Annotated in this window: 101 protein-coding genes, 2 tRNA genes, 3 pseudogenes and 1 riboswitch (1 of these 107 running past the window's edge); of the genes and pseudogenes, 54 read left to right on the forward strand and 52 right to left on the reverse strand. The window is 71.2% G+C overall.

The annotated features are described in order from the left end of the window. Positions 1-57 precede the first annotated feature (57 nt). Both ACZ7P3_RS22660 and ACZ7P3_RS22665 read right to left on the reverse strand, forming a co-directional pair. The gene (locus tag ACZ7P3_RS22660; protein ID WP_472084373.1) at positions 58-1,428 is read right to left on the reverse strand and encodes an ABC1 kinase family protein; all 1,371 of its coding nucleotides are present in this window, start codon (positions 1,426-1,428) and stop codon (positions 58-60) included. Then, positions 1,421-2,635: a TOMM precursor leader peptide-binding protein gene (locus ACZ7P3_RS22665; RefSeq protein ID WP_472084375.1), complete on the reverse strand. Its 1,215-nt coding sequence runs from the start codon at positions 2,633-2,635 to the stop codon at positions 1,421-1,423. Before ACZ7P3_RS22665 ends, ACZ7P3_RS22660 begins: the two co-directional genes overlap by 8 nt. 278 nt (positions 2,636-2,913) lie before the next feature. Here ACZ7P3_RS22665 and ACZ7P3_RS22670 point away from each other — a divergent pair, with 278 nt between their 5' ends. From ACZ7P3_RS22670 to ACZ7P3_RS22685, 4 genes are all read left to right on the forward strand, one after another. Next, positions 2,914-3,510 carry a M48 metallopeptidase family protein gene (locus tag ACZ7P3_RS22670; RefSeq protein ID WP_472084377.1) on the forward strand — a complete coding sequence of 199 codons (597 nt, stop codon included), beginning with the start codon at positions 2,914-2,916 and terminating at the stop codon, positions 3,508-3,510. Between the two features lie 127 nt (positions 3,511-3,637). After that, complete coding sequence (locus ACZ7P3_RS22675) at positions 3,638-5,359, forward strand: TerD family protein (RefSeq protein WP_472084379.1); 1,722 nt, start codon at positions 3,638-3,640, stop codon at positions 5,357-5,359. A gap of 11 nt (positions 5,360-5,370) precedes the next feature. Beyond that, on the forward strand, positions 5,371-6,051 hold the full coding sequence (locus ACZ7P3_RS22680; protein WP_472084381.1) for an AIM24 family protein: 681 nt from the start codon (positions 5,371-5,373) through the stop codon (positions 6,049-6,051). Between the two features lie 18 nt (positions 6,052-6,069). Then, positions 6,070-6,825 carry an AIM24 family protein gene (locus tag ACZ7P3_RS22685; protein ID WP_472084383.1) on the forward strand — a complete coding sequence of 252 codons (756 nt, stop codon included), beginning with the start codon at positions 6,070-6,072 and terminating at the stop codon, positions 6,823-6,825. Between the two features lie 55 nt (positions 6,826-6,880). Here ACZ7P3_RS22685 and ACZ7P3_RS22690 read toward each other — a convergent pair whose 3' ends face one another. Continuing rightward, on the reverse strand, positions 6,881-7,402 hold the full coding sequence (locus ACZ7P3_RS22690; RefSeq protein WP_472084385.1) for an NUDIX hydrolase: 522 nt from the start codon (positions 7,400-7,402) through the stop codon (positions 6,881-6,883). Further along, positions 7,399-8,865, reverse strand: a complete 1,467-nt coding sequence (locus ACZ7P3_RS22695) for a zinc-dependent metalloprotease (RefSeq protein ID WP_472084387.1) — start codon at positions 8,863-8,865, stop codon at positions 7,399-7,401. The genes ACZ7P3_RS22690 and ACZ7P3_RS22695 overlap by 4 nt, the downstream gene beginning before the upstream one ends. A gap of 192 nt (positions 8,866-9,057) precedes the next feature. Between ACZ7P3_RS22695 and ACZ7P3_RS22700 the strand changes: the two genes are divergently transcribed. From ACZ7P3_RS22700 to ACZ7P3_RS22715, 4 genes are all read left to right on the forward strand, one after another. Continuing rightward, entirely contained in the window at positions 9,058-10,170 is a 1,113-nt protein-coding gene (locus ACZ7P3_RS22700) for an SDR family oxidoreductase (RefSeq protein WP_472084389.1), read from the forward strand. Between the two features lie 496 nt (positions 10,171-10,666). After that, positions 10,667-11,128 (forward strand): molybdenum cofactor biosynthesis protein MoaE, encoded by a 462-nt coding sequence (locus ACZ7P3_RS22705; RefSeq protein ID WP_472084391.1) that lies wholly within the window; start codon positions 10,667-10,669, stop codon positions 11,126-11,128. Between the two features lie 140 nt (positions 11,129-11,268). After that, positions 11,269-11,442 carry a hypothetical protein gene (locus ACZ7P3_RS22710; RefSeq protein WP_472084393.1) on the forward strand — a complete coding sequence of 58 codons (174 nt, stop codon included), beginning with the start codon at positions 11,269-11,271 and terminating at the stop codon, positions 11,440-11,442. Between the two features lie 51 nt (positions 11,443-11,493). After that, positions 11,494-12,591 (forward strand): YlbL family protein, encoded by a 1,098-nt coding sequence (locus ACZ7P3_RS22715; protein ID WP_472084395.1) that lies wholly within the window; start codon positions 11,494-11,496, stop codon positions 12,589-12,591. Positions 12,592-12,663: 72 nt separating this feature from the next. Here the strand turns inward: ACZ7P3_RS22715 and ACZ7P3_RS22720 are convergent, their stop codons facing one another. Then, positions 12,664-13,206 (reverse strand): PPA1309 family protein, encoded by a 543-nt coding sequence (locus ACZ7P3_RS22720; RefSeq protein ID WP_472084397.1) that lies wholly within the window; start codon positions 13,204-13,206, stop codon positions 12,664-12,666. A gap of 164 nt (positions 13,207-13,370) precedes the next feature. Here ACZ7P3_RS22720 and ACZ7P3_RS22725 point away from each other — a divergent pair, with 164 nt between their 5' ends. The 4 genes from ACZ7P3_RS22725 to ACZ7P3_RS22740 all read left to right on the forward strand — a co-directional run bounded on the left by ACZ7P3_RS22725 (position 13,371) and on the right by ACZ7P3_RS22740 (position 18,940). Continuing rightward, positions 13,371-16,250: a UPF0182 family membrane protein gene (locus tag ACZ7P3_RS22725; protein ID WP_472084600.1), complete on the forward strand. Its 2,880-nt coding sequence runs from the start codon at positions 13,371-13,373 to the stop codon at positions 16,248-16,250. A gap of 41 nt (positions 16,251-16,291) precedes the next feature. Beyond that, positions 16,292-16,365: transfer RNA gene (locus ACZ7P3_RS22730), tRNA-Met, on the forward strand. A gap of 206 nt (positions 16,366-16,571) precedes the next feature. Next, positions 16,572-18,383, forward strand: a complete 1,812-nt coding sequence (locus ACZ7P3_RS22735) for a tetratricopeptide repeat protein (protein WP_472084399.1) — start codon at positions 16,572-16,574, stop codon at positions 18,381-18,383. Between the two features lie 483 nt (positions 18,384-18,866). Continuing rightward, positions 18,867-18,940 (forward strand) — tRNA-Met (locus ACZ7P3_RS22740). Between the two features lie 143 nt (positions 18,941-19,083). Here the strand turns inward: ACZ7P3_RS22740 and ACZ7P3_RS22745 are convergent. Beyond that, positions 19,084-19,500: a Fur family transcriptional regulator gene (locus tag ACZ7P3_RS22745; protein ID WP_472084401.1), complete on the reverse strand. Its 417-nt coding sequence runs from the start codon at positions 19,498-19,500 to the stop codon at positions 19,084-19,086. Between the two features lie 161 nt (positions 19,501-19,661). Here ACZ7P3_RS22745 and ACZ7P3_RS22750 point away from each other — a divergent pair, with 161 nt between their 5' ends. After that, positions 19,662-21,113 carry a catalase gene (locus ACZ7P3_RS22750; protein WP_472084403.1) on the forward strand — a complete coding sequence of 484 codons (1,452 nt, stop codon included), beginning with the start codon at positions 19,662-19,664 and terminating at the stop codon, positions 21,111-21,113. A gap of 152 nt (positions 21,114-21,265) precedes the next feature. Here ACZ7P3_RS22750 and ACZ7P3_RS22755 read toward each other — a convergent pair whose 3' ends face one another. The 3 genes from ACZ7P3_RS22755 to hisN form a co-directional block, all read right to left on the reverse strand. Then, a complete protein-coding gene (locus ACZ7P3_RS22755) occupies positions 21,266-21,661 on the reverse strand; it encodes a CBS domain-containing protein (protein WP_472084405.1) in 396 nt (131 codons plus the stop codon). Between the two features lie 279 nt (positions 21,662-21,940). Beyond that, entirely contained in the window at positions 21,941-23,038 is a 1,098-nt protein-coding gene (locus tag ACZ7P3_RS22760) for a PP2C family protein-serine/threonine phosphatase (protein ID WP_472084407.1), read from the reverse strand. Positions 23,039-23,476: 438 nt separating this feature from the next. Further along, entirely contained in the window at positions 23,477-24,277 is an 801-nt protein-coding gene (hisN, locus tag ACZ7P3_RS22765; protein WP_472084409.1) for a histidinol-phosphatase, read from the reverse strand. Between the two features lie 271 nt (positions 24,278-24,548). Between hisN and ACZ7P3_RS22770 the strand changes: the two genes are divergently transcribed. Then, a complete protein-coding gene (locus ACZ7P3_RS22770; protein WP_472084602.1) occupies positions 24,549-25,154 on the forward strand; it encodes a TetR/AcrR family transcriptional regulator in 606 nt (201 codons plus the stop codon). 160 nt (positions 25,155-25,314) lie between these two features. Here the strand turns inward: ACZ7P3_RS22770 and ACZ7P3_RS22775 are convergent, their stop codons facing one another. The 4 genes from ACZ7P3_RS22775 to ACZ7P3_RS22790 form a co-directional block, all read right to left on the reverse strand. After that, positions 25,315-25,638, reverse strand: a complete 324-nt coding sequence (locus ACZ7P3_RS22775) for a DMT family transporter (protein ID WP_472084411.1) — start codon at positions 25,636-25,638, stop codon at positions 25,315-25,317. An 84-nt stretch (positions 25,639-25,722) separates the two neighbouring features. Then, positions 25,723-26,775, reverse strand: a complete 1,053-nt coding sequence (gene rsgA, locus ACZ7P3_RS22780) for a ribosome small subunit-dependent GTPase A (protein ID WP_472084413.1) — start codon at positions 26,773-26,775, stop codon at positions 25,723-25,725. A gap of 16 nt (positions 26,776-26,791) precedes the next feature. Next, positions 26,792-28,126 carry a 3-phosphoshikimate 1-carboxyvinyltransferase gene (aroA, locus tag ACZ7P3_RS22785; protein ID WP_472084415.1) on the reverse strand — a complete coding sequence of 445 codons (1,335 nt, stop codon included), beginning with the start codon at positions 28,124-28,126 and terminating at the stop codon, positions 26,792-26,794. A gap of 28 nt (positions 28,127-28,154) precedes the next feature. Beyond that, positions 28,155-28,877: a M50 family metallopeptidase gene (locus ACZ7P3_RS22790; protein WP_472084417.1), complete on the reverse strand. Its 723-nt coding sequence runs from the start codon at positions 28,875-28,877 to the stop codon at positions 28,155-28,157. 103 nt (positions 28,878-28,980) lie between these two features. On the opposite strand from ACZ7P3_RS22790, the gene ACZ7P3_RS22795 reads away from it, so the two are divergent. The 10 genes from ACZ7P3_RS22795 to ACZ7P3_RS22840 all read left to right on the forward strand — a co-directional run bounded on the left by ACZ7P3_RS22795 (position 28,981) and on the right by ACZ7P3_RS22840 (position 39,409). Next, positions 28,981-29,796: an SOS response-associated peptidase gene (locus ACZ7P3_RS22795; RefSeq protein ID WP_472084419.1), complete on the forward strand. Its 816-nt coding sequence runs from the start codon at positions 28,981-28,983 to the stop codon at positions 29,794-29,796. A gap of 145 nt (positions 29,797-29,941) precedes the next feature. Continuing rightward, positions 29,942-30,607, forward strand: coding sequence for an alpha/beta hydrolase family protein (locus ACZ7P3_RS22800; protein ID WP_472084421.1), 666 nt, complete (start codon positions 29,942-29,944; stop codon positions 30,605-30,607). Positions 30,608-30,913: 306 nt separating this feature from the next. Then, complete coding sequence (locus ACZ7P3_RS22805; protein WP_472084423.1) at positions 30,914-31,621, forward strand: sigma-70 family RNA polymerase sigma factor; 708 nt, start codon at positions 30,914-30,916, stop codon at positions 31,619-31,621. Then, on the forward strand, positions 31,618-31,920 hold the full coding sequence (gene rsrA / locus ACZ7P3_RS22810; RefSeq protein ID WP_472084425.1) for a mycothiol system anti-sigma-R factor: 303 nt from the start codon (positions 31,618-31,620) through the stop codon (positions 31,918-31,920). Before ACZ7P3_RS22805 ends, rsrA begins: the two co-directional genes overlap by 4 nt. A 280-nt stretch (positions 31,921-32,200) precedes the next feature. Then, positions 32,201-33,511 carry an HD-GYP domain-containing protein gene (locus ACZ7P3_RS22815; RefSeq protein ID WP_472084427.1) on the forward strand — a complete coding sequence of 437 codons (1,311 nt, stop codon included), beginning with the start codon at positions 32,201-32,203 and terminating at the stop codon, positions 33,509-33,511. Beyond that, on the forward strand, positions 33,508-34,737 hold the full coding sequence (locus ACZ7P3_RS22820) for an HD-GYP domain-containing protein (protein WP_472084429.1): 1,230 nt from the start codon (positions 33,508-33,510) through the stop codon (positions 34,735-34,737). The genes ACZ7P3_RS22815 and ACZ7P3_RS22820 overlap by 4 nt, the downstream gene beginning before the upstream one ends. Positions 34,738-34,847: 110 nt before the next feature. Beyond that, entirely contained in the window at positions 34,848-35,852 is a 1,005-nt protein-coding gene (locus ACZ7P3_RS22825) for a tetratricopeptide repeat protein (RefSeq protein WP_472084431.1), read from the forward strand. Positions 35,853-36,050: 198 nt separating this feature from the next. Beyond that, positions 36,051-36,701, forward strand: coding sequence for a peptide deformylase (gene def, locus ACZ7P3_RS22830; protein ID WP_472084433.1), 651 nt, complete (start codon positions 36,051-36,053; stop codon positions 36,699-36,701). A gap of 258 nt (positions 36,702-36,959) precedes the next feature. Then, positions 36,960-38,042: an epi-isozizaene synthase gene (gene cyc1, locus ACZ7P3_RS22835; protein WP_472084604.1), complete on the forward strand. Its 1,083-nt coding sequence runs from the start codon at positions 36,960-36,962 to the stop codon at positions 38,040-38,042. After that, the gene (locus tag ACZ7P3_RS22840) at positions 38,039-39,409 is read left to right on the forward strand and encodes a bifunctional albaflavenone monooxygenase/terpene synthase (protein WP_472084435.1); all 1,371 of its coding nucleotides are present in this window, start codon (positions 38,039-38,041) and stop codon (positions 39,407-39,409) included. Before cyc1 ends, ACZ7P3_RS22840 begins: the two co-directional genes overlap by 4 nt. 22 nt (positions 39,410-39,431) lie before the next feature. Here the strand turns inward: ACZ7P3_RS22840 and ACZ7P3_RS22845 are convergent, their stop codons facing one another. Next, a complete protein-coding gene (locus tag ACZ7P3_RS22845; RefSeq protein WP_472084437.1) occupies positions 39,432-40,397 on the reverse strand; it encodes a helix-turn-helix domain-containing protein in 966 nt (321 codons plus the stop codon). Between the two features lie 92 nt (positions 40,398-40,489). Between ACZ7P3_RS22845 and ACZ7P3_RS22850 the strand changes: the two genes are divergently transcribed. Next, on the forward strand, positions 40,490-40,744 hold the full coding sequence (locus ACZ7P3_RS22850) for a hypothetical protein (protein ID WP_472084439.1): 255 nt from the start codon (positions 40,490-40,492) through the stop codon (positions 40,742-40,744). Here ACZ7P3_RS22850 and ACZ7P3_RS22855 read toward each other — a convergent pair. The 7 genes and pseudogenes from ACZ7P3_RS22855 to ACZ7P3_RS22885 all read right to left on the reverse strand — a co-directional run. Beyond that, entirely contained in the window at positions 40,657-41,667 is a 1,011-nt protein-coding gene (locus tag ACZ7P3_RS22855; protein ID WP_472084441.1) for a ribonucleotide-diphosphate reductase subunit beta, read from the reverse strand. The two genes, ACZ7P3_RS22850 and ACZ7P3_RS22855, sit on opposite strands and share 88 nt — an antisense overlap. A 56-nt stretch (positions 41,668-41,723) precedes the next feature. Further along, entirely contained in the window at positions 41,724-44,093 is a 2,370-nt protein-coding gene (locus tag ACZ7P3_RS22860; protein WP_472084443.1) for a ribonucleoside-diphosphate reductase subunit alpha, read from the reverse strand. A 125-nt stretch (positions 44,094-44,218) separates the two neighbouring features. Then, positions 44,219-44,343: riboswitch (cobalamin riboswitch) on the reverse strand. Positions 44,344-44,601: 258 nt separating this feature from the next. Next, on the reverse strand, positions 44,602-46,230 hold the full coding sequence (gene mctP, locus ACZ7P3_RS22865) for a monocarboxylate uptake permease MctP (protein ID WP_472084445.1): 1,629 nt from the start codon (positions 46,228-46,230) through the stop codon (positions 44,602-44,604). Then, entirely contained in the window at positions 46,227-46,490 is a 264-nt protein-coding gene (locus ACZ7P3_RS22870; protein WP_472084447.1) for a DUF3311 domain-containing protein, read from the reverse strand. The genes mctP and ACZ7P3_RS22870 overlap by 4 nt, the downstream gene beginning before the upstream one ends. Before the next feature lie 136 nt (positions 46,491-46,626). Then, the gene (locus ACZ7P3_RS22875) at positions 46,627-47,391 is read right to left on the reverse strand and encodes a GntR family transcriptional regulator (protein ID WP_472084449.1); all 765 of its coding nucleotides are present in this window, start codon (positions 47,389-47,391) and stop codon (positions 46,627-46,629) included. A 318-nt stretch (positions 47,392-47,709) separates the two neighbouring features. After that, the gene (nagB, locus tag ACZ7P3_RS22880) at positions 47,710-48,492 is read right to left on the reverse strand and encodes a glucosamine-6-phosphate deaminase (protein ID WP_472084451.1); all 783 of its coding nucleotides are present in this window, start codon (positions 48,490-48,492) and stop codon (positions 47,710-47,712) included. 198 nt (positions 48,493-48,690) lie between these two features. After that, a pseudogene (locus tag ACZ7P3_RS22885) lies at positions 48,691-48,771 on the reverse strand (short-chain dehydrogenase); the annotation flags it as partial. A gap of 93 nt (positions 48,772-48,864) precedes the next feature. On the opposite strand from ACZ7P3_RS22885, the gene ACZ7P3_RS22890 reads away from it, so the two are divergent. Together ACZ7P3_RS22890 and ACZ7P3_RS22895 are read left to right on the forward strand one after the other, a co-directional pair. Next, positions 48,865-49,515, forward strand: coding sequence for a TetR/AcrR family transcriptional regulator (locus tag ACZ7P3_RS22890; protein WP_472084453.1), 651 nt, complete (start codon positions 48,865-48,867; stop codon positions 49,513-49,515). A 348-nt stretch (positions 49,516-49,863) separates the two neighbouring features. Beyond that, the gene (locus tag ACZ7P3_RS22895) at positions 49,864-51,330 is read left to right on the forward strand and encodes a sensor histidine kinase (protein ID WP_472084606.1); all 1,467 of its coding nucleotides are present in this window, start codon (positions 49,864-49,866) and stop codon (positions 51,328-51,330) included. A gap of 359 nt (positions 51,331-51,689) precedes the next feature. On the opposite strand, the gene ACZ7P3_RS22900 is transcribed toward ACZ7P3_RS22895, so the two are convergent. Together ACZ7P3_RS22900 and ACZ7P3_RS22905 are read right to left on the reverse strand one after the other, a co-directional pair. Beyond that, a complete protein-coding gene (locus tag ACZ7P3_RS22900) occupies positions 51,690-51,947 on the reverse strand; it encodes a WhiB family transcriptional regulator (protein ID WP_003992873.1) in 258 nt (85 codons plus the stop codon). A 319-nt stretch (positions 51,948-52,266) separates the two neighbouring features. Continuing rightward, positions 52,267-53,235, reverse strand: a complete 969-nt coding sequence (locus tag ACZ7P3_RS22905) for a diacylglycerol/lipid kinase family protein (protein WP_472084455.1) — start codon at positions 53,233-53,235, stop codon at positions 52,267-52,269. Positions 53,236-53,518: 283 nt separating this feature from the next. Here ACZ7P3_RS22905 and ACZ7P3_RS22910 point away from each other — a divergent pair, with 283 nt between their 5' ends. Continuing rightward, positions 53,519-53,980, forward strand: a complete 462-nt coding sequence (locus tag ACZ7P3_RS22910; protein WP_472084457.1) for a hypothetical protein — start codon at positions 53,519-53,521, stop codon at positions 53,978-53,980. A 39-nt stretch (positions 53,981-54,019) separates the two neighbouring features. Here the strand turns inward: ACZ7P3_RS22910 and ACZ7P3_RS22915 are convergent, their stop codons facing one another. The 3 genes from ACZ7P3_RS22915 to ACZ7P3_RS22925 form a co-directional block, all read right to left on the reverse strand. Beyond that, a complete protein-coding gene (locus ACZ7P3_RS22915; RefSeq protein ID WP_472084459.1) occupies positions 54,020-55,093 on the reverse strand; it encodes an RNA polymerase sigma factor SigF in 1,074 nt (357 codons plus the stop codon). Positions 55,094-55,110: 17 nt separating this feature from the next. After that, the gene (locus ACZ7P3_RS22920) at positions 55,111-55,524 is read right to left on the reverse strand and encodes an ATP-binding protein (protein WP_004925829.1); all 414 of its coding nucleotides are present in this window, start codon (positions 55,522-55,524) and stop codon (positions 55,111-55,113) included. 272 nt (positions 55,525-55,796) lie between these two features. Continuing rightward, positions 55,797-56,057, reverse strand: a complete 261-nt coding sequence (locus tag ACZ7P3_RS22925; protein ID WP_472084461.1) for a UBP-type zinc finger domain-containing protein — start codon at positions 56,055-56,057, stop codon at positions 55,797-55,799. Positions 56,058-56,118: 61 nt separating this feature from the next. On the opposite strand from ACZ7P3_RS22925, the gene ACZ7P3_RS22930 reads away from it, so the two are divergent. Next, a complete protein-coding gene (locus ACZ7P3_RS22930; protein WP_472084463.1) occupies positions 56,119-57,714 on the forward strand; it encodes a Na+/H+ antiporter in 1,596 nt (531 codons plus the stop codon). Here ACZ7P3_RS22930 and ACZ7P3_RS22935 read toward each other — a convergent pair. Then, complete coding sequence (locus tag ACZ7P3_RS22935) at positions 57,711-58,610, reverse strand: 1-aminocyclopropane-1-carboxylate deaminase/D-cysteine desulfhydrase (RefSeq protein ID WP_472084465.1); 900 nt, start codon at positions 58,608-58,610, stop codon at positions 57,711-57,713. The two genes, ACZ7P3_RS22930 and ACZ7P3_RS22935, sit on opposite strands and share 4 nt — an antisense overlap. A 173-nt stretch (positions 58,611-58,783) precedes the next feature. Beyond that, complete coding sequence (locus tag ACZ7P3_RS22940) at positions 58,784-59,380, reverse strand: N-acetylmuramoyl-L-alanine amidase (RefSeq protein WP_472084467.1); 597 nt, start codon at positions 59,378-59,380, stop codon at positions 58,784-58,786. A 294-nt stretch (positions 59,381-59,674) separates the two neighbouring features. Here ACZ7P3_RS22940 and ACZ7P3_RS22945 point away from each other — a divergent pair, with 294 nt between their 5' ends. Both ACZ7P3_RS22945 and ACZ7P3_RS22950 read left to right on the forward strand, forming a co-directional pair. Next, a complete protein-coding gene (locus ACZ7P3_RS22945) occupies positions 59,675-61,081 on the forward strand; it encodes a family 2B encapsulin nanocompartment shell protein (RefSeq protein ID WP_472084469.1) in 1,407 nt (468 codons plus the stop codon). A 112-nt stretch (positions 61,082-61,193) separates the two neighbouring features. Then, on the forward strand, positions 61,194-62,369 hold the full coding sequence (locus tag ACZ7P3_RS22950) for a family 2 encapsulin nanocompartment cargo protein polyprenyl transferase (protein ID WP_472084471.1): 1,176 nt from the start codon (positions 61,194-61,196) through the stop codon (positions 62,367-62,369). 208 nt (positions 62,370-62,577) lie between these two features. On the opposite strand, the pseudogene ACZ7P3_RS22955 reads toward ACZ7P3_RS22950, so the two are convergent. After that, positions 62,578-62,802, reverse strand: a pseudogene (locus tag ACZ7P3_RS22955) (TetR/AcrR family transcriptional regulator); the annotation flags it as partial. A 33-nt stretch (positions 62,803-62,835) separates the two neighbouring features. On the opposite strand from ACZ7P3_RS22955, the gene ACZ7P3_RS22960 reads away from it, so the two are divergent. Next, complete coding sequence (locus ACZ7P3_RS22960; protein WP_472084473.1) at positions 62,836-63,096, forward strand: hypothetical protein; 261 nt, start codon at positions 62,836-62,838, stop codon at positions 63,094-63,096. A 150-nt stretch (positions 63,097-63,246) separates the two neighbouring features. Beyond that, entirely contained in the window at positions 63,247-63,579 is a 333-nt protein-coding gene (locus ACZ7P3_RS22965) for a DUF952 domain-containing protein (RefSeq protein ID WP_472084475.1), read from the forward strand. A 32-nt stretch (positions 63,580-63,611) separates the two neighbouring features. Here the strand turns inward: ACZ7P3_RS22965 and ACZ7P3_RS22970 are convergent, their stop codons facing one another. The 3 genes from ACZ7P3_RS22970 to ACZ7P3_RS22980 form a co-directional block, all read right to left on the reverse strand. Continuing rightward, positions 63,612-64,364, reverse strand: a complete 753-nt coding sequence (locus ACZ7P3_RS22970; RefSeq protein WP_472084477.1) for a VOC family protein — start codon at positions 64,362-64,364, stop codon at positions 63,612-63,614. A 44-nt stretch (positions 64,365-64,408) separates the two neighbouring features. Further along, positions 64,409-64,825 carry a VOC family protein gene (locus ACZ7P3_RS22975; RefSeq protein WP_472084479.1) on the reverse strand — a complete coding sequence of 139 codons (417 nt, stop codon included), beginning with the start codon at positions 64,823-64,825 and terminating at the stop codon, positions 64,409-64,411. A gap of 194 nt (positions 64,826-65,019) precedes the next feature. Beyond that, complete coding sequence (locus tag ACZ7P3_RS22980; protein ID WP_472084481.1) at positions 65,020-65,418, reverse strand: helix-turn-helix transcriptional regulator; 399 nt, start codon at positions 65,416-65,418, stop codon at positions 65,020-65,022. A gap of 338 nt (positions 65,419-65,756) precedes the next feature. Between ACZ7P3_RS22980 and ACZ7P3_RS22985 the strand changes: the two genes are divergently transcribed. From ACZ7P3_RS22985 to ppk2, 3 genes are read left to right on the forward strand one after another with little or no spacing between them, the layout of a single operon-like run. Then, the gene (locus ACZ7P3_RS22985; RefSeq protein WP_472084483.1) at positions 65,757-66,911 is read left to right on the forward strand and encodes an inorganic phosphate transporter; all 1,155 of its coding nucleotides are present in this window, start codon (positions 65,757-65,759) and stop codon (positions 66,909-66,911) included. Positions 66,912-66,928: 17 nt separating this feature from the next. Beyond that, positions 66,929-67,162 carry a hypothetical protein gene (locus tag ACZ7P3_RS22990; RefSeq protein WP_472084485.1) on the forward strand — a complete coding sequence of 78 codons (234 nt, stop codon included), beginning with the start codon at positions 66,929-66,931 and terminating at the stop codon, positions 67,160-67,162. A gap of 41 nt (positions 67,163-67,203) precedes the next feature. Continuing rightward, entirely contained in the window at positions 67,204-68,094 is an 891-nt protein-coding gene (gene ppk2 / locus ACZ7P3_RS22995; protein ID WP_472084487.1) for a polyphosphate kinase 2, read from the forward strand. Positions 68,095-68,260: 166 nt separating this feature from the next. Here the strand turns inward: ppk2 and sodN are convergent, their stop codons facing one another. Further along, a complete protein-coding gene (sodN, locus tag ACZ7P3_RS23000; RefSeq protein ID WP_019075224.1) occupies positions 68,261-68,656 on the reverse strand; it encodes a superoxide dismutase, Ni in 396 nt (131 codons plus the stop codon). Between the two features lie 145 nt (positions 68,657-68,801). On the opposite strand from sodN, the gene sodX reads away from it, so the two are divergent. Then, positions 68,802-69,233 (forward strand): nickel-type superoxide dismutase maturation protease, encoded by a 432-nt coding sequence (sodX, locus tag ACZ7P3_RS23005; RefSeq protein WP_472084608.1) that lies wholly within the window; start codon positions 68,802-68,804, stop codon positions 69,231-69,233. On the opposite strand, the gene ACZ7P3_RS23010 is transcribed toward sodX, so the two are convergent. Continuing rightward, the gene (locus ACZ7P3_RS23010) at positions 69,140-69,766 is read right to left on the reverse strand and encodes a CGNR zinc finger domain-containing protein (protein WP_472084489.1); all 627 of its coding nucleotides are present in this window, start codon (positions 69,764-69,766) and stop codon (positions 69,140-69,142) included. The two genes, sodX and ACZ7P3_RS23010, sit on opposite strands and share 94 nt — an antisense overlap. A gap of 100 nt (positions 69,767-69,866) precedes the next feature. Between ACZ7P3_RS23010 and ACZ7P3_RS23015 the strand changes: the two genes are divergently transcribed. Then, entirely contained in the window at positions 69,867-70,625 is a 759-nt protein-coding gene (locus ACZ7P3_RS23015; protein WP_472084491.1) for a class I SAM-dependent methyltransferase, read from the forward strand. Positions 70,626-71,039: 414 nt separating this feature from the next. On the opposite strand, the gene ACZ7P3_RS23020 is transcribed toward ACZ7P3_RS23015, so the two are convergent. Genes ACZ7P3_RS23020 through ACZ7P3_RS23030 form a run of 3 tightly spaced genes read right to left on the reverse strand, consistent with a single transcriptional unit; the run spans position 71,040 to position 73,777 of the window. After that, complete coding sequence (locus ACZ7P3_RS23020) at positions 71,040-71,846, reverse strand: amino acid ABC transporter ATP-binding protein (RefSeq protein WP_472084493.1); 807 nt, start codon at positions 71,844-71,846, stop codon at positions 71,040-71,042. Further along, positions 71,843-72,781, reverse strand: coding sequence for an amino acid ABC transporter permease (locus ACZ7P3_RS23025; protein WP_472084495.1), 939 nt, complete (start codon positions 72,779-72,781; stop codon positions 71,843-71,845). The genes ACZ7P3_RS23020 and ACZ7P3_RS23025 overlap by 4 nt, the downstream gene beginning before the upstream one ends. Before the next feature lie 36 nt (positions 72,782-72,817). Further along, positions 72,818-73,777: an ABC transporter substrate-binding protein gene (locus tag ACZ7P3_RS23030; protein ID WP_472084497.1), complete on the reverse strand. Its 960-nt coding sequence runs from the start codon at positions 73,775-73,777 to the stop codon at positions 72,818-72,820. Between the two features lie 621 nt (positions 73,778-74,398). On the opposite strand from ACZ7P3_RS23030, the gene ACZ7P3_RS23035 reads away from it, so the two are divergent. The 4 genes from ACZ7P3_RS23035 to ACZ7P3_RS23050 all read left to right on the forward strand — a co-directional run bounded on the left by ACZ7P3_RS23035 (position 74,399) and on the right by ACZ7P3_RS23050 (position 77,882). After that, on the forward strand, positions 74,399-75,622 hold the full coding sequence (locus tag ACZ7P3_RS23035; protein ID WP_472084499.1) for an NAD(P)-dependent malic enzyme: 1,224 nt from the start codon (positions 74,399-74,401) through the stop codon (positions 75,620-75,622). A 402-nt stretch (positions 75,623-76,024) separates the two neighbouring features. Next, complete coding sequence (locus ACZ7P3_RS23040; protein ID WP_472084501.1) at positions 76,025-76,990, forward strand: zinc-binding dehydrogenase; 966 nt, start codon at positions 76,025-76,027, stop codon at positions 76,988-76,990. A gap of 119 nt (positions 76,991-77,109) precedes the next feature. Beyond that, a complete protein-coding gene (locus ACZ7P3_RS23045) occupies positions 77,110-77,319 on the forward strand; it encodes a helix-turn-helix domain-containing protein (RefSeq protein WP_067002878.1) in 210 nt (69 codons plus the stop codon). Next, a complete protein-coding gene (locus tag ACZ7P3_RS23050) occupies positions 77,319-77,882 on the forward strand; it encodes a Clp protease N-terminal domain-containing protein (protein WP_472084503.1) in 564 nt (187 codons plus the stop codon). Before ACZ7P3_RS23045 ends, ACZ7P3_RS23050 begins: the two co-directional genes overlap by 1 nt. Before the next feature lie 290 nt (positions 77,883-78,172). Here ACZ7P3_RS23050 and ACZ7P3_RS23055 read toward each other — a convergent pair whose 3' ends face one another. Next, a complete protein-coding gene (locus tag ACZ7P3_RS23055) occupies positions 78,173-79,249 on the reverse strand; it encodes a PadR family transcriptional regulator (RefSeq protein ID WP_472084505.1) in 1,077 nt (358 codons plus the stop codon). Position 79,250: 1 nt separating this feature from the next. Further along, positions 79,251-80,174 carry a DUF4097 family beta strand repeat-containing protein gene (locus tag ACZ7P3_RS23060; RefSeq protein ID WP_472084507.1) on the reverse strand — a complete coding sequence of 308 codons (924 nt, stop codon included), beginning with the start codon at positions 80,172-80,174 and terminating at the stop codon, positions 79,251-79,253. A 409-nt stretch (positions 80,175-80,583) separates the two neighbouring features. Between ACZ7P3_RS23060 and ACZ7P3_RS23065 the strand changes: the two genes are divergently transcribed. Then, on the forward strand, positions 80,584-80,763 hold the full coding sequence (locus ACZ7P3_RS23065; RefSeq protein ID WP_003992906.1) for a DUF6104 family protein: 180 nt from the start codon (positions 80,584-80,586) through the stop codon (positions 80,761-80,763). A gap of 165 nt (positions 80,764-80,928) precedes the next feature. Here ACZ7P3_RS23065 and ACZ7P3_RS23070 read toward each other — a convergent pair whose 3' ends face one another. The 4 genes from ACZ7P3_RS23070 to ACZ7P3_RS23085 all read right to left on the reverse strand — a co-directional run bounded on the left by ACZ7P3_RS23070 (position 80,929) and on the right by ACZ7P3_RS23085 (position 87,678). After that, entirely contained in the window at positions 80,929-84,741 is a 3,813-nt protein-coding gene (locus ACZ7P3_RS23070) for a multifunctional oxoglutarate decarboxylase/oxoglutarate dehydrogenase thiamine pyrophosphate-binding subunit/dihydrolipoyllysine-residue succinyltransferase subunit (RefSeq protein ID WP_472084509.1), read from the reverse strand. A 291-nt stretch (positions 84,742-85,032) separates the two neighbouring features. Beyond that, a complete protein-coding gene (locus tag ACZ7P3_RS23075; protein WP_472084511.1) occupies positions 85,033-86,154 on the reverse strand; it encodes a HAMP domain-containing sensor histidine kinase in 1,122 nt (373 codons plus the stop codon). Then, the gene (locus tag ACZ7P3_RS23080) at positions 86,151-86,891 is read right to left on the reverse strand and encodes a response regulator transcription factor (RefSeq protein WP_472084513.1); all 741 of its coding nucleotides are present in this window, start codon (positions 86,889-86,891) and stop codon (positions 86,151-86,153) included. The genes ACZ7P3_RS23075 and ACZ7P3_RS23080 overlap by 4 nt, the downstream gene beginning before the upstream one ends. Before the next feature lie 109 nt (positions 86,892-87,000). Next, on the reverse strand, positions 87,001-87,678 hold the full coding sequence (locus ACZ7P3_RS23085; RefSeq protein WP_472084515.1) for a spermine/spermidine synthase domain-containing protein: 678 nt from the start codon (positions 87,676-87,678) through the stop codon (positions 87,001-87,003). A 229-nt stretch (positions 87,679-87,907) separates the two neighbouring features. Between ACZ7P3_RS23085 and ACZ7P3_RS23090 the strand changes: the two genes are divergently transcribed. The 3 genes and pseudogenes from ACZ7P3_RS23090 to ACZ7P3_RS23100 all read left to right on the forward strand — a co-directional run. Then, a complete protein-coding gene (locus tag ACZ7P3_RS23090) occupies positions 87,908-88,720 on the forward strand; it encodes a rhomboid-like protein (protein WP_472084517.1) in 813 nt (270 codons plus the stop codon). Between the two features lie 332 nt (positions 88,721-89,052). Further along, a complete protein-coding gene (gene lon, locus ACZ7P3_RS23095) occupies positions 89,053-91,473 on the forward strand; it encodes an endopeptidase La (RefSeq protein WP_472084519.1) in 2,421 nt (806 codons plus the stop codon). Between the two features lie 224 nt (positions 91,474-91,697). Further along, positions 91,698-92,591, forward strand: a pseudogene (locus tag ACZ7P3_RS23100) (serine/threonine-protein kinase); the annotation flags it as partial. A gap of 609 nt (positions 92,592-93,200) precedes the next feature. On the opposite strand, the gene ACZ7P3_RS23105 reads toward ACZ7P3_RS23100, so the two are convergent. Together ACZ7P3_RS23105 and ACZ7P3_RS23110 are read right to left on the reverse strand one after the other, a co-directional pair. Then, complete coding sequence (locus tag ACZ7P3_RS23105; protein WP_472084521.1) at positions 93,201-95,570, reverse strand: SpoIIE family protein phosphatase; 2,370 nt, start codon at positions 95,568-95,570, stop codon at positions 93,201-93,203. Between the two features lie 316 nt (positions 95,571-95,886). Continuing rightward, on the reverse strand, positions 95,887-96,711 hold the full coding sequence (locus ACZ7P3_RS23110) for a lysozyme (protein WP_472084523.1): 825 nt from the start codon (positions 96,709-96,711) through the stop codon (positions 95,887-95,889). Between the two features lie 229 nt (positions 96,712-96,940). On the opposite strand from ACZ7P3_RS23110, the gene ACZ7P3_RS23115 reads away from it, so the two are divergent. After that, positions 96,941-97,432, forward strand: a complete 492-nt coding sequence (locus ACZ7P3_RS23115; protein ID WP_472084525.1) for a MarR family winged helix-turn-helix transcriptional regulator — start codon at positions 96,941-96,943, stop codon at positions 97,430-97,432. 19 nt (positions 97,433-97,451) lie between these two features. Here ACZ7P3_RS23115 and ACZ7P3_RS23120 read toward each other — a convergent pair whose 3' ends face one another. Continuing rightward, positions 97,452-98,240, reverse strand: coding sequence for a protein phosphatase 2C domain-containing protein (locus tag ACZ7P3_RS23120; RefSeq protein WP_472084527.1), 789 nt, complete (start codon positions 98,238-98,240; stop codon positions 97,452-97,454). Between the two features lie 385 nt (positions 98,241-98,625). On the opposite strand from ACZ7P3_RS23120, the gene ACZ7P3_RS23125 reads away from it, so the two are divergent. From ACZ7P3_RS23125 to ACZ7P3_RS23145, 5 genes are read left to right on the forward strand one after another with little or no spacing between them, the layout of a single operon-like run. Beyond that, entirely contained in the window at positions 98,626-101,631 is a 3,006-nt protein-coding gene (locus ACZ7P3_RS23125; RefSeq protein WP_472084528.1) for a sensor histidine kinase, read from the forward strand. Then, complete coding sequence (locus ACZ7P3_RS23130) at positions 101,628-102,161, forward strand: roadblock/LC7 domain-containing protein (protein WP_472084530.1); 534 nt, start codon at positions 101,628-101,630, stop codon at positions 102,159-102,161. Before ACZ7P3_RS23125 ends, ACZ7P3_RS23130 begins: the two co-directional genes overlap by 4 nt. Before the next feature lie 5 nt (positions 102,162-102,166). Further along, positions 102,167-102,583, forward strand: a complete 417-nt coding sequence (locus ACZ7P3_RS23135) for a DUF742 domain-containing protein (protein WP_472084531.1) — start codon at positions 102,167-102,169, stop codon at positions 102,581-102,583. Beyond that, positions 102,564-103,211 (forward strand): GTP-binding protein, encoded by a 648-nt coding sequence (locus ACZ7P3_RS23140; protein ID WP_472084533.1) that lies wholly within the window; start codon positions 102,564-102,566, stop codon positions 103,209-103,211. The genes ACZ7P3_RS23135 and ACZ7P3_RS23140 overlap by 20 nt, the downstream gene beginning before the upstream one ends. Before the next feature lie 29 nt (positions 103,212-103,240). Beyond that, the gene (locus ACZ7P3_RS23145) at positions 103,241-104,494 is read left to right on the forward strand and encodes a styrene monooxygenase/indole monooxygenase family protein (protein ID WP_472084535.1); all 1,254 of its coding nucleotides are present in this window, start codon (positions 103,241-103,243) and stop codon (positions 104,492-104,494) included. Positions 104,495-104,798: 304 nt separating this feature from the next. On the opposite strand, the gene ACZ7P3_RS23150 is transcribed toward ACZ7P3_RS23145, so the two are convergent. From ACZ7P3_RS23150 to ACZ7P3_RS23170, 5 genes are all read right to left on the reverse strand, one after another. Then, complete coding sequence (locus tag ACZ7P3_RS23150; protein ID WP_472084537.1) at positions 104,799-105,566, reverse strand: alpha/beta hydrolase family protein; 768 nt, start codon at positions 105,564-105,566, stop codon at positions 104,799-104,801. A gap of 436 nt (positions 105,567-106,002) precedes the next feature. After that, on the reverse strand, positions 106,003-107,106 hold the full coding sequence (locus tag ACZ7P3_RS23155) for a C40 family peptidase (RefSeq protein ID WP_472084539.1): 1,104 nt from the start codon (positions 107,104-107,106) through the stop codon (positions 106,003-106,005). A gap of 112 nt (positions 107,107-107,218) precedes the next feature. Further along, positions 107,219-107,524: a hypothetical protein gene (locus tag ACZ7P3_RS23160; protein WP_472084541.1), complete on the reverse strand. Its 306-nt coding sequence runs from the start codon at positions 107,522-107,524 to the stop codon at positions 107,219-107,221. Between the two features lie 4 nt (positions 107,525-107,528). Beyond that, positions 107,529-108,185: a TetR/AcrR family transcriptional regulator gene (locus ACZ7P3_RS23165; protein ID WP_472084543.1), complete on the reverse strand. Its 657-nt coding sequence runs from the start codon at positions 108,183-108,185 to the stop codon at positions 107,529-107,531. Between the two features lie 305 nt (positions 108,186-108,490). Continuing rightward, a complete protein-coding gene (locus tag ACZ7P3_RS23170) occupies positions 108,491-109,429 on the reverse strand; it encodes an AurF N-oxygenase family protein (RefSeq protein ID WP_472084545.1) in 939 nt (312 codons plus the stop codon). A 123-nt stretch (positions 109,430-109,552) separates the two neighbouring features. On the opposite strand from ACZ7P3_RS23170, the gene ACZ7P3_RS23175 reads away from it, so the two are divergent. Beyond that, a complete protein-coding gene (locus ACZ7P3_RS23175) occupies positions 109,553-110,662 on the forward strand; it encodes a ferritin-like domain-containing protein (RefSeq protein ID WP_472084547.1) in 1,110 nt (369 codons plus the stop codon). A gap of 175 nt (positions 110,663-110,837) precedes the next feature. Then, positions 110,838-111,707: a hypothetical protein gene (locus tag ACZ7P3_RS23180; protein WP_472084610.1), complete on the forward strand. Its 870-nt coding sequence runs from the start codon at positions 110,838-110,840 to the stop codon at positions 111,705-111,707. A gap of 57 nt (positions 111,708-111,764) precedes the next feature. Here ACZ7P3_RS23180 and ACZ7P3_RS23185 read toward each other — a convergent pair whose 3' ends face one another. Then, a protein-coding gene (locus tag ACZ7P3_RS23185) for a penicillin-binding transpeptidase domain-containing protein (protein ID WP_472084612.1) crosses the window boundary here: on the reverse strand, positions 111,765-112,468 show its end. The gene runs 754 nt beyond the window's last position; only the last 704 of its 1,458 coding nucleotides appear in the window; its start codon lies beyond the right edge, outside the window; it ends in the stop codon at positions 111,765-111,767.

Raw genomic sequence — 112,468 nt, forward strand, 5'->3', positions numbered from 1 at the left:
CCCGCGGGCTCCGTGGCAGCCCCTGGCTTCGGCAGCCCGGGCTTCACGGCAGCCCGGTCAGGCCTCCGCCGCCGGCTCCTCCTCGGGCAGTTCGTCTTCGAATGCGAAGCCGGGCAGCCACTCCTCCAGTTCCTCCCGCAGCCGTACCGTGGCGCCCAGCTGGCACAGCACGCCGATCGTGCTCAGCGTCACGCGGTGTATCAGCAGATAGGCCGGCGGGAGGTTGAGTTGCTTGCCCAGCTGGTAGGCGGGGGAGCGGGGGTCGGCGATGCGGGCGGCCTGGCTGCGCATCCATGAGCGGGTGAAGGTGAACGTCTCGATCCGGGCCGGTTCGATGATCGGCAACAGATAGTCGAGGACCGCGTCGGGGTCGAGCTCTATGGATTCCTTGACGAATCCCTCGGTGCACAGAAGCTCGTAGACGGTGTCCGCCTCGCCGTCCAGGGTCATCCGCAGTGAGACGCCGATCGGCGTCGGCAGGCCGCCGGGGAGCCGGTCGACCGTGCCGAAGTCGAGGACGCCCAGGCGCCAGTCCTCCTTGTCGTTCGGGCCGCCGGGCAGCAGACGGAAGTTGCCCGGATGCGGGTCGGCGTGCAGCAGGCCGGTGCGGGCCGGACCCGAGAAGAGGAAGCGGGCCAGCAGCTGGCCGGCCCGGTCGCGCTGCTCCTGGGTGCCGTCCGTGATGATCTCCGACAGCGGGATGCCGTCGATCCACTCCGTGACCAGGATCTGGTCGCACTGGTGCACCACGGCGGGCACGATCACGTCCGGGTCGTCCGCGAACTCCTGCGCGTGTGCGTCCTGGGCCTGGGCCTCCAGCGCGTAGTCCAGTTCCTCGGAGACACGGTCCCGCATCTCGGCGATCAGCGGCTTGATGTCCATGCCGGGAATGAGCGGACCCAACAGCCGGGCAAATCTGCTCAGTTGGTTCAGATCAGACAGCAGGGCCTCGCCTGCGCCCGGGTACTGCACCTTGACGGCCACCTCACGGCCGTCGTGCCAGACCGCCCGGTGGACCTGCCCGATGGAGGCCGCGGCCGCCGGCTTGTCCTCGAACTCCAGGAACAGATCCTGCCAGTCCGCCCCCAGCCGTTCCGCCAGCACCGTGTGGACCGTGCGGGTCGGCATCGGCGGTGCCGCTTCCTGGAGTTTGGTCAGGGCCGCGCGGTAGGGGCCGGCGACCTCCTCCGGCAGGGCGGACTCGAAGACGGACAGGGCCTGCCCGAACTTCATGGCACCGCCCTTCAGCTCCCCGAGCACCTTGAACAGCTGCTCCGCCGTGCGCTGTTGCAGCTCCCGGCCGACGATCTCCGCGGACTCGCCCACGATTCGCTTGCCCAGCCCCCAGGTCGCCCGGCCGGCGAAGCCGAGCGGGAGCGCTGCGAGCTTGGCGGTACGGGTGACCGCCTTCCGGGGAAGATCAGACATGCGCCCTCCAAGTCCCAGTCGGCCGCGCCGCGCCTGTCTTGCGTCGTCGCTCCGTCGACGGCCGTTGCACCGCCATTGTCTCGCGCGGCTCCCCGCCGGTTGAGGAGTGCTCCCCCTTACCTTTCTCCACCGCCCCGCACCCGCATGCCGGATGGGGCCACACCGGCCGGGACCGCCAGTTCAGGCCCGGCAGGGACGCCTCCCAGCGGGTGCCGGCGCTGGACGGCGACTCGCCGTCCAGGAAGGCCAGGGCATGTGCGGCGGCCAGTCCCGCGACCGCGGCGGCGAGGGCCAGGTCGCAGGGGCCGACCTGGCGGGCCTTTCCGGAGCGCCACTGCGCGATCAGGCGGGGCCAGGCCGGGTCCCGGTCGGTGCGGTCCTGGTGCAGGCAGCCGGCGCAGCCCGTCTCGCCGGGCAGGACGAGCGGGCCGACGACGCCGGTTGCCTCCACGACCCCCGCATAGAGGTGGGGTGTTCCGGAGGCCATGAGCGGCTCGGCGGAGAACGGGTCCGGAGCGTGCACGGCGACATCGTCCCGTGGGGTGATGATCACCAGGGAGAGTCCGGGATCCCCCGAGTCGCCGGGGGAGGGGGCGGTGCGGCGTGGTGGGCGGTCCGGTGCGGCGCGGCGCACGGCGGCCCGTGCCGCGTCCGCGCGGCGTTCGCGGACCGACTCGGCGGGCAGCCCGCCCGGAGCGACGTCCCACGGTTCCACGCGCCCCACGTCCCGCACGTCGATCCCGCCGACGCCCGCGCCGGACAGCACCGACGCCAGCATGGCCCCGACCCGCCCCGCGCCCCGCACCTGCACCCGCAGGGAGCGGCGGGCCGCGAGCCGGCCGAGCGCGCCGCCCGGTTCCGGGGTGGTCAGCGAGAGGGAGGCGAGGTCGGGGCGCAACCGCTCCAGGACGTCCTTCTTCTCCCGCAGTGCGTCCGCGGCCGGTCCGCCGCCGCGCGTGTCGTCGATCAGGCCGGCGTGGGCCAGTCGCTCCACGAGTGTGTCGACATGGCCGTCCGGCAGGTCCATGTGCCGGCCCTCTTCGCGCAGCAGCGGCAGGCCGCGGGTGCCGTTGAGCAGCTCCAGGAAGCTGCCGGTCGCGGTGTCCATCGGACCCAGAGTTATCGCGTGCGCCGGAGTCATCCCGAACTGCACGGTGTTGAGGTCGCGCCAGCCGCGCCGCAGCGCGGGCTTCACCATCGGATGCATGACAGGCCCCCGTATCCGTCGAATTCCCCTGGAACAGCCCTTGGGCGTCGAATTGTCGTCGTGGTCGTTGGAGTCGGTCGTGCTCCGTCGACGCATGCCAGCATGCCGGGTCGTGGGGGCGGGTGGCGGAGGTTGTCCACAGGCTGGGGGTGTTCGTCATATAAATCGGTCGTGGCATTAGGGCATATCGGTCGTACAAATCAAACGCATGGTGGGCATCGGCATCGAACCGTCCCGGAGCCGGGACTTCGGCTGCGCCCAGCGGGTAACGTCGGGGCGTGCCCGCCGACCCACTGCACCGCGCCGGACAGCCACAGCGCAGCACGACGAGCCAGCCGCCGAGCGGCTCAAAGGCGAGCGCGATCGAGGTCCGCAGAAGTGCCCGGCGCCGTCGGACGGTCTCCGCCTACCGCGAGGGCGATCGCACCGTCGTGCTCATCCCCGCCCGGATGTCCGAGGCGGAGGAGCAGCGCTGGGTGACCGTCATGCTCGACAAGCTCGCCGCCCAGGAGAGCAAGCGGGTGCTGGGCGACACGGAGCTGACCGAGCGGGCCGAGCGGCTGTCGGCGCAGTACTTCGGCGGCCGGGCGCGTCCCGCCTCTGTGCGCTGGGTCACCAACCAGAACACCCGCTGGGGTTCGTGCACCCCGGCCGAGGGAAGCATCCGCCTCTCGCACCGCTTGCAGGGGATGCCGGACTACGTCGTCGACTACGTCCTCTGCCATGAGCTGGCGCATCTGCTGGTGCCCGGTCATGGGCCCGACTTCTGGCGGCTGCTGGAGTCCTACCCGCGCACCGAGCGGGCCCGCGGCTACCTCGAAGGGGTGGTGGCCGCCGCCAAGCTCCCGCATGTGCCCGGTGCGCGGGGCGGCTGAACGGCCGCCCGTGTGAGGCGCGGGGTGCGGTTGTGTACCGGGTCTGTACCGACTACGTCCGATGTCGGGGTTTGCCGTTAGCCTGGCGCGACGCACTCACATTCGGGATGGGGGACGGTCGTAACGCATGGCCAGGGAATTCCAACGCGGCCACAAGGCCAGGATCAGTGATCTCACGGCGGGCACGGATCTGTACGTAGGTGTGCAGATCTCCGCGCCTGGACTGACCTTCGACATCAGCTGCTTCGGTCTGGACGCCGACGAGCGCCTTTCGGACGACCGGTACTTCATTTTCTTCAACCAGCCGAAGTCTCCTGAGGAGTCCGTCCAGCTGCTCGGTGCCCAGGCGGGTGACACGGAGTCGTTCCGGATCACGCTGGACCGGATCCCCTCCCGGATCCGCAAGCTCTCCTTCACGGCGACCATCGACGGCGCCGGGCAGATGTCGCAGGTCAGCCCGGGGTATGTGCGCATTGTGGCCGGTGGGGAGGAGGTTGCCCGGTACTCCTTCGACGGCTCGGAGTTCTCCACCGAGCGGGCTGTGATGCTCGGTGACTTCTACTTCAAGGACGTGTGGCGGTTCGCCGCGGTCGGGCAGGGCTTCGACGGCGGTCTGGAGGCGCTGCTGAAGAACTTCGGCGGAGAGGTGCTGGAGGAGGAGGCGCCCGCGGCGCCGCAGCAGCCGCAGGCCGGCGCCGCTCCCGGCTTCGCCCCGCCCGCGTTCGGCGCCCCGGCGACTCCGGCGCCCGCGCCTGCGCCTGCCCCGGCGCCCGCGCCCTCCCCTGCTCCGGCGCCCGCCGTGCAGCCCGCCGCCCAGGGTTTCGCCCCGCCGCCCGGAGCCACCCCGCCTGGCGCCACCCCGCCCGGAATCACCCCGCCTCCGGCCCCGGCGCCCGCACCGAACGTGCACGGGGCTCCGACGGTCATCGCGCCCCTGACCCCGCCCGTCGGCGGCACGGTTCATCCGCCGACTCCGGCGCCCGCGCCCTTCGGCCAGCCGCCGCAGCAGCCGTCGTACGGCGGACAGCCCGGCGCGCCGATGCCTCCGGGGTACGGCCAGCAGCCTTCCTACGGCGGCCAGCCGGGCGCACCCATGCCCCCCGGATACGGTCAGCAGCCGTCGTACGGCCAGGTCCCCGGCCAGCAGCCCGCCGCCTACGGGCTGCCGCAGGGCGCTCCCCAGGGTGGTGCGGGTGTGTCGGCCGCGCTGCAGGCGTTCAAGGAGACGCCCACCGGACAGCGCTGGACGCAGCAGAACAAGAAGCTCATCCGGGTCGACCTCGGCATCGGCGGGCAGCCCGTGCTGGCCCGGCAGGGCAGCATGGTCCTCTACCAGGGCAAGGTCGACTTCAGCTACAAGGGCGCCGGGTTCGCCGGGCGGATCGTGGGCAACGCGACCGGCCAGGAGATGCAGCTGATGCGCTGCACCGGGCAGGGCCAGGTGTTCCTCGCCGAGAACTCCACGCATCTGCACCCCGTCGAGCTCCAGGGCGACGCGATCTGCGTCTCCGCGGAGAACGTCCTCGCCTTCGACGAGAGCCTGCAGCACGAGGTCCGCCGCATCGAGGGACACGGCATCCCCGGCGGAGCGCTGTTCACCATGCAGTTCCAGGGCACCGGCACGATCGTCGTCAAGACGCACGGCACGCCCGTCGTGCTGCCCGTGACGCCCACGACCTTCGCCGACTGCAACGCGGTGGTCGCCTGGTCGGCGGCCTCCCAGGTGATCGTCTCCAGCCAGGTCCGGATGCGCCGCAACGCCTACCCGGGCGACACGGGGGAGAGCGTCAACCTCCAGTTCCGGGGTGCGCCCGGCAACTTCATCGTCGTCCAGCCGTACGAGGTCTGAGGGAGCCCGTCATGAACCAGCCGCTCGCGGGCTACGCCCCCGCACCCGTCACCGCCCGCATGGAGAACCACGGCAACCACATGCTGAAGGTGGCCATGCAGACCGGGAACGACCTCTACGCGCGCGTGGGGTCGATGGTCGCCTACGAAGGGTTCGTCCAGTACGAGCCCAACCCGCCGGCCGTCCGCCAGATCGCCCGCGACTGGATCACCGGCGAGGGCGCCCCGCTGATGAAGTGCACCGGCGACGGACTGCTCTACCTCGCCGACTACGGCGCCGACGTCGTCGTGATCAACCTCAACGGCGACGGCATCTCCGTCAACGCCACCAACCTGCTCGCCTTCGACGCGCACCTGCAGTGGGGCGTGGAGCGGGTGAAGGGGCTGGCGAAGTTCGCCGGTCAGGGCCTGTGGAACACGAAGATCTCCGGGCAGGGCTGGGTCGCGCTGACCTCCCGGGGCAAGCCGATCGTCGTCGACTGCGGCGGCGGCGAGGACGAGACGTACGTCGACCCCGACGCGCTCGTCGCCTGGTCCCCGAACCTGAAGGTGAAGGGCAAGCGCAGCTTCAAGGCGCAGTCGCTGATCGGCCGGGGCAGCGGCGAGGCCTACCAGATGGCCTTCTCCGGCCAGGGCATCGTCGTCGTCCAGCCCAGCGAGGACAGCACCGACCGCCTCCGGATCCGGGGCTGAGGGGGAGCCAGAAACACCATGCAGAGCCCGCTTTTCGCGCACAACGACCTCCAGACACAGGAGCGCTGGAGCCTGCAGAACAAGCAGATGCTCCGCGTCACCCTGGAGGGCCACGACGACATCCTCGCCCGCAAGGGCACCATGGTCGCCTACCAGGGCCTGGTCGAGTTCGACGCCGAGTACCGCAGCAACAACCAGGCACGCGCGCGTGCCCACACCGGCGAGGGCCTGGACCTGATGCGCTGCCACGGGCAGGGCACGGTCTACCTCGCCAACCTCGCCCAGCACGTGCACGTCATGGACGTCGAGCAGGACGGTCTGACGGTCGACAGCAGCTACGTCCTCGCGATGGACTCCTCGCTGCACCACGAGGTCATCGCCGTCGACAGCCTCTACGGCATCTCCGGGTCCGGGAAGTACCAGCTCAACATCACCGGGCGCGGCAGAGTGGCCCTGATGACCTCGGGCGCGCCGCTGCTGATGCAGGTCACGCCCGACAAGTACGTCAACTGCGACGCCGACGCGATCGTCGCCTGGTCCACCGGACTGCGGGTGCAGATGCAGGCCCAGACGCACTCCTCGGGGGTGTGGCGGCGCCGTGGCAGCACCGGTGAGGGCTGGGAGCTGAGCTTCATGGGGTCGGGCTTCGCGCTCGTCCAGCCCAGTGAGCTGCTGCCGCCGCAGAACGCGGTGATCGGCCAGGGCCTCGCCGCACAGTTCGGCATGGGGCAGCACGGGGCGCGCGCCCAGAACCAGGGCAACGTCTGGAGCTGACCGTCCGGAAGAGGAACGTGAGGGGCGGCTGCCTCGGCAGCCGCCCCTCACCCGTTCAGAGCCTGGCGCGGGTCGCGTCGAGCAGGCGTACGACGGACTCGTCCGCCACGCCCGCCACCTCGTCGTAGGCGAACCAGCGCACGTCCAGCGACTCGTCGCTGATCGCGTGGGCGGCGTCGCGCGGGGCCAGCGCCGCGTACTGCACATCGAAGTGCCAGTGGCACGGCGCCGGGATCGGATGCCGGTCCAGGCGCACCGGGCCGCCGGGCAGCAGCGTCAGCCCGGCGATGCCCGACTCCTCCGCCGCCTCGCGCAGGGCCGCCGCGGCCACCGAGAGGTCGCCCGGCTCGCAGTGGCCGCCCATCTGCAGCCACATCCGCAGCTTCTTGTGCAGCGTGAGGAGCACGCGGTCGCGCTCGGGGTCGATGACCAGGGCGCTCGCCGTGACGTGGCCGGCCTGGCAGGCCTTCCACATGCCGTCCGGGTGGGCGGCCAGATGATCCAGATAGGCCTGGCGCAGGTCCTCCTGGTCCTCGTACCCCTTCAGCACGAGGAGCGCGTCGTCGTACAGGCTCACTCGGCGTCGTCGCCCTTGGTCTCGCCCTCGCGCCCGGTCTCGTCGTCGCCCCGGGGGTTGCCGTCGTCCTTCTTGTGCAGGTCCGGCTTGCCGGCCGCCTCGCCGAGCATCTTGTCCAGCTCGGAGAAGTCCAGCTGCTCACGGTGCACGAAGCCGTCCGGGTCGTCCAGGTCGGTGGCCGTCGGCAGCATGTCCGGGTGGGCCCACAGGGCGTCCCGGCCGTCGACCCCGCGCGCGTCCGTGAGCGAAGCCCACAGGCGGGAGGCGTCGCGCAGCCGGCGCGGGCGCAGCTCCAGGCCGATCAGCGTGGCGAAGGTCTGCTCCGCCGGACCGCCGGTGGCGCGGCGGCGGCGCAGGGTCTCGCGCAGGGCGTCGGCGGACGACAGACGCGGCTTCGCGGCCGCGTGGACCACCGCGTCCACCCAGCCCTCGACGAGTGCCAGGGCGGTCTCCAGACGGGCCAGGGCAGCCTTCTGCTCGGGCGTGTCCTCCGGCTGGAACATGCCCTGCTGGAGGGCGTCCTGCAGCTGCTCCGGGTTCTGCGGGTCGAACTGGCCGACCACGTCCTCCAGCTTGGCCGTGTCGACCTTGATGCCGCGCGCGTACCCGTCGACCGCGCCGAACAGGTGCGAGCGCAGCCACGGCACATGCGCGAACAGGCGCTGGTGGGCGGCCTCGCGCAGGGCCAGATAGAGCCGGACCTCCTCCTTCGGCACGCCGAGGTCCTTGCCGAACGCCTCCACGTTGGCCGGGAGCAGCGCGGCCTTGCCGACCGGGCCCAGCGGCAGGCCGATGTCGGTCGAGCCGACGACCTCGCCCGCCAGCACGCCGACGGCCTGCCCGATCTGCGTGCCGAACATGGCGCCGCCCATCGAACGCATCATGCCGATCAGCGGGCCCGCCATGGCCTGCATCTCCTCCGGCAGGACATCGCCCATGGCCGCGCCGACCCGCTCGGCGACCGGGTCCACCAGCTCCTGCCACGCGGGCAGGGTCGCCTCGACCCACTCCGCACGCGACCAGGCGACAGCCGAGCCGGCACCCGACGGCAGGGACGTCGCATCGTCCAGCCACAGGTCGGCCAGGCGGACCGCCTCCTCGACCGCGGAACGCTCGGCGGTGCCGACGCTCGCGTCCTTCACGCCGTCCGGGGTGCCCTGGGCGACCGTCTGGCGGGCGATCTGCTTGGCCATGTCCCAGTTCACCGGGCCGCCCTCGTAGGAGAGCATCTGGCCCAGCTGCTGGAACGCGGCACCCAGGTCGCTGGGGTTCAGGGAACCGAACATCGCTGCGAGCGGATTGTCGGCGCCGGGGCCGCCAAAGCCTCCGGCTCCGGACAGCCCGAAACCGAACGGGTTGGCCGGTCCCTGCCCACCACCGCTCTGCTGGTCCTTCTTCTTGCCCTCGTCGCCGTCTTCCGGCTCCTCCGGCGGAAGGCCGAATCCGAATGGGGTGTCACTCACGGGATTCCTCGGCTGGTAAGGCCACCGGTTTCTCTCCGGCGGCGCGGCTGCCCGACAACACCACCCAGCGTAGACACCCGAACCCGATCGGGCCTCGGTGCTTCGCCCACGCAAGGGCTGCGGCAGGATGGATGCACCTGGTACGTACGCGTCACTCGCGCCCGTACTGAAGACAACCGCTGGAGACGCCCGGTGAGTTCCCCAGATCCGCAGGTTCGCGCAGCGCGAAACCCTTCAACCCCTCCCGCCCTGCGCGGGCCCGTCGTCGCGGTCACCGGCGCCGCCACCGGGGTCGGTGCCCTGCTCACCGAGCGACTTGCCGCCTGCGAGGAGATCAAGCAGGTCGTCGCGATCGACGAGCGGCGCGGGGAGTGCGCGGGCGCCCAGTGGCACATCCTCGACGTCCGCGATCCGGCGATCGCGGACAAGCTGCGGGGCGCGGACGTGGTGGTGCATCTGGCCGTCGACCTGGACCTCGGCAGTGACGCCGCCGCGCGGACCGCTTACAACGTCCGGGGGACGCAGACGGTGCTGACCGCCGCGGCGGCGGCCGGGGTGCACCGGGTCGTGCTGTGCACCTCCGCGATGGTCTACGGGGCGCTGCCGGACAACGAGCTGCCCCTGTCGGAGGACGCGGAGCTGCGGGCCACGGCCGAGGCCACCGGCGTCGGGGACCTGCTGGAGATCGAGCGGCTGGCGCGGCGCGCTCCGCGGGCGCATCCCGGGCTGAACGTCACCGTCGTGCGGCCCGCCGTGCTGGTCGGAGGCACGGACACCGCGCTCACCAGGTACTTCGAGTCGCCTCGGCTGCTGGTGGTCGCCGGGTCGCGGCCGGCCTGGCAGTTCTGCCACGTCGAGGACCTGTGCAGTGCCATGGAGTACGCCGTCCTGGAGAAGGTCGACGGAGAGCTGGCCGTGGGCTGCGACGGGTGGCTGGAGCAGGAGGAGGTCGAGGAGCTGAGCGGGATCCGGCGGATGGAACTGCCGTCGGCGGTCGCGCTGGGCGCTGCCGCCCGGCTGCACCGGATCGGGCTCACTCCGTCGCCTGCCGGGGATCTGGCGTACACGATGTACCCCTGGGTGGTCAGCGGGAGCCGGCTGCACGACGCCGGGTGGCGGCCGGGGTGGACCAACGAGGAAGTGCTCGCCGAGCTGCTGGAGGAGGTCTCCGGGCGGCATACGGTGGCCGGGCGGCGGCTGGGGCGCAAGGATGCGACGGCGGCCGGGGCCGCGGGGGCGACGGTGGCGCTGCTGGGCGCTGCGGCGGTGGTACGGCGGGCTCGGAAGGCTCGACGGAGGATCTGAGCCGCCGAGAACGGGGCCGGCCGTGAGCCAGGAAGCCGGCCGTGAGCCGCGAAGCCGGCCGTGGGCCAAGGGGCTCGGCCTTTTGAACCCGGCCAAGGGGCTCCGCCCCTGGAACCCCGCCAGGGGGCTCCCGCCCCCTGGCCCCCCGGCCCATGCCCACCCACCACCCGACTCGGTCGGCTGAGAGCCCGGCCCGCTCTCCGACTCGGTGGGCCGAGGAGCCGGCCTGCTGTTCGGCTCATCCGCCGAGAGGCCGGCCTGCTGTTTGATTCGGTCCGCCGAGAGGCCGGCCTGCTGTTCGGCTCGGTGGGCCGAGGGGGCCAGCCCGGTTTCCGGCTCGGCCTGACGAGAAGCCGGCCCGCTGTGCGGATCGGTCGGCTGGGGGCGGTCGTGTCGGGTGTACCGCGGCGGCTGTAGGAGGCTCCAAACGGCGGCGGGTGTGTGCCTGGTGAAAGTCGTATTCCGGGATGTCGTGGGCGTGCGGCACCATGGGGGCATGGCACCCACGAACGATCACCCCGGTGAGCAGGCGGCGCAGGACCCGATCAAGCTGATCGGTGTCCGGGAGACCACGCTGTCCGTGGACGAGGTGTTCCAGGCCGTCGGGGACGACGCCGCGGGTGGCATCGCGCTGTTCGTCGGGACCGTGCGGAACCATGACTCGGGTGCCGACGTCGATGCGCTCGGATACTCCTGCCATCCCAGCGCCGAGGCCGAGATGCGGCGGATCGCCGAGAAGGTCGTCGCCGAGTATCCGGTGCGGGCGCTGGCCGCGGTCCACCGCGTGGGGGACCTCCGGGTCGGAGACCTCGCCGTCGTCGTCGGCGTGTCGTGCCCCCACCGCGGCGAGGCCTTCGAGGCGTGCCGCAGACTCATCGACGACCTGAAGCACGAAGTGCCCATATGGAAGCACCAGAAGTTCTCCGACGGGACCGAGGAGTGGGTCGGCGCCTGCTGACCGCAGCCGTACCGTCCGTCACCCTCGGCCCGGCAACCCCTCCGGTTGCGTAACCCACCCCCTCGCGTGAGCGTTGTCGGTGCAGATGGTTAATCTGCTGATCAGTCAGTCGCGGACGCTCATGGGGTTGGGAGGTCGGCATGGCGGCACTCGCCTGGTTGCTGATACCGCTGGTGGCTGCGGTCGGTGCCGGTCTGTGGGGCAGCTGGGCCAACCGGACACGGAAGGCACGCAGCGACGGACCCGAACTGGACGGGTACGCGCGGTTCCGTGAGGCCATGGAGAAGTCCCCTCCGGGTGCGCGCGGCGCCTGACGGGGGTGGCCCTGACGGTGCGCCGACAGAGGCGTCCCGTACTGTCGTGACATGCCACGCCGCACCGCGACGATGCTCGCCTCCACCCTGATGCTGATCGCGCTCCTGTGCGCGGGAGTGCTCATCCCCGTGCCGTACGCGGAGATGTCCCCGGGCCCGACCGTGAACACGCTGGGCGACCACCAGGGCGAGCCGGTGCTGCAGATCACCGGGCACAAGATCTACCCGACGGACGGGCATCTGAACATGACGACCGTCCGGGTCACCAGTGCCGACTACCGGATGAACCTGGTCGAGGCCGTCTACGGCTGGCTGGCGCACGACAGCAAGATCGTCCCCCACGACACCCTGTACCCGGACGGCAAGACCGAGCAGCAGTCCACGCAGGAGAACGCCGAGGAGTTCAGCCAGTCCCAGGAGAGCGCCAAGGTCGCCGCCCTGAAGGAGCTGGCCATCCCGGTGAAGTCCTGGGTGATCGTCTCCACCGTCGTCAAGGACTCCCCGGCCGAGGGCAGGCTGCACGCCGGAGATGTGATCAAGGCCGTCGACGGTGCGGCGGTCAAGCAGCCCTCCGACGTCGCCAAGCTCGTCACCAAGCACAAGCCGGGGCAGAACGTCGTCTTCACCGTCGTCCCCGCCAAGGAGCAGGCGGCCGCCGAGAAGGAGAACAGGACGGCGACCAGGACGCAGGACGTCACCATCACGACCAGGACCTCCGACGACAGCGGCGCCAAGCGGGCCGTCGTCGGGATCTCCGCCGGGACCGATCACACCTTCCCGTTCAGCATCGACATCAAGCTCGCCGACGTCGGCGGCCCCAGCGCCGGTCTGATGTTCGCGCTCGGCATCTACGACAAGCTCACCCCCGGCAACCTCACCGGCGGCAGGTTCGTCGCCGGCACCGGCACCATCGACGACAACGGCACGGTCGGGCCGATCGGCGGCATCGAGATGAAGACCGTCGGCGCACGCAGCAGGGGCGCCCAGTACTTCCTGACGCCCGCCGACAACTGCGCGGCCGCGGCCAAGGACACCCCGGGCGGGCTCACCCTGGTCAAGGTCAAGACCATCGACGACGCTCTCGGCGCGCTCAAGGACATCCGCAGCGGGAACACCGCCGCACTGCCGAAGTGCACCACCAAGGGCTGACCGACCGGCCCCGGTACGCGGCTGGGGGCGCCCCCGAAGGCAGGGGCGCCCCCATCGCCGTACCTCCGGGGATCAGTCCTCGAACGTCGCCTTCAGGGCCTCCGCCAGGCCCGGGATCAGGTCGGGGCCCGTCAGGACCTCCGTGGCGGAGTCCTTCTCACGCAGGCGCAGTGCCGAATCGCGGCTGCCGTCGCGCAGGACCGCGACCGTCATGCGGACCTCCTGGCGCTCGGGGTGGCCGGCCACCCATTTGGCCAGCTTGGCCTCGCTCAGGCCCTGCGGGACCTGCGCCTCGGCCGACGGAGGCAGCATCATGCGCTCCACCGTGAGCGCGCAGCCGACCACCGCATCCGGCCAGGCGATGGTGCCGAGGAACTCGTCGAGCGGCTTGTCCGTTGGAACCTCGTCCTGCTCGATCGGGGTGAGACCGGAAGTCTCGGGCTCGTCCTCCAGGCCGAGCTGGGCGGCGAGCGAGGGTTCCTGGGCTCGCAGCCGTGCGGTGTCTACGAGGGCGAAAAGGCGTGCGGGCTGGTCCCAGCCGAGGCCGGAGGCGTACTCGTCGATCTCGAGTACGGCCCGGGTGAGCGGGCTCGCTGCCATGGGAGTGTTGGACATGGTCACAATCCTGCCTCGTTCCCGCCCGGAACCGGGAACCGAGTAAACCGTCAGTAAGTTGCATAGGTGTGGGCCCGCGATCACGGGGGGCCACGGCGGGCCCGCGAACACGGGGGTCTGACGGATCGACAGCGAACTTCGAGGTGCGCACCTTGGCTTTCCAGATGCCGGACCGCGGTGGAGGCCCGACGGGACCGCGGATCAGAGCGGGCCGCCCGTCCCGGCGCGCCCGGACCCTGCTCATGACCCTGGGCGTCCTTGCCGTCCTCGGCATGGCGTTCACCATGTTCGCGGGCTTCTGGACGGACTGGCTGTGGTACCGGTCGGTGCACTACTCGTCCGTGTTCACCACCACCCTGTGGACCAAGATCGGGCTGTTCTCCGTCTTCGGCCTGCTCATGGCCCTGGCCGTGGGCTTCAACATCTGGCTCGCGCACCGGCTGCGGCCCCCGCTGAGCGCCATGTCCATGGAGCAGCAGAGCCTGGACCGCTACCGGATGGGCATCGCGCCGTACAAGACGTGGCTGCTGCTCGCCGTCACCTCCCTCGTCGGCCTGATCGCGGGTGCCTCGGCGGCCGGCCAATGGCGCACCTGGCTGATGTGGGTCAACGGCGTGCCCTTCCACCAGAAGGACCCGCAGTTCCACCTCGACGTCTCCTTCTACGCCTTCGAGCTGCCCTGGTACCGGTTCCTGCTGGGCTTCGGCTTCGCCACCGCGATCCTGTGCCTGATCGCGGCCGCGCTCACCCACTACCTGTACGGCGGGCTGCGCGTCACCAGCCCCGGCGCACGCGCCACCGCCGCCGCGACCGGGCACCTGTCCGTGCTGCTCGGCATCTTCGTGGCGCTGAAGGCGGTCGCCTACTGGCTCGACCGGTACGGCCTCGCCGTCAAGTCCAGCGACTTCAAGGCGACCGGCAACTGGACCGGCCTGCGCTACGTCGACGCGAACGCCTACCTGCCGGCCAAGACGATCCTGTTCTGCATCGCCGTCATCTGCGCGCTGCTGTTCTTCGCGACCCTGTGGCGGCGCACCTGGCAGCTGCCCGTCATCGGCTTCGGCCTGATGGTCCTGTCCGCGATCCTGATCGGCGGCCTGTACCCGGCCATCGTGCAGAAGTTCCAGGTGCAGCCCAACGAGCAGGCCAAGGAAGCCCCGTACGTCCAGAAGAACCTCAAGGCGACCCGTGAGGCGTACGGCATCGACGACACCAAGGTCACCGAGTACGCGGGCAAGTCCTCCACCACGGACAAGACCAAGTTGCGCGACCAGGTCGACGACACGGCCAGCCTGCGCATCATGGACCCGAACATCGTCTCCCCGACGTTCCAGCAGCTCCAGCAGATCCGGAACTACTACGGGTTCCCGACCAACCTCGACGTCGACCGGTACCCCAAGGACGGCAAGGACCAGGACACCGTCATCGGTCTGCGCGAGCTGAACCTGGACGGCATCCCGAAGAACAACTGGATCAACGACCACTTCCGCTACACGCACGGCTACGGCGTGGTCGCCGCCAAGGGCACCGAGGCCGACGACGAGGGCCGCCCCGTCTTCACCGAGAAGAACCTGCCGTCCAAGGGCGACCTGCCCCCGTACCAGCAGCGGATCTACTACGGCGAGAAGACCAGCACGTACTCGATCGTCGGCGGTCCCCAGAAGGAGATCGACTACTCCGACGACCAGGGCGAGAAGACCACCAGCTACACGGGCAAGAGCGGGGTCAACCTCGACAACCCGATCAACCGGGCCGCGTACGCGGTGGCGTTCAACGAGCCGCAGATCCTCTACTCCGGCGCGATCGGCAAGGGCTCGCGGATCCTGTACAACCGCACGCCCAAGGAGCGCGTGGAGGCGGTCGCCCCCTGGCTGACCATCGACGGCGACGCCTATCCGGCGGTCGTGGACGGCCACATCCAGTGGATCGTCGACGCGTACACGACGACGAACGGCTATCCGTACGCCTCCCGTACGACCCTCGGTGACACGACGGCGGACTCGCTGACCGCCACCAACAACTCGCGCACCGTGGTGGCCCAGCAGAACCAGGTCAACTACATCCGCAACTCGGTCAAGGCGACCGTCGACGCGTACACCGGCGACGTCAAGCTGTACCAGTGGGACACCAAGGACCCGGTGCTGAAGACCTGGATGAAGGCATTCCCCGGCACGGTCAAGCCCCGCAGTGACATCTCGCCGTCCCTGCGGGCCCATCTGCGCTACCCGCAGGACCTGTTCAAGGTCCAGCGCGAGCTGCTCACCCGCTACCACGTGACGGACGCGCAGACCTTCCTCAGCGGCAGCGAGGTGTGGCAGGTCCCGGACGACCCGACCAACGACTCCGGCAGTGCGGTGCCGCCGTACTACCTGAGTATGAAGATGCCGGACCAGAGTGCCCAGGCGTTCTCGCTGACGACGACGCTCACCCCGAACGGGCGGGACAACCTGAGCGCCTTCATGGCGGTCGACTCCGATCCCCGCACGAGCGACTACGGCAAGATCAGAATCCTGAAACTGCCGACGAGCACCACCGTCGACGGGCCCAAACAGGTCCAGAGCCAGTTCAACTCCCAGGCCGACATCGCCGAGGCCATCAGCCTGCTGAGCAGAGGCCACTCCAAGGTCGAGTACGGCAACCTGCTGACCGTGCCGCTGGACGGCGGCCTGCTGTATGCGGAGCCGGTCTACGTCCGCGGCGGCGAACTCAAGTACCCGTTGCTGCGCAAGGTGTTGGTCACCTACGAGGGCAAGACCGCCTTCGAGAACACCCTGGACGAGGCGCTCAACAAGGTGTTCGGTGTGCGGGGTCCGGCCACCCCGCCGGAGACCGGCAACAACCCGCCCGACACCGGCAATCCGACGGTCAGGCAGGCGCTGGACGACGCCCAGAAGGCCTTCGACGCAGGGCAGAAGGCCCTGCAGCAGCCGAAGCCGGACTGGACCGCGTACGCCAAGGCCCAGGACGACCTGGAGGCCGCACTGAAACGGGCCGAGGAGGCGCAGGCCAAGGCGGACAAGATCACCGGGGGAAAGAAGAGCTGATCAACTCCCCTCCGCGCCGTGGTACTGTTACAGAGCAACGGCGCGGGGTGGAGCAGCTCGGTAGCTCGCTGGGCTCATAACCCAGAGGTCGCAGGTTCAAATCCTGTCCCCGCTACTGAAGTCGAAGGCCCGGATCCTTACAGGGATCCGGGCCTTCGTGATGTGCGAACTCATGTGCAGACGGGAGAGACGGCCGCGCCGCCGTGGGGAGTTGGGCGAACTGTGTTTGACTTATCTCTCTGTGGGCATGTCGACAAAACGCTGAAGTGACCTCACGGGCTGCGGTATACCGGGTGTACCCAGGTTGCAGGTGGTGCGACGATGGACGTTATGGGGGATAGGGCAACTCTGTTCGAGTCAGGGCGTTTTGTGAGGCCCTCGGATGAGGAGCCGACCCGCGACGAGATGAGCGACATGGGGGAAGCCGCCGACGAGGTACGTCTCAGGCTCGCCGCGGAGACCGGCGACACCGAGGCCACCAGCGTTCTCGGAGCCGTGCTGCTGCGCCGCGGCGACCTCGACGGAGCCGAGCCCCATCTGCGGGCCGCCACCGCGGCCGGGGACCGCGCCGCCGCCAACAACCTGGGTGTCCTGCTCCACCAGCGCGGCTACGCCGAGGAGGCCGCCGGCTGGTGGCGGATCGCCGCCGTCGCCGGTTCGGCCGCCGCGGCGCACGCGCTGGGCCGGCACCACCGCGAACGCGGGGACGAACCCGCCGCCGAGTACTGGCTGCGCCAGTCCGCCGAACAGGGTCATGTGCTGGGCGCCTACGCGCTCGCCGATCTGCTGGAGCACCGCGGGGACACCGGCGCCGAGCACTGGATGCGGGTTGCCGCCGAACGCGGGCACCGTGAGGCCTCCTACCGGCTGGCGCGCGCCCTCGACCGCAGGGCGGCGCACGAGGAAGAAGCCGGGGCTGACAACGCTGTCGAGGAGATCGAGCAGTGGTACCGGCAGGCCGCGGCGCGCGGCCACCGGCGGGCCGCACTGCATCTCGGGGCGATCCTGGAAAAGCGCGGGGACCTGAAGGAAGCCGGCCGCTGGTACCTGACCTCCGCCAAGGACGGCGAGCCGCGCGCCGCCTGCGCGCTCGGGTTCCTGCTGCGGGACGCCGGGGACACCGAGAGCGCGGCCGTGTGGTGGCTCAGGGCCGCGCAGGACGGCGACGGCAACGCGGCCAACGCGCTGGGCGCGCTGCACGCCGAGCGCGGGGAGACACAGACCGCCGAGCGCTGGTACCGGGCGGCGCTGGACGCCGGGGACGACAACGGGGCCTACAACCTCGGGCTGCTCTGCGCCGAGCAGGGCCGGACCGCGCAGGCCGAGCAGTGGTACCGGCGCGCCGCGTACGCCGGACACCGGGAGGCGGCGAACGCGCTGGCCATCCTGTTGCTGCAGGGCGGCGACACGACCGGGGCCGAGCCCTGGTTCTCCAAGGCGGCCGAGGCCGGGAGCGTGGACGCGGCGTTCAACCTCGGGATCCTGCACGCCGGGCGCGGCGAGGAGGCCGTCGCCCTGCGGTGGTACGAGCAGGCGGCCGCCGCCGGTCACACCGAGGCCGCCCTCCAGGTCGGCATCGCCCGGCTGCGCGAGGGTGATGAACGGGAGGCCGAACGCCATCTGCGCTGCGCGGCGGGCGGCGGCAGCGCGGAGGCCGCGTACCGGCTGGCCGCCGTGCTGGACGCGCGCAGGCCGCCGGATCCCGCACACGAGCTGGGCGAGATCGTGCACGAGAAGACCGAGTGCGAGGAGTGGTACGAGCGGGCCGCGACCCAGGGGCACCGGCGTGCGCAGGTGCGGGTCGGCATGCTCGCGGCGGCCCGGGGGGACGTGGTCGAGGCGGCGCGCTGGTACCGGGAGGCGGCCGAGGCCGGCTCGCGCAACGGGGCGTTCAACCTGGGGCTGCTGCTGGCCCGGGAGGGGAGCGAGCCGGAGGCGGCGGTGTGGTGGACGCGGGCCGCGGACGCCGGGCACGGTCGGGCGGCGCTGCGGCTGGCCCTCGTCTACGCGCGTCGCGGCGAGCTCGCGGAGGGGCAGAAGTGGGCCGACCGGGCGGTCGCGCTGGGGCCGGCCGAGGTCGCCGAGCGGGCGGGGCGCTTGCGGGACGCACTGCGGGAGGAACTTTCCGCGTGAGCTGTGACCTGTCAGCTGTGACCTGTCAGCTGTGACCTGTCAGCTGTGAGCTGTGAGCTGTGAGCTGTGAGCTGTGAGCTGTGAGCTGTGACCGTGAGCTGTGAGGCGGGTGCGGCTGTGTGGTGCGGCTGCGTGGAGGCCTGTGCTGCGGCCGAGGGCGGTGGCGTCCGGGGTGGAGCGGGACGGTGGTGCCTGGGGCGGACCTGGGTGGTGGCGTCGAGGAAGAGTCTCCGTGTGGGCCGTGTGGGCCGTCTGGTGCCCTGTCCGCACCTGTGCCGCAGCCGGCCGGAGAGGGGAACGCCGGCCCGACCCGCCAGGGGTGTCGCTGTGCTGGGCCTTGGCAGGGCATGTCGCCGTGCTGGGCCTCGGCGGAATGCGCTCCGTCTGCCCGCCCGTCGCGGTCGGCCGATGAGTGACCCCGGCCACTCGCCGCCAATCGATTTGCTTCCGCGGGCTTCCCTCGCGTAATGTCGTGTTCACCGACGCGGGGTGGAGCAGCTCGGTAGCTCGCTGGGCTCATAACCCAGAGGTCGCAGGTTCAAATCCTGTCCCCGCTACTGAAGGCCGAGGGCCGGAATCCAGAAATGGATTCCGGCCCTCGGTGCGTTTGCGAGAGGCGCGAAGCGAACAAGCGCGGCCCAGACCAAAAAAAGGGGGGCTCGCGCCCCCCTGTGCCACGCTCCGCAGCGCCCCCGCCGCGTCACGCCCCAGCACAGTTCGGGCACAGGCCCCTGTAGGTCACCTCGACGTCCGAGACCGTGAAGCCGAAGCGCTCCGTGTCGGGGAGGTCGGCAAGCGGGTTGCCGTTCGGGTGCACGTCACGGATCGCGCCGCACTGGGCGCAGACCAGGTGGTGGTGCGGCCGGTGCGCGTTCGGGTCGTAGCGCTTGGCGCGCCTGTCCGTGGTGACCTCGAGCACCTCGCCGAGGGAGACCAGCTCGCCCAGCGTGTTGTAGACGGTCGCCCGCGAGATCTCCGGCAGCTTCGCGACCGCGCGCGCGTGGACCTCGTCGGCCGTCATGTGCACGTGTTCGCCGTCGAGGACCTCGGCCACGACGCGCCGCTGCGCGGTCATCCGCCATCCGCGTCCGCGCAGCCGTTCCAGAAGGTCGCTCATGCAGACCAGCCTAACAGCAGGGAGACCAGGTTCCGAATGGGTGTGACTTTGGAACTTCATTTGACTTGGACTAAGTCCAATGTAGGATCAAGCCCGGATTTGGTCAAAGGACAGGGCCGGTCGGTGATCAGGACCGGTGGGCAAGGACGCAGGAGGCGCACGTGACGCAGGGACCGCTCACTACGGAGGCCGGGGCTCCGGTGGCCGACAACCAGAACAGCGAGACCGCAGGCGTCGGCGGCCCGGTGCTCGTACAGGACCAGCTCCTCCTGGAGAAGCTGGCCCACTTCAACCGTGAGCGCATCCCGGAGCGGGTGGTGCACGCCCGCGGCGCCGGGGCCTACGGCACCTTCACGGTGACCGCCGACGTCACGCCGTACACGCGCGCCGCGTTCCTCTCCGAGGTCGGCAAGGAGACCGAGGTCTTCCTGCGCTTCTCGACCGTGGCCGGCAATCTGGGCGCGGCGGACGCCGTCCGTGACCCGCGCGGCTTCGCGCTGAAGTTCTACACCGAAGAGGGCAACTACGACCTCGTCGGCAACAACACCCCGGTCTTCTTCATCCGGGACGCGATCAAGTTCCCGGACTTCATCCACACCCAGAAGCGCGACCCGTACACGGGCAGCCAGGAGGCGGACAACGTCTGGGACTTCTGGAGCCTGAGCCCGGAGAGCACCCACCAGGTGACCTGGCTGTTCGGCGACCGCGGCATCCCGGCGTCCTACCGCCACCTGGACGGCTTCGGCTCGCACACCTTCCAGTGGAACAACGGGGCCGGCGAGGTCTTCTGGGTCAAGTACCACTTCAAGACCGACCAGGGGATCAGGAACCTCACCGCCGAGGAGGCCGGGATCCTCGCGGGCGCGGATCCCGACTCCCACCAGCGCGACCTGCGCCAGGCGATCGAGCGCGGCGAGTTCCCGAGCTGGACGGTGGGCGTGCAGATCATGCCGGCGGCCGACGCGGCGGCCTACCGCTTCAACCCGTTCGACCTGACCAAGGTGTGGCCGCACGCGGACTACCCGGTCGTCGAGATCGGCAAGCTGGAGCTGAACCGCAACCCGCAGAACGTCTTCGCCGAGGTCGAGCAGTCGGTGTTCTCGCCCGCGCACTTCGTCCCGGGCATCGGTCCGTCGCCCGACAAGATGCTCCAGGGCCGTCTGTTCGCGTACGGCGACGCGCACCGCTACCGCGTCGGCATCAACGCCGACCACCTGCCGGTGAACCGCCCGCACGCCACCGAGGCGCGCACCCACTCCCGCGACGGCCACCTCTACGACGGCCGGCACGGCGGAGCGAAGAACTACGAGCCGAACAGCTTCGGCGGGCCTGCCCAGACCGGCCGTCCGCTGTGGCAGTCCGTCTCCGTCGGCGGTGCCACGGGCAACCGTCCGACCCCGGTGCACGCCGAGGACGACGACTTCGTGCAGGCGGGCGACCTCTACCGGCTGATGTCGCAGGAGGAGCAGGAACGCCTGATCGCCAACCTGGCGGGCTCGATCGCACAGGTCTCCCGCGAGGACATCGTGGAGCGGGCGATCGGGAACTTCCGCGCCGCGGACGCCGACTTCGGCAAGCGGCTGGAGGCGGCGGTCCGGACACTGCGCGGCTGATCAGCAGGTACTGCCTGCCTGTACTGCCCAGTACTGCCGGCGCTGTCTGTGCGGCCAGTACTGCCGGTACCGACATTGCCGAAATTGCCGCCATTGCTGCCGGTACCGCCCGGGCGGGCTGGATCCTGTGGGGTCCGGCCCGCCCGGCGTGCTCAGAGCGCGGGAGCCGGCTCCCGGACCGGGGCCCAGCAGCGGATGATGTCGCGGACCGAGACGATACCGACGGGCTCGCCGCGGTCGAGGACGACCAGATGCCGGAAGCCGCCGTGCGCCATGGCCCGGGCCGCCTCCTCCAGAGTCCAGGTCGGAGCGGCGAAGACGACGTCGGTGGTGGTGTGGGCGTGGGTGCGCTCGGTGTCCGGGTCCTGTCCCAGGCCGACGGAGTTGAGGATGTCGCGCTCGGTGAGGATGCCGATGCCGCCGGCGTCGGGGTCGAGGACCACGGCGGCGCCGACGCGGCGGGCGGACATCCGGGCGGCTGCCTGGCGGAGGGTGTGGGCGGGGCCGACGGTGAGGATCACTGTGCTCATGGCGTCGCGGACGAGCATGGCTGGAGCCACCTCCTACGGATCTCCGGCATATGCGGTCCGGCGCCGGAGTCGCCTCTGAGGGACTGCACAAGTTCACAAGTGGGGGTGCCCTCAGGGTGACAGGTAAAGCAGAGGTCAACAAGAGGGCGCGCGAGGCCCATTGAGGGCGTGCGCAGCTTTCCCGTGATGCTCAGTAGCGCCCTTATGGAACCGGCGCACCAGGGGGGTGCGGTGGTGTTCCGCGCCCCACTGGTGACCTGTGCCGTTGCGGTCGACGCCCGTCGTCGCCGGTCGTCGTCACCCCGCGTCTGCCCCACCGGAGGGCGACTGGGGCGGCCCGTCGAACCGGTCGGCCAGGATCATCGCCACATCGTCCGCCAGGTCGCCGCCGGTGTGACGGATCAACGCCTGGTGCAGTTGCTCCAGGAAGTCCGGTGGGGCGGGGCCGGCGCCTATCCCCTCCATGGCCTGCGGCAGGTCGAAGAATTCGCCTTCGCGGTTGCGGGCCTCGATCACGCCGTCGGTGTACAGCAGCAGACGGTCACGGGGGACGAACGCATAGCTCTCCGGCTTGTCGGGGAGGTCGGCGACGAGGTCTTCGAGGCCGAGGGGCGGCGACGGCAGGCTCGGCATCAGCGGCGCGGCCGTGCCGTGGTGCAGCAGCAGCGGCGGTGGATGTCCACGGTTGACCAGCTGCACCACGGGTTCGTCCGGCACCTGCGCGATGAGCGCCGTGGTGAACCCCTCCAGCAGGACCTCCTGGCCGAACGCACCCGGCACGGCGACCTCCCGTCGCAGCGCGGCCGAGCAGCGGTTCATGACCTCCACCAGGTCGTCCTCGTAGTGCACGGCTTCCCGGAACGCACCCAGCGCCACCGCGACGGCTCGCACCGCGGACAGCCCCTTGCCCCGTACGTCCCCGACGATCATCCGGACGCCGTACCGCGTCTGCACGGCCTCGTAGAGATCACCGCCCACCCGTGCCCCCGTCCCGGCCGCAAGGCACAGGCTGCCGGCCGACACGGGGCCCAGTCGCGCGGGCACGGGCCTCAGCACGACCTCCTGGGCCGTCACGGCGATCCGGTGGACCTGGTCGAGCTCTCTCTGCCGGCGTTCCTGCACGGCACGGCTGATGACGAAACCGGCAACCGAAACCAGGGCCAGAGCAAGGAAATTGGTGTAGACCTGCAGGGTTCCCCATGCCCCGTTACAGGTCGCGGTGATCACGCTGATCGCCAGCGCGAGGGCCGCCGCCGCGGTGGTGCCCTTGGGCCCCAAGGTCACTGCCGCCAGCGCCGGGACCGCGGTGAGAAAGGGGCCGGTGTAGATGAAGTGCGCAGGCGTGAGCTCGATGACCAGCACGGCCAGCGCGATCAGATAGGGCACACACTGCATCAGTGTGAAGAGGATCCGGTTGTGATCGCCTGCTCCTGGCAACGGGGATGAGCGCCAGAGCGACTTCATGCACCAAGCCTGCCTCGCCGCAGCACACGGCTCCACCCCGCCGGCCGCCCCGGGCAGGCCGGCGACCGGCCGACCCCTGTGCAGCGGGCCGACGATTCTCCCTCTGAGCTGCCCGAACGCGGGAGGCATCGCCATCGGGGGCGGCCTGGGGGACATCTTCCAGGCCTCATCCCGGGCGGGTGCCCGGCAGCCACGGCGGGTGCCCGGCAGCCACGGCGAGTGCCCGGCAGCCGCGTCGACCGGCGAGAAGCGGACGCGGGAGGCGGTGGACCGGGCCCTTGAGGGCGGCCCGGCCACCGATGACGGCCCCACGACGGCCCGGAGGTCCCGAAGAATCAGGGAAACGAGCAGGTCAGGGCGTGAGCAGGGTCAGTAGCGCCCTTGGAGATACCCCAGCAGCTCGTCGTGCAGCAGTCCGTTGGACGCGGCCGCGTTGCCGCTGTGCGGGCCCGGGCGGCCGTCGAGGCCGGTGAAGCTGCCGCCGGCCTCGGTGACGATGATCGAGTTGGCGGCCATGTCCCAGAGCGACAGCTCCGGCTCCGCGCAGATGTCGACCGAGCCTTCGGCGACCATCATGTAGGGCCAGAAGTCGCCGTACGCGCGCGTGCGCCACACCTCGCGGGTGAGGTCGAGGAACCCCGGCAGGCGGTCCTGCTCCTCCCAGCCGCTGAGCGAGGAGTACGCGAAGGAGGCGTCCGCCAGCTTGCCCACGCGGGAGACGTGCATACGGCTCGCGGAGGACAGGCTGCGGCCCGTGAAGGCGCCGTGGCCCTTCGCGGCCCACCAGCGGCGGCCGAGGGCCGGGGCCGAGACGACGCCGACGACGGGCTGGTAGCCGCCCTCGGCCGCCTCCGTCAGGGAGATGAGCGTCGCCCAGACGGGGACGCCCCGGACGTAGTTCTTGGTGCCGTCGATCGGGTCGATCACCCAGCGGCGGGGGCCGGTGCCCTCGACGCCGTACTCCTCACCGAGGACGGCGTCCCGGGGGCGGGCCCGCTGGAGCTGGCCGCGGATGAGTTCTTCCGCCGCCTTGTCGGCTTCGCTCACCGGGGTCATGTCCGGCTTCGTCTCCACCTTCAGATCGAGGGCCTTGAAGCGGGCCATGGTGGCGGCGTCGGCCGCATCGGCGAGGACATGGGCGAGACGGAGGTCATCGTGGTAGTCCGGCATGTGACGAACGGTATCTGCCGTGGCCGATTCGGGGCTACAGGGGGCCGTGACGGCGGGGCGCGCGTCGGCCGGGCCGGACGCGGCTCCCCGTGACCGCGAAGGTCCTGCGGCCACCGCGGCCGGGGCGGCCCGCAGGTCCGCGGTGGGGCGCCGGCCGAGGGGCGGGGGCGCCGTGGCCGAAGCGCGCCCCCTCGTACGCCCGCGAACCCTTGACAGTGCATGTATGCGCGTCAAACCTGGGCGCAGAGCCGCTCGCCCCAGGGAGGCGATGATGCCTGCAGCCCGGGAGTCCCTACTCGACGCCGCCTGTACGGCCCTTGCGCGCCGGCCGTGGTCCGCCGTACGGATGGTCGACGTGGCCGCGGCGGCCGGAGTGTCCCGACAGACGCTGTACAACGAGTTCGGGAGCAAGGAAGGACTGGCCAGGGCGTTGGTGCGGCGGGAGGCCGACGGCTATCTCGCCGGGGTGGAGCGGGCGCTCGCCACAGGCACCGACCCGCGTGCCCGGCTCACCGCCACCGCCGAGTGGATGGCGTCGGCCGCCCGGGACAACGCGCTGGTGCGGGCCATGATCACCGGCTGCTGGAGCGAGCGTCTGCCCGCGCCGACGCTCGCCGCCGTGCCGTCCTCCACCACCGTGCCCGCGCAGCGCCGGGCGGACGGGCCCCTGCCCTCGCCCGGCGACTTCGTGCGGATCGTGCGGGACCGGGCGGTGACGGTGCTGGGCGGACCCGACCCCGCCAAGGCCGACGGCTCCGAGCTCGTACGGTCCTGTGAGCACGTCGTGCGGCTCGCCCTGTCCTGCGTGGCCGCGCCGCCGGGGGAGGGCGGCATCGCCGAGCTGGTGCGCGACGCGCTCCCCGGACAGCTGGTCTGACACGCCGTTCCGGGCGGCCCGGACTCGCCGGCCCGAAGGTGGTCCCGGCGGAGCTGCCCGCATTCACCCCGGTCCGGAGGCGGTCCCGGCGGAGCCGGCCGGACTCGTCCCGGTCCGGAGGCGGTGAAAGCTTTCCGCGGGTGCGGTCGGCGGTTCGAGGCTAGTGGGCGGAGCCCGACAGCTGGAGGCCGATGACGCCGACGATGACCAGGGAGATCGAGACGATCTTCAGGGTGGACACCAGGTCGCCGAGGAAGATCATGCCGTAGATCGCCGTGCCCGCCGCGCCGATCCCGGTCCACACGGCATACGCGGGGCCGACGTCGAGCTTCTTCAGCGAGAGGGTCAGCAGACCGAAGCTGCCCAGCGCGAAGGAGGCGAAGGCGATCGTCGGCCACAGGCGGGTGAACCCGTGCGAGAGCTTCAGGCACACGGCGAAACCGGTCTCCAGAATCCCGGCCACGACGACCAGCAGCCACGCCATGCGCTGTCCTCCCGTAGGTCCGGATCACCGGCTCGGTGCGAGTATGCACTTACCGGACTCGGGCCCCGGCAAACAACGCAGTGCTCAGTCGCCTTCCCTGCGCTCCCGCGTGGCCAGCAGCCGGCGCAGCGAGTACAGCCGCGCGGGGTCCGCATGGCCCTCCTCGACCCAGGTGTCCAGCGCACAGTCCGGCTCGTCGTGGCTGCACGCGCGCGGACAGCCCTCCGTGCCCGGCTCCAGATCGGGGAACGCGTGGATCACCCGGGACGGTTCGATGTGCGCGAGGCCGAAGGAGCGCACGCCCGGGGTGTCGATGACCCAGTCCCCGCCGCCCTCGGCCCCGCTCGCGCCGGAGGTGGCGGTGCCCCCGCGGCCGGCGAGGGGAAGGGCGAGGGCGGAGGTGGTGGTGTGCCGGCCGCGGCCCGTCACCGCGTTCACACGACCCGTCGAACGACGGCGCTCCTGGGGTACCAGCGCGTTGACCAGGGTCGTCTTGCCCACACCCGAGTGACCCACGAACGCGGTGATCCTGCCGTCCAGGTGGGTGCGCACCCGGTCCGCCGCGTCGCCGTTCTCCAGTTCCTCACGGCTGGTGACGACGTACGGGATGTCGAGGGCGCCGTACAGCTCCAGCAGTTTGTCCGGCGGTGCCAGGTCCGACTTGGTCATCACCAGCAGCGGCTCCAGACCTCCGTCGAAGGCCGCGACCAGACAGCGGTCGATCAGGCGCGGGCGCGGCTCGGGGTCGGCGAGCGCCGTGACGATCGCCAGCTGGTCGGCGTTGGCGACGACCACCCGCTCGAAGGGATCGTCGTCGTCGGCCGTGCGGCGCAGCACCGAGCTGCGCTCCTCGATGCGCACGATCCGCGCGAGCGTGTCCTTCTTGCCGGACAGATCGCCGACCAGGGCCACCCGGTCGCCCACCACGGCGGCCTTGCGGCCCAGTTCGCGGGCCTTCATCGCCATGATCGTGCGGTCGCCGACCAGGCAGGTCAGCCGGCCCCGGTCGACGGTGAGGACCATGCCCTCGGCCGCGTCCTCGTGCTTGGGCCGGATGTTCGTACGCGGCCGGTTGCCCTTGCGGTTGGGACGAGTGCGGATGTCGTCCTCGTCGGTGTGCTTGCCGTAGCGGCGCATGGTCCCGGTCCGCCCGTCAGTTCCCCAGCATCCCGGTCCACAGATCGGGGAAGTCGGGCAGGGTCTTCGCCGTCGTCGCCACGTTCTCGATCTGCACATCCTCGACCGCCAGGCCGATGATCGCACCGGCCGTCGCCATGCGGTGGTCCTCGTAGGTGTGGAAGACGCCGCCGTGCAGCGCGCGCGGGCGGATGTGCAGGCCGTCGGCCGTCTCGGTGACGTCGCCGCCGAGTTCGTTGATCTCCTTGGTGAGCGCGGCCAGCCGGTCCGTCTCGTGCAGCCGCAGATGGGCCACGCCGCGCAGGGTGGAGGGGGAGTCCGCGAGGGCGGCCACCGCCGCGATGCCCGGGGTCAGCTCGCCGACGTCGCCGAGGTCGACATCGATGCCGTGGACGGCACCGGAGCCGGCGAACTCCAGCCCGTACTCGGTCAGTTCGCAGGAACCGCCCATCTCGGTGAAGATCTCGCGCAGCCGGTCGCCCGGCTGGGTGGTGCGGGCCGGCCAGTCCGGGATCAGCACCTTGCCGCCGGTGACCAGGGCCGCCGCCAGGAACGGCTGGGCGTTCGACAGGTCCGGCTCGATCGTCAGGTCCCGGCCGAGCAGCGCGCCCGGCGTCACCCGCCACACGTTCGGCTCGCCGCCCGACTCCGGGGTGTCCACCTGGGCGCCGACCGCGCGCAGCATGTCCACGGTCATCCGGATGTGCGGCAGGGAGGGGAGGCTCGCTCCGGTGTGGCGGACCTCGACACCCTGGTTGAAACGGGGGCCCGACAGCAGCAGCGCCGACACGAACTGGGAGGACGAGGAGGCGTCGATCGACACCGGGCCGCCGTCCAGCGCCCCGCCGCCGTGCACGGTCAGCGGCAGCGTGCCCCGGCCGTCGTCGTCGATCCGGGCACCGAGCACGCGCAGCGCGTCGATCACGCCGTTCAGCGGGCGCTCGTACGACCGCGGGTCCCCGTCGAACCGGACGGGACCGTCGGCCAGCGCGGCCACCGGCGGCAGGAAGCGCATCACCGTGCCGGCGTTGCCGACGTCGACCGTGGCGGGACCGTGCAGGCCGGTGGGGAGCACGCGCCACGCCTCGCCGGAGCCGCCCGGGCCGCCCGAGGAGCTGGAGGACACCGTCTCCTCGATCTCCACGCCCATGGCCCGCAGGGCGCCGGCCATCAGCAGCGTGTCGCGGGAGCGCAGCGGGCGGCGCAGCCAGCCGGGCTCGGAGGCGAGGGCGGCGAGGACGAGGGCGCGGTTGGTCACCGACTTGGACCCGGGCACGTGGACCGTCGCGTCGACGGCTCCGCTCGCGTGCGGGGCGGGCCAGAGGGCGGGGTGGGCGGTGTTCGGGGCCATGGGGCCACCTTATAAGGAGGGCCCGGTGTCAACCTTCCAGCAGCCAGCGGCCCCCACCGATCACACAGCACAGGGACACCGCGTGGAACAGGAACAGCCACAGTCCCGCGGGAACGTGCGTCAGCCGCGAGAGCTGGTCCGCGTCCGAGTCGCCGGCCCGGCCCCGGACCCGCTTGGCCTGGAGCTCGAAGGGCGGCCGTACGCCGCCGAACAGCAGGAACCACACCACCGCGTACGCGAAGGCCGCCTGCACCTGGGGGCCGGCCAGCCAGGACACCAGCAGGAAGGCGCCTCCGGCCAGGACCACGGTCAGGACCCCGTACGCGTTGCGGATCATCACCAGCATCGCCACCAGCAGGGCCGTCGCCGCCCACAGCAGCAGCGTGATGCGGCCCGCGGCCAGCAGGGCGGCGCCGCCGAGGCCCAGCAGCGAGGGCGCCGTGTACCCCGCGGCCGCCGTGAGGATCATGCCCAGGCCGTACGGCTTGCCCCGGCTGACCGTGAGGCCGCTGGTGTCGGAGTGCAGGCGTATGCCCGTCAGCTGCCGGCCGGTGAGCAGGGCCACCAGCCCGTGGCCGCCCTCGTGGGCGATCGTGACGGCGTTGCGGGAGACGCGCCAGAGGGCGTGCGGGACGACCGCGGCGAGCGCGGCCGCGGCGGTGGCGAGCACCACCCACACCTGGGGGTCGGGCTGGGTGCCGGTGAGCCGGTCCCACAGGTCGGGCAGCGCGGTGGCGGCGAGGCTGTCCATGTCCGGAGATGGCTCCCTGTCGTCGAGATCGGCGACGGCGGTGCGATGCGCCGCCGTCGGGGGTGGTGGTCGGAGGGCGGGTGGGCCTGGCAGTGTGGCACGTATGTGCGGACGGTATGCATCCAGTCGTAGGCCCGAGGATCTCGCAGGAGTCTTTGAGATCGAGACGTGGCAGCCCGAGGAGACCTTGGAGCCGGACTACAACGTGGCTCCGACCAAGGAGGTCTACGCCGTCCTGGACCGTCCTCTGAAAGACGCGCCCGAGCCGCGGCCGGTTCGGCAGCTGCGGAAGCTGAAGTGGGGACTGGTGCCCTCCTGGGCCAAGACCCCCGAGGGCGGCGCCCGGATGATCAACGCGCGCGCGGAGACCGTGCACGAGAAGCCGGCCTACCGGCGCGCCTTCGCCGCCCGGCGCTGCATCCTGCCCGCCGACGGCTACTACGAGTGGGTCACCGGCACGCAGGAGCGGGAGCTGGAGGCCGAGGGGAAGAAGAAGCGGCCGCGCAAGCAGCCCTACTTCGTGCTGCCCGCCGACGGCTCGGTGTTCGCGATGGCCGGGCTGTACGAGTTCTGGCGGGACCGGACCCTGCCCGACGACCACCCGCAGGCCTGGTGGGTCACCTGCTCGGTGATCACCACGGAGGCCGAGCGGACCGCGCTGGCCGTCGCCCCCGCCGAGGGCCCGCACTCCCTCGCCGACATCCACCCCCGCATGCCGCTGATGCTCACCCCGGACCGCTGGGACGCCTGGCTGGACCCGAGCCGCACGGACCCGGACGACCTGCGTGACCTGCTGGCCCCGCCAGGACCCGGCCTGATGCGCGCGTACCCGGTCTCCACCGCGGTCAGCAACGTCCGCAACAACGGTCCGGAGCTGCTGAAGGAGCTGGAGGCGCCCGAAGAAGGCACACTCTTCTGACGTGAGACAGGCTTCCGGGGCGGCGGAGGGTTCTGACGTGAGACAGGGTTCCAGGGCGGCGGAGGGTTCCGACGTGACACAGGGTTCCGAGGCGGCGGAGGGGTCTGACGTGACACAGACTGCCGACGTGACACGGGGTTCTGACATGACACAGGGTTCTGACGTGACACCGGCCTCCGGTGTGACCCGGGAGATGACCGAGACCGAGGCCGGACCTGCCCGCATCACCTGGCACCGGGCGGAGCGGCCCCGGCTGGTGCTGGCCGTGAGCCACGGGGCCGGGGGCGGCATCGAGGCGCGCGACCTCGAGGCGCTCGCCCGGGTGCTCCCCGGGCACGGCGTGAGCGTGGCCCTCGTCGAGCAGCCCTGGCGGGTCGCGGGCAAGAAGGTCGCGCCCGCGCCGAAGACCCTGGACACCGGCTGGCGCGGCATCTGGCCCGCGCTCGCCGCGCCCGGCCTGCCGGTCGTCTCCGGCGGCCGCAGCGCCGGCGCCCGGGTTGCCTGCCGGACCGCCGCCGAGCTGGGGGCGCACGCCGTGCTCGCGCTGAGCTTCCCGCTGCACCCGCCGGGCAGGCCGGAGAAGTCCCGCGCCGGCGAGCTGCTCGGCGCCGGGGTGCCGACGCTGGTCGTCCAGGGCGGGAACGATCCCTTCGGGAAGCCGGAGGAGTTTCCCGAGGGCCCGTACGAGCTGGTCGAGGTGGCGTACGGCGATCACGGTTTCGCCGTGCCGAAGCGTGCGCGGATCAGCCAGGACCGGGCGCTGGAGATCATCACCGAGAGTGTCGTGAAGTGGGTCGCGTCACTCGGGTGAGGCCCGGGAATGCTGCGCGGCGGAGTGCTGTTGTGGCGGACACAAGTGCTGAAGCACCGGCACCGACGTCGTGGAGAGGAAGTCCGCCGCATGGGTTCGACCATCTGCCCGTCCGTCGCCCGCCACCCCGTGGACGGGCTTCGCCCGGCAGAGTCCGATTCGGGCCGCAACAGCCGCACTGACCTGGAGTGGACGGTACTGCGTGCGGCCAAGCCCGCTCCTATTCGGGCGGCGGCGGGCACGGGTCGTGTTCTATCCTCCGAAACGAGTGGGGCCGGTCTCGGTCCCGCCCGGGATCTTGAGGAGGTGGGTCCGGTCACTGGGACCGACGCAGGGACCGACAACGGCCAGGCGGAGCTGCCCGAGGGCCAGGGCACGAGTGCGCGCCCGGAGCCGGAGACCGGCTCCGAGTCGACCGCGCAGCGCAGTGCGCGCTTCGAGCGGGACGCGCTCGAGTTCCTCGACCAGATGTACTCGGCCGCGCTGCGCATGACGCGCAACCCGGCCGATGCCGAGGACCTGGTGCAGGAGACGTACGCCAAGGCGTACGCGTCCTTCCACCAGTTCCGCGAGGGCACCAACCTCAAGGCGTGGCTGTACCGGATCCTCACCAACACCTTCATCAACTCGTACCGCAAGAAGCAGCGCGAGCCTCAGCGCAGTGCGGCCGAGGAGATCGAGGACTGGCAGCTCGCGCGTGCCGAGTCGCACATGTCGACCGGTCTGCGCTCCGCCGAGTCGCAGGCGCTCGACCACCTGCCCGACTCGGACGTCAAGGAAGCACTGCAGGCGATCCCCGAGGAGTTCCGTATCGCCGTCTATCTCGCGGACGTAGAGGGCTTTGCGTACAAGGAGATCGCGGACATCATGGGGACACCCATCGGTACGGTGATGTCCCGGCTGCACCGGGGCCGCCGTCAACTGCGCGGCATGCTGGAGGACTACGCCCGTGAGCGCGGGCTGGTACCGGCCGGCGCCGGAGAGTCGGACGAAGCGAAAGGCTCGGGCTCATGAGCTGCGGAGAGCCGCACGAGACGGACTGCAGTGAAGTCCTCAACCATCTGTACGAGTTCCTCGACAGCGAGATGCCGGACGTCGATCGTGACAAGTTCCAGCACCACTTCGAGGAATGCTCTCCGTGCCTGGAGAAGTACGGCCTGGAGCAGGCCGTGAAGAAGCTGGTCAAGCGGTGCTGCGGGCATGACGACGTGCCCGCCGACCTGCGCGCCAAGGTCATGGGGCGGATCGATCTGATCCGTTCCGGCCAGACCGTCCCCGAGCACGACGTGACGGTCACGCCGCAGGAGAGCTGAGCCGCCCGGCTCGCCGAAGCCAAAGCCGGGTGCCGAGCCGCCCGGCCCGTGCTCGCCGAAGCCGGATGCCGAGCCGTCCGGCCCGTGCCCGCCGGGGCCGGGAGCGGAGCCGTTCGAACCGCCGGGGCCGGGGGCCGACCCGTCCGACCCGTCCGGCCTGCCGGAGCCGGGCGCCTGCCGTCACCCGAACGTGCTAATCCTCGGGTCATAGTGCTCCGTATCCGCCGAATGCCGCCCTAGGCTCCGTGCCTGGACAGGCACGGTCGGCGGGAGGGACGTGATGGAGGCGGTTCCGGCGCGGGCACGCGGTTATGTCGCCTGCGTCGCCCTGCTGGCCGTGCTCTGTGTCCTGCCCCTGCCGGCCATCCGCACGCCCTGGTGGGCGCTCGCCCTGCTCATCGCGCTGTACACGGCCTGTGAGCACGTCGTACGGCGTCGTCTGGGCGGCACCTTCTACCCCGTGCTGCTCGCCGGGGCGTTCCTGCTGCCCCCGCCCGCCGCCGCGCTCCTCCCGCTGCCGGCCGCGCTGTCGGCCCGTGCCGAGGACCGGCCCGGGTGGCCGCGCCGCGTCTGGCGGGCCGCCCAGCCCTCGCTCGCGGTGTGGGCCGCGGCCCGGGTGCACTGGGCACTGGGCGGCCGGGACGCGGTCGTGGGCTGCGACTTCCCCTACGCCCTCGTGCCCGCCGGGGCCGCCGTCCTGGCCTTCTGCCTGGTGCTGGCCGCGCTCGACGGCGGGATCCTCGCCGCGGCCGAGCACGTGCCGCTGCGCAGGGCCTGGCGCGGGCCGCTGTCCCGTTCGCTGGCGCCGGTCGCGGTGCACGGACTCGCCGGGCTGATGATGGCCGTGCTGTGGCGCAGCCCGTACGGACCCGTCGCGGCGCTCCTCGTGCTGCTGCCGATGTGCGTCTCCTGCTGGGTCTTCGCCCAGTACCACCGGGAGCGGGCCGCCCACCAGGCCACCATCCGTGCGCTGGTGCAGGCCGTCGACATCAAGGACGGCTACACCCGCGGCCACAGCGAGCGGGTCGGACAGGCCTCCGTGATGATCGCCCGTGAACTCGGCATGGACGAGGCGCGCATCGAGGTGCTGCGCTTCGCCGGCATCCTGCACGACGTCGGCAAGCTCGGCGTCCCCACCCGGCTGCTGCGCAAGGACGGCCCGCTCACCTCCGAGGAGCGGCGGATCATCGAGCTGCACCCCGAGTACGGCCACGAGATGGTCCGCGGGATCTCCTTCCTCGGCGAGGCCCGGGCGGCGATCCTGCACCACCACGAACGGCTCGACGGCAGCGGCTATCCGTACGGGCTGGCGGGCCATCAGATACCCGAGTGCGCACGGGTGGTGGCCGTCGCGGACGCCTTCGACGCGATGACCTCCACCCGCTCCTACAGCAGGGCCCGCCCCGTCGAGGTGGCGGTCGTCGAGCTGGAGCGGTGCGCGGGGACCCAGTTCGACCCGCGCATGGTCACGGCGCTCGCCCGGGCCCTCGGCCGCCACGGCTGGCACCCGGCCGTCACGGCCGACGAGACGCCCGACGGGATCCCGGACCAGCAGCCGGTCACCGGCACCCGCAGCGGGGCGCCCCGATGACCGCGCTGCGGCTCATCCACGGCTCCGCCGCCCTGGTCGCCGCCGCCTCCCTCACCGTCACCCTGTGGAGCGGTATCCATGAACGGGGCGTGGGGCTCGCCTTCGGCGTGCTCATAGCCGTCGGCGAGCTCACCCGTTGGAGCGGCGGCCAGGCGCGCCAGGCCGCGCCGCTGGGCACCGCCGGATCGCTGTCGTACGCCCTGCTGGGGGCCGACGCGGGGCAGCCCAGCCTGCACGACGCCCCCCAGGTCGTCACCGTCGTCCTCACCGCCTCGCTGTTGGGCGGCGTTCCGCACATCTGGTGCGGCCGGAGCCCCACCCTCGACCACCTCGCCCGCCGCCTGCTGAGCGTCGGCTTCGCCGCCGTCTGCTTCCAGCCCCTCTACAACAAGGGCGTGTTCGCGCAGTGGAACGGCCCCGCCTACGCCCTGCTGCTGGTCGCCCTCCTCGTGCTCACCGCCCTGTGCGACGCGGTCCTCGCCGCCGCCCTCGCCCACTCCCGCACCCGCTGGCCCTTCGGCCCGCTGCTGCGCGACGAACTGCGCGGGCTGCTCGGCATCGGGTCCGCCGTGTGCGCGACCGGCGCGGTGATGGCGCTCGCGGTCGCCGTCGTCGGACTGTGGGCGCTGCCGGTGTTCTGCCTGCCGCTGCTGCTCACCCAGCTGTCCGTGCGCCGCTACGCCGCCGTGCGCGCCACCTACCGGCAGACCATCGCCTCCCTCGCGCGGGCCACCGAGGTGGCCGGGTACACGCCCGCCGGCCATGCCCGCCGGGTCGCCGCGCTCAGCCTGGCCGTCGGCCGGGACCTGGGCCTGAGCGGAGCCGAACTGACCGTTCTGGAGTACGCGGCCCTCATGCACGACATCGGCCAGCTCAGCCTGGTCGACCCCGTCCCGGCCGGCGCCACCGCCGCCCTGCCCGTGCCGGAGCAGCGGCGCATCGCCCTGCTCGGCGGGGCCGTCGTGCGGCAGACCGGCGTGGACGCGGAGGTCGCCGTGGTCGTGGAGCGGCAGGCCGACCCCTGCCGGGACCAGCCGCGCGCCGCGCGCATCGTCCGCGCGGTGAACGCCTACGAGGAGAAGGCGCGCGACGCCGGTCCCGACGGGCCGCTCAGGGCGCTGGAGGAGCTGCGCCTGGCGACCGCCGGGGACTACGCTCCCGAGGTGGTGGAGTCGCTCGCCCGGGTTCTGTCCCGGGACTGTCTGACCTTGCCCGTGACGGGGTAACCCATGGGTAATGAGCGCCCTTCCCGGCGTACGTGGTTGGATGCGAGGGAGAGGGTGTCCGGGGGCACAAGCCAGCCCACTGAGCGGAACGGAACTGGCAGGCGGGAATCGTGAGGATCTTCGGCAAGGGACGGCACCGGCCCTCCGCCTCCTGGCGGCAGGCCACCGACCGGGCGTTCACACTCATCGGCGACGGCCGGTACGAGGACGCGGGCGAGCTGCTGACACGCGCCGCCGACCTGGAACCCTGGCTTTCGGAGTCCTGGTTCAACCTTGCCCTGCTGCACAAGTTCCGGCACGACTGGGAACAGGCCCGCGCCGCCGGACTGCGTGCGGTGGCCCTCCTCGACCGGGAGACCGGCGCCCCCGACTGGTGGAACGTCGGCATCGCCGCCACCGCCCTGCAGGACTGGCCGCTGGCCCGGCGCGCCTGGCAGGCCTACGGCCTCAAGGTGCCCGGGGGCTCCTCCCGGCCGAAGGGCGGGGCGGGCGGCGCTTCGGGCGAGCCGCTCGGCATGGAGCTGGGCAGCGCGGCCGTACGGCTCTCCCCGGAGGGGGAGGCCGAGGTCGTGTGGGGCCGCAGGCTGGACCCGGCCCGCATCGAGGTGCTGTCCATTCCGCTGCCCTCCTCCGGGCGGCGCTGGGGCGAGGTCGTGCTGCACGACGGCGTCCCGCACGGCGAGCGCACGACGTCCGCCGGGCACTCCTACCCGGTCTTCGACGAGATCGAGCTGTGGGCGCCCTCGCCGGTGCCCACCTGGGTGGTCCTGCTGGAGGCGGCCACCGAGGCCGACCGTGACGCGCTGGAGCAGCTGGCCGCCGACGCGGGGTTCGCCGCGGAGGACTGGTCGTCGTCGGTGCGGCTGCTGTGCCGGATGTGTTCGGAGTCCCGTATGCCCTCCGACGAGGGTGAGGGGGTGCATCTGGATCCGCACGACCACAGTGAGCCCGGGCACCCCGGGCCTCTGGGGCACCGGACGGACGGGCAGCTGTGGGTGCCGGAGCGGGAGTGCGGCGTCGCGGCGCCGCCTTCGCTCGTGCGGGGACTGCTGGACGGATGGGTCGCGGACAGCCCCGATTCCCGGGACTGGCGGGACCTGGAAGAGGTCTGTTGACGCCCTCGGGCAGCCGAGCGCCGTCGTGGCCGGTCGCGCCCGCACGGCGGAGCCGCACACCGGCAGCACTGCGGAGCCGTACGCGGGCCGGGCGGCGGAGCCGCACATCGGTACTGTCCCGCGCCCCCGCAGGGCGCTGCACGTACCCTGTAACAGCATTCACAACCAGGTTTTTGTGCAGGAAGGCTTACGTCGGTCATGGCGCAGCAGGACACCGATCAGCAGCACGTGGGCGTGCTCCCCGTCGACGACGAGGGGTATGTCGTCGACACGGAGGACTGCGAGGAGCGCGAGCAGGCCTGGCGCGAGCGCGGCACCTCGCGGCCGATCACGGTCGTCGGCAACCCGGTGCTGCACAAGGAGTGCAAGGACGTCACCGAGTTCGGCGAGGAGCTGCAGAAGCTGGTCGCGGACATGTTCGCCAGCCAGCGCACCGCCGAGGGCGTGGGCCTGGCCGCCAACCAGATCGGTGTCGACCTGAAGGTCTTCGTCTACGACTGCCCGGACGACGAGGGCGTCCGCCACGCCGGCGTGGTCTGCAACCCCAAGCTGGTCGACCTGCCCGCCGACCGGCGCCGTCTCGACGACAGCAACGAGGGCTGCCTCTCCGTCCCCACGGCCTATGCGCCGCTCGCGCGTCCCGACTACGCCGAGGTGACCGGCCAGGACGAGAAGGGCAACCCGATCAAGGTCCGCGGCACCGGATACTTCGCACGGTGTTTGCAGCACGAGACCGATCACCTCTACGGCTACCTGTACATCGACCGCCTGTCCAAGCGCGACCGCAAGGACGCCCTGCGGCAGATGGCCGAGAACGAGCCACGCTACGCGGTGGTCGCCAACGACTGAGGCCTTCGGTCGAGAGGCACGGCGACCCTGCGGGAGCAGCCATGACGCCCGCTACGACGCCCGGCCGGGATCTGTCCCGGCCGGGCGTCGTTCGTTTGTTCGTCGTAAGAATCCCGGCATCTTGGGGTGGTGAGTGAAGCAAATCCGTTCCCATAACGGTCAGTTGTGGTGCTGAATGGGAAGGGCGGGGATCCCAGGCGCACGCCCGGCACGGATCGGGAGGGGTGTGCGCTCCTGGCGGCTGAGAGGGGACTGTTCGTGCACGCTTTCTCACACGGCACCACATCGTCGACCGCGGTCGCAGTACCGCCGTCTCTCGCCCTCCCGGTGATCGAGGACTTGTTTCCCCGACAACTCCACCCGTATTGGCCAAAGCTCCAGGAGAAGACCAGGCAGTGGCTCCTGGAAAAACGGCTGATGCCGGCGGACAAGGTGCGGGAATATGCCGACGGACTTTGCTACACCGACCTCATGGCGGGGTACTACACCAGTGCCCCCGACGAGGTCCTGCAGGCCATAGCGGACTACAGCGCCTGGTTCTTCGTCTGGGACGACCGCCACGACCGTGACAGGGTGCACGGCAGGGCGGCCGACTGGCGGCGGCTCAGGTACCGTCTGCACGCGGCCCTCGACGCACCCCGGCACCACCTGCACCACCCGGACCCCCTGGTCGCGGCCTTCGCGGACAGCGTGCTGCGGCTGTACTCGTTCCTGTCGCCCGCATGGAACCGGCGGTTCGCCCGGCACTTCCACGAAGTGATCGAGGCCTACGACCGAGAGTTCCGCAACCGGACCACGGGGTATGTCCCGAAGGTCGAGGAATACCTCGCCCTCAGGCGGCTCACCTTCGCGCACTGGATATGGACGGACCTGCTGGAGCCGAGCGCCGGGTGTGAACTCCCGGACGCGGTAAGGAAACATCCGGCATATCGCCGTCCGGCGCTGCTCAGTCAGGAATTCGCCGCCTGGTACAACGACCTCTGCTCACTGCCGAAGGAAATAGCGGGCGATGAGGTGCACAATCTCGGAATCAGTCTCATCACTCATGAGGCGCTGACTCTCGAAGAGTCCGTGGACGAAGTGAGGCGGCGCGTCGAGAAGTGCATCCGTGAATTCCTCGAAGCAGAGCAGGACGCCCTGCGATTCGCCGACGAACTCGCCGACGGCACCACCGAGGGAAAGGAATTGAGTGCCGCCGTGTGTGCCTGCGTCGGCTCCATGCGGAACTGGTTCAGTTCCGTCTACTGGTTCCACCACGAGTCCGGCCGGTACATGGTCGACAGCTGGGACGACCGGTCCACGCCCCCGTACGTCAACAACGAAGCGGCAGGTGAGAAATGACCGTCGAGTCTGTGAGGCCCGCGGCCCCCGAGAGCACCGCACTGCGCGAACCGCCCCTCGCCGGCGGCGCCGTCCCGGTCCTCGGCCACGGCCTGAAACTGGTCCGCGACCCGCTCGCCTTCATGTCCGGGCTGCGCGCGCACGGCGACGTCGTGCGCCTGAAGCTCGGCCCCAAGACGGTGTACGCCGTCACCGCACCGGCGCTCACCGGCGCACTCGCGCTCAGCCCCGACTACAAGATCGACGGCCCGCTGTGGGAGTCCCTCGAAGGCCTGCTCGGCAAGGAGGGCGTGGCCACCGCCAACGGCCCCCGGCACCGCCGCCAGCGGCGCACGATCCAGCCCGCCTTCCGGCTCGACGCGATCCCCGCGTACGGGCCGATCATGGAGGAGGAGGCGCATGCGCTGACCGGGCGCTGGCAGCCCGGCGAGACCATCGACTGCACCTCGGAGTCGTTCCGGGTCGCCGTGCGCATCGCCGCCCGCTGCCTGCTGCGCGGCGACTACATGGACGAGCGCGCCGAGCGGCTGAGCACCGACCTCGCCACCGTCTTCCGCGGTATGTACCGCAGGATGGTCGTCCCGCTCGGGCCCTTGTACCGGCTGCCCTTCCCGGCGAACCGTGAATTCAACCGGGCACTGGCCGATTTGCATCTGCTGGTCGACGAGATCGTCGCCGAGCGCAGGGCATCTGGTCAAAAGCCGGACGATTTGCTGACGGCATTGCTGGAGGCGAAGGACGACAATGGCGACCCCATCGGGGAACAGGAGATCCACGACCAGGTGGTCGCGATAGTTACCCCAGGCAGCGAAACAGTCGCCTCCACGATCATGTGGCTGCTCCAGGTCCTCGCGGAACATCCGGAACACGCCGAGAAGGTGCGTGCCGAGGTCGAATCCGTGACCGGTGGCCGGCCCGTTGGATTCGGGGACGTCCGGGCGCTCAGGCACACCAACAATGTCGTCGTCGAGGCCATGCGGCTGCGGCCGGCCGTATGGATATTGACGCGGCGCGCGGTGACCGACACCGTGCTCGGCGGCTATCGCATTCCGGCCGGGGCGGACATCGTCTACAGCCCTTACGCCATCCAGCGCGACGGCCGTTCCTACGACGGCCACCTCGACTTCGACCCGGACCGCTGGCTGCCCGAGCGGGCCAAGGACGTGCCGAAGTACGCCATGAGCCCCTTCAGCGTCGGCAACCGCAAGTGCCCCAGCGACCACTTCTCCATGGCCCAGCTGAGCCTGATCACCGCGGCGATCTCGGCGAAGTACCGCTTCGAGCAGGTCAGCGGGTCGAACGACAGCACGCGCGTGGGTATCACGCTCCGGCCCCAACGGCTGCTGCTCAGGCCGCGGACCTGGTAGGCCCCCTGGTACCGGCGCGCGCTCAGGCGGCCTGCGGGGCCCTGAACGCGCGCCGGTAGGCGTTGGGGGTCGTGCTCAGGGCACGGACGAACTGGTGGCGCAGCGCCGCCGCGGTACCGAACCCGGTGCGCGAGGCGATCGCGTCCACGGTCTCGTCCGTGCCCTCCAGCAACTCCTGTGCCAGCAGCACCCGTTGGCGCAGGATCCAGCGGTAGGGGGTCGTCCCCGTCTCCTGCTGGAAGCGGCGGGCGAAGGTGCGCGGCGCCATATGGGCGCGGGCGGCGAGCTGCTCGACGGTGACGTCCCGGTCGAGGTGCTCCTCCATCCACACCAGCACCTCGCCGACCGTGTCGCACGGGGCCCTGGGCAGCGGCCGCTCGATGTACTGCGCCTGTCCGCCGTCCCGGTGCGGCGGCACCACCATGCGCCGGGCGATCTTGTTGGCGACCTCCGGGCCCTGCTCCTTGCGCACGATGTGCAGGCAGGCGTCGATGCCGGCCGCGGTGCCGGCGGAGGTGATCACCGGGTCCTCGTCGACGTAGAGGACGTCCGGCTCGATGACCGCCCGGGGATTGCGCAGCGCCAGCTCCCGGGCCTGACGCCAGTGCACGCTGCACCGCCGTCCGTCGAGCAGCCCGGCCGCGCCGAGCACGAAGACCCCGGAGCACACGCTGAGTACGCGCGTGCCCCGCTCGACCGCCCGCACCAGGGCGTCGAGCAGCGCGGGCGGATACTCCCGGGAGACGTAGTCGCTCCCGGCCGGCACCGCGATCAGGTCGGCCTCCTCCAGCCGCTCCAGACCGTACGGCGTCGACACGGTGAGCCCGCCGACATGGGTGCTGAGCGCCTCACCCTCCGCCGAGACCACGGCGAAGTCGTACACCGGCAGGCCCTCGTCGCTGCGGTCGATGCCGAACACCTCGCACACCACACCCAGCTCGAAGGGGTGCACCCCGTCCAGCAGCACGGCCGCCACATTCGTCAGCATGGGACCAGTGTGCCTCGGCGGTGGCAGTAAATCGAGGGTGTACGGCAGTCCTGCCACTCCCGGTCAGGAGCGTCCGGCGCGACAGTGGTGACATGAACGGAAACCAGATCGAAGGCCTGATCGGAATGCTCGCCACGCTCGGAATCCTGGTCCTCCTGGTCCTCCCGTCCGTGCTCGGGATCGTGCGCGACAGGCGCATCGACCGGCAGCTGAGGGAGGCCCAGGAGAACCGCGGAGCCGACCAGCGGGAGAAGGAGACTCAGAAGTCCTCGTCCAGGTCCACGGTGCCCTCCACCGCGACCTGGTACGCCGACGGGCGGCGCTCGAAGAAGTTCGTCAGCTCCTGAACACCCTGGAGCTCCATGAAGGAGAAGGGGTTCTCCGAGCCGTACACCGGGGCGAAGCCGAGGCGCGTCAGGCGCTGGTCGGCGACGCACTCCAGGTACTGCCGCATCGACTCGGTGTTCATGCCCGGCAGGCCGTCACCGCACAGGTCGCGCGCGAACTGCAGCTCGGCCTCGACGGCCTCCGCGAGCATGTCGGTGACCTGCTGCTGCAGCTCGTCGTCGAAGAGGTCCGGCTCCTCCTTGCGGACGGTGTCGACCACGTCGAAGGCGAAGGACATGTGCATCGTCTCGTCGCGGAACACCCAGTTGGTGCCGGTCGCGAGACCGTGCAGCAGGCCCCGGCTGCGGAACCAGTAGACGTACGCGAAGGCGCCGTAGAAGAACAGGCCCTCGATGCACGCGGCGAAGCAGATGAGGTTGAGCAGGAAGCGCCGGCGGTCCGCCTTGGACTCCAGGCGGTCCAGCTTCTCGACCTCGTTGATCCACTTGAAGCAGAACCCGGCCTTCTCGCGGATGGAGGGGATGTTCTCCACCGCGTCGAAGGCGGCCGCCCGGTCGTCCGGGTCGGGCAGGTAGGTGTCCAGCAGCGTCAGATAGAACTGGACGTGGACGGCCTCCTCGAAGAGCTGACGGCTCAGGTACAGCCGCGCCTCGGGGGAGTTGATGTGCTTGTACAGCGTCAGCACCAGGTTGTTCGCGACGATCGAGTCGCCCGTCGCGAAGAAGGCCACCAGGCGGCCGATCAGGTGCTGCTCCTCCGGAGACAGCTTCGCGAGGTCGGCCACGTCCGAGTGGAGGTCGACCTCCTCCACGGTCCAGGTGTTCTTGATGGCGTCCCGGTAGCGCTCGTAGAAGTCGGGGTAGCGCATCGGACGGAGCGTCAGCTCGAAGCCGGGGTCGAGCAGGTTGGTGTTACGAGTCATTTCTGTCGGCGCGGAGCGCCGTCCTCCAGGGGTGACGGTCGGGGGGCGGGCGGGAATTACTGGCAGGCCTCGCAGGACTCGGGGTTCTCCAGGGAGCAGGCGACGGCGTCGGGGTCGGCCGCCTGCTGGACGGGGATGGTCGCCTGGGCCTGTGCGGCGCGGGCGATCCGGGTCGCGGGGCGCGAGCGCAGGTAGTACGTCGTCTTCAGGCCCGACTTCCAGGCGTACGCGTACATCGAGGAGAGCTTGCCGATGGTCGGCGTCTCCAGGAACAGGTTCAGGGACTGCGACTGGTCCAGGAACGGCGTACGGGCCGCGGCCATGTCGATCAGGCCGCGCTGCGGGATCTCCCACGCCGTGCGGTACAGCGCCCGCACATCGGCCGGGATCCACACGAAGTCCTGCACGGAGCCGTTGGACTCGCGCAGCGCCTCACGGGTCCGCGCGTCCCAGACGCCCAGCTCCTTCAGGTCCTGCACCAGGTACGAGTTGACCTGCAGGAACTCACCGGACAGGGTCTCGCGCTTGAACAGATTGGAGACCTGCGGCTCGATGCACTCGTACACGCCCGCGATGGAGGCGATGGTCGCGGTCGGGGCGATCGCGAGGAGCAGCGAGTTGCGCATGCCGACCGAGGCGATCCGCTCGCGCAGGGCCGCCCAGCGCTCGGGCCAGTTCAGCTCGGCGTCGTAGTGGTCGGGGTGCAGCACACCCTGCGCCGTACGGGTCTTCTCCCAGGCGGGCAGCGGGCCGTTGCGCTCGGCGAGGTCGGCGGAGGCCTCGTACGCGGCGAGCATGATGCGCTCGGCGATCCGCGTGGACAGGGCCTTGGCCTCGGGGGAGTCGAAGGGCAGGCGCAGCTTGAAGAAGACGTCCTGCAGCCCCATCGCGCCCAGGCCCACCGGACGCCACCTGGCGTTGGAGCGGCCCGCCTGCTCGGTCGGGTAGAAGTTGATGTCGACCACGCGGTCCAGGAAGGTGACGGCCGTGCGGACCGTCTCGTCCAGGCGCTTCCAGTCGATGTCCCCGTCGCCCACGAAGGCGCCGAGGTTGACCGAGCCCAGGTTGCAGACCGCCGTCTCCCCGTCGTCCGTGACCTCCAGGATCTCCGTGCAGAGGTTGGAGGAGTGGACGACATGGCCCGCGGTCGCCGTCTGGTTGGCGGTCCGGTTGGCGGCGTCCTTGAAGGTCATCCAGCCGTTGCCGGTCTGCGCGAGGGTACGCATCATGCGGCCGTACAGATCGCGGGCCGGGATCGTCTTCTTCGCGAGCCCCGCGGCCTCCGCCCTGCGGTAGGCGGCGTCGAACTCCGCGCCCCACAGGTCGACCAGCTCCGGCACGTCGGCCGGGGAGAACAGCGACCACTGCGCGTCGGCGTTGACCCGGCGCATGAACTCGTCCGGGATCCAGTGCGCGAGGTTCAGGTTGTGCGTACGGCGGGCGTCCTCACCGGTGTTGTCCCGCAGCTCCAGGAACTCCTCGATGTCGGAGTGCCAGGTCTCCAGGTACACGGCCGCGGCACCCTTGCGCCGGCCGCCCTGGTTCACCGCGGCCACCGAGGCGTCCAGGGTCTTCAGGAACGGGACGATGCCGTTGGAGTGCCCGTTGGTGCCGCGGATCAGCGAACCGCGGCTGCGGATGCGGGAGTACGACAGACCGATGCCGCCGGCGTGCTTCGAGAGGCGGGCGACCTGGTGGTAGCGGTCGTAGATGGAGTCCAGCTCGTCCAGCGGGGAGTCCAGCAGATAGCAGGACGACATCTGCGGGTGGCGCGTGCCGGAGTTGAAGAGCGTGGGGGAGGAGGGCAGGTAGTCGAGTCGGCTCATGAGCCCGTAGAGCGCGGCGACCTCGTCCACGGCGTGGCTGCTGTCGTCCTCGGCGAGGCCCGCGGCGACGCGCAGCATGAAGTGCTGGGGCGTCTCGATCACCTGGCGGGTGATCGGGTGGCGCAGCAGATAGCGGCTGTGCAGGGTGCGCAGGCCGAAGTAGCCGAAGCGGTCGTCGGCGGTCCGGTCGATCAGGGAGTCCAGCCGGGCGGCGTGCAGCCGGACGAACTCCGCGGTCCGGTCGGCGACGAGACCCTCGCGGTGGCCCACGGTCACGGACTCGGTGAAGGACGTCACACCCTGCGAGGCGGCCTCCGCGCGGATGGAGAGGGTCAGCAGCCGGGCGGCCAGCCGGGAGTAGGCGGGGTCCTCGGAGATGAGGCCGGCGGCCGCCTCCGTGGCCAGCTCGCGCAACTCCGCCTCGTCGGCCCGGGCGGACCGGCCGCGCAGCGCGGCCGCGGCGACCCGGCCGGGGTCGGCGTCGGGGAGGTCGGCGGTCAGCTCGGTCAGGGTCCGCAGCAGTGCGGTACCGGGACCGTCGGTCTCCACCGCTTCGGTCGCCTGGATGACTGAAGCCGGGTCGGCTGGCGCGATGGTCACGTGGGGCTCTCCCTCGCTCGGCACGGGGCCTTGCGGAGGGCAGGGGGCAGCACGAGCGCGCACGGCGTCGCGTCCACCCGCCCACTCCACGAGGCCCGGACGTCTCAAGGCACCCGGACCGGACGGTCGGGCGCGCGCTGTCGGCAGGTCCTCGGACTGACACAGGCGTGCGGATGCACGCAAGTACACCGTTGCGGGACAGTTCCGGATTCGCACCGGATTCCCCTGCGACGACAGCGAGGATGAGCATACATCTAGTGCCGGGCTGTCACGTCACCCCCAGATGTTGTGTCGCCGTGGCTTCAGAGGGTCAACTCGCAGATGAGGAGAGTGATGTCGTCCAGGTGGGGCGCGGTTCCGGTCCCGTGCGGGTGTGCGAACGCGGGCACGGAACAGCGGGCCGCCGTGATGGTGGGCTCTCGGCGGCCCGCTGCAGGTTGTTCCGTGGCCGTCCGCGTCGGCGTGCGGCGCCCCCGCACGCCGACGCGGCCCCGCGCCCCCGGGTGCTTCAGTGGGCGCTTCCTGCGGTCGCGGGCGGAAGCTCGGCCCGGACCCCCGGCTCGCCCGCGTCGGCCGTGTAGTCCTCCGGGCGGGTCTGGTCGAGGCCCTCGGGGGCCTTCACGGCCTTCAGGACGACGGTCAGGACCACGGTGACCACCACGTTCATCACGAACGCGGTCAGGCCGATGTAGCCGATCTCACCGATGCCCGGGATGTCCTTGGCGCTGCCGCCGAAGTGCTTCTGGGTCGGGGAGGCGACCCCGTAGGCGGCGACCGTGCCGTACACCATGCCGACCGCCCAGCCGGCCAGCAGCGCCCAGCGGTGGAACCAGCGGGTGAACAGGCCGCCGACCAGCGCCGGGAAGGTCTGCAGGATCCAGATGCCGCCCAGCAGCTGGAAGTTGATGGCGACCGTTTTGTCCATGGTCAGGACGAAGACCAGCGCGCCGACCTTCACCAGCAGCGACACGAACTTGGAGACCTGGGCCTCCTGCTTCGGCGTGGCGTCCGGCTTGATGAAGTCCTTGTAGATGTTGCGGGTGAAGAGGTTCGCCGCCGCGATGGACATGATGGCCGCGGGCACGAGGGCGCCGATACCGATCGCCGCGAAGGCCACGCCCGCGAACCAGTCCGGGAACATGTCCTCGAACAGCTGTGGGATCGCCAGCTGCCCGTTGGTGACCTTCACCCCGGCCGCGATCGCCATGAACCCGAGGAGGGCCAGCAGGCCCAGCATCAGCGAGTACAGCGGCAGGATCGTGGTGTTGCGCCGGATCACCTCACGGCTCCTGGACGACAGCGTCGCGGTGATCGAGTGCGGGTACATGAACAGGGCGAGCGCCGAGCCGAGCGCCAGCGTGGCGTACGTCCACTGGCCCGCCTCCGGCGGGGCGAGCGCGCCGCGTGGCTTGCCCGTGGCCGGGTTGACCTGGCTGAAGGCGTGGCCGGCCTTGGCGAAGATGTCGTCGAACCCGCCGAGCTTCATCGGGATGTAGATGATCGCCACCGCGATCACGATGTAGATCAGCGCGTCCTTGACGAACGCGATCAGCGCGGGGGCACGCAGGCCCGAGGAGTAGGTGTAGGCCGCCAGCACGCCGAAGGCGATGAGCAGCGGCAGGTCCTTCACGAACCAGTTGGTGTTCTCCCCGCCGCCCACGCCCATCACGTCCAGCACCGCCTGGATGCCGACGAGCTGGAGCGCGATGTACGGCATCGTCGCGAGGATGCCGGTCAGCGCCACGGCCAGCGACAGGCCCTTGGAGCCGAACCGGCCGCGCACGAAGTCGGAGGTCGTCACATAGCCGTGCTTGTGGGACACCGACCACAGGCGCGGCAGGAACGTGAAGATCAGCGGGTAGACCAGGATCGTGTACGGCACCGCGAAGAAGCCGGCCGCGCCCGCCGAGTAGATCGCCGCCGGCACGGCGACGAAGGTGTACGCCGTGTACAGGTCGCCGCCGAGCAGGAACCAGGTGATCCAGGTGCCGAACGATCGTCCGCCCAGGCCCCACTCGTCCAGGGAGTGCTCGTTGTCGGCCCTGCGCCAGCGGGCGGCCAGGAAGCCCATGACCGTGACGGCCAGGAAGAAGAAGATGAAGACGCCGAGCGCGACGCCGTTGACGCCGGTCTTCACTTCGCCGCACCCCCGTTCGCGCCCTCGCGGGAGCGCTGGTCACGCCGCCACAGCTGGTAGGCCACCACCGTGAGCACGGTGGAGAGCGGCACCCACAGCATCTGGTACCAGTAGAAGAACGGGATGCCTATGAAGGCCGGGTCCGTCTTGGCGTACGAGCCGACCCACAGCATCGCCACGAAGGGTGCGACGAGACACAGGCCGATGATCACGCGAACCGGTGTCACGACCGGTGGTCTCACTTCAGGCGTTTCGGACATCCCACGGCTCCGTCCCCTCGCTGATCACCTGTGTAATGCGCAGGCAATCTAGGTGACGGTGTCGCGGCAGCGGAAGACCTCGTCCGTATACCGGTATGTCGATTTGGGGGTCGAGATGTGAAGACCTCGGGTCCCTCTAGTCCTGCGGGCGCTTGAGCCGTGCCACGAACTTGTAGCGGTCGCCCCGGTAGACGGACCGGACCCACTCCACCGGCTTGCCCTCGTGGTCCAGGGAGTGGCGGGAGAGCATCAGCATCGGCAGGCCCACGTCGGTGCCGAGCAGGCCCGCCTCGCGCGGGGTGGCCAGCGAGGTCTCGATGGTCTCCTCCGCCTCGGCGAGATGGACGTCGTAGACCTCGGCGAGGGCGGTGTAGAGGGAGGTGTACTTCACCAGCGAGCGCCGCAGGGCCGGGAAGCGCTTGGCCGACAGATGGGTGGTCTCGATCGCCATCGGCTCGCCGTTGGCCATGCGCAGCCGCTCGATGCGCAGCACGCGCCCGCCGGCCGTTATGTCGAGCAGCTCGGCGAGCCGGTCGTCCGCGGTGATGTAGCCGACGTCCAGCAGCTGGGAGGTGGGCTCCAGGCCCTGGGCCCGCATGTCCTCCGTGTAGGAGGTGAGCTGCAGCGCCTGGGACACCTTCGGCTTGGCGACGAAGGTGCCCTTGCCCTGGATGCGCTCCAGCCGGCCCTCGACGACGAGCTCCTGCAGGGCCTGGCGGACGGTGGTCCGGGAGGTGTCGAACTCGGCCGCCAGCGTGCGCTCGGGCGGGACCGGCGTGCCCGGCGCCTGCGTCTCCGTCATGTCGAGCAGGTGCTTCTTCAAGCGGTAGTACTTGGGCACACGCGCGGTACGGACCGTCGTCCCGGCCTCGTTCTCCGCACTGCCGACGTCGGTGCTCATGCTCTGCCTTCCCGGCTCCTGATGCCGAAAGCGACCGACACCCCATCGGCCACGCCTCACATCGTGGCACGGCCCGGCGGGTCAGGGGCTACACCCGCACGCTCCGTGATCCCCTCTATATACCGTCGGACCCGCTGCTGGTCTAGTCCAGAATGCGGGTGCCGGTACCGGCAGCGGTGCCGGACGGGTGCCGTCACCGGGACCGGCCGTGGGGCCGCCCAGTGCCGCCACCCGGACCGGGACCGCTGCCCGTCCGGTGCCGTCACCGGGACCGGGAGTGGGGCCGGACGGGTGCCGTCACCGGGACCGGCACCCGGGTCAGATCCCCTGCCAGTCGGGCTTGTTCGCGTAGGTGTGCCGGAAGTAGTGGGCCAGCTTGAGCTTGGACGCGGCGGCCTCGTCGACGACCACCGTGGCGTGCGGGTGCAGCTGCAGCGCGGAGGCCGGGCAGACGGCCGCGACCGGACCCTCGACGGTCGCCGCGACCGCGTCCGCCTTGCCTTCGCCCGTGGCGAGCAGCACCAGGTGCCGTGCCTCCAGGATGGTGCCGATGCCCTGGGTGATGACGTGGTGCGGCACCTGCGCGATGTCGTCGAAGAAGCGTGCGTTGTCGATCCGGGTCTGCTCGGTGAGCGTCTTGATGCGGGTGCGCGAGGAGAGCGAGGAGCACGGCTCGTTGAAGCCGATGTGCCCGTCCGTCCCGATCCCCAGCAGCTGCAGGTCCACTCCGCCGGCCTGCGCGAGCGCCCGGTCGTACGCCTCGCACGCCGCCGGGACGTCCTCGGCCGTGCCGTCCGGGCCGATGAAGGCGTCCATCCCGAGGCCGAGCGGCTCCAGCACCTCCCGGCGCAGCACCGAGCGGTAGGACTCGGGATGCTCGGCGGGCAGTCCGACGTATTCGTCGAGCTGGGCTATTCGGGCCCGCGCGGCGTCCACGGCGCCGGCGCGCACCTTGGCGGTCAGCGCCTGGTAGATGGGCAGCGGGGTGGAGCCGGTGGCCACGCCGAGCAGGGCGTCGGGCTTGCGCCGCAGCAGCTGGGCCATGGCCTCGGCGATCAGTTCGCCGCCCGCCGCGGCGTCCGGAACGATGACAACTTCCACGCTGGGCCTGCCGATCTGAAGAGGGCCTGGAGCTCCGGGAGGGGACGGAACAAAGGTCTATGTGGTTTAGACCAATCTAACAGAATCGGCCTCTCCGGCCCAGGTGGGACGACTGCCGCTTCGGTGAACGGCCCCTGCTGGTTCAGTGAACCCCCCGCCGCGTCCAGCCGGTGCCCCGTCACCCACCGCCCGTCCTGGTCCCATCCGCTCGGCGACACCCCGCCCGATGCCCCGGCTCCCGCCCGTGACCAGCGCCGTCTTCCCCGTGAGCGCACCCATGTCCGCCACCCTTCATTTACCTAGCGGTCGCTACAGAAAAACCGTACAGCACTTCGCCGACATTTCTCTAGGGGGCGCTATAAAATGCACTCCATGGTGAGCGCCCGGGAGACGACCCCAGCCGCGGCAGAGGCGAAAGAGCAGGTCAGGACCTCCAGGTCACGCGGCCGTCCGCGCTCCTTCGACCGTGCCACCGCACTGGAGAAGGCGCTCATGGCCTTCTGGGAGCACGGCTACGAAGCGACCTCGGTCTCCGATCTCACCCGGGTCATGGGCATCGGCGCCCCGAGCCTGTACGCGGCCTTCGGCGACAAGCGGACCCTGTTCGAGGAGGTCGTCCAGGTCTACGCCGACACCCACGGCGCCTTCGGTGACCGCGCCCTCGCCGAGGAACCCACCGCCCGTGCCGTCGTCGAGCGGACGCTGCGCGAGGCCGCCGCCGAGTACACCGACCCCGCCCACCCGTACGGCTGTCTGGTCGTCCATGCGGCCACCAACTGCACCAGCCCCGAGGTCGAGCAGTTGCTGCGGGAGCGGCGCAACGCGAACATCGCGGCCATCGAGTCCCGCATCCGGGCCGACGCGGCCGCGGGGCGGCTGCCGGCCGGTACCGACGCCGCGGCCCTCGCCCGGCACGCCGGAGCCATGATCCAGGGCATGTCCCAGCAGGCCCGGGACGGCGCGAGCCGGGCGGAACTGGAGGCGCTCGCGGAAATTGCCATGGCCATCTGGCCCCGTGGCTGACGCGGGCGGGCTAGGCTGCGTGGCGTCGCGTGCCCGCTGACCGCAACGCATACCCTCTCGCTCATGGACACGCCATCGTGGTCTAGTCCACAATGCGTAGGGGACAATCGTAGGAAAACTGAACAGCTTCCGTCTTCCCCGCACAGGAAGGCGGACCGAGGACCGGGGCTCTCTGCCCTGACTGCACCGGCTCCTCGGCCTTCGGCCGACCGGGACCGCACACCCCACGGCCGATGATGCTCCGGGCTGCGGTGCCGGGAGGGTTGAGGGTCCCTCTCAGGCGCCGCGGCCCGCGGGTGTTTTTCGGCCATCTCCAAGGCCCCGGGTACGCTCGCAGACGTGCCCTCCATGAACGAACTCGTACGCCAGCACACGGCCCTCGACGACTCCGACCTCGAGTGGCTCCACCTGCTGGTCTCGGAGTGGCAGCTGCTCTCCGACCTCTCCTTCGCCGACCTGGTCCTGTGGGTCCCCACCCGCGACGGCACCCGGTACGTCTCGGTCGCCCAGATGCGCCCGAACACCGGACCGACCTCCTACCAGGACGACATGGTCGGCCACCTGGTCCCGCGCGGCCGGCGGCCCATGCTGGACGCGGCGCTGGACGAGGGCCGGATCGTGCGCGAGGGCGACCCGGAGTGGCGCGAAGAGGTCCCCGTCCGGGTCGAGTCGATCCCCGTGCGGCGTGAGGGCCGCATCCTCGGTGTCATCGCCCGCAACACCAACCTGCTGACCGTGCGCACCCCGAGCCGGCTGGAGCTGACCTATCTCCAGAGCGCCTCGGACCTCGCGCAGATGATCGCGGCGGGCTCCTTCCCCTACCCCGGCCAGCAGGTCGACATGGACGCCTCCCCGCGCGTCGGTGACGGCCTGATCCGGCTCGACGCGGACGGCGTCGTCCAGTACGCCTCCCCGAACGCCCTCTCCGCCTACCACCGCCTCGGCCTCGCCGCCGACCTGGTCGGCCACCACCTGGGCCACACCACCGCCGAACTCGCCCCGACCCGCGGGCCGGTGGACGAGGCGCTCGCCAAGGTGGCGAGCGGCTGGGCGCCGCGCGAGTTCGAGATCGAGGCGAGCGACGGGGCCATCCAGTTCCGGGCGATCCCGCTCAAGCCCAAGGGCGTCCGTATCGGTTCGCTGGTGCTGTGCCGGGACGTGACCGAACTGCGCCGCCGTGAGCGTGAGTTGATCACCAAGGACGCGACCATCCGGGAGATCCACCACCGGGTGAAGAACAACCTGCAGACCGTCGCGGCCCTGCTGCGCCTGCAGGCCCGGCGCATCGGCTCCGAGCGCGGCCGGGAGGCCCTGGAGGAGGCCGTGCGCCGCGTCGGCTCGATCGCGATCGTCCACGAGACGCTGTCCCAGAACCTCGACGAACGGGTGGAGTTCGACGACATCGCCGACCGGGTCCTCGCGATGGTCGCCGAGATCTCGCCGGGCAAGGTGACCGGCCGGCGCAGCGGGCGGTTCGGGATCCTGGACGCCGAGGTCGCCACCCCGCTGTCGATGGTTCTCACCGAGATCCTGCAGAACGCCCTGGAGCACGGCTTCCGTGAGGGCGACACCGGCACGGTCGAGGTCTCCGCGGTCCGCGGCGGCACCACCAAGGAGGCCCGCCTCCTCGTCACCGTCCAGGACGACGGCATCGGTCTGCCCGAGGGCTTCGACCCGCACCGCTCGGGCAACCTCGGTCTGCAGATCGTACGAACGCTGGTGGAGGGCGAGTTGGGCGGCACCTTCGACATGGTCCCGGCGCCCGGACGGGGGACGCGGGTGATCCTGGACGTTCCGGTGCGGGCGCAGAAGTAGTACCCGGACGGCCGAACGGAACACACCCCGAACGGCCCCGAGCGGCATCGGCCCGGAGCGGCATCGCCCCGGAACGGCATCGAGCCCGGATCGGCATTGAGTGGCATCGCGCGGCATCGAGTCCCGAGCGGCATCGAGCCGGGGGCAGTATCGAGCCCGTTACGGCATTGAGCCACGCAAGGCTTTGCTCCCGAACAGCATTGAGCCCCGGGCCACTTGGTGGACCGGGGCTCAATGCTCGTTGCTGCTCTGCTATGTCGCTAAGCGCATCGGGGGTACTGCGCGCTGCGGCTCGGGGGCGGGAGATGCGTACTCGCTGTACGCGCCGCCAAGCTCAGGCTGTCAGCAGGGGTGGGATGTCAGGCGGAGGCCTGACGGGCCCGGTTGCGGGCGGCGCGGCGCTTCATGGCGCGGCGCTCGTCCTCGCTGAGACCACCCCAGACGCCGGAGTCCTGACCGGACTCGAGCGCCCACTGCAGACACTGCTCGATCACCGGGCAGCGACGGCAGACGGCCTTGGCTTCCTCGATCTGCAGCAGCGCAGGACCGGTGTTGCCGATGGGGAAGAAGAGCTCGGGGTCTTCCTCGCGGCAAACGGCGTTGTGACGCCAGTCCATGGCTGCTACCTCTCCTTGGTATTACATGCAAGTTGCTTGTGAATGTGAACGCTTTCACGAATCCCTCAACAAGTGAAGGGCCGACCGCCGAGTCTTCCCCGGCGGGGTCCTTGTCTGAAGAGGGGTTCCGGTGATCAGTGGAGGCCGGTGTTGCGGGCCGTCCCGATCGCCACGTAGAGACTCGCAAACCTCAGCGACGGATACAACCCCTTCCGGAAAGTTTTTTTTGATTCCTCGGTGTCGACTGGGTCACAGCCGTACTTCCATGGGGTGGATCCTGGCCTAAACGTTCGAGTGAAAGGACTTTCGCCCGTTCCGCTCACACAATCACACGCAGTGCGCGGCGTACGCCTGTGAACGTCACGCTCGTACGCAGTCCCAGGTGGTCGCCGTCCATCTGAAGGGGGAGGGGAGCCTTCGAATGCAAGGTGAACTGGTCCAGATCGTGCAGAGAGAGGACATGCTTGCCGTGGGGTCCTCGCTCCGGGGACGAAGTGAGCAACTGTGTGCCATACCGGGCAACCGCGGCCGTCGACAGACGGCTGAGACCGAGCACGTCGACGCCCGTGTCGAACGACGCCTTAGGTGATGTGTACATCGGGCGATTGCCGAGATACGTCCACGGGGACGTGTTCGAGACTATGGCGACGACGAGATCGGTGACCGGGTCCGCGCCGGGCCGCTCAAGGGTGATCGGGCCGTGCCGGCGGTGCTGCTCACCGAGGAACTGCCGGACCACCTGACGGACGTACAGCGCGTGCGTCGACTTCTTGCCCCGCTCGCGCTGCTGCTCGACCCGGCCGACCACGCCCGCGTCGAAGCCGAGCCCGGCGTTGAAGGTGAACCAGCGGTCCGGCACCGCCTCGTCCTCGGTGCCCGGCGTGCCCGAGGTCAGACCGAGGCCGACCAGCCGTTCGCTGCCGTCGCGCAGGGCGTCCAGCAGGGCGCCGGTGGCGTCGACGGGGTCGTTGGGCAGGCCCAGGGCGCGGGCGAAGACGTTGGTGGAGCCGCCCGGAACCACGGCCAGGCCCGGCAGGCGGTCCGGGTCGGGGCCGGAGTGCAGGAGGCCGTTGACGACCTCGTTGACCGTGCCGTCGCCGCCGAGGGCCACGACCAGGTCGATGTCGTCACTCTCCGCCGCCTGCCGGCCCAGGTCGCGCGCGTGGCCGCGGTACTCGGTGGTGACCGCCTCCAGCTTCATCTCGCTCGCCAGTGCGTGGATCAGCACGTCACGCCTGCGTGCGCTTGTGGTGGTTGCCGCCGGATTGACCACGAGAAGTGCACGCATGGATGGCAGCGTACCTACTGGGGGGTACCCGGCCCAGCCCGAGGTAGGGATCCGGTAAGAGGAGGGGGCGTGAGCCTGGACACTCGATCGTGGCCGCGGGCTGTGGCGCGCCGTCGTGCCGGGTGCCGGCCGCTGCCGGTGCGGGTGTGACTGCAAGTGTGAGTGCGGGTGTGAGTGCCGGCGCGGGTGTGAGTGCGGTCGCCGGGTGTGGGCCTGGGGGTGAGGCCGGGTGTGCGGCCGGGTGTGCGGGTCGTCCTCCGGGCCCGACGGCTACCCTGCTGGGGTGAGCAGCGAGCAGAACCCCGCCCAGGACACCGCACCGGTCACCGCCGAGGCCGGCGCCGCCGGACCGCGTCCGCGCCGGCTGACGTACGCGGCGGCACTGGCCGCGCTGGAGGGCGCCGCGCTGGTGGCCGGGGGAGTGTGGATCCTCGTTCTCGGGTTCACCGGCGACCCGGACGGCCGGCAGCAGGCCGTGACCGGCGGGATCACCCTGGTGGCGCTCGCGCTGCTGCCGCTGCTCGCCGCGCGCGGTCTGCTGCTCAGGCGCAGCTGGAGCCGCGGCCCTGCCGTGATCACGCAGATCATGGCCCTACCGGTGGCGTACAACCTGCTCAAGGCCGACAGCATGGCCATCCCGGGCGGGATCGCCCTCGCGGTGGTCGCCGTGGCCGCACTGGTGCTGCTGGTGAACCCGGCGACGACCCAGGCCCTCGGAATCAAGGGACCGGGCCGGGCCGAGTAGGGACGCCTGATCCTCGGTGCCTGCGGCGTCTGCCGGTGGCTACTCCTCCACCAGGAGCTTCTCCCGCAGCTGGGCCAGGGTCCGGGCGAGCAGCCGGGAGACGTGCATCTGGGAGATGCCGACCTCCTGCGCGATCTGCGACTGGGTCATGTTCCCGAAGAAGCGCAGCAGCAGGATGCGCTTCTCGCGCGGCGGCAGGTCCTCCAGCAGCGGCTTGAGGGACTCGCGGTACTCCACGCCCTCCAGGGCCTCGTCCTCGGCACCGAGGGTGTCGGCGACCGCAGGGGACTCGTCGTCCGTGTCGGGGACGTCCAGGGACAGCGTGGAGTACGCGTTGGCGGACTCCAGGCCCTCCAGGACCTCCTCCTCGGAGATGGCGAGCTTCTCGGCCAGCTCATGGACGGTGGGGGAGCGGCCGTGCAGCTGGGACAGCTCGGCCGTCGCCGTGGTCAGCGCGAGCCGCAGCTCCTGCAGGCGGCGCGGCACCCGGACCGCCCAGCCCTTGTCGCGGAAGTGCCGCTTGATCTCGCCGACGACGGTCGGGGTGGCGTAGGTGGAGAACTCCACACCGCGCTCCGGGTCGAACCGGTCGACGGACTTGATCAGGCCGATCGTGGCGACCTGGGTGAGGTCGTCCAGCGGCTCGCCGCGGTTGCGGAAGCGGCGCGCCAGGTGCTCGACGAGCGGCAGGTGCATACGGACCAGCTGGTTGCGCAGCTCCGCGTACTGAGGACTGCCCTGGTTCAGCTTGCGCAGTTCGATGAACATCGCACGCGCCCCGCTGCGGTCGTGGGGGTCGTGCCGGGTGGCCTGCACCGCCTCCGCGCCCGGCGCGTCGTCCTCGGCGTATCGCTCGTGCTCGCTCATCGTCCCGCCCGTAGCCCTTCCCCGAGCCCTCGCCTCCGCGCGGGTGGCGGGCCCGACCCCGCCGCGTCCCTCCGAAGGCGCGCTCTGCACGGCACCGTCCCTGACGGCCTGTGCGGAGTCGTCCTCCGGATGCGGTCTGGCCTGCTCGGGGATGCCGTCGATGCCGTCAGCCATGCGTCGGGAAGCGTCCGCGGGGCCCGTGGCTCCCGTCGGCAGTTCCCGTGTGCTGCGCTCTTCGTCCCGCACCGGCCCGTCCCCGTTCCTCACGCCGGCCCGGGGCCCGCGCCGCGCTGTTTGTAGAGGCTGATGGACACGGTTTTGTCCTCGTCGACGGCCGAGGAGACCTTGCCCGCGAGGGCCGAGAGCACCGTCCAGGCGAAGGTGTCCCGCGAGGGGGCGTGGCCGTCGGTGGTCGGCGCCGACACCGTGACCTCCAGCGAGTCGTCGACGAGGCGGAAGACACAGCTGAGCACGGAGCCGGGCACGGCCTGCTGCAGCAGGATCGCGCACGCCTCGTCCACGGCGATGCGCAGGTCCTCGATCTCGTCCAGGGTGAAGTCCAAGCGTGCCGCCAGGCCGGCCGTGGCCGTCCGCAGCACCGACAGGTAGGCACCCGCAGCCGGCAGCCGGACTTCCACGAAGTCCTGGGTCGCGGGCTCGCCTGCGATCTGGGACACCCTCACCTCCATGGTGGTACAAGCTTTACGGGGCCGAGGGTCGCCCCTCGGGGTAACGCGTACGTGGTTCCGCGGTGACGCTATCGCGCTCCGAACGGTCCTGTCCCCGGGACCCCAACCCCCTGGCGTCACTCACAGTAAAGCTGTGGATACGCTCCGTGTCTAGAGGGTTTGCGGGCCCAAATGGGAAGAGCGCGCGCCGGGTTGACGTACCCCGGCGTCGGACGCCCGAACCGTCGTCGGCCGCGGACGTATACCGCGTCAGTGCAGTGTCACACGAGAACGTGGTCGACGAAGCACCACCGCCAGTCCTCGCCGGGTTCGAAGGTCCGCATCACCGGGTGACCGGACTTCTCGTGGTGCTCTGTGGCGTGCCGCCCGGGCGAGGAGTCGCAGCAGCCGACGTGGCCGCAGGTCAGGCAGATCCGCAGCTGCACCGGATGCGTTCCGTTCGCGAGACACTCCGGGCAGGTCTCGCTGTGCGGTTCCGGTTCCGGGTGCGGCAGCGCGGGGGCGTGCGTGCACTGTTTCATGATTGCCAGATTACGACGGGCGTGCGGGTGACCGCGCGGAAAAAGAGGGCGGGCGAGGACCATGGACGTGATGCCGCTGCTTTTGCTGGTGGCGGGCAGTGCCGCGGTGGCCGGGGCCGCCCGGCGCACCCCGCTGCCGGCACCCCTGCTGCTGGTGGCGGTCGGCCTCGCGGTCTCGTACCTGCCCGGTGTCCCGCACTACACGCTCGACCCCGACATCGTCCTGCCCCTGGTGCTGCCCCCGCTGCTCTACAAGGAGGGCACCGAGAGCTCGTACCTCGACCTGCGGGCCCAGATGCGGCCCGTGGGGCTGCTGTCGGTCGGCTACGTGCTCTTCGCGACCTTCGTCGTCGGATGGGTCGCGTACCTGGTCGTCCCGGGGCTGCCGCTGCCGGCGGCGCTGGTGCTGGGGGCCGTGGTGGCGCCGACGGACGCGGTGGCGGCAGCGGCGATCGCGCGCCGGATCGGACTGCCGTCGCGGATCACCACCATCCTCCAGGGCGAGTCCCTGCTGAACGACGCCACCGCGATCACCGCCTACCGCGTGGCCCTCGCCGCCGCCGTCGGCGAGGGCGCCACCTGGGCGGGCGGGATCGAGGAGTTCCTGCGGGCCGCGGTCGGCGGTGTCGTCGTCGGACTGGTGCTCATGGTGCCGATCCACTGGCTGCGCACGCACCTCAAGGAAGCGCTCCTGCAGAACACCCTCTCCCTGCTGATCCCGTTCGTCGCCTACGGCGTCGCCGAGCAGCTGCACGGCTCCGGCGTCCTCGCGGTCGTGGTGGTCGCGGTCTACCTCGGGCACCGGGCCTGGGAGGTCGACTTCGCCACCCGGCTCCAGGAGGACGCCGTGTGGCGGATGGTCGCCTTCCTGCTGGAGTCGGCGGTGTTCGCGCTGATCGGCCTGCAGCTGCCACGGGTGCTCAAGGGGCTCGGCGAGTACCAGGGCGCCGACGCCGCCTGGTACGCGGTCGCCGTGTTCCTCGTGGTCGTCGCGGCCCGGTTCGTGTGGGTGTACCCGGCGACCTTCCTGCCGCGCGCGCTCTCCAGACGCATCCGGGAGCGCGAGGCGAACCCCACCTGGCGGGCGCCGGTCGTCACGTCGTGGGCCGGCATGCGGGGCGTGGTCTCCCTGGCCATCGCCTTCTCGATCCCGGCCACGGTGCAGGGCGGCGCCCCCTTCCCGCAGCGCAACCTGATCCTCTTTCTGACCTTCACCACCGTCATCGGCACGCTGGTCGTGCAGGGTCTCTCGCTTCCGCTGGTGATCCGCCTGATGAAGTTCCCCGGCCGGGACCGGCAGGCCGAGACGCTCGCCGAGGCCAACGCCCAGGCGCAGGCCTCACGGGCCGCCGAGGGCCGCCTGGACGACCTTCTCTCCGACGAGCGCAACGCCCTGCCCCCGCCGCTCGCCGACCGCCTGCGTTCCGTCCTGGAGCGCCGCCGCAACGCCGTCTGGGAACGGCTCGGCCAGGTCAACGACATCACCGGCGAGTCCGTGGACGACACCTACCGGCGTCTGTCCCGCGAGATGATCAGCGCCGAACGCGACGTCTTCGTCAGGCTCCGCGACCACCGCTACCTCGACGACGAGATGCTCCGCGTGCTCCTGCGCAGACTCGACCTGGAGGAAGCGGCCGCCTACAGGGAGGCGGACTAGGGCGCGGGGAACGGCCGCCCGGTGACGACCGCCGCCACCGTCGTCCCGGGCGCGAAGGCGCTCTCCTCGGCCAGGGCGACGAGTCCGTAGAGCAACTTGGCGACATAGAGACGCTCGACGGGCAGTCCGTGCCGCTGCTCGAAGTCCTCGGCGAAGGTGTCGAGCACGGGGGTCGTCCGGGCGTAACCGCCGAAGTGGAAGCGGTCGTCGAGGGACCAGGCACCGGTGCGGGCGCCGAAGGCGCGCTCCTGGAGCGCCTGTATGTCGTCCGGCAGGAAACCGCCCCTGAGCACCGGTATGCCGAGCGCGCGCTGCCCGGCGGCCAGCCCCGCGGCGAGCCCGGCGAGCGTGCCGCCGGTGCCGCAGGCGACGGCCACGACGTCGGCGCGACCGCGCAGTTCCGCACCGAGGGCCCGGCAGCCGCGGACGGCCTCCGCGTTGCTGCCGCCCTCCGGGACGACGTACGCGTCCTCGGCGCCGGCCGCGCGCAGGATCGCGGCCAGGGTCTCCGGCTCGCCCTTGTTCCGATACGTCGACCTGTCGACAAAGTGCAGCCGCATGCCGTCGGCCGCGCACCGGGACAGGGACGCGTTGAGCGGGCGGCCGGCCAGCTCCTGGCCGCGGACCACACCGGTGGTCGGCAGCCCGAGCAGCCGGCCCGCGGCGGCGGTGGCCCTCAGGTGGTTGGAGTACGCCCCGCCGAAGGTGACCAGCGCCCGGCCCCGCGCCGCCTCGATGTTGGGCACCAGCTTGCGCCACTTGTTGCCGATCAGCTCCGGGTGGATCAGGTCGTCCCGCTTGAGCAGCAGCCGGACACCGTGCCTGCGGAACCGGTCGTCCTGCAGCTCCTCCAGAGGAGACGGCAGGCGCGGGGCGAGCGGGTCGGCGCTGATCACGCGTCCATTGTCGCCCGGCACCGGTCCGCCGTCCGGCACCGGTCCGTCGTCCGGCGCAGGTCTGTCGTCCGGCGCAGGTCTGTCGTCCGGCGCAGGTCTGTCGCCCGGCACCGGTCCGCCGTCCGGTGGCGGCACCCGCCGTCCGGCACCGTTCCGTCGCCCGGCACCGCGGGCTACGCCTCCTTCAGCCGTTCGTCGATCCGGTCCCGCAGCCACTCCATCGTGAACCCGCGCGGGTCCACCTTGCCCGGCTGCCACTCCAGGTGTCCGATGACCGAACGCGCCGACCACGCGTGGTGGCGGCACACGGCCGCGGCGGCCCGCACGATCGCCTCCCGCTGCGGCTCGGGCCAGGGGTCCTCGCCGTCGCCCAGGTTCTCGCACTCGAAGCCGTAGAAGTACCGGTTGCCGTCGGTGTTCGCCTCGTTGTCCGGCGGCAGCCTCTTCTCGGCGATCACCGCCCGCAGCACGTCGTCGTCGCCGGAGCCGGCATGGTTGGCCCTGCCGTAGCCGACCAGGTGGACCGTGCCGTCCTTGGTGATCACGCCGTGGCACAGCGGGCCCGGCAGTTCCGTGCTGCCGTCCCGGCAGACCTCCACGGTGTGCGTGCTGCCGCTGGTCACCGTGTGGTGGATCATCACGCCGTGGACGGGCCCCCAGGGGCCCTTGTGGTTGCGATTGTGGTTCTGCCAGTCGCCGACCTCGGCGACGGTGACACCCTCCGCGCGGAGTGCGTCCAGGAACCGGCTCGCGGACATGGGCGGGGCCATGGCCGCCTCCTTCGTGCTGTCGTGCCCGGTGGCCGCCGGTCGCGGCCCGCTCGTTACCGCTTGCTTCTACCGAAACCGGACGTCCCGGACTACATCGTTCGCACGTTGTGCGAGCCGATCCGGACAAAGCCCCGTCGGGGCGGGGGCTGGACAGGGTCCCTCTTTCTGCCCAGTAGTGCGATGATCCATTCCCGCTCTTTCGGGTAATGGTGCGGCTGCGCTCCGTGATGGAAGGCTCACTGGTGAGACCGGTGTGCGATTCGGCACCGGGCATACATGAGAGGGCATTTTCTTATGTCGGTAGGCGATGAGGTCCGCACCGAACAGGGCAAGCCGCAGCAGTCTCTCGGCACTTCGGCGGCGCGGAACCTGGCCACCACCACCAAGTCCGTTCCGCAGATGCAGGAGATCAGCTCCCGCTGGCTGCTGCGGACGCTGCCCTGGGTGGACGTACAGGGCGGCACGTACCGGGTGAACCGGCGACTGACGTTCGCCGTCGGCGACGGCCGTATCACCTTCGTGAAGACCGGGGACCAGGTCGAGGTCATCCCGGCCGAACTCGGCGAGCTGCCGGCCCTCAGGTCGTACGAGGACGACGAGGTGCTGACGGAACTGGCCCGGCGCTGCCGTCAGCGGGACTTCGCACCGGGGGAGGTGATCGCCGACTTCGGCAACCAGACCAACGAGGTGTACCTCCTGGCCCACGGCAGGGTCGAGAAGATCGGCACCGGGCCGTACGGCGACGACGCGGTCCTCGGGGTCCTCGCCGACGGTTCCTACTTCGGCGAACAATCGCTGCTGGACCCGGACGCCATCTGGGAGTACACCGCCCGCGCGGACACCGCGTGCACGGTGCTGATCCTCAGCCGCCAGGACTTCGAGCAGGTGGCCGAGCGCGCCGACTCGCTGCGCGAACACGTCCAGCAGCTGCGCGCGCTCCCCGCTCATCAGACCAACAAGTACGGCGAGAAGGAGGTCGCACTGGCGGCCGGCCACAGCGGTGAGCCGGACATCCCGAACACCTTCGTGGACTACGAGTCCCGCCCGCGCGAGTACGAACTGAGCATCGCCCAGACCGTGCTGCGCATCCACACGCGCGTGGCCGACCTGTACAACCAGCCCATGAACCAGACCGAGCAGCAGTTGCGGCTCACGGTCGAGGCGCTGAAGGAGCGCCAGGAGCACGAGCTGGTCAACAACCGGGACTTCGGTCTGCTGCACAACTGCGAGTACGACCAGCGGATCCAGCCGCACGACGGCGTGCCCAGCCCGGACGACATGGACGAGCTGCTCAGCCGCCGGCGCAGCACCAAGCTGTTCCTGGCCCACCCGCGCGCGATCGCCGCGTTCGGGCGCGAGCTGAACAAGCGCGGACTGGTCCCGGAGTCCGTCGACGTCGGCGGCAACCGCATCCCCACCTGGCGCGGTGTGCCGATCTACCCGTGCAACAAGATCCCGGTCACCGAGGCCCGTACGACGTCGATCATCGCCATGCGGACCGGCGAGGCCGACCAGGGCGTCATCGGGCTCAGGCAGTCCGGCATCCCGGACGAGATCGAGCCGAGCCTGTCCGTGCGGTTCATGGGCATCAACGAACAGTCCATCATCAAGTACCTGGTGACGGCGTACTACTCGGCCGCCGTCCTCGTACCCGACGCGCTCGGGGTGCTGGAAAACGTCGAGATCGGCCGGTGGAGGTGACGTTTCCGCACTTCGCGGCCGTGTTCCCGCCCTTCGGGGCGGGTACATCCTCGGGATATGCGTCCAGCCGGAGCGGAAGCGCCACCGTCCGCGCACTGTGCGAGGGGGACTCATGGCCGAGTTCATGACGGAGACCAAACAGCGTTCGCCCGGGACGGCACCGTCGGCCGGGGCGGGGGAGGAGCCCGCGCCACCCGGACCGTGCGGACGGCGGGGAGCGGCCGATGACGCCGGGAGCGGCCCGCTCGACGGGCAGGAGGCGACGGCACTGCTGGAGCGGACCCGGGCCCTCGTCGACCCGGAGCTGCGGGCGGCCGTCGATTCGCTGCCCGGCTCGATGCGACGTATCGCGCTCTACCACTTCGGCTGGGAGCACGCGGACGGCACCCCGGCGGCGGGCAACGCGGGCAAGGCGATAAGGCCGGCGCTGGTCCTTGCCGCGGCCGCCGCGCTGGGCGGCCCGCGGGCGAGGGCCGCGGCCGTCCGGGCAGCAGCGGCGGTCGAACTGGTCCACAACTTCACGCTGTTGCACGACGACGTGATGGACCGGGACACCTCCCGTCGGCACCGGCCCACCGCCTGGACCGTGTTCGGTGTCCCCGACGCGATCCTCGCCGGGGACGCCCTGCAGGCGCTGGCCCTGCGGCTGCTCGCCGAGGACCCGCACCCGGCCTCCGTTGCGGCCGCGGTCCGGCTCGCCGACTGCGTCATGGAGCTGTGCGCCGGACAGCACACCGACACGGCCATGGAGGGGCGTGCTCCCGACGAGGTCACCCTGGACGAGGTGCTCGCCATGGCGGAGGCGAAGACCGGCGCGCTGCTGGGCTGCGCCTGCGCTCTCGGCGCGCTGTACGCGGGCGCCGGCGACGAGGACGTGACGGCGCTGGACGGCTTCGGCCGCCAGGCCGGGCTCGCCTTCCAGCTGATCGATGACGTGATCGGCATATGGGGCGACCCCCAGCACACCGGCAAGCCGGCCGGCGCGGACCTCGCGGTCCGCAAGAAGTCCCTGCCGGTGGTGGCGGCCCTCGCTTCCGGCACCCCGGCCGCGGCCGAACTCGCGGCGCTGTACGGCACACCGTACGTCGCGGGGGAGGCCGGGGACGGTGGCGAGATCGCACGGACGGCGCTGGCCGTCGAGCAGGCCGGCGGCCGGGACTGGGCACAGGCCGAGGCGGCCGACCGGATGAGCCTGGCGGTGCAGGAGCTGACCCGTGCCGTGCCCGCACCCGAAGCGGCGGGAGGCCTGCTGGCCCTGGCCGAGTACGTGACCCGGCGCACTGCCTGAGGCTGCCGCGCCCGGCGGCCGGGGAAGGACCCCGGAGCCACCGGGGCCGTGCGGCTCCTGACCCCGCGCGGCCACCGGGGGCTCCGGCCCGGCGGGCCCCGCACATCCCCACAGTGTGCGGGGCACGCCGCTCGTCCGGTTGGGGCCGGGGGCCCGCCCCGCCCCGACGGGCGGGCCGTGGGCGGCCCGCGGCCCGCCGCAATGCGCCCTACTCCCCGGGAACGATCGTCGTCACGATCCTCTCGATCAGGCCGTCCGGCACGCTCACCCCGTTCAGGGCGCCGTCCGGCACGCCGGGCAGGGTCAGGTGTTCCAGGATGAGGCCGAGCATCGCGAGGTAGAGCACGGTGACGGTCTCGTCGCCGCCGGGAAGGCCCGCCTGCCGGTGGAACTCCATGCCCTGCTGCGTGCTCGTGCGGACGGACCGCAGGAAGCGCTGACCCCCGGCCGGTCCTACCCTGGGGGCATGGACAGAGAGGAACGCGTCTGTCCCGCCTGCGGACAGCCCGTCGAAACGGTCGTCGGACGGCACAAGACACTGGGCACCTGGGTTCCGGTGTGGGGCGCCGGCCCGTGCCGCAATCCCGGCTGCGCGGCCTACGGGGAACGCGCCGGGACCACGGCCGCCCCTGCCACCGGGACGGCGAGACCGCGACCGGGGACCGCGGGACCGCGCTCTGGGGCCGCGGGACCGCAACCCGGGGAATCCGCCGCGGAAAGGTCCTGAGGGCAGGCCGAGAAGCGCCGCCGCTCGCCCGCGGCGGCCCCCGTGTGTGCACCCCCCGACCGGACACCCCGCAAGGACGCCACCCGCAGCCGGCCGGAACGGCGCTCCGTGCGGACGCGTGCGGCACGGCCGAGGCCGTAGCGTGGCCGCATGCCGAAACTTCCGCACATCGTCCACATCACCGAGCGCCCCCTGTGGGAGGCGGCCCGCGAGTCCGGTACCTACGAGGTGTCCACCCGCGGCCGCACCCTTCAGGAGGAGGGGTTCATCCACTTCTCCACCAGGGACCAACTCCCGCGCATCGCCGCCTTCCTGTACGGCGACTACGACGGCCCGGACGAGCTGGTGGTGCTGGTCGTGGACCCGGCCCGGCTCGATGTCCCGCTGAAGTACGAGGCCATGCCGCCGCACGGCGAGGAGTTCCCGCATGTGTACGGGCCGGTGCCGGTCGAGGCCGTGGTGGACGTAGAGCCCTGGGGGTGAGGGAACCGGACGGGGCGCCGGCGCGTACCCGACTACGACGCGGCGACCGCCGCGGGCAGTGCGCCGGTCCCGGGGTCCCGGCCGGTCAGGCAGTACGTGCCGCCGGCCGGGTCGCGCAGCACCGCCCAGTGCGGGCCCTGGTGCACGTGGACGGCGCCCAGGCGCTCGTGCCGGGCGCGGGTCGCCCCGAAGTCCTCGCAGGCGAGGTCCGGATGGGCGGAGGCCGGGCGTTCGTCACCGAGCCGCTGGAGCAGGATCCGCACGGGCAGACCCGCGGGCGGCCTGAGCACCCGGAACTCCGGCAACGAACCGTGCAGCAGGTCCCAGCCGGTCAGCGCGGCCCAGAAGGCGGTCTCGGCGTCGTACCCGGAGGGCGGGATGTCCAGGCACACCTGGTCCAGGCGGCTGCCCTCGGCCACCGGCGGCCGTACCGTCTCGCCGTGCCACGGCACGGCGCAGAACAGCAGCCCGGCGGGCGAGCGCAGGACCGCCCAGTCCCCATGGTCCGCCACCAGCTCCGCGCCGAGTTCCCGGGCCGCCCGGGCCAGGACCGCCGGGTCGTCGGTGCAGAGGTCGAGGTGTGCGCCGCCCGCGCCCTCGGCGACCCCCTGGAGCTTCACGCACGCGTCGGCCCCGTCGGGCAGCAGGGTCATGAACTCGCCCTGCTCACCACGCGGTTCGGACGGCCGGGTGCCGGTGACGGCCGTCCAGAAGGCGCGGGCCGCGGCGAGCCGGGCGGCGGGGCGGTCGATGAAGGCGTAGGTCCAGCGGATGGTGTTGTCCATGGCGGGGATCGTAGGCAGCCGTTTCCGCTGCGCCGGAGGGTTTTTCAGTCCGCGGGGCGCTGCAGGAACCGCAGCATGTTCCCCGCCGGGTCCCGGAAGGCGCAGTCGCGCACGCCGTACGGCTGGTCCGTCGGCTCCTGCAGCACATCGCCGCCGGCCTCCCGGACCCGCTCGTAGAGGGCGTCGCAGTCGGCGGTGGTGAAGATGACACCGCGCAGCAGCCCCTTGGCGAGCAGCTCGGCGATCGCCTGCTTGTCGGCCGGGGAGATGTCCGGGCTCGCGCCGGGCGGCTCCAGCACGACCTCCACGTCCGGCTGGAGCGGAGAGCCCACGGTGACCCAGCGCATCCCCTCGAAGCCCACGTCGTTGCGGACCTCCATGCCGAGGACGTCGCAGTAGAAGTGCAGTGCCTTGTCGTGGTCGTCCACGGCGATGAAGCAGGTCTTGAGTTTCAGGTCCATGGCTTCACGCTAGGCGCAGCCGGACCGCCGTGCGCGGAAGCACCCGGATCCCTTCGGCCGGGGTGCGACCCGGTATGGGGTGCGACTCGGTACTAGGGGCGACTCGGCACGGGGTGCGACTCGATACGGGGGGCGACTCGGCACGGGGTGCGAATTGGCACGGAGTGCGGTGGCGGTCGTGGACGGCCGGCGGCTCAGTACGGCCGGCGGCGCGGGCGGGTGAACGTACGGGCGACGCAGGACGGGATCACCGCGCTCTCCTCATGGGAGCCGGCCCGGTAGGCGCTCGGGGTCTGGCCGACCAGCTCGGTGAAGCGGGAGCTGAAGGAGCCCAGGGAGGTACAGCCGACGGCGAAGCAGACCTCGGTCACGGTGAGGTCCCCGCGGCGCAGCAGCGCCTTGGCCCGCTCGACCCGGCGCGTCATCAGATAGCTGTACGGCGTCTCCCCGTACGCCTTGCGGAAGCTGCGCTGGAAGTGGCCCGGTGACATGTGGGCGCCGCGGGCCAGCTCGGTCATGTCCAGCGGCTCGGCGTACTCGCGGTCCATCCGGTCGCGCACCCGCCGCAGCCGCACCAGGTCCTCCAGGGTCATTGCCTCAGCTTGGCACAGGGGCTCGCGCACAGGCAGGCCACGGATGTCTGCGCACGGTCGGGCCGCAGGGTGCGTGCGGCAGGCGGGCCACCGGACGCCGTCGTGCGGGGTGGACGGCGTCGCGGGGCCGGCTGGTGGACGGCGTCACGGGGCCGGCCGGTGGATGCCGTCGCGGGGCCGGCCGGTGGATGCTGTCACAGCGCCGGCCGGTGGACGCCTTCGCCCCGGCCCGCACTCGAACCGTTTCGCACAGGACCGCACAACAGAGTTCCCCGGCTTCGACACGCCCTTCGCCTCCAGTTAGCCCGGCATTGGCCTGTACTTGCTTTCCTCGGGGAATGGACCACATCACGTTCCTCGTGGCGGTCGTCATCGTCACGGCGCTGGCCTTCGACTTCACCAATGGGTTCCATGACACGGCGAACGCGATGGCGACGTCCATCGCGACCGGTGCGCTGAAACCGCGGACGGCCGTTCTGGTGAGCGGCGTCCTGAACATCGTGGGTGCCTTCCTGTCCACCGAGGTCGCCAAGACGATCTCCGGCGGAATCGTGGACGACACGCTCGTCAGTCCGGCGATGATCTTCGCCGGACTGGTCGGGGCGATCCTGTGGAACCTCGTGACCTGGCTCGCCGGGCTGCCCTCCAGCTCGTCGCACGCCCTGTTCGGCGGGCTCATCGGGGCCGTCTGGGTCGGCGCGGGGTCCGACGGCGTGCACTTCGACAAGGTTGTCGAGAAGATTCTGATCCCCGCGGTGGCCTCGCCGGTGGTGGCGGGCGTCGCGGCGCTGATCGCCACCTACCTCGCCTACAGACTCACCGAGCGGGCCCGCAAGGAGTCGGTGACCAAGGGCTTCCGGATCGGCCAGATCGCCTCGGCCTCGCTGGTCTCGCTGGCGCACGGCACCAACGACGCTCAGAAGACGATGGGCGTCATCACCCTCACCCTGATCTCGGCCGGCGCCCTCGGGCACGACGCCGGGCCGCCGGTCTGGGTGATCGGTTCCGCGGGTGTCGCCATCGGTCTCGGCACCTACCTGGGCGGCTGGCGGATCATCCGCACGATGGGCAAGGGGCTCACCGAGATCCAGTCCCCGCAGGGCTTCGCCGCCGAGACGGCCTCGACCACCGTGATCCTCACCTCCGCCCACCTCGGTTTCGCCCTGTCCACCACCCAGGTCGCCTCGGGCAGCATCCTCGGCGCAGGTCTGGGCCGCCGCCTGGCGGAGGTCCGCTGGGGCGTCGCGGGCCGCATGGTGGCCGCCTGGCTGATCACCCTGCCCGCGGCCGCGCTGGTCGGCGGGCTCGCCGCGAGCGTGGTCAAGCACGGCGGCAACGCCGGTACGGCGGTGATCGCCCTGGTCGCCCTCGCGCTCGCGGCGGTCATCGTCCTCGCCTCGCGCCGCAACCCGGTGAGCGCCGACAACGTCAACGACCACCACGAGGTCACCGTCCGCACCACCGCGCCGGCCGGCGTCGACACGGCCGCCTGAGCCAAGGAGACCCCTCCATGCATCTCGACTGGACCGCACTGGGCCAGGTCACCGCGGTGAGCATCGGCGTCACCGTCGCCGTGGTCGTCGTCTTCGCGCTCGGTGTCCTCGGCCTGGCCCGGAACGACGACTCCCGCGAACACCCGGACGGCGCCGGCACCTTGGGCCTCGCCCAGGCGGGGCTGTGCTTCCTGGCGTGCGCCGCCGTAGTGGCGTACGGGATCTATCTGATCGTGCCGCAGTTCCACTGAGGCGGGCGAAGGCGGACAAGAGGCAGGCGAAGGCGGACAAGATGACACCTCTGATGACGGAGGGTCTGCGGGTCGACTACACCGACCACGACGACCCCGTGCTGATCCGGCCCGACGGCACTCCGGTGGACACCTGGCGGGAGAACTACCCGTACGACCGGCGCATGGAACGCAAGGAGTACGAGTGGCACAAGCGGCTCCAGCAGATCGAACTGCTGAAGCTGCAGAGCTGGATCAAGGAGACCGGCCGCCGGCTCGTCATCGTCTTCGAGGGACGGGACGCGGCCGGCAAGGGCGGCACCATCAAGCGGTTCACCGAGCACCTGAACCCGCGCGGGGCACGCGTGGTGGCGCTGGAGAAGCCGACCGAGCGGGAGCGGGGGCAGTGGTACCTCCAGCGGTACGTCGAACACCTGCCGACCGCGGGCGAGATCGTGCTCCTCGACCGCTCCTGGTACAACCGCGCCGGTGTGGAACGGGTGATGGGCTTCTGCACCGACGACGAGTACCGGCGCTTCATGCGTCAGGCCCCGCTGTTCGAGCGGATGCTCGTGGACGACGGCATCGACCTGGTCAAGTTCTGGTTCTCGGTGTCCCGGGGCGAGCAGCGCACCCGCTTCACGATCCGTCAGGTCGACCCGGTACGGCAGTGGAAGCTCAGCCCGATGGACCTGGCCTCCCTGGACCGCTGGGACGACTACACCGCGGCGAAGGTCGCCATGTTCCGTGAGACGGACACCGAGCACGCCCCGTGGACCGTGGTCAAGAGCAACGACAAGAAGCGGGCCCGGGTCGAGGCGATGCGCAGCGTGCTGGCGCGCTTCGCGTACGCCGACAAGGACGAGGAGGTGGTCGGCACACCCGACCCCCGCATCGTGGGCGCGGCGGCAGGCCTCCTGGAGGCCGGCGAGGACGACCGCGACCAGCCCTAAGCCCTAGGGACAGTCCACTCCGGGCCGCGACAGAAAACCGCACCCGGCCTCCGGAAACGCCGCACCCGGCCCCTCATGGACGCCGTGCTAGGCGGCCTGGGGACCGGGTGCGGACAGGGAGACGCTGCAAGTAAGGGAATTGCAGGTCAGAGGGCCTGATCCAGGATCAGGCCTTCTTGGTCTCCCAGAAGATCTTGTCGATCTGGGCGATGTAGTCCAGCGCCTTCTGGCCCGTGGCCGGGTCGGTGGACGCCTTGGCGGCCGAGAGGGCCTTCAGGGTGTCGTTGACCAGCTGGTGCAGCTCCGGGTACTTCTCGAAGTGCGGGGGCTTGAAGTAGTCGCTCCAGAGCACGGAGACGTGGTGCTTGGCCAGCTCCGCGCGCTGCTCCTTGATGACCGTGGCACGCGCCTGGAAGTGCGGGTCGTCGTTGGCGGCCATCTTGTCCTGGACGGCCTTCACCGACTCCGCCTCGATGCGGGCCTGGGCCGGGTCGTACACGCCGCAGGGCAGGTCGCAGTGCGCGCTGACCTTGACCTTGGGGGCAAACAGGCGGGAAAGCATGGAGCATTCCTTCCTCGTGATCGTCTTCTCAGGTGGGACATTACTCCCTGAGAGACGGGTTTTCTCGAGTGCCCCCTAGGGCTTAGGACAAAAGTCCAGGGTCAGACTGAGACTGGTGGAGGAACGGACCGGGGAGGTGCCGGGGATGCCGGAGCTGTCGCAGGAGACCGAGCGGGGGAGGGCGGGGGCGCTCTTCGGGCTGGCCGAGGTGACGGGCCCGTCCATGGTGCCGACGCTGCAGCACGGGGACCGGCTGCTGGTGCAGTACGGGACCACGGTCAGGCCGGGGGACATCGTCGTCCTGCGCCATCCCTTCCAGCAGGACCTGCTGGTCGTCAAGCGCGCCGTGGAGCGGCGCGAGGGCGGCTGGTGGGTGCTCGGGGACAATCCGTACGCGGGCGGGGACAGCACCGACTACGGGATCGTCCCCGAGGAGCTGATCCTCGGCAGGGCGCGGTTCCGGTACCGGCCGCCCAGGAGCGGTCAGCGCTCGCCGGTGGCGCTGGCGCGCTGGATCTTCTCGGCCGCCAGGCCGCTGCTGCCCCGGTCGGCCTCCAGGCGCTTGCGGGCCCGGTAGGCGGCCACGTTGGCGCGGGTCGCGCAGCGGTCCGAGCAGTAGCGCCGGGAGCGGTTCGTGGACGTGTCGAGGTAGGCGTTGCGGCACGGGGCGGCCTGGCACAGGCCCAGGCGGTCGACGCCGTACTCGGTCAGGTGGAAGGCCAGGCCCATGGCCGCGATCGCCGCGTAGCCGGCGGTGGCGTTGGACGGGTGGTCGGCCAGGTGCATGTGCCACAGCGGGCGGCCGTCGTCGTCGCGGTGGTCGTGCCCGGAGATCTGGGGGCTGACCGGGAACTCCAGGAGGAGTGAGTTCAGGAGGTCCACGGCGAGTGTTTCGTCGCCCTGGTCCGCCGCCTCGAACACCGAGCGCAGCCTGCCCCGTATCGAACGGAAGCGCGTGACGTCCGAGTCGGTGGCGCGGCGGGCCGCGGACGAGTTGGCGCCGAAGAGGTCGCGGATGGCCTCGACCGAGGTCAGCGAGTCCTTGCCCCGGGCCGGGTCCTCGCTGTTGACGAGACGTACGGCGTAATCCGAGTAATAGGCCAGTTCCACTTGTAGTCCTTACGGAGGCACTCTATGGTCATGTCTGCGGTCGGGTAACAGCCGGTCGTCCCTAAAGGGTATTACGTGTGGGTGAGGAGACGGGGATTCCATGACCACCAGTACCGGAACCGACTGGGCCGCCTGGCAGCAGAGCTGGGACCGTCAGCAGGAGTGGTACATGCCGGACCGCGAGGAGCGGTTCCGGATCATGCTCGACATGGTCGAGGCGCTCGTGGGCACGAGCCCGCGCGTGCTCGACCTCGCCTGTGGCACCGGCACCATCACCGCCCGGCTGCTGGCGCGGTTCCCCGGGGCCACCAGCACCGGGGTCGACCTCGACCCGGCCCTGCTCGCCATCGCGCGCGGCACCTTCGAGGGCGACGACCGCGTCTCCTTCGTCAGCGCCGACCTCAAGGACCCCGAGTGGCCGGCGGAACTGCCGTACGACTCCTACGACGCGGTCCTGACCGCCACCGCCCTGCACTGGCTGCACAGCGAACCCCTCGCGGCCCTCTACGGTCGGGTCGCGGAGCTGGTCCGCGACGGTGGTCTCTTCATGAACGCGGACCACATGATCGACGAGAGCACGCCCCGGATCAACGCGGCGGAGCGCGCCCTGCGGCACGCCCGCATGGATCAGGCCAAGCGCGGCGGCGCTCTCGACTGGGCCGAGTGGTGGCAGGTCGCGGCCGGGGACCCCGTCCTCGCCGAGCCCACCGCCCGCCGCTTCGAGATCTACGGCGAGCACGCCGACGGGGACATGCCGTCCGCGGCATGGCACGCGCGGGTGCTGCGGGAGAAGGGATTCGGGGAGGCGCGGCCGGTGTGGTGCTCGCCCTCGGACACGCTGCTCCTCGCCCTCAAGTAGCCCCCGGGACACACGCAGCCCCCAGGACGCACGTAACCCCCGGGACACACGTAACCCCCGGGACACACGTAACCCCCGGGACACACGTAACCCCCGGGACACACGTGGCCCCCAGGGCACACGCAGCCCCGGGCGCAAGGCGCAGAGGCGGTACGAGAAATTCGTACCGCCTCTGCCGCGTGCTGGAGGGCGGCAGCGTCCTCGCCGTCCGTGACTGGACGGGGCTCCTGGGCACGGGGTCGCAGGGGCCGGTGCTGAAGACGTTTCCGCCGACCCGGACGCAGGTGCGCGAACCGGCACCGAAGCCGCAGCTGCTGCCGTAGGCCGGGCGGCCGAAGACGGCGGATGCCGCCCACTCCGGGAGGGAAGGGCGGCATCCGCCGTCCGGTGATCGTTCAGAGCACCCTGGACAGGTCAGAGGACCTTGGACAGGAACGACTGCGTCCGCTCGTGCTGCGGGTTGGTCAGGACGTCACGCGGATGTCCGGATTCGACCACCACACCGCCGTCCATGAACACCAGGCTGTCGCCCACCTCACGGGCGAAGCCCATCTCGTGGGTGACCACGACCATCGTCATGCCGGACTCGGCGAGGTCGCGCATGACGTCCAGGACGTCACCGACCAGCTCCGGGTCGAGGGCCGAGGTCGGCTCGTCGAACAGCATCAGCTTCGGGTCCATGGCAAGGGCCCGGGCGATCGCCACGCGCTGCTGCTGGCCGCCGGAGAGCTGGGAGGGGTAGTTCCCGGCCTTGTCCGCGAGGCCCACCCGCTCCAGGAGCTGCATCGCCCGCTCCCTGGCCTGGGTCCTGCCGGCGCCCTTGACCTGGACCGGCGCCTCCATGACGTTCTCGACGGCGGTCATGTGCGGGAACAGGTTGAAGCGCTGGAAGACCATGCCGATGTCCCGGCGCTTCATCGCGACCTCGCGGTCGCGCAGCTCGTAGAGCTTGTCGCCGTGCTGCCGGTAGCCGACCAGCTCGCCGTCGACGTACAGGCGGCCGGCGTTGATCTTCTCCAGGTGGTTGATGCACCGCAGGAACGTGCTCTTGCCCGAACCGGAAGGCCCGATGAGGCAGAACACCTCGCCCGGCCTGACCTCCAGGTCGATGCCCTGGAGGACCTGGACGGGACCGAAGGACTTGTGGACGCCCTCGGCCTTCACCATCAGGGCGGAGGCCGGCTTCGGCGCGGAGTCCGTCTTGCTCAGTTTGTCGGTCATGCGCCCACTGCTCCCCTCGGGCGGCCCAGCGACAGCAGGTTGGTCCTGACCTTCTGCCACGGGGTAGGCGGCAGCTGGCGGCTGGAGCCGCGGGCGTAGTACCGCTCGATGTAGTACTGGCCCACGCTCAGCACGGAGGTCATGATCAGGTACCAGGCCGCGGCGAGGAAGTACATCTCCACCGGGGCGCCGGAGTTCTGGCCGATGTCCTGGGCGTAGCGGAACAGCTCGGGATACTGGACGGCCGCCACGAGCGAGGTCGTCTTCAGCATGTTGATCACTTCGTTGCCCGTCGGCGGCACGATCACGCGCATCGCCTGCGGGATGATGATCCGGCGCAGCGTCCTGCTGTGGCTCATGCCCAGCGCATGGGCCGCCTCGGTCTGGCCCTCGTCCACCGCGAGCAGGCCCGCCCGGCAGATCTCCGCCATGTACGCGGCCTCGTTCAGACCCAGGCCGAGCAGCGCCGTCAGCAGCGGCGTCATGAAGTTCGACCAGTAGTCCTTGTAGAACGGCATCAGGTTGATGTACTCGAAGACCAGGCCCAGGTTGAACCACAGGAACAGCTGGACCAGGACCGGTGTGCCGCGGAAGAACCAGATGTAGAACCAGGCGATCGACGAGGTCACCGGGTTCTTCGACAGCCGCATCACCGCGAGGACGATGCCGCCGACGATGCCGATCAGCATCGACAGGACCGTCAGCAGGAGGGTCTTGCCGACACCGGTCAGGATCCGGTCGTCGAAGAAGTAGTCCGGTACCGCGTGCCAGTTGATCCTGCCCTGGCTGAACGCGTAGATGATCGCGACGAGCAGCGCGATGGCGATGACGGCGGTGACGTAGCGCCCGTAGTGCCGGACCGGGATGGCTCTGATGGCCTCCGGGCCGGCCGGGGGAGTGTTCCGCTCCCCGGCCGTCTTGTCGATGTCAGTCACGGGTGTTGCCTCTCGGTGGCCGCTGGGTTCCGCGGGTCACTTGCCGCCGTTGACGGCGGACTCCTTGACGGCGCCGTCCTGGGCGCCCCACTTCTCGAGGATCTTCTGGTACTCGCCGTTCTTGATGATCGCGTTCATCGCGGCCTGGAGCGCGTCCCGCAGCTGGGTCTGGTTCTTGGCCACGGCGATGCCGTACGGGGCCGCCTCGACCTGGTCGCCGACGACCTGGAAGTCCTTACCGCCGCCGGAGGTCTTCACCGCGTACGCGGCGACCGGGAAGTCGGAGGAGGCCGCGTCCACGCCGCCCGAACGCAGACGGGTCTGGGACTGCTGGTCGTCGTCGAAGGGCTCGATGGTGAGCTTCTTGCCGCCCGGACACTTCTTGGCCTCCTGCTTGGCCAGGTCCTCCGAGACGGTGCCGCGCTCGACGGCGATCTTCTTGCCGCACAGGTCCGACCAGCCGTTGATGCCCTGGGTGTCGCCCTTGCGGGTGTAGATCGAGACACCGGCGGTCAGGTAGTCGACGAAGTCGACGCCCTCGCCGACCTTCTTGCCGGTGTCCGGGTCGACACCCTCCTGGCGGTTCTTGTTGTCCGTCATCGCCGACATCGCGATGTCGTAGCGGCCCGAGCGCAGACCGGTGAGCAGGCCGTCGAAGGTGCCGTTCTCGAACTCCAGCTGCACACCGAGCTGCTTGCCCATGGCCGCGGCGAGGTCGGGGTCGAGGCCGACGACCTTGCCGGAGGAGTCCTTGAACTCCACCGGGGCGTACGCGATGTCCGAACCGACCTTGATCTTCCCCTTGTCCCGGAATTCCTTCGGGAGCTTGTCGGCCAGGGGGGCGTTCACACTGGACGCGCTGCCGGATTCCTTGTTCTTGTCCTTGGTCTGGTCACCGCAGCCGGTGAGCAGCAGGGCGCCAGCGACCGCGATGGCACCGACCGCAGCTATCCGGGAGTGCGCGGCGCTCGTACGACGGGTGGAGCTTGCGGTCATCGTGGTTCCTCCGGCGGATGGGAAGACGTGCCGATGGGTCGACGGAAACACACACCTTCGGGTGTCGCGACCTCGTGGGTTTACGGCATCTTGCCATTCGGGTCACGCCATTCAGGGGCGTCGCTATGTCAAAATCGGATAACGGGTCACCCCCGAACCGCGTCAGGTCCCGCCAGCACGGGACCACAGGGCCGCACCATCTGCGGAAAACCATCATTCAGGCCGGAAAATCTTCGGGCCATCTCACGATGTGGTCCATCGTTGCGGTCCATCGTCGCGCGCGCTGGAAGACCGTCCGCCGTCGCCGTCGCCGTCGCCGTCGCGTCACGGCCGCGTTGCGCCCGGGACGCACCCGTGTTGCGCTCATGTCAGCCGTGCGTCATCCACGTGTGGCTTTCTGGTCCTGAGATGTGACCTTGCACCTAATGGACTCGTCGTGAGCGCCGTCCGTCCGGTAAGAAGGTTCTTTACACCCCTCATCCGGGGCTCAGGGCGCGTGTGCGGCGCGCCCGTCGCGTATGTGCTCGTACGTATCAGCAATCGGGCCGTGCGCGGTGCCCGCCCACCCCTCACCAGGAGTGGTCGACCCTCAAACCATGCATACCTAAGGGGTAAAACAAAGTGGCAGCGGAGATCGTCAATCCTCGCAGCGACAGCACCACGAATCAGGACGGCGGGGCCGAGCCCCTCGATTCCTTCGATCCGGTGTTCGCGCTGCACCGCGGCGGCAAGATGGCTGTGCAGGCCACCGTGCCGGTCCGGGACAAGGACGACCTTTCCCTCGCGTACACGCCCGGCGTCGCGCGCGTGTGCACCGCGATCGCGGAGCAGCCGGAGCTGGTCAACGACTACACATGGAAGTCCTCGGTGGTCGCCGTCGTGACCGACGGGACGGCCGTGCTCGGACTCGGGGACATCGGTCCCCAGGCCTCCCTCCCCGTGATGGAGGGCAAGGCGATCCTGTTCAAGCAGTTCGGCGGCGTCGACGCGGTGCCGATCGCGCTCGACTGCACGGACGTCGACGACATCGTCGAGACCGTGGTCCGGCTCGCTCCCTCCTTCGGCGGAGTGAACCTGGAGGACATCTCGGCACCCCGGTGCTTCGAGATCGAGCGCCGGCTGCAGGAGCGCCTCGACATCCCGGTCTTCCACGACGACCAGCACGGTACGGCCGTCGTGACCCTCGCGGCGCTGCGGAACGCGGCGCGGCTGAGCGGACGCGAGATCGGGCAGCTGCGGGTCGTCATCTCGGGCGCCGGCGCGGCCGGTGTCGCCATCGCCAAGATGCTGGTCGAGGCCGGCATCGGAGACGTCGCGGTCGCGGACCGCAAGGGCGTCGTCTCGGCGGACCGGGAGGACCTGACGCCGGTCAAGCGCGAGCTGGCCTCCTTCACCAACAAGGCCGGCATCGCCGGCCCGCTGGAGAAGGCCCTCGCCGGCGCCGACGTCTTCATCGGCGTCTCCGGCGGTACGGTCCCGGAGGAGGCCGTCGCCTCCATGGCGGAGGGTGCCTTCGTCTTCGCGATGGCCAACCCGAACCCGGAGGTGCACCCGGAGGTGGCGCACAAGTACGCGGCGGTCGTCGCGACCGGGCGCTCGGACTTCCCCAACCAGATCAACAACGTGCTGGCCTTCCCCGGGATCTTCGCGGGCGCGCTGCAGGTGCGGGCCTCGCGGATCACGGAGGGGATGAAGATCGCTGCCGCGGAGGCGCTGGCCTCGGTCGTCGGGGACGATCTTGCCGCCGATTACGTCATTCCCTCGCCGTTCGACGAGCGGGTTGCTCCCGCGGTGACCGCCGCGGTTGCGGCGGCCGCCCGTGCGGAGGGCGTCGCCCGTCGCTGACGGCGCGTCGTATGGCCCCGTCCGTCCGGGCGGGGCCATTTCTTTACCCGCTCGCCCGCCCGTTCGGGTGCCGCGAAGCCACCGCCCGGGGCCCATCGATGTCCGGCTGCGCCGCGGTACGCACCGCCGGGTTGCGCGCGCACGGTTGTGCCGCGTGCGTAGCGCTGCGCTGTCCGCCTTCCGTTGTGGCGCGCGCAGTGCTGTGCTGTCCGCTTGCGGGTGCGCCGTGTGTGCCGCTGTGCTGTCTGCTTGCGGGTGCGCCGTGTGCGTGCCGCTGTGCTGTCCGCCTTCCGGCGTGCCGTGTGCGTACCGCTGCGCTGCACGGGTGCCACTGCGCAAGAGGGCATGTGTCACAGGCGCCCGTGGTTCCTTCGGCGGGGCCGGGAACCTATCGTCGAGCCCATGTTCGCTGTCTACGCTGCCCGGATCGACCGCGACCAGCCGCTCTCCGGCCTTGAGTTGGGGGAGCGTCCGGCTCCCGGGGCCCGGCCCGGCTGGAGTACCGTCACCGTGCGGGCCGCCTCCCTCAACCATCACGACCTCTGGTCCCTGCGGGGCGTCGGACTGCCGGAGGACCGGCTGCCGATGATCCTCGGCTGCGACGCCGCAGGGATCGACGAGGACGGCAACGAGGTCGTCCTGCACTCCGTCATCGGCCAGAGCGGTCACGGCGTCGGCCCGAAGGAGCCCCGCTCCATCCTGACCGAGCGCTACCAGGGCACCTTCGCCGAGCAGGTAGCCGTGCCGACCTGGAACATCCTGCCCAAGCCGAAGGAGCTGTCCTTCGCGGAGGCCGCCTGTCTGCCGACCGCGTGGCTGACGGCGTACCGGATGCTGTTCACCAATGCCGGGGTACGGCCCGGCGACTCGGTCCTGGTGCAGGGCGCCGGTGGCGGTGTCGCCACGGCCGCGATCGTGCTGGGCAAGGCGGCCGGCCTGCGGGTCTTCGCCACCAGCCGGGACGAGGCGAAGCGGAAGCGGGCCCTGGAGCTCGGCGCGGTCGAGGCGGTGGAGCCCGGGGACCGGCTGCCGCAGCGCGTTGATGCCGTCATCGAGACCGTGGGCGCCGCCACCTGGTCGCATTCGGTGAAGTCCCTGCGGCCCGGCGGCACGATCGTCATCTCCGGCGCCACCAGCGGCGACCGTCCCTCGCATGCCGAGCTGACCCGGATCTTCTTCCTGGAGCTGAAGGTCGTCGGCTCCACCATGGGCACCAAGGACGAGCTGGAGGACCTGCTCTCCTTCTGCGCCGCCACCGGTGTACGGCCCGTCATCGACGAGGTGCTGCCCCTGGACCGGGCCCGTGAGGGCTTCGAACGGCTCGCGTCCGGCGAGCAGTTCGGGAAGATCGTGCTCACCACCTCCTGACGCTGCGACGCCCCTTCGGGGGCACGGCCGGGCGGGTCCGGATGCCGGGCCCGCCTTTTCCGCACCCCTGCTGTCAACGGAGGTTGACAAGGCCTCGGATGTCAATCTAGGTTGACAGTATGACCGAGGCAACGGATCTCGCCCAGCGTGCCGGCGACCGAGACCCACGGGTCGGGCTGCGGGCCGTGGCCGCACTCCGCAGGCTGCTGGAGCAGTTGGAGGCGGTACAGGTGCGCAGTGCGCGCAATCAGGGCTGGTCGTGGCAGGAGATCGCCGCGGAACTGGGCGTCAGCAGGCAGGCCGTGCACAAGAAGTACGGGAGGCAGTGATGTTCGAACGCTTCACCAAGGACGCGCGCGACGTCGTACAGGGCGCTGTCGAACACGGGGAACGTGAGGGGGTGCAGTCCGTCGGTGCCGAGCATCTGCTGCTCGCCCTCCTCGACCGCGAGGCGAGCCGGGCCTCCTTCGCGCTGGCCGCCCTCGGGCTCGCGGAGCGCAAGGCGTCCGTGCGGGAGGCGCTGGGCGAGGCGCGGCGACGGGGAGGCCTGACCCGGGCCGAGGCGGACGCCCTCGCCGGGCTCGGGATCGACGTCTCGGAGGTCGTTTCCCGGGTCGAGGAGGTGCACGGTGCCGGGGCGATGACCGGCGACCGCCGGGACCAAGGCCGGCGGTCGGGGCGCCGCTCCTTCAGCCGGGGCGCCAAGGAGGTCCTGCAGGGGGCGCTGCGCACCGCCGTGGACCGCCGTGACCGGCACATCGGCGACGAACACATCCTGCTGTCCCTGACTGTGCGCTCCGGAGTGCCCGCGGAGGTGCTCGCCGACCACGGGGTGACCTACGCGTCCCTGCGGCGCGTGCTGTACGGCGAGGGTGCGGCCCAGGCCGGGTGACGGGGGCGATTCGGCGGGCGGCCGGGCCGTCCGGCCCGGCCGGGCTCCTTGGACGGACCCCGGCCGACAGCCTCCGGCGGGCGGTTCGGGCGTACCGTTCCGGGCGCCCCGTTCCGGGCACCTCGGTTCGGGCGTGCCCCTCCGGATGCAAGGCTCCCGGCGTGCCGGTTCTGGCGTACCACTCCGGATGCAAGGCTCCGGGGTACCGGTTCGGGCGCACTGTTTCGGGCGTACCGCCCCGGCGGTGCACCCGGTGAGAGCGGGGCACCGCCGTGCCGGGGCCGGGGGTCTCAGACCTTCGGGCCGCGCAATATCGCCCCGATGCGGGCCGCTGCCGTGGACAGGTGGCTGCGGGCGTCGCGGAGCTGGTCGCCGCTGACGCCGTGGTCGCGGGCCGCGTCGCGGATGTCGTCGCGGAAGCGGTCCAGAAGGCGGTCCAGGTCACGGACCGGTTCGCCGGTGGGGTCCTCGTGGGCCCAGGACGGTTCGTACTCGGCGGGGAAGTCCTCCGGGGTGGAGGAGTAGTCCGGTTCGGCCGCGGGGGCGGACTTGCGCGGGCCCGGGGCCGGCTCTTCGGCGGGGCGGCCGAAGCCGAAGTCCTTGCCGAACTCCTTGCCGTAGCCCTTCCCGAACTCACCGAACTCCTTGGCCAGTTCGGTCAGTCCCTCCCGTACACCGGTCGGCCAGTCGCCGCGTGCGAAGTGGTCCTGGACGCGGTCCTGTACGTGCCGGGCGATGCGCTGCATCTCCTCCTGCGCCTGGGCCCGCGCCCGCGACTGGGCCTCCTGGGCCTGACGGCGGGCCCGCTGGGCCTCCTCGCGGGCCCGGCGGCTCTCGTCCTTCGCGCGGCGGGCCTGTTCCTTCCACTCCTGCTTGACCCGGCGCATCTCCTCCTTGGCGGCCCGCCAGGCCTCCTTGTCGCCGAGGTCGCCGTACTCCCCGAAGGGGCCCGCCTCGCCCGGGGCGGCCTTGCCGCCCTTGCGGGCCTCGGAGGCGGCCGCGAGCATCTCGCGCCGCAGATCGCCGGCCGCACCGCGTACATCGGCCCTTATCTCGGCGGCGAGTTCGGCGACGGACTCACGGATCTCCAGCTCCAGGTCGGCCAGTTCACCGCTGCGGTCGGCCAGCTCGGCGCGGCCGGCGTCCGTGATGGCGTACACCTTGCGGCCGCCCTCGGTGGTGTGGGTGACCAGGCCCTCGGCCTCCAGCTTGGCCAGACGCGGGTAGACCGTGCCCGCCGAGGGGGCGTACAGGCCCTGGAAGCGCTCTTCGAGGAGCCTGATCACCTCGTAGCCGTGGCGCGGGGCCTCGTCGAGCAGCTTGAGCAGATAGAGGCGGAGACGGCCGTGGGCGAAGACGGGAGGCATCTCAGAGCACCTTCTTGTCGGTCGTGTCGTCGGCCGGGGCGGTGGGCGCCTCTGCGGCTGCGGGGGCGGCGGGAGGCTCGGTCTCCCAGGGGGCGTCCTCGGAGGTGTTCTTCACGTCCTCGCCCGGCGGGCGGCGCAGCAGGGCGATGGACCCGGAGACCGTGGTGGCCCGGAGCCTGCCGTTGCCCGCGCCGAGCCGGCCGGTGATCTTGTGGGCGCCCCACTGGCCGTGCACCCGCAGTCCGTCGAATGCGTTGGAGATCGTGCCGCTCGCGGTGTTCGCCTCCACCTCCGCGTCCGCCGGGTGCGGCAGGCGGATGGCGATCTCGCCGGAGACACTGGTCAGCCGGACGTCGGTGGGGCCGTCCGGGTCCAGGTCGATGATCATGGAGCCGCTGACGGAGTCGGCGTGGACGGAGGGGCCCGAGCCCTCGACCACGGTCAGGTCGCCGGAGACCGAGTTGAAGCGCAGGTCGCCGGTGACGGCCTGGGCCTCCAGGTTTCCGGACACCGTGTCGGCGCGGACCGGGCCGGAGAGGCCCACGAGGGTCGTGTCGCCGTTGACCCCCTTGACCACCGAGGGGCCGCTGATGCCGGATACGACGGCGCCGGCGCTGACCACGCCGACCTCCACGCGCGTGTCGGCGGGGACCGCGAGGGAGACGACGGCGCTGCGGCGCCAGCCCTTGCGGTCGAGCCACTTGAGGAAGCCCTTCCAGGGCAGGTCCTCATAGGCCACGGTGAGGGTGCCGTCCTGCTGTGTGACGATCAGGGGTGGGCCCTCGATGTCCGAGACCTCCAGGCGGGCGGAACTCTCGTCGGTGCCCACGACGTTCACCGTTCCGTTGACGATGCGTACGTGCAGATTGCTCACGGCGGTGTCGAAGGTGAGCTTTCGGGGCTCGGCGACGGACCACTCGGACATGGGGACCTCCTCGACCGGACGCGGTCGCGACGCCGCGACACGCCATATCGCGTCTTCTGTCAAACACGATATATCGTGGCGACGGAAAGTCAAGACACCCTTTCGTGGGCGCCGGCGGGCCGGAACGCGGCCGGAAGCGGGACTGTATGGGGCGCTTGGTGGTCATATCGCCTAGCGCGTGACCTTGTCGACCGATGCCGGCGGAGCCGGTGGTCGGCGGTGTGCCGCCGTCTGCCACCGTGCGTGCAGCCGCGTGCAGCCGCGTGCAGCCGCGTGCAGCCGAGTGCAGCCGAGTGCAGCCGCGTGCGGCCGCCCGTGCCGTCAGGGCCGGCGTCCCGGTGGCGTCACTCCGCATAGGCTGTTCCTGGATTCACCATCCGTCCGGACGTCCACGCAGGAGAGGCAACCCATGTACTTCACCGACCGCGGTATCGAGGAGTTGGAGAAGCGGCGCGGCGAGGAAGAGGTCACCTTCGAGTGGCTTGCCGAGCAGCTGCGCACGTTCGTGGATCTCAACCCGGACTTCGAGGTGCCCGTCGAGCGGCTCGCGACCTGGCTCGCCCGGCTCGACGACGAGGACGACGAGTAACACCGGCCGGCACCGGCACACCGGCCGGCACCGGCACCGGCACACCGGCCGGCACCGGCCGCCGTCCCGGTCCGCCCGTGCGGTGCGCGAGCGCCGTCGAAAAGGGCCCGGCCCCGAGTCCTCACGAACTCGGGTCCGGGCCCTTCTGCGTGCCGTGCCGGGGCCTTACGCCTCGAACACCTCACGCACCAGCTGCTCCTGCTCGGCCTGGTGACGCTTGGCGGAGCCCACCGCCGGGGACGAGCCGTGCGGGCGCGAGATGCGCCGCAGCCGCTCACCGGCCGGGATGTCCGCGCCGACCGCCAGGTCCAGGTGGTCGATCAGGTTGAGCGCGATGAACGGCCAGGCACCCTGGTTCGCCGGCTCCTCCTGGGCCCACAGGTACTTCTCGGCGTTCGGGTACTTGTTGACCTCCGCCTGGAGCTCGGCACCCGGCAGCGGGTACAGGCGCTCGAGGCGGATGATCGCCGTGTCCGTGACACCGCGCTTGACCCGCTCGGCCTCCAGGTCGTAGTAGACCTTGCCCGCGCAGAAGACGACCTTGCGGACCGCGGCCGGGTCGACCGTCGAGTCGCCGATGACCGGGCGGAACTGGCCCGACGTGAATTCCTCCGTCTTCGACGCGGCGGCCTTCAGGCGCAGCATCGACTTCGGGGTGAAGACCACCAGCGGCTTGTGGTGCGGGTTGTGCACCTGCCACCGCAGGAGGTGGAAGTAGTTCGACGGGAGGGTCGGCATCGCGACCGTCATGTTGTTCTGGGCGCAGAGCTGCAGGAAGCGCTCGACACGGGCCGAGGAGTGGTCCGGGCCCTGGCCCTCGTAGCCGTGCGGGAGCAGGAGGGTGACGCCGGACGTCTGGCCCCACTTCTGCTCCGCCGCCGAGATGTACTCGTCGACCACCGTCTGCGCGCCGTTGACGAAGTCGCCGAACTGCGCCTCCCACATCACGAGCGCGTCGGGGCGGGCCAGCGAGTAGCCGTACTCGAAGCCCATGACCGCGTACTCGGACAGGAGGGAGTTGTAGACGTTGTACCGCGCCTGCTCCTCGGCGAGGTACATCAGCGGCGTGAACTCCTCGCCCGTCTCGCGGTCGATGAGGACCGCGTGGCGCTGGCCGAAGGTGCCCCGCTGGGAGTCCTGGCCGGACAGGCGGACCGGGGTGCCCTCCAGGAGGAGGGAGCCGACCGCGAGGGTCTCGCCCATGCCCCAGTCGATCGTGCCGTCCTCGACCATCGTCGTCCGGCGCTGCAGCTGCGGCAGCAGACGCGGGTGGACGGTGAACTGGTCGGGGATGTTGACCTGGGACTCGGCGATGCGCTTGACGACCTCCGAGGAGATCGCGGTCGGGACCGCGACCGGGAAGCCGTCCTGCGGCGCCTGGACGTCCGCGGCGGTCGGCTGGGACGTGGCCTCGCGGACCTCGGTGAAGACCTTCTCCAGCTGGCCCTGGTAGTCCTGCAGCGCCTGCTCGGCCTCTTCCAGGGTGATGTCGCCGCGACCGATGAGGGACTCGGTGTAGAGCTTGCGCACCGAGCGCTTCTTGTCGATCAGGTCGTACATCAGCGGCTGGGTGAAGGCCGGGTTGTCCGACTCGTTGTGACCGCGGCGGCGGTAGCAGATGAGGTCGATCACGACGTCCTTGTTGAACGCCTGGCGGAACTCGAAGGCCAGACGGGCAACGCGGACGACGGCCTCGGGGTCGTCGCCGTTCACGTGGAAGATCGGGGCTTCGATCATGCGGGCCACGTCCGTCGCGTACATGGAGGAACGCGAGGACTCGGGGGCCGCGGTGAAGCCGACCTGGTTGTTGATGACGATGTGGACCGTGCCGCCGGTGCGGTAGCCGCGCAGCTGCGACATGTTCAGGGTCTCGGCCACCACGCCCTGGCCCGCGAAGGCCGCGTCGCCGTGCAGCGCGACCGGCAGGACGGTGAAGTCCGTGCCGCCCTTGTTGATGATGTCCTGCTTGGCGCGGGCGATGCCCTCGATGACCGGGTCGACCGTCTCCAGGTGGGACGGGTTGGCGGCCAGCGAGACCGTGATCTGCTCGCCGTCCAGGCCGGTGAAGGTGCCCTGGGCGCCCAGGTGGTACTTCACGTCGCCGGAGCCGTGCATCGACTTCGGGTCGAGGTTGCCCTCGAACTCGCGGAAGATCTGCGCGTACGACTTGCCGACGATGTTGGCGAGGACGTTCAGACGGCCGCGGTGGGCCATGCCGATGACGACCTCGTCCAGGCGCGACTCGGCGGCGGAGTCGATGACCGCGTCGAGCAGCGGGATGACGGACTCGCCGCCCTCCAGCGAGAAGCGCTTCTGGCCGACGTACTTCGTCTGCAGGAAGGTCTCGAAGGCCTCCGCCGCGTTCAGACGGCGCAGGATGCGCAGCTGCTCCTCGCGCTCCGGCTTGGTGTGCGGGCGCTCGATGCGGTCCTGGATCCACTTGCGCTGCTTGGGGTCCTGGATGTGCATGAACTCGATGCCGGTGGTGCGGCAGTACGAGTCGCGCAGCACGCCGAGGATGTCGCGCAGCTTCATCAGGGACTTGCCGGAGAAGCCGCCGACGGCGAACTCGCGCTCCAGGTCCCACAGGGTGAGGCCGTGCTCGGTGATGTCCAGGTCGGGGTGCTTGCGCTGTCGGTACTCCAGCGGGTCGGTGTCGGCCATGACGTGGCCGCGGACCCGGTAGGAGTGGATCAGCTCGAAGACGCGGGCGGCCTTGGTGACGTCGTCGTCGTGCGAGGCGTCGATGTCCTTGAGCCAGCGGACCGGCTCGTAGGGAATGCGCAGCGCCTTGAAGATGTCGTCGTAGAAGCCGTTCTCGCCCAGCAGCAGGTTCGCGACCTGGCGCAGGAACTCGCCGGAGGCGGCGCCCTGGATCACCCGGTGGTCGTAGGTCGACGTGAGCGTCATGACCTTCGAGATGCCGAGCTTGTTCAGGGTGTCCTGGCTGGTGCCCTGGAACTCCGCCGGGTAGTCCATGGAGCCGACGCCCATGATCACGGACTGGCCGGGCATCAGGCGCGGCACGGAGTGGACGGTGCCGAGGCCGCCGGGGTTGGTCAGGGAGACCGTGACACCGGTGAAGTCGTCCATCGTCAGCTTGCCGTCACGGGCGCGGCGGACGATGTCCTCGTAGGCCTGCCAGAACTCGAAGAAGTTCAGCGTCTCGGCCTTCTTGATGGCGGCCACGACGAGCTGGCGGTCACCGTTCGGCTTGACCAGGTCGATGGCCAGGCCGAGGTTGACGTGCGCCGGCTTGACGAGGGTCGGCTTGCCGTCCTTCTCGCCGAACGCGTAGTTCATTGCCGGCATGGCCTTGATGGCCTGCACCATCGCGAAGCCGATCAGGTGCGTGAAGGAGATCTTCCCGCCCCGGGCGCGCTTCAGGTGGTTGTTGATGACGATGCGGTTGTCGAACAGCAGCTTCACCGGGACCGCGCGGACCGAGGTGGCGGTCGGCAGCTCCAGGGAGGCGTTCATGTTCTTCGCCACGGCGGCGGCCGGGCCGCGCAGCGTGACCAGCTCGGGACCCTCCGGGGCCGCTGCGGCGGGCGCGGCGGGGGCCGCCTTCGCCTTCGGCTGAGCGGGCGCCTGTGCGGGCGTCGCCGGCTTGGCCGGGGCGGGAGCGGCGGCCTTCGCGGGCGCCGGGGCCTGGGGCTGGGCCGCGGCAACGGCGGCGGGCTTCGGGGCCGCCGGAGCCGGGGCCGGAGCGGCCGGGGCTGCCGGAGTCGCAGGCTGGGCCTGCGGGGCCGGGGTGGCGGTCTCTGCGGCCCCCGCGGCCGCAGCCGGAGCACCCGGCTTGTAATCGGCGAAGAAGTCCCACCAGGCACGGTCTACCGAATTCGGGTCCTGGAGGTACTGCTGATAGATCTCGTCGACGAGCCACTCGTTGGGACCGAACGCAGCAGCGGGGTTCTTCCCGGCTTGGTCGTCGGTCTTGGTGGTGGAGCTCGAGTTACTGGGGGACTGTGGCGACACGGCGGCAACCGCCCTCTTCCGCTTCACAAGGTGATGGACAGCGGGAATAAAGGCTACGCCTCCGAGACGGTGAAGGTCAGGTCGGGCCGGTTCATCGTCGCGTAAGTCACATCAGAAATCTTGTTTCAGGGCTTGATATGGCGGGAAACAAGCGTGGTTCCGCATCGGGGTGAGGGTGTGCGGGATCACCGAGCGGGGCCCGGCGCGACGGCGTCCCGGGCCTGTCCCTGATCACACGTGTCCGGCTGCGCGGACGTCTGTGGATCTTGTGGCTCCGATGCGGACTTTACGTCAACTTGGAACGGAAGTCAGTCCCGGGAGAGTGACGATGATCCTGCAGCCCCGCTCGGATTCGGCCACACCGATCCGGCCGCCGTGCAGATCCACCGCCCAGCGGGCGATGGCGAGGCCGAGCCCCGTACCGCCGTCGCTGCCCGGTCCGTGCGGCCGGGTCACCGCGCCGCGGTTGAACCGCTCGAACACCCGGTGCCACTCCGACCGCGGGATGCCGGGGCCCTCGTCCAGGATCTCCAGCTCCAGCGACTGGGCCTGCGGCCCGCGCCGCGCCTTCACGGTCACGCGTCCGTGCGGCGGGCTGTGCTTGACCGCGTTGTCGATCAGGTTGGCGACGACCTGGTGGATGCGCTCCGGGTCGGCGTGCGCGGTCAGCTCCGGCGGGGACACGTCGAGGTGCAGATGGACGTCCGTCCGCGTGTGACTGCCGGAGCCGGAGGCGATGCCCGCGCGCGCGGAGGCGACCATGTTGGCCTCCTTCAGCACGCCCGACAGGTACGGCCACACCTCGAAGCGGCGCATCTTCAGCGGTACGACGCCGTTGTCGAGCCGGGAGAGGTCCAGCAGGGTCTCCACCAGGCGGCCGAGGCGTTCGGTCTGCTTGAGGGCCGTGCGCATGGTCTCCGGATCGGCCTCGGTGACCCCGTCGACGATGTTCTCCAGCACCGCGCGCAGTCCCGCGATCGGGGTGCGCAGCTCGTGCGAGACGTTCGCGACCAGCTCTTTGCGCTGCCGGTCCTGCGCTTCCAGCTCGTCGGCCACGACATTGATCGTCTGGGCCAGGTCGCCCAGCTCGTCACGGCGGTTCTCCCGCACGCGGCGCGTGTAGTCGCCCTGCGAGATCGAGCGGGCCACCGCGTTCATCTCGTCCAGCGGCGCGGTGAGCGAATGCGCCACGAACTGCGTAATCAGCAGTGTGGCGATCATCGAGAAGACCGTGATGAAGCGCAGCTCCGTCTTGGTGTGCACCGCGATCATCGACAGACCTGTGGTGATCAGCACCGAGATGACGACCAGCGCGCCCAGCTTGGTCTTGATCGAGAACGGGCGCATGCCGCCCCAGGGTTCCTCTCCAGGAGCCCCGGGGCTCATCCGTGCGGCCTCCCGCCCGTCGCTCATGGCGTCGGTGTCTCCAGCGCGTAGCCGACTCCGTGCACGGTGCGGATCCGCTCGGCGCCGATCTTCCGGCGCAGCGCCTTGATGTGGCTGTCCACGGTCCGGGTGCCGGAGGCGTCCGCCCAGTCCCACACCTCGGCCAGCAGCTGCTCCCGGGAGAGGACGGCGCGCGGGGTGTTCGCGAGGCAGACCAGCAGGTCGAACTCGGTCGGCGTGAGGTGGACGTCGTCGGACTTCACCCGCACCCGGCGCTGAGCGTGGTCGATCTCCAGCTCGCCGAGGCGCAGGATGCCGGAGCGGGGGGTGGTGGCGGCCAGCGCGGCCCGCTCCATCCGCCGCAGCAGGACGTGCACCCGCGCGGCCAGCTCCCGCATCGAGAACGGCTTGGTCATGTAGTCGTCGGCGCCGACGCCGAGCCCGACCAGCATGTCGGTCTCGTCGTCGCGGGCGGTGAGCATCAGCACCGGCACCGGCCGCTGCGCCTGCACCCGCCGGCAGACCTCGAGTCCGTCGAAGCCCGGCAGCATGATGTCGAGGATCAGCAGGTCGGGCTGCCAGGCCTCGGCCGTGTCGACCGCGGCCGGACCGTCGGTCGCCGTCTGTACGAGAAATCCCTCGGCGCGGAGCCGGGCCGCGATGGCATCGACGATCGTGGGGTCGTCCTCGACGACCAGCACCCGGCGCTGCGCGCCCGGGGTGGTCGTGGCCGCGCCGGTCTGGGAGGTGTGTGTCTGCTCCATCGCCCGCCCCTGTTGCTTTCCGGAACCAGTGGGGTGATCCCATGACTGCGATTGACGCTTGAATGATCCGCGTCAGGGCAGCACATTACGGGGACTCACCGTGCCGTCGCTATCCAGGGCGGACGGCGAGATGCACGGCGTCCGGAACGCCCCGGGCAACGGGCACCTCTTCGGTACGCACCTGCCGGAACCCGGCATTCCGCAAGGTTCCTTCAAATTCCGGAGAGGGTTCCGCCGACCATACCGCCAGCACCCCACCGGGCCTCAACACCCGTGCGCAGGACGCGAGTCCGGCCGCCGAATAGAGGCCGTCATTGTCCTCGGTGACGGTCCAGGCGGGCCCGTTGTCGATATCGAGACACAGGGCGTCGAACGTGTCCGATGTCTCATTGACGTACGTCACGAGATCCGCTGCGACGATTTCGGTCCGCGGATCGGCGAGCGCCTCGGCGGAAAGCTCCGCGAGCGGGCCCCGCCGGTGCCAGTCGATCACGGCGGACTCCCGCTCCACGACGGTGATCCGCCCCCACCCCGGGTCCGCCGCCGCGTGTGCGAGCGAGAACCCCACGCCCAGTCCGCCGATCAGCACATCCGGTGCCGGGCGCCCGTCCAGCGCGCCGCGCGCGGCGTCGACCAGCAGCCGCTCCGAGCGCCCGTCGGACGTGTCCATCAGAAAGCAGCCGTTGGCGATGATCTGGAGGAGGCCGCCGTGCCGGCGCAGCACCACCTCCCCGTACGGGCCTTCGCGACGATCCAGGACCACGGGCGAGTCGTACACGGCAGTCATGGGTCCATCTTGGTGGAACGGAGGACGGGATTCTCGGGAATTCGAGGGGAAGGGGAGGAGTGGGGAGGGGCCGGGCCTGCAGGCGGGCGTGCTGCGGCCGGGGGCCGGGCCGCGGCGGACGCAGCCGGCGCTTCTGAGGTTGCTGTGAATCCGCTCTCGCGTGGCGTCGGTCATAGACAGCGGCCTCGTGAACGCGAAGGGTGGGGCGCGACGGAAGGAGCGCCTCACCGTGGAACGGACCGTGACCGGCCCTGCGACGGCCGTGTCCCCGCCCCTGGGTACGCCCCTTCCCGCCGGTCCGCTGCCGGACGTCGCCGGGCTGCTCGACGGCGTACCGCGCCAACGCGAGCTGCCCGCACCGCCGGCACCGGCCACGGCGCCGGCCCCCGCCGCGGCCCGCCGCTCCCCTTCGTCCTGGCATCTGCGGCCCTGGCGCCTGCTGCCCAGCCCCACCGGCACGCCGTTCACCTTCGTCTACGCGGCGGTCCTCGCCGTCACCTCCCTCGTCGCCGCCCAAGCCGCGCCCGGCCTCGTGCACGCGCTGTACCAGGACTCCAGCACCGACGTCGCCCATCTGGTGCGCACGCCCGTGCTGGTGCTGCTGGCGAGTGCGCTGTGGATCGCGGGCGGGATCGTCTCGCCGTACGCGGTCGCCTTCGTGCTGGTGCTGACCGCGCTGGAGCGGCGGATAGGCGGGGTGCGGGCGGCCTGTGTGTTCCTGGCGGGCCATGTCCTGGCCACCCTTGCCACGGAGGTCCCGGTCGGTCTCGCGGTCCTCTTCGGCCACCTCCCGGACACCTCTTTGCACCGCCTCGACTACGGCATCAGCTTCGGCGTCGCGGCCAGCACCGGGGCGCTGGCCGGCCTGCTCACCCCCTGGGTCCGCTGGCCCCTGCTCGCCATGGTCGCGGGCATGCTCGTCAACGACCTGATCGCCTTCCAGGACCCGATGACCAACTGGGGTCATCTGATCGCCCTCGGCATCGGCATCACCGGCTGGCCCCTGGTGCGCAGCCGGCGCCTGCCGTCGTCCGCCCGCTGAGTCCCGCCGCGACGTCCCCGGGGGCGCCGGGAAGTGTGCGACCGGCGCGGAGCACGAGGAAGCGTGCGACCGGCCGCGGGGTTGTACGAGCGGTCGCACCGGAGCAGCACCCATCCACCCGCGCATCCGTACCCGCACCCACACCCCCTTGCCGCACCCCCTTGCCACCCTCCCTCGGGCGCCCCCGCACCCACTCGCACCCCCGGCGCCTCTGCCTGCGCAGACACACCGGTCACCGGCTGATCGCCCAGAGCGAACAGGAACCGGGGAACATTGGCGGAGCCCCGTGCATTGAGTCGGCATAACTCAAGTTGACTGCCTAAGGGGAGATCATGGCTGCTGAGTCCACGGCGTTCACGCTCGTGCTGCCCGTGCTGCCGCTCGACGACGAGGTCGTGCTGCCCGGGATGGTGGTTCCGCTGGACCTGAGCGACGCCGAGGTGCGAGCCGCGGTGGAGGCCGCACAGGCCGCCGCCCGGGCGGAGCCGGGCAAGCCGAGGGTCCTGCTGGTGCCGCGCATCGACGGCACCTACGCCAGGACCGGTGTGCTCGGCACCGTCGAGCAGGTCGGCCGGCTGGCCGACGGCGACCCGGGGGCCCTGATCCGCGGCCGCGGCCGGGTGCGCATCGGCGCCGGTACGACGGGCCCGGGTGCGGCGCTGTGGGTCGAGGGCGCCCGCGTCGAGGAGACGGTGCCGGAACCGCTGCCCGGCCAGGTCGGCGAACTCGTCAAGGAGTACAAGGCCCTCGCCACCGAGTGGCTGAAGAAGCGTGGCGCCTGGCAGGTCGTCGACCGTGTCCAGGCCATCGACGACGTCTCCGCGCTGGCCGACAACTCCGGCTACTCGCCCTTCCTCACCGTCGAGCAGAAGGTCGCGCTCCTGGAGACCGCCGACCCGGTGGAGCGCCTCAAGCTCGCCACCCAGCAGCTGCGCGACCACCTCGCCGAGCAGGACGTGGCCGAGACCATCGCCAAGGACGTCCAGGAGGGCGTCGACAAGCAGCAGCGCGAGTTCCTGCTGCGGCGCCAGCTGGAGGCCGTCCGCAAGGAGCTGCGCGAGCTGAACGGCGAGCAGGACGGCGAGGAGTCCGACGACTACCGCGCCCGCGTGGAGGCCGCCGACCTGCCGGAGAAGGTCCGCGAAGCCGCCCTCAAGGAGGTCGACAAGCTGGAGCGGGCCTCCGACCAGTCGCCCGAGGGCTCATGGATCAGGACCTGGCTGGACACGGTCCTGGAGATGCCGTGGAACGAGCGCACCGAGGACGCCTACGACATCCGGGGCGCCAAGGCGATCCTGGACGCCGAGCACGCGGGCCTGGAGGACGTCAAGGAACGCATCACCGAGTACCTGGCCGTGCGCAAGCGGCGCGGTGACCGGGGGCTGGGCGTCATCGGCGGACGGCGCGGCGGTGCCGTGCTGGCCCTCGTCGGGCCGCCCGGGGTCGGAAAGACCAGCCTGGGCGAGAGCGTCGCACACGCCATGGGGCGCAAGTTCGTCCGGGTCGCGCTCGGCGGTGTCCGGGACGAGGCCGAGATCCGCGGCCACCGGCGTACGTACGTCGGCGCGCTGCCCGGCCGGATCGTCCGCGCCGTCAAGGAGGCCGGGTCCATGAACCCGGTCGTGCTCCTCGACGAGATCGACAAGGTGGGGTCCGACTTCCGCGGCGACCCGGCCGCGGCGCTGCTGGAGGTCCTCGACCCGGCGCAGAACCACACCTTCCGGGACCACTACCTGGAGGTGGAACTCGACCTGTCCGACGTGGTCTTCCTCGCCACCGCCAACGTCCTGGAGGCCATCCCGGAGGCGCTGGCCGACCGTATGGAGATCGTCCGGCTGGACGGGTACACCGAGGACGAGAAGGTCGTCATCGCCCGTGACCACCTGCTCCCGCGCCAGCTGGAGCGGGCGGGCCTGGCCGAGGACGAGGTCACGATCGACGAGGGCGCGCTGCGCCGGCTCGCCGGCGAGTACACCCGCGAGGCGGGCGTGCGCACTCTGGAGCGGTCCATCGCACGGCTGCTCCGCAAGGTCGCGGCCCAGCACGAACTCGGCCGGCGGGAACTGCCGTTCACCGTCCGGGACGAGGACCTGCGCGCTCTGGTCGGGCGTCCGCACCATGTGCCCGAGTCCGCCCAGGACCCGGCCGAGCGCCGTACGGCCGTGCCGGGCGTGGCGACCGGCCTCGCGGTCACCGGAGCCGGCGGCGACGTGCTCTTCGTCGAGGCGTCCCTCGCCGACCCCGAGACGGGCGCGGCCGGCCTGACCCTGACCGGTCAGCTGGGCGACGTGATGAAGGAGTCGGCGCAGATCGCGCTGAGCTTCCTGCGCAGCCACGGCGCCGAACTGGAGCTGCCGGTGGCCGACCTGAAGGACCGGGGCGCGCACATCCACTTCCCGGCGGGCGCGGTCCCCAAGGACGGCCCGAGCGCGGGCATCACGATGACCACGGCCCTCGCCTCCCTGCTCTCCGGGCGGCTGGTCCGCACCGACGTGGCGATGACCGGCGAGGTCTCGCTGACCGGCCGCGTGCTGCCCATCGGCGGTGTGAAGCAGAAGCTGCTCGCCGCCCACCGCGCCGGGGTGACCACCGTGATCATCCCCAAGCGCAACGAACCCGACCTGGACGACGTCCCGGCCGAGGTGCTGGACACGCTGGACGTCCACGCCGTGACCGACGTCCGCCAGGTCCTGGAGCTGGCACTCGCGCCCGCCGCGCACGGCGCGCAGCCGGAGGTTCCGCTCGCGGCGTGACGGACGCGAACGGATACGGCAAGGCCCGGGTCCCGTGAGGGAGGCCCGGGCCTTCGCCCTGCCCGGTACTAGGGGAGGCCGGGCCTTGGCCATGTCCTGGGCCTTGGCCCTGTCCCGTGCGAGGGGAGGGCCGACCTTCGCCCCGCCCCGTGCGAGGAGAGGCCGGACCTTCGCCCCGCCCCGTGCGAGGGCGCGCAGAGGGATCAACTCGATAGAATTCAGGCGTGAACGGGCAGGCGGGGCCGCCCTCCGCCCTGATCGGGACGGAGATCGCCGGCTACCGGGTGGAGCGCGAGCTGGGCCGCGGCGGCATGGCCGTCGTCTACTGCGCCAAGGACCTGCGGCTCGGCCGCACCGTCGCCCTCAAACTGCTTGCCCCCGAGTACACCCGCAACGACGCCTTCCGCCGCCGCTTCGCCCAGGAGTCCCGGGTGGCCGCCGCGATCGAGCACCCGCACATCGTGCCCGTCTTCGAGGCCGGCGAGACCGACGGCGTCCTCTACATCGCGATGTGCTACGTCACCGGGCAGGACCTGCGCGCCCTGCTCGACCGGGAGGGACCGCTCCCCGTACCGGCCGCGCTGCGCATCGCCGCCCAGCTGGCGTCCGCGCTGGACGCCGCCCACGAGCGCGATCTGGTGCACCGGGACGTCAAGCCGGGCAACGTGCTGGTCGCCAAGGGCGTCGACAGCGACCACCCCGAGCACGTCTATCTCACCGACTTCGGACTGGCGAAGAAGTCCCTGTCCCTCACCGGGTTCACCACCGCGGGCGAGTTCGTCGGGACCCTCGACTATGTGGCGCCGGAGCGGGTCGCGGGGCGCCCCGTGGACGGCCGGTCCGATCTCTACAGCCTGGCCTGTGTGGTCCACGAGATGCTCACGGGCGCCCCGCCCTTCCGCCGGGAGGACGATCTCGAACTGCTGTGGGCGCACCAGTACGACCCGCCGCCCGCTCTGAGCGACGAGCGCCCCGGTCTTCCGGCGGCGGCCGACGACGTCCTGAAGAAGGCACTGGCCAAGGCCCCGGGCGACCGGTACGGCTCCTGCCTGGAGTTCGTCGCGGCCCTGCGCGCCGCGCTGGCCGGGCCGGGCCCGCGCGAGCGTACGCCGACACGGGTGGATCCCCTGGTCACCGCACTCGCCGCTGCCGACGCTCTCGCTGATGTGCCTGCGGCCGACGCGCCTGCCGTCCACGTACCTGCGGCCGACGCCCCCGCTGACGTGCCTGCCGCCGACGCGCCTGCCGTCCACGTGCCTGCGGCCGACGCTCCCGCTGACGTGCCTGCGGCCGACGCTCTCACTGATGTGCCTGCTGCCGACGCGCCTGCCGTCCACGTACCTGCGGCCGACGCTCCCGCTGACGTACCTGCGGCCGACGCTCCCGCTGACGTGCCTGCCGCCGACGCTCTCGCTGATGTGCCTGCGGCCGACGCGCCTGCCCTCCACGCGCCTGCGGCCGACGCGCCTGTCGTCCACGCGCCTGCGGCCGACGCCCCCGCCGACGCGCCTGTCGTCCAAGCGCCTGGTGCCGACGCGCCTGCCGCCGACGCCCTCCCCGCCACCGACGCCACCGACGCCACCGACGCCACCGACGCCCTCCCCGCCCTCGGTCCGGTGCCCGATCCGCCCGCCTGGGCCGGCCCGGTCCTGGGGGGAGCGGCGTCGTAGCGGTTACTGGTTGACGGTTGCCGGATACCGGGTACCGGGCGTCCTGCGTGGCGGAGGTCAGCGCACGGACAGTGACTGCTCGGCCCACACGGTCTTGCCGACGCGGTCGTGCCGGGTGCCCCAGCGTTCGGCGAGCTGGGCGACGAGCAGCAGGCCCCGGCCCCCCTCGTCGAAGATCCGGGCGCGCCGCATGTGCGGGGTGGTGCCGCTGGAGTCGTAGACCTCGCAGATCAGGGTGGCGTTCTGGTGGATGAGCCGCAGCCGGATGGGCGGCCGGCCGTAGCGGATGGCGTTGGTGACCAGCTCGCTGACCATCAGCTCGGTGGCGAACGCGGCCTCGTCCAGTCCCCACACGGCCAGCTGGTCGCCGGTGTGCTTGCGGGCCCGGGCCACGATGGAGAACTCGCTGTCCAGCTCCCACACGGCGACCCGGTCGGCGTGCAGCGCCCGGGTGCGGGCGACGAGCAGGGCGATGTCGTCGTCGGGGCGGTGGCTCAGCAGCTCGGTGAGCACCCGGTCGCAGACCGAGTCCAGTGTGGGCGCGGGGCGGCCGAGCGCCGCGAACAGCTTGTCCAGGGCCTCGTCGATGTCGTGGTCGCGGGCTTCGAGCAGTCCGTCCGTGTAGAGGGCGAGCAGGGAGCCCTCGGGCAGTTCGGCCTCGAAGGCCTCGAAGGGCAGTCCGCCGAGCCCCAGGGGCGGGCCGGCGGGTACGTCGAGAAAGCGGACGACGCCGTCGGGGGTCATCACGGCGGGCGGCGGATGGCCGGCCCGGGCGAGCGTGCACCGGCGCGAGACGGGATCGTAGACGGCGTACAGACACGTGGTGCCGATGCCGCCGGCGGTCTCGGCGGCCGGGTCCGTGCTGCCCTCGTCCGCGGCCAGCCGCAGCACGAGGTCGTCGAGGTGGGTGAGCAGTTCGTCGGCGGGCAGATCGACGTCGGCCAGTGTGCGCACCGCCGTGCGCAGCCGGCCCATGGTGGCGGCAGCGCGGATGCCGTGGCCGACGACGTCACCGACGACGAGGGCGACCCGCGCGCCGGAGAGCGGGATCACGTCGAACCAGTCGCCGCCCACGCCGGCCCGGGTGGCGGCGGGCACATAGCGGGTGGCGATCTCCAGCGCGTCCTGGTCGGGCAGGACGTGCGGGAGCAGGCTGCGCTGCAGCGCCATGGTGGTGGTGCGGGCCCGGGAGTACCGGCGGGCGCTGTGCAGGCCCGCGGCCGTCCTGGCCGTGAGGTCCTCGGCGAGCCGCAGATCCTCCGGACCGAACGGCTCCGGGCGCCGGTGGCGGCCGAACAGGGCGACCCCGAGCGTGCTGCCCTCGGCGAGGATCGGCACCACCATCAGCGAGTGCGTGCCGTACGCGTGCAGCCAGGCGGCGGCCGGGTCCACGGCCGCCCACCCCGCGACCAGCGGGTCCGTGATGTCGTACAGGACGGACTGGCCCGAGATCAGGCAGTCGGCCGGCGGTGACCCCGGCTCGTAGGCGGTCGCCTCGCCCACCCGGGCCCCGGCCGCGGGGCCGTCGCCGTCCGTCGCGACCCGCAGCGCCGCGCGGCGCAGCACGACCGGGCCGGCCGCGCTCTCGAACACATCGGGCGGGCCGACCGGGGCCCGGGGGGAGTCGAGCAGGTCCACGGCGACGAAGTCGGCGAGCTGCGGGACCGCGGCGTCGGCGAGTTCCTGCGCGGCCCGCCCGAGGTCGGGGGAGGGGCCGGCGCGTGATGCGGCCTCGTCCGGGGACTGGTGCCCGGCGGCGGAGCTCCGGGCGCCCCGGTGCGCGGCGAGGCAGACGGCGCGCACGGTGCCGGTGCCGTCCTTGAGCGGGGTGAGGACGGTCGGCGGGCCGAGGTCCGGGCCGAGGCCGGCCGCCGCCTCCCGCGGTTCGCCGGTCTCCAGTACCTGGCGCATCGTCCGGTCGGCCTCGTCGCTCGCGGGGCCGGGCGCGATGTGCGGCAGGCGCAGCCCGCGCATCGCCGCCTCGGGCAGGGAGAGCGCGCGTTCCAGACGGCGGTTGGCGCGCGTCAGACGCAGTTCGGTGTCGAAGACGGCGAGCGGGAAGGGGGACTGGAGGAACGCCCATTCCTCCAGCGGTTCGCCCCGGGGCGGCTGGGGCCGGTCCGCGACGGCGCTCACCAGGAGCCAGCCGGTGCCGCCGGTGTCCGCCGTCCGGCGGTGGGCGAGCAGTCCCAGTTCGAGACACCGGCCGTCCCGGTGCCGCAGCGGCGCGGTGCCGTTCCACCGGTCCCTGCCGGCCAGGGCCCGCCGGGCCGCGCCGACGTCGGTGGCGAGCAGGGCGGCGGCGGACCGTCCGACGACCTGCGGAGCCTCGTAGCCGAGCAGCCGGCGGGCACCCTCGCTCCAGCCGGTCAGGATGCCCTGCTCGTCGATCGTGGCCGTGGCCGTGTACGCCGACTGTCGCTCCATCGCCCTCTCGCCCTTGCTCGGCAGGCTCTCCCTGACCAGGATGATCCTGGGCGGCGCGGAGCACCAACGCAGGCATGCGCACCGCAGCGGCGGCCGCCCGCAGGGGGACGGCCGCCCCGCGGCCACGGTCCTCGACCGGGGCTTCTCCTCCGGATCCCGCCGGGTCCGGTCACCAGGCTCGGTCACCCGGAGCCAAGCCGGTCACCAAGCGCGGTCACCCGGAGCCGGTCCGGTCACCAGGTGCCGTCACCCGGAGCCGGTCCGGTCACCAGATGCCGTCACCCGGAGCCGGCCCGGTCCGAAGGAAGAGCCCTGGCTAGCCGTTGGCCAGCGCCTGGACCCGGTCGAGTGCTCCGTTGAACTTGTCGTGGTCCCCGACGGTCGGGCCGGAGGACGTGTACTGCCACATGGTGTAGTACGGCCATCCGGCCGGCAGTGTCCCGGGGTCCGAGGCGTAGCGGGCGATCCACAGCGGGTTGGCGGCGGCGAAACCGCCGTAGTTGCCGGTGCACTGGGTCCACCAGCTGGCCGCCGTATAGAGGACGGCGTCCCGGCCCGTGCGCGCCTTGTAGGTGTTCAGGAAGTCGGCGATCCAGCCGACCATCGCACTGGCGGACTTGCCGTAGCAGGCGGCGCCGTACGGGTTCCACTCGATGTCGAGTGCGCCGGGCAGGGTCCTGCCGTCCCTGGACCAGCCGCCGCCGTGGTCGACGAAGTAGTTGGCCTGGGCCGCGCCGCTCGTGGTGTCCGGGGTGGCGAAGTGGTACGCGCCGCGGATCATGCCGACGTTGTAGGAGCCGTTGTACTGCTGGGCGAAGTAGGGGTTCGTGTAGTAGGTGCCTTCCGTGGCCTTGGTGTAGGCCCAGCGGACGCCGCTGCTCCACAGGGTGCTCCAGGCGACGTTGCCCTGGTAGCCGGAGACGTCGACGCCCTCGGTCTGGGTGGCGTCACCGGTGCTGGGGGTGCCGCTCTGTCCGTCGTGGGCGAGGACGCCCATGCCCATGCGGGCGGAGCCGCGGGTGGGGGTGGTCGCGGCGTGGGCGGTGGTGAGGGGGAGAGTCAGGGAGAGCGCCGCGAGCAGGGCCGTGACGAGGACGGTGAGAGGACGCGGGCGGATGGAGCCGGGTCTGTGCACGGGCATGGCGTGCCTCCGGGGAGTGGGGTGGGGGGAAGCGTGCAGAGTCCGCTGACTACTGGACGTGCGCATGCCATTAATTGCCTGATAAAGAAGCTACGCACGTAGATGACGGCGTGGGAAGGGGGTCCGGGCGCTGCCGTTGGTCTACGCCTGCGAAATACTTACGGAGCTGCGGCAATGGCGGCGTTTGACGGAAACTTTCAGGACTGCGAAACCGGGCAGGGGTGCTGACGTGCACGAGGACGAGAACGGCGACCGGCATCACGTCACCGGTCAGGTGACACCGACTGGCGCAGACCAGGAATTCCTGTCGCTGGAGCGCGAGTTGAGCGTGCTGCTCAGGCGGGCCCGGGCCAGCCAGGGCGAGATGGCCCGCGAGGTCCACCCCGACCTGGAGTCCGCCGCCTACGGCCTGCTCATCCGCCTCGACGAACTCGGCGGCCAGCGCGCCACCGAACTCGCCGCGTACATCGGCGTCGGCAAGGCCACCATGTCCCGCCAGCTGCGCGCCCTGGAGGAGCTGGGCCTGATCGCCCGCACCCCCGACCCGGCCGACGGCCGCGCCTGGCTGGTCACCCTCACCGACGAGGGTCGCCGCCGCGTCGGCACGGTCCGCGAGGCCCGCCGCGCCCGCTACGTCCGCCAGCTCGCCCACTGGGACCGCCGCGAGGTGTCCGAACTGGCCCGGCTGCTGAACCAGTTGAACCGGGTCATGGAGAAGTAGGCCGAACCGCCCGCGGGCCTCAGCACTCCACGTACACCACCGTCGCGTCGTCGTGCGTCTTGCTGCGGCCCAGGAACGCCCGCTCCTCGCGGTCCGCCGCCTCCAGCTCCCGCACCCGGTCGACCAGCCGGCGGGCGCCCTCCTCGGCGACCAGGCCGAACAGGTCCGCCCAGTCGCCCTCGTGGAACTTCTCCGTCCAGCGGGACGCGCCGTCCGTCAGCGCGGCCAGGGCGCGCACCTCGCGGCGGGGCACGCTGCCGGTCACCGCGCGGGAGGCGACCGAGGGGTCGGCCGCGGCCGTGAAGAACCCGCCCTCCTTGTTGCGCAGCCGGGCGTCGACCAGGGCGTCGGTGGCCAGGGCGGAGCGCGGCAGCCGGGCGAGGCGGTCGTCGAGGACCGGACTGACCGTGCCGTCGGGGGACTGCAGGAGCAGTACGGAGTCGGACAGGACCAGGTACTCCACGACGTCCGCGGACCAGCGGGTCAGGACGACGGTTGCCTGGGGGGTTCGCGGGTGAGAAAGCTCACAGGTTTGTGCATGGGCTGCGGCGGTCCGCCCGATCGCCCGCGAAAGAATCTCCGGGAGCGTCAGATCTCGGCAGGAAACGGTCAGTTCGGTCAGCGCGCCGCCGAGCCGCGCCGTGAACCACGGAACGGAATGCAGACACCCCGTCCCGTCCCGCGGCGGGGTCACCCCGTCCAGCAAGATCACGCAACCTCCCTGACCGGAGGCGGGTAGTCCGACACCGGCGAAGTCCTCGTTGGGGCGGGTCGCGTCGCCGGGTTCCGAAACGAGATCAGTGCGCATCCGGTCAGTCTGCACGACCCCTTCACAGGCTTCGCCAAAGGCCGGCAAGCGTCGCCGGGCAGACACGCTCCCCCAGGTCAGGCGCCTGATTTGGGAGTAAATGAGGGGCTCCGGGAAGACGTGGTGGCGAATACTGTCAAAGCCTGCCGTGCGCGTCCAACCGGCCCGCCGTGCAGGGGCGCCGCACGCGCCACAGGAACTTGCCCGCCAACTCCCCTCCGATGTTCACTCCTTCGGGTGGCGGGTCAGGTGATGCGCGACCACTGCCCACCGGCGCTGGGAGGGTCGGGAACCGTACGAACGCGGGTGTACGCACCACTTGGCACCAAGACCACGGGGCGCCACCCGGGCCCTTGGGTAGACGAGTTCAGGATTGCGAGCACCGGTGCAGAAGAAGCGGCCTCGGCGCACAGGCAGGCAGACGGCCCCCGAGGGGGCCGCCGAGCAGACCCCCGTGGGCACCGGCCGCCCCACCCATGTGCGCACCCGGCTGATCGTCGCCGTGGCCGTGGTGGCCGCCGCCATCGCCGGCGCGGGGGCACCCGCGCTGCTCACGGCCTCCCAGGACCTCAATGACTCACAGGACCTGGTGACCCTGGCCGCCCGCACCCAGGACGCGCTCGCGCTCGCCCACTCGCTGGCCGACGAACGCGACGAGGTCACCTCCTACGTCGCCGCGGGCCGGCCCAAGTCCAAGGCCCCTTCCGAGGACCGCAGCGCCCGCGTCGACCGCCAGGTGGAGGACCTGCGCGCCGACACCGACACCCCGGCCTCGCTGCGCGCCGGCCTCGCCGACATCGGGGCCCTGCGCCGCGCCGCCCTCACCGGCCGGACGAACGCGCTCCAGACCCACCAGGCCTACTCCGCCACGATCACCGAGCTGCACCGGCTCGCCGACGACCTGGCCGAGCAACTGCCCCCGCGGGCCGGTTCCGGCGCCTACGCGCTCGCCGAACTGGACTCCGCCGTCCAGCAGTCCGCCGCCGCCCGCGGCCTGCTGCTGGCCGCGCTGAACGTCCCGGCCACCAGCCGGACGGTGATCAACCCCGCCACCGGCCTGGCCGCCACGGTCACCACCCCGACCGAGGCCGACCGCAAGCAGCGCGACGCGCTCACCGCGGCCGCCCAGCAGGCCCGGCTGCGCGCCGACGCGGCCCTCGCCGACTTCCGGGAGACCGCGCCCAAGGCGGCCGTCGACTCCTACGCCTCCACGGTCACCGGACCCGAGGTCAACTCCGCCGAGAAGTACCTGGCGTCGCTCACCGACCAGCCGACGCTGAACGACAGCGAGGCGACCACCAGCACCAAGAAGCTGGACGCGGCGCTGTCCGCCCGCGTCGACCTGATGCGGGGCGCGGAATCGGCCCTCTACGACCACCGCACCAAGGACCTCGCGAAGCTGAGGGACGACGACGTCACCGCCCTGGAGATCCGGATCGCCGTCCTCGGCGCCCTGATGCTGGTCGCGGTCGGCATAGCCACCGCCATGGCCCGCACTCTCACCCGGCCGCTGTCGGTCCTGCGCCGCGGCTCGGCCCGCCTGGCCGGGGCCGAGGACCCGGCGGTCCAGGAGCCGATCGCCTTCACCGGCCGCAACGACGAGTTCGCCCAGGTCGTCCGCTCGGTCAACGCCCTGCACACCCACGCCGTCGCCCTGTACGAGCGCGTCAGCACCCTGGAGACCGACCGCAAGCACCTGGTCGGCCAGCGGCAGAAGATGGCCGACGCCCGCGAGGAACTGCGCGCCGAACTCGCCGAGTCGGCCGCCCAGCTGGAGCGGCTGCGCACCAGCATCGGCGGTACGTTCGTCAACCTCGCCCTGCGCACCCTGGGCCTGGTCGAACGCCAGCTGGCCGTCATCGAGGGCCTGGAGGAGCGCGAGCAGGACCCCGAGCGTCTCGCCACCCTCTTCAAGCTCGACCACTTCGCCACGGTGATGCGCCGCCACAGCGAGAACCTCCTGGTCCTCGCCGGCACCGAGCACGTCCAGCAGCACCACGGCCCGGTCCCGCTGGTCGACGTGGTCCGGGCGGCGGTCAGCGAGATCGAACGCTACGAGCGCGTCCGCATCGCCGCCCTGCCCCCGCACGCCCACGTGGCCGGCTTCGCGGCCGACGACCTCTCGCACCTGCTCGCCGAACTCATGGAGAACGCCACCTCGTTCTCCCCGCCGGACCTGCCCGTGGAGGTCTCCGGCTGGCTGCTGGAGAGCGGTGAGGTGATGCTGTCGGTCCAGGACGAGGGCATCGGCGTGGCGGCGGACCGCCTCGACCGCCTCAACTCCCGCCTGGCCGAGTTCGACCCCGAGTCGCCGTACGACCAGGAGGGCGAGGAGGGCCTCGGCCTCGGCCTGTACGTCGTGGCCCGCCTCGCCCACCGGCACGGCGTCCGCGTCCAGCTGCGCGAGCAGAAGCAGGGCGGGGTGGCGGCGGTCGTCGTCCTTCCCCAGCCCCTGCTCACCGAGGCCCCGTCCGCGGCGGCCCCGCTGCCCGCCGTCCTCTCCGACACCACTCAGACCATCTCCCTGCCCGGCGCCGACGCCGAGGCCAACTCCAACGTCCTGCACGCCCGCTCGAAGCACCCGGACCCCCTGGTGGCCCTGGCGGAACGGACGGCCCGGGAGGCGGAAGAGGCGGCCCCGGAGGCGGAGCGGCCGAGCCCGGAGCCCGGGAGTGCCGCGCCGCGCGCCGAGGCGGATGCGGTGGCGGATGCTGCCGGGCCGGGGCACCGGGGTGTCGAGGCGGACGCCGCCGGGCCCGGACACCGGAGTGCCGGGACGGACGTCGCCGGGACGGACGTCGCCGGGCCGGAGCACGCGAGCGCCGAACCGGACGCGGCGGCAGGTGCGGCCGGGTCCGAGCACGGGAACCCCGAGGCGCACGGGAACTCCGAGGCGCACGGGAACCCCGAGACACACGAGAACACCGAGACCGAGGCGCACGGAAACACCGAGGCGCACGGGCGGGCCGAGGCCGCGGAGCCGGGTTCCGCGGAGTTTCCGGCCCGGCCGAAGGAGCCGCTGGAGACCTTCGCCGAGACGACGATGGAGCTGCTGCTTCCGGAGCTTGCGGCCGCCGACGGTGAGGAGCCCCCACCGGGGCCACCCGCACCCGACGACGAGAGCGGCACCGGTGGTGCGGGTGGGAGCGAGGACGCCGACGGCGAAGCCGAGGCGGTCACCAGCAAGGGCCTCCCCAAGCGCACCCCGAAACTCACCGGCCCCGCCCAGCCCCCGCGCCAGCGGACCCGCTCGGTGGACGCCGAAGCCCTCCGCCGCAGACTGGGCGGCTTCCGCCAAGGAGCACAGGCCGGCCACCGAGACGTAGAGGCAGAGATCACAGCACGCACCGAACAAGCCACGGGGGGCACAGCCGAGGAGGCAAGCAGTTGACCGCGCCCAGTACCTACGGCCTGAGCAGTGAAGCCCGCAATCTGCACTGGCTGCTGACCAACCTGGTCGAGGAAGTACCCGGCATCCAGTCCGTTGCAGTCGTCTCCTCCGACGGCCTGCTCCTGCTCTCCTCCGACCCCGCACTCCGCCACGCCAGGACCCGCCCGAGCGAGGGGATTCCCGCGGCGGCGCCCCGGGACAGGCGTCCGGCCAGGGGCCCCCGCGGCTCCTCCGCCGACCTCGCCACCATCGTCTCCGGCATCGGCAGCCTCACCATCGGCGCCGCCAGGCTCATGGAGTTCGGCGGGGTCAAGCACACGATGATCGCCATGGAGGAGGGCAGCCTCTTCGTGATGTCGATCAGCGACGGCTCGCTGCTCGGCGTGCACGGCTCCGCGGAGTGCGACATGAGCGTGGTGGCGTACCACATGGCCCTCTTCGTCGGCCGCGCCGGCCATGTCCTGACTCCGGAGCTCCGCAGCGAGCTCAGGAAATCCCTGGAGGCCGAGTCGACCGGGAGCACCCGATGAGCGCCATGACCAACAGGCATCAGCTCCCCGTGCGCGGCGGCGGCCGCAAGCCCGCGCGGGTGCGCCCCTACTCGCTCACCGGCGGCCGTACCCGCTTCGGCCACGTCCTCCTCGTGGAGACGTTCGTGGCCAGCACGGCGGCGCTGGAGGCCCCCGCGGAGCGCAGGGAACTGACGAACGGTCCGCTCACCACCCGGGTCATGCCGGAGATGCGGGCCATCGTCGAACTGTGCCGCCGTATGCGCACGGTGGCCGAGATAGCCGCGCTGCTGAGAATGCCGCTCGGCGTGGTCCGGGTCCTGCTGAGCGACCTCGCGGACCAGGGAAAGATCCGTGTGTACGGCACCGGGACCGGTCACGGCACCGGCCGCCCGGACCGCGTTCTGCTGGAAAGGGTGCTGAGTGGACTCCGCCGTCTCTGACGCCACCGGCGTCACCCCCCTCGTCGCCGGTTTCGCCGAGCCCGACGAGGACCTGAAGGCCTGGCAGAAGGACCGCGACCGGGCCCCCGTCGCCACGAAGATCGTGATCGCGGGCGGCTTCGGCGTCGGCAAGACCACCCTGGTCACCACCGTCTCGGAGATCACGCCGCTGCAGACCGAGGCGCTGATGACCGAGGCGAGCGAGGGCACCGACGACCTGTCCGCCACGCCGGGCAAGCTGACCACCACGGTGGCCATGGACTACGGCCGCATCACGCTCGACGACGACCTGGTGCTCTACCTGTTCGGCACGCCGGGCCAGCAGCGGTTCTGGTTCATGTGGGACGACCTGGTGCGCGGTGCGATCGGCGCCGTCGTGCTGGCCGACACCCGCCGTCTGAAGGACTGCTTCCCCGCGCTGGACTACTTCGAGAGCTGCGGGCTGCCGTACGTCGTCGCGGTCAACCACTTCGACGACAGCGAGCTGTTCGAGCCGGAGGACGTGCGCGAAGCGCTGACGATCCCCGCGCACATCCCTGTCATGATCATGGACGCGCGGCGCCGGATCTCGGTGATCGAGACCCTCCTGGCCCTGGTGGGCCACGCGCTGGACGAAACCCCCGAGTAGTCCCCAGTCCCCGTAGGAGAACCACCCGCATGCGGAAGATACTCGTCGTCGGAGCCGGCCAGTCCGGTCTCCAGCTCGCCCTCGGCCTGCAGTCGCACGGCTACGAGGTCACCCTGATGTCGAACCGGACCGCGGACGAGATCCGCGCCGGCCGGGTCATGTCGACGCAGTGCATGTTCGACACGGCACTGCAGCACGAGCGCGATCTCCAGCTGAACTTCTGGGAGTCCCAGGCCCCGAAGATCGAAGGACTCGGCGTCTCGGTCGCCGCCCCCGGCTCGCACGACCCGGGGCCGACCCAGCGGGCCATCGACTGGGTGGGCAGGCTGGACGGATACGCCCAGTCGGTCGACCAGCGGGTGAAGATGGCCGGCTGGATGGAGACCTTCGCCCAGCGCGGCGGCCAGCTGGTCATCCACGGCGCGGCGGTCGGCGACCTCGACTACTTCTCCCGCACCTACGACCTCGTCCTGGTCTCGGCCGGCAAGGGCGAGCTGGTGTCGATGTTCGGCCGTGACCCGGAGCGCTCCCCGTACGCCGAGCCGCAGCGCGCCCTCGCGGTGGCGTACGTCCACGGACTCGGCCCGCGCCCGGAGCACCCGGAGTTCGACGCGGTCCGCTGCAACCTGGTCCCCGGCGTCGGCGAGCTGTTCGTCATGCCGACGCTCACCACCTCCGGCCGTGCGGACATCCTGTTCTGGGAGGGCATACCCGGCGGCCCGCTCGACGTCTTCAACGGCGTCAAGGATCCGGCGGAACACCTCTCCCTGACCCTGGAACTCATGGAGACGTTCACTCCGTGGGAGTACGCGCGGGCCACGAAGGTCGAACTGACCGACGCCGGTGGCACGCTGGCGGGCCGCTACGCCCCGACGGTACGGAACCCCATCGGCCGGCTGCCCTCCGGCGGCCTGGTCCTCGGCGTGGCCGACGTGGTCGTCGCCAACGACCCGATCACCGGGCAGGGCTCCAACTCCGCGTCCAAGTGCGCGGCGGCCTACCTCGCCTCGATCCTGGAGCGGGACGACAAGCCGTTCGACGAGGAGTGGATGCGGCAGACGTTCGACCGGTACTGGGCGACCGCGGCGCACGTGACCAAGTGGACCAACGCCATGCTGGCACCGCCGCCGGAGCACATCCTGAACCTGATCGGTGCGGCCGGCCAGCTGCAGCCGGTGGCTGATCGTTTCGCCAATGCCTTCAACGACCCGTCCGACTTCGAGAACTTCTTCTACGAGCCGGAGAAGACGGGCGCCTACTTGTCCTCGGTCACCGGGGCGTGACGGGCCTCTGACCCGGGTTCCGACCGTCATCTGTCGTTGTCGGCAGACCTCGGACGGCCCACGGACGGCCCCGGCGACGTCCTCTCCGGGGCCCTCGGTGTTCCGGTCGTTCAGCTCCCTGGGCCTTATGACCTCGAAAGTCCTTCGTCCGGTCGTGTTCGCCGCTGTTGCTGTCAGCGGTCGGTGTCAGGAGCAAGAGCGGGCTCGACACACAGCTGCGGAAGGCGTGCTCCGGTCGCCTGCGTGACGAGCAGAACCGCTGTGGCGGCGCCCGGCCGGCAGCCGGACACCGCAACCGCCCACGTCAGGCCGACGCGGTGACCGCACCGCCGAAGTGCCGGGCGAAGAACCGCACCGCGCTGTCGGCCTCGAACCTGGGCAGCTCCTTGTGCTTGCCAGAGTTCACGTGCAACGACTTCTCCTTGGAGGCGAAGGCGTCGAACAGCGCGAGACCCTCCTCACGCGAGATGTGCTCATCGTCCCACTGCAGGTCGAACTCGATCGGGATGGTGATCCGCTTCGCCTTCTCGGCCAGAACGTCGGGCCAGTGCTGACCGAAGACCGCAGCGGTGATCCTGGGGTCGATCGCCACGAACGGTATGCCGATCGCGGTGCCCATGTTGATGCCCCAGAAGCCGACCGGTCCATCAGTGCCGATCTCCGGGAGCTCCTGGAGGGCGTCCAGGGTCGCCTGGTACTCGGGCACGGCGAGCTCCGCCAGGTGGGCGTTGTAGCGCACGACGATCGGGCCCTCCGGCTCGCCCGCCGCCCGCGCCCGGAACAGCTCGGTGATCTCTGCCTCGTCGTGTGCCGTGCGCGGCCGGTCGCCGTGACCCGGTGCGTCGATGACGGCGACGTGAAAGCCGTAGCCAGTCACCAGGAGCTTCGCCCGGCCCGCCATCGCCGGGTGCTTCTTGTGGTTGCCGCCGCCGTGGGCCATCAGGATCAGAGGCGCGCGATCGGACGCATGGGAGGCCGGCGACCAAAGGACGCCGGGGACCTCGGCCACGGTGAAGTCGCGTTCGAGGATGCCGTCCGACGACGATTCAGCGGTGAACTGCAGAGAGTGCATGGTGTTGCCTTTCGGGAGTGCCTTGTTGTCGAGGCGCTCCCGGCGACACCTACGTCAATCGCCGGCCATGACGGGAAGGGGGAGCACCCACGTCGATACAGCGTTCATGGGTCTCACCTCCTCCGGTGGCGTCACGGTCAACCGGAAGCTACCAGCTTGATCATCATCCCTTCAACCCTTTTCCCCGCCACGTGATCACCACTCGGACAGACCCTGGCCCGGCCCCCACCGCGCCACTGTACGAACGACCTGGACGCCATGGGCCGCGTCTGCTCGGCTCTGCCCGGGGCGATGGTGTGCAGGATGGGAGCACCCCGCGAACGCCGCTACGGACCCGCGGACGGGAACGGTGCCCCCTCCATCCCGGTGTCGGCCGACTGCCGGCGGCCCGTGTGGGGCGTCCGATGCAGTTCCCGTCCCCGGCCGGCGTTGCCCGTCACAGTCGGGGGCCGTCGGGCGTTCGCGGCCGTCCCGGGGGCGGGGCGCCGCCGGCGGGGTCCCGTGGCTCCGGGCGGTCGTCCGGGCGTACGGCTCCGAGGACGGGATAGGAGGCCACGGGCGAGAGTTTGACCTTCTCGCCGGTCCTCGGTGCCTGTACGACCTTGCCGTCGCCCACGTACATCGCCACGTGCGTCGCCTCGGGGAAGTAGACGACCAGGTCGCCGGGGCGGAGGTCGGTCAGCGGGATCCTCCGCAGCCGGGACCACTGTTCCTGGCTGGTGCGGGGGATCGGGGTGCCCGCGTGGTCCCAGGCCTGGGAGGTCAGGCCCGAGCAGTCGTAGGACCCGGGGCCCGTCGCGCCCCACCGGTACGGCTTGCCGATCTGGTCCATGGCATAGCGGACCGCGCGGTTCCCCTCGGCGGACGGAGGACGGCCGTCGTCGAGGGCGCCCGAGGCCGTGAGCTGCTGCTGGGAGTCGGTGACACCCTGCTGCTCCAGCCTGGCCACCGCACCCAGTTGCTCCGGGGTGAGGGTGGCCAGGAGCCGTTCGACGTCGGCGAGCCCGGCCGTCACCTCGTCGCGCTCCTTCTTCTGCCGGTCGGCGAGCGTGAGCTGGGTGTCCAGGGCCGCCCGGGCCGCTCTGGCCAGCGCGTCCTTCCTCTTCTCGGTACCGGTCAGCCGGGCCACCGTCTCGGCGCGCTCGCGGGCCAGCCGGCCGATGACATGTCCCTCGTCCAGCGCGTGCTGCGGGTCGCGGGCCAGGAGCAGGCGCAGGTAGGGGGAGAGGTCGGTGCTGTTCTGGTACTGCTGCCGGGCCAGCCGCCCGGCGTCGGTCCGGCTGCCCTGCAGGGCGAGCCGGGCGCGGGCCAGCTCGCCGTCGACGCGGGCCACCTCGGCCCGCTGCCGCCTGAGCTTCTCCGCGGTGCCGTTGTAGGTCTCGGTGGCCTGTTCGGCCTGCCGGTACAGCCGCTGAAGATCCGTCAGCAGCTGGGACACGGACCGCTGCGGGGCGGGTGCGGCCGTCGCGGGCACGGGTACGAGGACGGCCTGGACCGCCACCGTGGCCGTACACGCCAGACGCAGAAGCGCTCCTGACACGTCATCACCTCCGGTGCGGAGCGTGCGGACCTTCCGCCCGCTGCCGCATCGTGATAATCAGACGTGTCTGCCCGCTGCGCGGAGCATGTGTGCGCCGTCCGGCGCAACCTTCTCACCCGGTCGGGTCACCCGGGTTGCCGGACGCCGTCCTGTCCGGCTTGGACCAGGGCCATCTGACGCGGCTGCCGCCCTGCGCCCCCTCGGGGTCGTACCGGTACTTCCACCCCTGCACCAGGCCCAGCTTCTTGCTGTGCCCCCTCGGCACGCGGCGGTAGACGAGCACGGTGGGCGGGCCGCCGGCCGCGTCCGGGACGGGGATGCGATACGTCTTCGGGGGGTGGCCGGTCATGCCCAGCAGCACCGGCAGCACCCGTCCGTCCATGGGGCCGCCCTCGAAGGGGGTGTCCTGACTCTTCACGGCCTCAGTCTCGGCCATCCTCGGCGAGCGCGCCGACGAGGGCCGCCGTCTGCGGGTCGCGCCCCGCGGTCACCGAGAGGACGGCCACGAACTGCTCGACCAGCCAGTCGCGCAGCTCGTCGGCCGGGGGCTGCTTGTCCTCGTCCAGCCAGATCAGGGAGGCCGCCTCCACCGCCGTGATCCACATCCGCACGGTCATCCGCAGGCGCGGGCCCGGCTCGCCGACGCCGAGATGGCTGAAGATGTGCTCGGCGGCGGCCCGGCGCACCCCGTCCACTATGGCCGTGGTCCGGGAGGTCTCCACCACGCTGCCGCCCTGGAGCAGTGCGCTGAAGCCGGTGTCGTGCCCGTCCACGAAGGCCAGATAGCGGTCCAGGACCCGGGACAGGCGGGACAGCATGGGACCGTGCCGGGGCTCGTCGAAGCAGCGCTGGAGTTCCTCGGCGGCCGACCTGAGCGCGGCCTCGTACAGCTGCTGCTTGCCGCCGGGGAAGTACCGGTACACCAGCGGACGGGAGACGCCGGCCGCCTCGGCCACGTCGTCGAGCGAGATGTCCTCCGGGGCGCGGTGCGCGAAGAGGGACAGCGCGGCGGCGAGGAGCTGGCTGCGACGCTCCTCGACGCTGAGCCGACGGTAGGCGGGGGTGGCGGCCGGGGTCATGGACGGCAGCCTAATCGCCGCGGGGCCGTGGGGCGTCGGCGGCCGCGGGCCGCTCGCGCGGTTCCCCGCGCCCCCTCCCGCCGGGACACGCAGCCGGCCTCAAGCGGTGCGGGGCCGCACGACGTGCGGCTCCGCCGAGCGGACGGAAAGGGCCACGATGCCCCGGTGGCTCCGACGGCCCCGGTGGCTCCGGTGGCCCCGGCACGCGATGGCCCCGGCGGCCTCCCCAGCCGCCGCGCCCGCGGCCCGGTCCGGGCCGGCCGTCCCGGAAGCCGCCCCGACGGCCGTCGCGTCCGCGGACCGTGTCAGGCCAGCAGGCCCGATGACCTCCACAGCCGTCGTCCCGCCCCCCGCAGCACCCCGATGTCGTCCAGGAAGTCCGTCAGCCGCTTCGCGCCGTTCTGCATGACCTCCCGGCGGTGGCCGCTCGCCTTCACCTGGGCCATTGCCTCCCGCTTGTCGAGGCCGACGTTCGTGTACACCTCGGGGTTGACGAAGGCCACCGAGAAGATGCGGGCGAACTCGCCGGACGTGACCCGGGTGAACTCCTGCGACCACTTCGGTGCCGTCAGCATCTGGCGGCGCAGCTCCTCGCGGGCGTAGCGCACGTGGCGGGCCTCCTCGACCACGTGGATGCGGGTGACCCCGCGGATCAGCGGCTGCACCCGCTCGTCCGGGAAGGTCAGCCGCTGCATCCAGTCCAGCACCTCCTCGCCGAGCAGCGTGGCCGTGAAGGAGCCGGGGGTGGTCGAGATCGTCTTGAACAGGCGGCCGAGGTTCAGGTGGGCCCGGCTCACCGGGTACCAGGGGGCGTCACCGCGGGCGATCAGCCGCGCGAACATCTTCGAGTGCCGGCACTCGTCCTCGATCTCGGTGAGGGCGTAGCGCACGTGCGCGCTCGTCGCCGCCTTGTCGTAGATGTGCCGGACGAGCAGCTGCATCAGGATCAGTTCGAACCAGATGCCCAGCGAGGCGAGCGCCGCGGACTCGTGCTGCGACAGCAGGATCCGCTGCTCCTCGCCCATCCGCCGCCACAGCGGTGTGCCGTACAGCGACACCAGCTCCGGCGGCCAGAACCACTTGCCCTCCTCGAAGGGGGCGTCCCAGTCCAGCTCCTTGTCCGGGTCGAAGGAGTGCTTGGCGGAAGAGGCGAGCAGCCGTTCGGCCACCTGTTCGCGGTCCTTGAGCAGGCCCAGCGCGTCGCGCAGTCCCTCCAGCGCGTCCGCCTCCGTCAGGGTCGTCATGGCTCCCTCACCTCGTTACCCGGGGTTACATTGTCCATCTCTTATGAGACTGCTTGTCAGCAAGGTCGTCAATCCCTTGCACATGACTTGTTGACTCGGCGTCTACGTGTGAGCCTGCGAAGTATGCCGACCTACGACCTGTACGCCAACGAGCCCCAGGACTCCCCCTGGCAGGTGCCCGCGACCGGCGCGGCCCGGTTCAACTGGGAGTACGACGGGGGCCGGGACCGCTTGCTCGCCCTGTACCAGAAGGGCAAGGACAAACAGTGGGACGGACGGACGCGCATCGACTGGGACCTGGAGGTCGACCCGTACGACCCGCTCGGCACCCCCGACGAGGCCATGGCGCTCTACGGCACCCCGTACTGGGCCAAGCTCACCGACAAGGACAAGGGCGACCTGCGCCGGCACTACGCCTCCTGGCAGTTCAGCCAGTTCCTCCACGGCGAGCAGGGCGCGATGATCTGCGCGGCGCGGATCGTGGAGTCGGTGCCCGACCTGGACGCCAAGTTCTACTCGGCGACCCAGACGATGGACGAGGCCCGGCACGCCGAGATCTACGGCCGTTTCCTGCAGGAGAAGATCGGGATGCTCTACCCGATCAACGACAACCTCCAGTCCCTGCTCGGCGACACCCTCCGCGACAGCCGCTGGGACATGCCCTACCTCGGCATGCAGGTCCTCATCGAAGGCCTGGCCCTCGCCGCGTTCGGCATGATCCGCGACACCACGGACAAGCCGCTGCCGAAGCAGATCCTCGCCTACGTCATGCAGGACGAGGCCCGGCACGTGGCCTTCGGCCGCATGGCGCTGCGCGACTACTACCAGCAGCTCACCGACGCCGAACTCCGTGAGCGCGAGGAGTTCGTCATCGAGGGCTGCTATCTGATGCGCGACCGGCTGCGCGGCGTCGAGGTCCTGGAGAACTTCGGCATCCCCCGCGAGGAGGCCGGGCGGCTCAGCGAGAACTCCGAGTTCCTCCAGCTCTTCCGGCGGCTCCTGTTCAGCCGCATCGTGCCCTGCGTCAAGGACATCGGCCTGTGGGGCAAGCGGCTCCAGAAGGCCTATGCCGACATGGGGGTCTTCGAGATGGGCGACTCGAACCTGGATCTGCTGATGGCCCAGGACGAGGAGATCGCCGAGCAGCTCGACGCGGAACGCTTCGCCACGGAGGAGCGGGCGCGGGTGGCCGAGGTGCAGCAGGCGATCGAGTCGGGGGCGGCCGAGGCGTAGGAGACGGCCGAGGCGTAGGAGGCGGTCGAGTCGGGGGCGGTCGAGGCGTAGGAGGCGGTCGAGTCCGGGCTGGTCGAGGTGCAGGAGGCGGTCGAGTCCGGGGTGGCCGAGGCCTGACCGCCGGCCGGGCAGGTTCCGGCCGGTCGGCCGGGTGCAGTAGCGTGCTGGCGTGTCCATGCCTCCGCCTCCGCCGCAGCAGCCGTACCCGAACCAGCCCCAGCAGCCGCAGTACCCGTACGGCCAGCAGCCCCCGCAGGCCCCCGGGCCGTACGGCCAGCAGCCTCCGCAGGCCCCGGGCCCGTACGGCTCCCCGTACCCCCAGCAGCAGCCGTACCCCGCGCAGCAGCCCTACCCGCAGCAGCCGTACCACGGGTGGGGCGTGCCGCCCATGGGGCCGCCGCCGAAGAAGCGCCGGCTCGGTCTGGTGCTCGGGATCGTGGGCGGCGTCGTCCTCCTGCTCGTCGGAGGTCTGGTCACGCTCGGTGTGATCGGGATGAAGATCGAGGCCGGATTCCCCGAGGCGAAGAACAAGCTCACCCTGCCCAAGACCCTGCTCGACCAGAAGTACGACCTCGCCGAGGACCTCTCCGACACCGAGGGGCAGAAGATCGAGGACGACGTGGACGGCTCCTGGGACGCCAAAGTCACCGACTCCGTGATGGGCCGTTACAGCCCGGGCGGCGAGGCCGCCAAGGGCACCCTCGTGGTGTCCGGCCTCTACGGGCGGTTCCAGAACACGGCCCGGGGCCGCAACGGCATGCTCAAGGGGGCCGGCGAGGCCGACGGCGTGACGGTGGCGGTGCCCAGGAAGGACCTCACCCCCTCCGGCGCGGACACCACCATCAGCTGCGAGGTCGTGGTCCAGAAGCAGTCCGGTGTGACGCTCACCTACCCGGTCTGCGCCTGGGCGGACGGCAACACGGCGGCCATGGTGGCCGAGATCGGCACGAGCGCCCTGACGGCCTCCTCCGCGGACGTGGACCTCGATGCCGCCGCCCGCAACACCGCCCAGGTCCGCACGGAGATGATCAGGCCGATCGGCTGACCGCACACGCCTCTTCGGGACCCCGGCGGCCCGCACGCCCGCCCCGGTCCCCCCGTCTCACAGCCCGAGAACGGCCCGCATCACCTCCTTCGCGATCGGCGCGGCGTCCCCGCCGCCGCTGATCTCGCCCCGGTCCGCCGAGGCGTCCTCGACCACCACCGCGACCGCGACCTTCGGTTCCAGGTCCGCATCGGCCTGCGCCCAGGAGACGAACCAGGCGTACGGCACACCGGAGTTGCCGAGGCCGTGCTGGGCGGTGCCGGTCTTGCCGCCGACCGTGGCGCCGCGGATGGCCGCGTTGGCTCCGGTGCCCTCGCGGACCACGTCGGTCATCAGCTCCCGCAGCCGTACGGCCGTCGACGGGCGGATCACCTGCCGGTCGGGCCGTACCCCGTCGCCCGTGAGCGTCTCACCGCCCCGGCGGGTGGTCCGCTCCACCAGGTACGGCGTCCGCAGCCGCCCGCCGTTGGCCACGGCCGCCGCGACCATCGCCATCTGCAGCGGAGTCGCCCGCGTGTTGTACTGCCCGATCGAGGACAGCGCCAGCTGCGCCCGGTCCACATGGGTGTCGAAGGTGCTGGGGGAGACGGGGAAGGGGACCCGCAGCCGGCTGTCGTTGAAGCCGAACGCCTGGGCCGTGCCCGACATGTTCGCCACTCCGACGTCCACGCCCAGCTTCGCGAACACCGTGTTGCAGGACCACTCGAAGGCCTCCCGCACGGAGGCGTCGCGACAGCCGTCGCCCTCGTTGATCAGCCGGG

This window comes from Streptomyces sp. NPDC107581, from assembly GCF_055657175.1.

Bases quoted from the DNA above. Each gene is read 5' to 3' on its own strand.
- ACZ7P3_RS22965 (WP_472084475.1), top strand. From the start codon at position 63,247: ATGCCGAAACTTCCGCACATCGTCCACATCACCGAGCGCCCCCTGTGG.
- ACZ7P3_RS23050 (WP_472084503.1), top strand. From the start codon at position 77,319: ATGTTCGAACGCTTCACCAAGGACGCGCGCGACGTCGTACAGGGCGCT.
- rsrA (WP_472084425.1), top strand. From the start codon at position 31,618: ATGAGCTGCGGAGAGCCGCACGAGACGGACTGCAGTGAAGTCCTCAAC.
- rsgA (WP_472084413.1), bottom strand. From the start codon at position 26,775: ATGCGCCGCTACGGCAAGCACACCGACGAGGACGACATCCGCACTCGT.
- ACZ7P3_RS22940 (WP_472084467.1), bottom strand. From the start codon at position 59,380: ATGGCCCCGCCCATGTCCGCGAGCCGGTTCCTGGACGCACTCCGCGCG.
- ACZ7P3_RS22675 (WP_472084379.1), top strand. From the start codon at position 3,638: ATGGCCAGGGAATTCCAACGCGGCCACAAGGCCAGGATCAGTGATCTC.
- ACZ7P3_RS23030 (WP_472084497.1), bottom strand. From the start codon at position 73,777: ATGACCGCAAGCTCCACCCGTCGTACGAGCGCCGCGCACTCCCGGATA.
- ACZ7P3_RS23165 (WP_472084543.1), bottom strand. From the start codon at position 108,185: ATGACCCCGGCCGCCACCCCCGCCTACCGTCGGCTCAGCGTCGAGGAG.
- ACZ7P3_RS22820 (WP_472084429.1), top strand. From the start codon at position 33,508: ATGACCGCGCTGCGGCTCATCCACGGCTCCGCCGCCCTGGTCGCCGCC.
- ACZ7P3_RS22665 (WP_472084375.1), bottom strand. From the start codon at position 2,635: ATGCATCCGATGGTGAAGCCCGCGCTGCGGCGCGGCTGGCGCGACCTC.
- ACZ7P3_RS22970 (WP_472084477.1), bottom strand. From the start codon at position 64,364: ATGGACAACACCATCCGCTGGACCTACGCCTTCATCGACCGCCCCGCC.
- ACZ7P3_RS22680 (WP_472084381.1), top strand. From the start codon at position 5,371: ATGAACCAGCCGCTCGCGGGCTACGCCCCCGCACCCGTCACCGCCCGC.
- ACZ7P3_RS23065 (WP_003992906.1), top strand. From the start codon at position 80,584: ATGTACTTCACCGACCGCGGTATCGAGGAGTTGGAGAAGCGGCGCGGC.
- lon (WP_472084519.1), top strand. From the start codon at position 89,053: ATGGCTGCTGAGTCCACGGCGTTCACGCTCGTGCTGCCCGTGCTGCCG.
- ACZ7P3_RS22840 (WP_472084435.1), top strand. From the start codon at position 38,039: ATGACCGTCGAGTCTGTGAGGCCCGCGGCCCCCGAGAGCACCGCACTG.
- ACZ7P3_RS22960 (WP_472084473.1), top strand. From the start codon at position 62,836: ATGGACAGAGAGGAACGCGTCTGTCCCGCCTGCGGACAGCCCGTCGAA.
- aroA (WP_472084415.1), bottom strand. From the start codon at position 28,126: ATGGCCCCGAACACCGCCCACCCCGCCCTCTGGCCCGCCCCGCACGCG.
- ACZ7P3_RS22895 (WP_472084606.1), top strand. From the start codon at position 49,864: ATGAACGAACTCGTACGCCAGCACACGGCCCTCGACGACTCCGACCTC.
- ACZ7P3_RS23040 (WP_472084501.1), top strand. From the start codon at position 76,025: ATGTTCGCTGTCTACGCTGCCCGGATCGACCGCGACCAGCCGCTCTCC.
- ACZ7P3_RS22815 (WP_472084427.1), top strand. From the start codon at position 32,201: ATGGAGGCGGTTCCGGCGCGGGCACGCGGTTATGTCGCCTGCGTCGCC.
- ACZ7P3_RS22875 (WP_472084449.1), bottom strand. From the start codon at position 47,391: ATGAGCACCGACGTCGGCAGTGCGGAGAACGAGGCCGGGACGACGGTC.
- ACZ7P3_RS22720 (WP_472084397.1), bottom strand. From the start codon at position 13,206: ATGTCCAACACTCCCATGGCAGCGAGCCCGCTCACCCGGGCCGTACTC.
- ACZ7P3_RS22845 (WP_472084437.1), bottom strand. From the start codon at position 40,397: ATGCTGACGAATGTGGCGGCCGTGCTGCTGGACGGGGTGCACCCCTTC.
- hisN (WP_472084409.1), bottom strand. From the start codon at position 24,277: ATGCCGGACTACCACGATGACCTCCGTCTCGCCCATGTCCTCGCCGAT.
- ACZ7P3_RS22870 (WP_472084447.1), bottom strand. From the start codon at position 46,490: ATGTCCGAAACGCCTGAAGTGAGACCACCGGTCGTGACACCGGTTCGC.
- ACZ7P3_RS22710 (WP_472084393.1), top strand. From the start codon at position 11,269: ATGGCGGCACTCGCCTGGTTGCTGATACCGCTGGTGGCTGCGGTCGGT.
- ACZ7P3_RS22850 (WP_472084439.1), top strand. From the start codon at position 40,490: ATGAACGGAAACCAGATCGAAGGCCTGATCGGAATGCTCGCCACGCTC.
- ACZ7P3_RS23175 (WP_472084547.1), top strand. From the start codon at position 109,553: ATGCCGACCTACGACCTGTACGCCAACGAGCCCCAGGACTCCCCCTGG.
- ACZ7P3_RS23170 (WP_472084545.1), bottom strand. From the start codon at position 109,429: ATGACGACCCTGACGGAGGCGGACGCGCTGGAGGGACTGCGCGACGCG.
- ACZ7P3_RS22790 (WP_472084417.1), bottom strand. From the start codon at position 28,877: ATGGACAGCCTCGCCGCCACCGCGCTGCCCGACCTGTGGGACCGGCTC.
- ACZ7P3_RS22770 (WP_472084602.1), top strand. From the start codon at position 24,549: ATGCCTGCAGCCCGGGAGTCCCTACTCGACGCCGCCTGTACGGCCCTT.
- ACZ7P3_RS22975 (WP_472084479.1), bottom strand. From the start codon at position 64,825: ATGGACCTGAAACTCAAGACCTGCTTCATCGCCGTGGACGACCACGAC.
- ACZ7P3_RS23135 (WP_472084531.1), top strand. From the start codon at position 102,167: ATGACCAACAGGCATCAGCTCCCCGTGCGCGGCGGCGGCCGCAAGCCC.
- ACZ7P3_RS23150 (WP_472084537.1), bottom strand. From the start codon at position 105,566: ATGCACTCTCTGCAGTTCACCGCTGAATCGTCGTCGGACGGCATCCTC.
- ACZ7P3_RS23055 (WP_472084505.1), bottom strand. From the start codon at position 79,249: ATGCCTCCCGTCTTCGCCCACGGCCGTCTCCGCCTCTATCTGCTCAAG.
- ACZ7P3_RS22755 (WP_472084405.1), bottom strand. From the start codon at position 21,661: ATGCTCGTCCGCGACGCCATGAGCACAGTGATCCTCACCGTCGGCCCC.
- ACZ7P3_RS22735 (WP_472084399.1), top strand. From the start codon at position 16,572: ATGGACGTTATGGGGGATAGGGCAACTCTGTTCGAGTCAGGGCGTTTT.
- ACZ7P3_RS23075 (WP_472084511.1), bottom strand. From the start codon at position 86,154: ATGAGCGACGGGCGGGAGGCCGCACGGATGAGCCCCGGGGCTCCTGGA.
- ACZ7P3_RS23180 (WP_472084610.1), top strand. From the start codon at position 110,838: ATGCCTCCGCCTCCGCCGCAGCAGCCGTACCCGAACCAGCCCCAGCAG.
- ACZ7P3_RS22775 (WP_472084411.1), bottom strand. From the start codon at position 25,638: ATGGCGTGGCTGCTGGTCGTCGTGGCCGGGATTCTGGAGACCGGTTTC.
- ACZ7P3_RS22890 (WP_472084453.1), top strand. From the start codon at position 48,865: ATGGTGAGCGCCCGGGAGACGACCCCAGCCGCGGCAGAGGCGAAAGAG.
- ACZ7P3_RS22705 (WP_472084391.1), top strand. From the start codon at position 10,667: ATGGCACCCACGAACGATCACCCCGGTGAGCAGGCGGCGCAGGACCCG.
- ACZ7P3_RS22800 (WP_472084421.1), top strand. From the start codon at position 29,942: ATGACACAGGGTTCTGACGTGACACCGGCCTCCGGTGTGACCCGGGAG.
- ACZ7P3_RS23085 (WP_472084515.1), bottom strand. From the start codon at position 87,678: ATGACTGCCGTGTACGACTCGCCCGTGGTCCTGGATCGTCGCGAAGGC.
- ACZ7P3_RS22905 (WP_472084455.1), bottom strand. From the start codon at position 53,235: ATGCGTGCACTTCTCGTGGTCAATCCGGCGGCAACCACCACAAGCGCA.
- ACZ7P3_RS23015 (WP_472084491.1), top strand. From the start codon at position 69,867: ATGACCACCAGTACCGGAACCGACTGGGCCGCCTGGCAGCAGAGCTGG.
- ACZ7P3_RS22930 (WP_472084463.1), top strand. From the start codon at position 56,119: ATGGACGTGATGCCGCTGCTTTTGCTGGTGGCGGGCAGTGCCGCGGTG.
- ACZ7P3_RS23110 (WP_472084523.1), bottom strand. From the start codon at position 96,711: ATGCCCGTGCACAGACCCGGCTCCATCCGCCCGCGTCCTCTCACCGTC.
- ACZ7P3_RS23060 (WP_472084507.1), bottom strand. From the start codon at position 80,174: ATGTCCGAGTGGTCCGTCGCCGAGCCCCGAAAGCTCACCTTCGACACC.
- ACZ7P3_RS22745 (WP_472084401.1), bottom strand. From the start codon at position 19,500: ATGAGCGACCTTCTGGAACGGCTGCGCGGACGCGGATGGCGGATGACC.
- ACZ7P3_RS22760 (WP_472084407.1), bottom strand. From the start codon at position 23,038: ATGCAGTGTGTGCCCTATCTGATCGCGCTGGCCGTGCTGGTCATCGAG.
- ACZ7P3_RS22855 (WP_472084441.1), bottom strand. From the start codon at position 41,667: ATGACTCGTAACACCAACCTGCTCGACCCCGGCTTCGAGCTGACGCTC.
- ACZ7P3_RS22715 (WP_472084395.1), top strand. From the start codon at position 11,494: ATGCCACGCCGCACCGCGACGATGCTCGCCTCCACCCTGATGCTGATC.
- ACZ7P3_RS22990 (WP_472084485.1), top strand. From the start codon at position 66,929: ATGCATCTCGACTGGACCGCACTGGGCCAGGTCACCGCGGTGAGCATC.
- ACZ7P3_RS23105 (WP_472084521.1), bottom strand. From the start codon at position 95,570: ATGGAGCGACAGTCGGCGTACACGGCCACGGCCACGATCGACGAGCAG.
- ACZ7P3_RS22660 (WP_472084373.1), bottom strand. From the start codon at position 1,428: ATGTCTGATCTTCCCCGGAAGGCGGTCACCCGTACCGCCAAGCTCGCA.
- ACZ7P3_RS22985 (WP_472084483.1), top strand. From the start codon at position 65,757: ATGGACCACATCACGTTCCTCGTGGCGGTCGTCATCGTCACGGCGCTG.
- ACZ7P3_RS23145 (WP_472084535.1), top strand. From the start codon at position 103,241: ATGCGGAAGATACTCGTCGTCGGAGCCGGCCAGTCCGGTCTCCAGCTC.
- ACZ7P3_RS22725 (WP_472084600.1), top strand. From the start codon at position 13,371: ATGCCGGACCGCGGTGGAGGCCCGACGGGACCGCGGATCAGAGCGGGC.
- ACZ7P3_RS22900 (WP_003992873.1), bottom strand. From the start codon at position 51,947: ATGGACTGGCGTCACAACGCCGTTTGCCGCGAGGAAGACCCCGAGCTC.
- ACZ7P3_RS23020 (WP_472084493.1), bottom strand. From the start codon at position 71,846: ATGACCGACAAACTGAGCAAGACGGACTCCGCGCCGAAGCCGGCCTCC.
- ACZ7P3_RS23120 (WP_472084527.1), bottom strand. From the start codon at position 98,240: ATGCGCACTGATCTCGTTTCGGAACCCGGCGACGCGACCCGCCCCAAC.
- ACZ7P3_RS22795 (WP_472084419.1), top strand. From the start codon at position 28,981: ATGTGCGGACGGTATGCATCCAGTCGTAGGCCCGAGGATCTCGCAGGA.
- ACZ7P3_RS22685 (WP_472084383.1), top strand. From the start codon at position 6,070: ATGCAGAGCCCGCTTTTCGCGCACAACGACCTCCAGACACAGGAGCGC.
- sodX (WP_472084608.1), top strand. From the start codon at position 68,802: ATGCCGGAGCTGTCGCAGGAGACCGAGCGGGGGAGGGCGGGGGCGCTC.
- ACZ7P3_RS22925 (WP_472084461.1), bottom strand. From the start codon at position 56,057: ATGAAACAGTGCACGCACGCCCCCGCGCTGCCGCACCCGGAACCGGAA.
- ACZ7P3_RS22980 (WP_472084481.1), bottom strand. From the start codon at position 65,418: ATGACCCTGGAGGACCTGGTGCGGCTGCGGCGGGTGCGCGACCGGATG.
- ACZ7P3_RS23045 (WP_067002878.1), top strand. From the start codon at position 77,110: ATGACCGAGGCAACGGATCTCGCCCAGCGTGCCGGCGACCGAGACCCA.
- sodN (WP_019075224.1), bottom strand. From the start codon at position 68,656: ATGCTTTCCCGCCTGTTTGCCCCCAAGGTCAAGGTCAGCGCGCACTGC.
- def (WP_472084433.1), top strand. From the start codon at position 36,051: ATGGCGCAGCAGGACACCGATCAGCAGCACGTGGGCGTGCTCCCCGTC.
- ACZ7P3_RS23080 (WP_472084513.1), bottom strand. From the start codon at position 86,891: ATGGAGCAGACACACACCTCCCAGACCGGCGCGGCCACGACCACCCCG.
- ppk2 (WP_472084487.1), top strand. From the start codon at position 67,204: ATGACACCTCTGATGACGGAGGGTCTGCGGGTCGACTACACCGACCAC.
- ACZ7P3_RS22945 (WP_472084469.1), top strand. From the start codon at position 59,675: ATGTCGGTAGGCGATGAGGTCCGCACCGAACAGGGCAAGCCGCAGCAG.
- ACZ7P3_RS22950 (WP_472084471.1), top strand. From the start codon at position 61,194: ATGGCCGAGTTCATGACGGAGACCAAACAGCGTTCGCCCGGGACGGCA.